General features: G+C 66.5%; 101 protein-coding genes and 1 tRNA gene (1 of these 102 only partly in view). 32 read left to right on the top strand and 70 right to left on the bottom strand.

What is annotated here, in order from left to right:
• From IEX43_RS08605 to IEX43_RS08590, 4 genes are all read left to right on the top strand, one after another.
• On the top strand, positions 1–291 hold the final stretch of the coding sequence (locus IEX43_RS08605; protein WP_188810149.1) for a carbohydrate ABC transporter permease. Its footprint begins 540 nt before the window's first position; the window shows 291 of its 831 coding nt (coding positions 541–831); its start codon lies beyond the left edge, outside the window; its stop codon occupies positions 289–291.
• Between the two features lie 80 nt (positions 292–371).
• The gene (locus IEX43_RS08600) at positions 372–2,954 is read left to right on the top strand and encodes a glycoside hydrolase family 78 protein (RefSeq protein ID WP_188810146.1); all 2,583 of its coding nucleotides are present in this window, start codon (positions 372–374) and stop codon (positions 2,952–2,954) included.
• 236 nt (positions 2,955–3,190) lie between these two features.
• Complete coding sequence (locus tag IEX43_RS08595; protein WP_229666372.1) at positions 3,191–3,715, top strand: DUF488 domain-containing protein; 525 nt, start codon at positions 3,191–3,193, stop codon at positions 3,713–3,715.
• A gap of 102 nt (positions 3,716–3,817) precedes the next feature.
• The gene (locus tag IEX43_RS08590; protein ID WP_188810142.1) at positions 3,818–4,111 is read left to right on the top strand and encodes a DUF3040 domain-containing protein; all 294 of its coding nucleotides are present in this window, start codon (positions 3,818–3,820) and stop codon (positions 4,109–4,111) included.
• On the opposite strand, the gene IEX43_RS08585 is transcribed toward IEX43_RS08590, so the two are convergent.
• The gene (locus IEX43_RS08585) at positions 4,028–5,014 is read right to left on the bottom strand and encodes a DMT family transporter (protein ID WP_229666371.1); all 987 of its coding nucleotides are present in this window, start codon (positions 5,012–5,014) and stop codon (positions 4,028–4,030) included. The two genes, IEX43_RS08590 and IEX43_RS08585, sit on opposite strands and share 84 nt — an antisense overlap.
• Entirely contained in the window at positions 5,011–5,586 is a 576-nt protein-coding gene (locus tag IEX43_RS08580; RefSeq protein WP_188810417.1) for a TetR/AcrR family transcriptional regulator, read from the bottom strand. Before IEX43_RS08580 ends, IEX43_RS08585 begins: the two co-directional genes overlap by 4 nt.
• Positions 5,587–5,763: 177 nt before the next feature.
• Between IEX43_RS08580 and IEX43_RS08575 the strand changes: the two genes are divergently transcribed.
• Together IEX43_RS08575 and IEX43_RS08570 are read left to right on the top strand one after the other, a co-directional pair.
• A complete protein-coding gene (locus tag IEX43_RS08575; protein ID WP_174178421.1) occupies positions 5,764–6,063 on the top strand; it encodes a DUF4193 domain-containing protein in 300 nt (99 codons plus the stop codon).
• A 163-nt stretch (positions 6,064–6,226) separates the two neighbouring features.
• Positions 6,227–7,297 carry a quercetin 2,3-dioxygenase gene (locus tag IEX43_RS08570; RefSeq protein ID WP_188810140.1) on the top strand — a complete coding sequence of 357 codons (1,071 nt, stop codon included), beginning with the start codon at positions 6,227–6,229 and terminating at the stop codon, positions 7,295–7,297.
• Between the two features lie 123 nt (positions 7,298–7,420).
• On the opposite strand, the gene IEX43_RS08565 is transcribed toward IEX43_RS08570, so the two are convergent.
• From IEX43_RS08565 to IEX43_RS08535, 7 genes are all read right to left on the bottom strand, one after another.
• Entirely contained in the window at positions 7,421–8,665 is a 1,245-nt protein-coding gene (locus IEX43_RS08565; RefSeq protein ID WP_188810138.1) for a DUF3500 domain-containing protein, read from the bottom strand.
• Positions 8,643–10,475 (bottom strand): FAD-dependent monooxygenase, encoded by a 1,833-nt coding sequence (locus IEX43_RS08560; RefSeq protein WP_188810136.1) that lies wholly within the window; start codon positions 10,473–10,475, stop codon positions 8,643–8,645. Before IEX43_RS08560 ends, IEX43_RS08565 begins: the two co-directional genes overlap by 23 nt.
• Positions 10,475–11,371, bottom strand: coding sequence for a fumarylacetoacetate hydrolase family protein (locus IEX43_RS08555; RefSeq protein WP_188810134.1), 897 nt, complete (start codon positions 11,369–11,371; stop codon positions 10,475–10,477). The genes IEX43_RS08560 and IEX43_RS08555 overlap by 1 nt, the downstream gene beginning before the upstream one ends.
• A gap of 55 nt (positions 11,372–11,426) precedes the next feature.
• Positions 11,427–12,311: an alpha/beta hydrolase gene (locus IEX43_RS08550; RefSeq protein ID WP_188810132.1), complete on the bottom strand. Its 885-nt coding sequence runs from the start codon at positions 12,309–12,311 to the stop codon at positions 11,427–11,429.
• 126 nt (positions 12,312–12,437) lie between these two features.
• On the bottom strand, positions 12,438–13,406 hold the full coding sequence (locus tag IEX43_RS08545) for an alpha/beta hydrolase (RefSeq protein ID WP_188810130.1): 969 nt from the start codon (positions 13,404–13,406) through the stop codon (positions 12,438–12,440).
• Positions 13,403–14,416 (bottom strand): alpha/beta hydrolase, encoded by a 1,014-nt coding sequence (locus IEX43_RS08540; RefSeq protein WP_188810127.1) that lies wholly within the window; start codon positions 14,414–14,416, stop codon positions 13,403–13,405. Before IEX43_RS08540 ends, IEX43_RS08545 begins: the two co-directional genes overlap by 4 nt.
• Positions 14,413–17,169, bottom strand: a complete 2,757-nt coding sequence (locus IEX43_RS08535) for an alpha-L-rhamnosidase (protein ID WP_188810125.1) — start codon at positions 17,167–17,169, stop codon at positions 14,413–14,415. The genes IEX43_RS08540 and IEX43_RS08535 overlap by 4 nt, the downstream gene beginning before the upstream one ends.
• A 137-nt stretch (positions 17,170–17,306) precedes the next feature.
• On the opposite strand from IEX43_RS08535, the gene IEX43_RS08530 reads away from it, so the two are divergent.
• Positions 17,307–18,137: an IclR family transcriptional regulator gene (locus tag IEX43_RS08530; protein ID WP_188810123.1), complete on the top strand. Its 831-nt coding sequence runs from the start codon at positions 17,307–17,309 to the stop codon at positions 18,135–18,137.
• Positions 18,138–18,166: 29 nt separating this feature from the next.
• Here IEX43_RS08530 and IEX43_RS08525 read toward each other — a convergent pair whose 3' ends face one another.
• From IEX43_RS08525 to IEX43_RS08495, 7 genes are all read right to left on the bottom strand, one after another.
• Complete coding sequence (locus tag IEX43_RS08525) at positions 18,167–19,654, bottom strand: glycoside hydrolase family 43 protein (protein WP_188810121.1); 1,488 nt, start codon at positions 19,652–19,654, stop codon at positions 18,167–18,169.
• A 90-nt stretch (positions 19,655–19,744) separates the two neighbouring features.
• Entirely contained in the window at positions 19,745–20,707 is a 963-nt protein-coding gene (locus IEX43_RS08520; RefSeq protein WP_229666370.1) for a glycoside hydrolase family 43 protein, read from the bottom strand.
• Complete coding sequence (locus tag IEX43_RS08515; protein WP_188810119.1) at positions 20,707–23,001, bottom strand: glycoside hydrolase family 78 protein; 2,295 nt, start codon at positions 22,999–23,001, stop codon at positions 20,707–20,709. Before IEX43_RS08515 ends, IEX43_RS08520 begins: the two co-directional genes overlap by 1 nt.
• A gap of 38 nt (positions 23,002–23,039) precedes the next feature.
• Entirely contained in the window at positions 23,040–24,047 is a 1,008-nt protein-coding gene (locus tag IEX43_RS08510; protein ID WP_188810111.1) for an oligopeptide/dipeptide ABC transporter ATP-binding protein, read from the bottom strand.
• Positions 24,044–26,167, bottom strand: coding sequence for a dipeptide/oligopeptide/nickel ABC transporter permease/ATP-binding protein (locus IEX43_RS08505; RefSeq protein WP_229666369.1), 2,124 nt, complete (start codon positions 26,165–26,167; stop codon positions 24,044–24,046). Before IEX43_RS08505 ends, IEX43_RS08510 begins: the two co-directional genes overlap by 4 nt.
• Positions 26,164–27,117, bottom strand: a complete 954-nt coding sequence (locus tag IEX43_RS08500) for an ABC transporter permease (RefSeq protein WP_104185625.1) — start codon at positions 27,115–27,117, stop codon at positions 26,164–26,166. The genes IEX43_RS08505 and IEX43_RS08500 overlap by 4 nt, the downstream gene beginning before the upstream one ends.
• A gap of 57 nt (positions 27,118–27,174) precedes the next feature.
• Positions 27,175–28,731, bottom strand: a complete 1,557-nt coding sequence (locus IEX43_RS08495) for an ABC transporter substrate-binding protein (RefSeq protein WP_188810109.1) — start codon at positions 28,729–28,731, stop codon at positions 27,175–27,177.
• A gap of 224 nt (positions 28,732–28,955) precedes the next feature.
• Here IEX43_RS08495 and IEX43_RS08490 point away from each other — a divergent pair, with 224 nt between their 5' ends.
• The 4 genes from IEX43_RS08490 to IEX43_RS08475 are packed head-to-tail and all read left to right on the top strand — an operon-like array spanning position 28,956 to position 34,584.
• Positions 28,956–30,272: a glycoside hydrolase family 1 protein gene (locus IEX43_RS08490; RefSeq protein WP_229666367.1), complete on the top strand. Its 1,317-nt coding sequence runs from the start codon at positions 28,956–28,958 to the stop codon at positions 30,270–30,272.
• 55 nt (positions 30,273–30,327) lie between these two features.
• Positions 30,328–31,506 (top strand): CaiB/BaiF CoA transferase family protein, encoded by a 1,179-nt coding sequence (locus tag IEX43_RS08485; protein ID WP_188810107.1) that lies wholly within the window; start codon positions 30,328–30,330, stop codon positions 31,504–31,506.
• Complete coding sequence (locus tag IEX43_RS08480) at positions 31,503–33,032, top strand: carboxyl transferase domain-containing protein (protein WP_188810105.1); 1,530 nt, start codon at positions 31,503–31,505, stop codon at positions 33,030–33,032. Before IEX43_RS08485 ends, IEX43_RS08480 begins: the two co-directional genes overlap by 4 nt.
• Before the next feature lie 10 nt (positions 33,033–33,042).
• Positions 33,043–34,584 (top strand): carboxylesterase/lipase family protein, encoded by a 1,542-nt coding sequence (locus tag IEX43_RS08475; protein WP_188810103.1) that lies wholly within the window; start codon positions 33,043–33,045, stop codon positions 34,582–34,584.
• Here the strand turns inward: IEX43_RS08475 and IEX43_RS08470 are convergent.
• A complete protein-coding gene (locus IEX43_RS08470) occupies positions 34,562–35,002 on the bottom strand; it encodes an SRPBCC family protein (RefSeq protein WP_104185628.1) in 441 nt (146 codons plus the stop codon). The genes IEX43_RS08475 and IEX43_RS08470 overlap by 23 nt on opposite strands.
• Before the next feature lie 203 nt (positions 35,003–35,205).
• Between IEX43_RS08470 and treS the strand changes: the two genes are divergently transcribed.
• Together treS and IEX43_RS08460 are read left to right on the top strand one after the other, a co-directional pair.
• Positions 35,206–37,515 carry a maltose alpha-D-glucosyltransferase gene (treS, locus tag IEX43_RS08465; protein ID WP_188810101.1) on the top strand — a complete coding sequence of 770 codons (2,310 nt, stop codon included), beginning with the start codon at positions 35,206–35,208 and terminating at the stop codon, positions 37,513–37,515.
• Between the two features lie 97 nt (positions 37,516–37,612).
• Positions 37,613–38,065, top strand: coding sequence for a DapH/DapD/GlmU-related protein (locus IEX43_RS08460; protein WP_188810099.1), 453 nt, complete (start codon positions 37,613–37,615; stop codon positions 38,063–38,065).
• Between the two features lie 42 nt (positions 38,066–38,107).
• Here IEX43_RS08460 and IEX43_RS08455 read toward each other — a convergent pair whose 3' ends face one another.
• The 11 genes from IEX43_RS08455 to arfA all read right to left on the bottom strand — a co-directional run bounded on the left by IEX43_RS08455 (position 38,108) and on the right by arfA (position 47,974).
• The gene (locus tag IEX43_RS08455; RefSeq protein ID WP_188810097.1) at positions 38,108–39,163 is read right to left on the bottom strand and encodes a HoxN/HupN/NixA family nickel/cobalt transporter; all 1,056 of its coding nucleotides are present in this window, start codon (positions 39,161–39,163) and stop codon (positions 38,108–38,110) included.
• Positions 39,163–40,044 carry an urease accessory protein UreD gene (locus IEX43_RS08450; RefSeq protein ID WP_377102533.1) on the bottom strand — a complete coding sequence of 294 codons (882 nt, stop codon included), beginning with the start codon at positions 40,042–40,044 and terminating at the stop codon, positions 39,163–39,165. The genes IEX43_RS08455 and IEX43_RS08450 overlap by 1 nt, the downstream gene beginning before the upstream one ends.
• A gap of 82 nt (positions 40,045–40,126) precedes the next feature.
• The gene (ureG, locus tag IEX43_RS08445; RefSeq protein WP_188810093.1) at positions 40,127–40,744 is read right to left on the bottom strand and encodes an urease accessory protein UreG; all 618 of its coding nucleotides are present in this window, start codon (positions 40,742–40,744) and stop codon (positions 40,127–40,129) included.
• Positions 40,745–40,784: 40 nt separating this feature from the next.
• Positions 40,785–41,465, bottom strand: coding sequence for an urease accessory protein UreF (locus IEX43_RS08440; protein ID WP_188810091.1), 681 nt, complete (start codon positions 41,463–41,465; stop codon positions 40,785–40,787).
• Entirely contained in the window at positions 41,446–41,925 is a 480-nt protein-coding gene (ureE, locus tag IEX43_RS08435; RefSeq protein WP_188728985.1) for an urease accessory protein UreE, read from the bottom strand. Before ureE ends, IEX43_RS08440 begins: the two co-directional genes overlap by 20 nt.
• Positions 41,926–41,951: 26 nt before the next feature.
• Positions 41,952–43,700: an urease subunit alpha gene (ureC, locus tag IEX43_RS08430; protein ID WP_188810089.1), complete on the bottom strand. Its 1,749-nt coding sequence runs from the start codon at positions 43,698–43,700 to the stop codon at positions 41,952–41,954.
• Entirely contained in the window at positions 43,697–44,035 is a 339-nt protein-coding gene (locus tag IEX43_RS08425; RefSeq protein ID WP_188810086.1) for an urease subunit beta, read from the bottom strand. The genes ureC and IEX43_RS08425 overlap by 4 nt, the downstream gene beginning before the upstream one ends.
• Before the next feature lie 11 nt (positions 44,036–44,046).
• Positions 44,047–44,349 carry an urease subunit gamma gene (locus IEX43_RS08420; RefSeq protein ID WP_188810078.1) on the bottom strand — a complete coding sequence of 101 codons (303 nt, stop codon included), beginning with the start codon at positions 44,347–44,349 and terminating at the stop codon, positions 44,047–44,049.
• 251 nt (positions 44,350–44,600) lie between these two features.
• On the bottom strand, positions 44,601–45,605 hold the full coding sequence (locus IEX43_RS08415; RefSeq protein ID WP_188810076.1) for a LacI family DNA-binding transcriptional regulator: 1,005 nt from the start codon (positions 45,603–45,605) through the stop codon (positions 44,601–44,603).
• Between the two features lie 117 nt (positions 45,606–45,722).
• Positions 45,723–46,307: an HhH-GPD-type base excision DNA repair protein gene (locus IEX43_RS08410; protein WP_188810075.1), complete on the bottom strand. Its 585-nt coding sequence runs from the start codon at positions 46,305–46,307 to the stop codon at positions 45,723–45,725.
• Positions 46,308–46,426: 119 nt separating this feature from the next.
• Positions 46,427–47,974 carry an arabinosylfuranosidase ArfA gene (gene arfA / locus IEX43_RS08405; protein WP_188810073.1) on the bottom strand — a complete coding sequence of 516 codons (1,548 nt, stop codon included), beginning with the start codon at positions 47,972–47,974 and terminating at the stop codon, positions 46,427–46,429.
• 287 nt (positions 47,975–48,261) lie between these two features.
• On the opposite strand from arfA, the gene IEX43_RS08400 reads away from it, so the two are divergent.
• Positions 48,262–49,215 carry an ANTAR domain-containing protein gene (locus IEX43_RS08400; protein ID WP_188810071.1) on the top strand — a complete coding sequence of 318 codons (954 nt, stop codon included), beginning with the start codon at positions 48,262–48,264 and terminating at the stop codon, positions 49,213–49,215.
• 102 nt (positions 49,216–49,317) lie between these two features.
• Here IEX43_RS08400 and araA read toward each other — a convergent pair whose 3' ends face one another.
• The 3 genes from araA to araB are packed head-to-tail and all read right to left on the bottom strand — an operon-like array spanning position 49,318 to position 53,336.
• The gene (gene araA / locus IEX43_RS08395; protein WP_188810069.1) at positions 49,318–50,838 is read right to left on the bottom strand and encodes an L-arabinose isomerase; all 1,521 of its coding nucleotides are present in this window, start codon (positions 50,836–50,838) and stop codon (positions 49,318–49,320) included.
• A 42-nt stretch (positions 50,839–50,880) separates the two neighbouring features.
• Positions 50,881–51,582: an L-ribulose-5-phosphate 4-epimerase gene (locus tag IEX43_RS08390; protein ID WP_188810067.1), complete on the bottom strand. Its 702-nt coding sequence runs from the start codon at positions 51,580–51,582 to the stop codon at positions 50,881–50,883.
• A complete protein-coding gene (araB, locus tag IEX43_RS08385) occupies positions 51,579–53,336 on the bottom strand; it encodes a ribulokinase (RefSeq protein ID WP_188810065.1) in 1,758 nt (585 codons plus the stop codon). The genes IEX43_RS08390 and araB overlap by 4 nt, the downstream gene beginning before the upstream one ends.
• Positions 53,337–53,566: 230 nt before the next feature.
• Between araB and IEX43_RS08380 the strand changes: the two genes are divergently transcribed.
• Positions 53,567–54,094, top strand: coding sequence for a hypothetical protein (locus IEX43_RS08380; protein ID WP_188810063.1), 528 nt, complete (start codon positions 53,567–53,569; stop codon positions 54,092–54,094).
• Here IEX43_RS08380 and IEX43_RS08375 read toward each other — a convergent pair.
• The 6 genes from IEX43_RS08375 to IEX43_RS08350 all read right to left on the bottom strand — a co-directional run bounded on the left by IEX43_RS08375 (position 54,056) and on the right by IEX43_RS08350 (position 58,630).
• The gene (locus tag IEX43_RS08375) at positions 54,056–54,925 is read right to left on the bottom strand and encodes an anti-sigma factor (RefSeq protein ID WP_188810061.1); all 870 of its coding nucleotides are present in this window, start codon (positions 54,923–54,925) and stop codon (positions 54,056–54,058) included. The genes IEX43_RS08380 and IEX43_RS08375 overlap by 39 nt on opposite strands.
• Positions 54,912–55,526: an RNA polymerase sigma factor gene (locus IEX43_RS08370; RefSeq protein WP_229666381.1), complete on the bottom strand. Its 615-nt coding sequence runs from the start codon at positions 55,524–55,526 to the stop codon at positions 54,912–54,914. Before IEX43_RS08370 ends, IEX43_RS08375 begins: the two co-directional genes overlap by 14 nt.
• A 14-nt stretch (positions 55,527–55,540) precedes the next feature.
• The gene (locus IEX43_RS08365; protein ID WP_229666366.1) at positions 55,541–56,290 is read right to left on the bottom strand and encodes a class F sortase; all 750 of its coding nucleotides are present in this window, start codon (positions 56,288–56,290) and stop codon (positions 55,541–55,543) included.
• Positions 56,291–56,389: 99 nt separating this feature from the next.
• Positions 56,390–57,223, bottom strand: coding sequence for a DUF4397 domain-containing protein (locus tag IEX43_RS08360; protein ID WP_188810060.1), 834 nt, complete (start codon positions 57,221–57,223; stop codon positions 56,390–56,392).
• 155 nt (positions 57,224–57,378) lie between these two features.
• Positions 57,379–58,404, bottom strand: a complete 1,026-nt coding sequence (locus tag IEX43_RS08355) for a LacI family DNA-binding transcriptional regulator (protein ID WP_188810058.1) — start codon at positions 58,402–58,404, stop codon at positions 57,379–57,381.
• Positions 58,405–58,557: 153 nt separating this feature from the next.
• Positions 58,558–58,630: transfer RNA gene (locus tag IEX43_RS08350), tRNA-Lys, on the bottom strand.
• 187 nt (positions 58,631–58,817) lie between these two features.
• Between IEX43_RS08350 and IEX43_RS08345 the strand changes: the two genes are divergently transcribed.
• From IEX43_RS08345 to IEX43_RS08330, 4 genes are all read left to right on the top strand, one after another.
• Complete coding sequence (locus IEX43_RS08345) at positions 58,818–59,477, top strand: hypothetical protein (protein WP_066273207.1); 660 nt, start codon at positions 58,818–58,820, stop codon at positions 59,475–59,477.
• Positions 59,478–59,833: 356 nt separating this feature from the next.
• On the top strand, positions 59,834–60,451 hold the full coding sequence (locus IEX43_RS08340) for a DUF47 domain-containing protein (RefSeq protein WP_188810057.1): 618 nt from the start codon (positions 59,834–59,836) through the stop codon (positions 60,449–60,451).
• 1 nt (position 60,452) lies between these two features.
• Complete coding sequence (locus tag IEX43_RS08335; RefSeq protein WP_188810054.1) at positions 60,453–61,466, top strand: inorganic phosphate transporter; 1,014 nt, start codon at positions 60,453–60,455, stop codon at positions 61,464–61,466.
• Positions 61,467–61,685: 219 nt separating this feature from the next.
• The gene (locus IEX43_RS08330) at positions 61,686–62,093 is read left to right on the top strand and encodes a hypothetical protein (protein WP_188810052.1); all 408 of its coding nucleotides are present in this window, start codon (positions 61,686–61,688) and stop codon (positions 62,091–62,093) included.
• Positions 62,094–62,115: 22 nt separating this feature from the next.
• Here the strand turns inward: IEX43_RS08330 and IEX43_RS08325 are convergent, their stop codons facing one another.
• From IEX43_RS08325 to pstS, 5 genes are all read right to left on the bottom strand, one after another.
• Positions 62,116–62,541, bottom strand: coding sequence for a hypothetical protein (locus IEX43_RS08325; RefSeq protein WP_188810050.1), 426 nt, complete (start codon positions 62,539–62,541; stop codon positions 62,116–62,118).
• A gap of 154 nt (positions 62,542–62,695) precedes the next feature.
• Positions 62,696–63,475: a phosphate ABC transporter ATP-binding protein PstB gene (gene pstB / locus IEX43_RS08320; protein ID WP_188810048.1), complete on the bottom strand. Its 780-nt coding sequence runs from the start codon at positions 63,473–63,475 to the stop codon at positions 62,696–62,698.
• 81 nt (positions 63,476–63,556) lie between these two features.
• The gene (gene pstA / locus IEX43_RS08315; protein WP_188810047.1) at positions 63,557–64,669 is read right to left on the bottom strand and encodes a phosphate ABC transporter permease PstA; all 1,113 of its coding nucleotides are present in this window, start codon (positions 64,667–64,669) and stop codon (positions 63,557–63,559) included.
• Positions 64,670–65,602 carry a phosphate ABC transporter permease subunit PstC gene (gene pstC, locus IEX43_RS08310; protein WP_104185653.1) on the bottom strand — a complete coding sequence of 311 codons (933 nt, stop codon included), beginning with the start codon at positions 65,600–65,602 and terminating at the stop codon, positions 64,670–64,672.
• A 105-nt stretch (positions 65,603–65,707) separates the two neighbouring features.
• Entirely contained in the window at positions 65,708–66,826 is a 1,119-nt protein-coding gene (gene pstS / locus IEX43_RS08305; protein ID WP_188810045.1) for a phosphate ABC transporter substrate-binding protein PstS, read from the bottom strand.
• 264 nt (positions 66,827–67,090) lie between these two features.
• On the opposite strand from pstS, the gene IEX43_RS08300 reads away from it, so the two are divergent.
• A complete protein-coding gene (locus IEX43_RS08300; RefSeq protein WP_104185655.1) occupies positions 67,091–68,218 on the top strand; it encodes an FUSC family protein in 1,128 nt (375 codons plus the stop codon).
• On the opposite strand, the gene IEX43_RS08295 is transcribed toward IEX43_RS08300, so the two are convergent.
• The 9 genes from IEX43_RS08295 to IEX43_RS08255 form a co-directional block, all read right to left on the bottom strand.
• Positions 68,215–69,270, bottom strand: coding sequence for a Gfo/Idh/MocA family protein (locus tag IEX43_RS08295; protein ID WP_188810036.1), 1,056 nt, complete (start codon positions 69,268–69,270; stop codon positions 68,215–68,217). The two genes, IEX43_RS08300 and IEX43_RS08295, sit on opposite strands and share 4 nt — an antisense overlap.
• Positions 69,270–70,286 carry a LacI family DNA-binding transcriptional regulator gene (locus IEX43_RS08290; RefSeq protein ID WP_104185657.1) on the bottom strand — a complete coding sequence of 339 codons (1,017 nt, stop codon included), beginning with the start codon at positions 70,284–70,286 and terminating at the stop codon, positions 69,270–69,272. The genes IEX43_RS08295 and IEX43_RS08290 overlap by 1 nt, the downstream gene beginning before the upstream one ends.
• Before the next feature lie 47 nt (positions 70,287–70,333).
• Positions 70,334–71,776, bottom strand: a complete 1,443-nt coding sequence (locus IEX43_RS08285) for a GH1 family beta-glucosidase (RefSeq protein WP_188810034.1) — start codon at positions 71,774–71,776, stop codon at positions 70,334–70,336.
• The gene (locus tag IEX43_RS08280) at positions 71,776–72,696 is read right to left on the bottom strand and encodes a carbohydrate ABC transporter permease (protein WP_229666365.1); all 921 of its coding nucleotides are present in this window, start codon (positions 72,694–72,696) and stop codon (positions 71,776–71,778) included. Before IEX43_RS08280 ends, IEX43_RS08285 begins: the two co-directional genes overlap by 1 nt.
• Entirely contained in the window at positions 72,693–73,709 is a 1,017-nt protein-coding gene (locus tag IEX43_RS08275) for a carbohydrate ABC transporter permease (protein ID WP_188810032.1), read from the bottom strand. The genes IEX43_RS08280 and IEX43_RS08275 overlap by 4 nt, the downstream gene beginning before the upstream one ends.
• A gap of 58 nt (positions 73,710–73,767) precedes the next feature.
• Entirely contained in the window at positions 73,768–75,033 is a 1,266-nt protein-coding gene (locus IEX43_RS08270; RefSeq protein WP_188810408.1) for an ABC transporter substrate-binding protein, read from the bottom strand.
• Positions 75,034–75,225: 192 nt separating this feature from the next.
• Positions 75,226–76,092 carry a PRD domain-containing protein gene (locus tag IEX43_RS08265; RefSeq protein ID WP_188810030.1) on the bottom strand — a complete coding sequence of 289 codons (867 nt, stop codon included), beginning with the start codon at positions 76,090–76,092 and terminating at the stop codon, positions 75,226–75,228.
• Positions 76,093–76,243: 151 nt separating this feature from the next.
• Positions 76,244–77,656, bottom strand: coding sequence for a glycoside hydrolase family 1 protein (locus tag IEX43_RS08260; RefSeq protein ID WP_188810027.1), 1,413 nt, complete (start codon positions 77,654–77,656; stop codon positions 76,244–76,246).
• Positions 77,657–77,746: 90 nt separating this feature from the next.
• Complete coding sequence (locus tag IEX43_RS08255; protein WP_188810025.1) at positions 77,747–79,690, bottom strand: beta-glucoside-specific PTS transporter subunit IIABC; 1,944 nt, start codon at positions 79,688–79,690, stop codon at positions 77,747–77,749.
• 195 nt (positions 79,691–79,885) lie between these two features.
• On the opposite strand from IEX43_RS08255, the gene radA reads away from it, so the two are divergent.
• On the top strand, positions 79,886–81,259 hold the full coding sequence (radA, locus tag IEX43_RS08250) for a DNA repair protein RadA (protein WP_104185665.1): 1,374 nt from the start codon (positions 79,886–79,888) through the stop codon (positions 81,257–81,259).
• A gap of 70 nt (positions 81,260–81,329) precedes the next feature.
• Here radA and IEX43_RS08245 read toward each other — a convergent pair whose 3' ends face one another.
• Positions 81,330–81,602: a hypothetical protein gene (locus IEX43_RS08245; protein WP_188810023.1), complete on the bottom strand. Its 273-nt coding sequence runs from the start codon at positions 81,600–81,602 to the stop codon at positions 81,330–81,332.
• 118 nt (positions 81,603–81,720) lie between these two features.
• On the opposite strand from IEX43_RS08245, the gene IEX43_RS08240 reads away from it, so the two are divergent.
• The gene (locus IEX43_RS08240) at positions 81,721–82,194 is read left to right on the top strand and encodes an NUDIX domain-containing protein (RefSeq protein ID WP_188810022.1); all 474 of its coding nucleotides are present in this window, start codon (positions 81,721–81,723) and stop codon (positions 82,192–82,194) included.
• A gap of 105 nt (positions 82,195–82,299) precedes the next feature.
• On the opposite strand, the gene IEX43_RS08235 is transcribed toward IEX43_RS08240, so the two are convergent.
• Positions 82,300–83,544 (bottom strand): beta-ketoacyl-[acyl-carrier-protein] synthase family protein, encoded by a 1,245-nt coding sequence (locus IEX43_RS08235; RefSeq protein WP_229666364.1) that lies wholly within the window; start codon positions 83,542–83,544, stop codon positions 82,300–82,302.
• A gap of 5 nt (positions 83,545–83,549) precedes the next feature.
• Complete coding sequence (locus IEX43_RS08230) at positions 83,550–85,163, bottom strand: peptide chain release factor 3 (protein ID WP_174178318.1); 1,614 nt, start codon at positions 85,161–85,163, stop codon at positions 83,550–83,552.
• A gap of 257 nt (positions 85,164–85,420) precedes the next feature.
• On the opposite strand from IEX43_RS08230, the gene IEX43_RS08225 reads away from it, so the two are divergent.
• The 3 genes from IEX43_RS08225 to disA all read left to right on the top strand — a co-directional run bounded on the left by IEX43_RS08225 (position 85,421) and on the right by disA (position 87,565).
• Positions 85,421–85,627, top strand: a complete 207-nt coding sequence (locus IEX43_RS08225; RefSeq protein ID WP_188810020.1) for a hypothetical protein — start codon at positions 85,421–85,423, stop codon at positions 85,625–85,627.
• Between the two features lie 95 nt (positions 85,628–85,722).
• The gene (locus IEX43_RS08220) at positions 85,723–86,229 is read left to right on the top strand and encodes a 2'-5' RNA ligase family protein (protein WP_188810018.1); all 507 of its coding nucleotides are present in this window, start codon (positions 85,723–85,725) and stop codon (positions 86,227–86,229) included.
• A gap of 259 nt (positions 86,230–86,488) precedes the next feature.
• The gene (gene disA / locus IEX43_RS08215) at positions 86,489–87,565 is read left to right on the top strand and encodes a DNA integrity scanning diadenylate cyclase DisA (RefSeq protein ID WP_066280172.1); all 1,077 of its coding nucleotides are present in this window, start codon (positions 86,489–86,491) and stop codon (positions 87,563–87,565) included.
• Between the two features lie 65 nt (positions 87,566–87,630).
• Here disA and IEX43_RS08210 read toward each other — a convergent pair whose 3' ends face one another.
• Positions 87,631–88,311, bottom strand: a complete 681-nt coding sequence (locus tag IEX43_RS08210) for a hypothetical protein (protein ID WP_188810016.1) — start codon at positions 88,309–88,311, stop codon at positions 87,631–87,633.
• A gap of 297 nt (positions 88,312–88,608) precedes the next feature.
• On the opposite strand from IEX43_RS08210, the gene IEX43_RS08205 reads away from it, so the two are divergent.
• From IEX43_RS08205 to IEX43_RS08195, 3 genes are all read left to right on the top strand, one after another.
• Complete coding sequence (locus IEX43_RS08205; RefSeq protein WP_308422213.1) at positions 88,609–89,427, top strand: HhH-GPD family protein; 819 nt, start codon at positions 88,609–88,611, stop codon at positions 89,425–89,427.
• A gap of 60 nt (positions 89,428–89,487) precedes the next feature.
• Positions 89,488–89,919: a DUF3592 domain-containing protein gene (locus tag IEX43_RS08200; RefSeq protein WP_188810014.1), complete on the top strand. Its 432-nt coding sequence runs from the start codon at positions 89,488–89,490 to the stop codon at positions 89,917–89,919.
• A 125-nt stretch (positions 89,920–90,044) separates the two neighbouring features.
• Positions 90,045–90,533 carry a hypothetical protein gene (locus tag IEX43_RS08195; RefSeq protein WP_188810012.1) on the top strand — a complete coding sequence of 163 codons (489 nt, stop codon included), beginning with the start codon at positions 90,045–90,047 and terminating at the stop codon, positions 90,531–90,533.
• 29 nt (positions 90,534–90,562) lie between these two features.
• Here the strand turns inward: IEX43_RS08195 and IEX43_RS08190 are convergent, their stop codons facing one another.
• The 7 genes from IEX43_RS08190 to IEX43_RS08160 form a co-directional block, all read right to left on the bottom strand.
• Positions 90,563–90,739 carry a hypothetical protein gene (locus IEX43_RS08190; protein WP_188810011.1) on the bottom strand — a complete coding sequence of 59 codons (177 nt, stop codon included), beginning with the start codon at positions 90,737–90,739 and terminating at the stop codon, positions 90,563–90,565.
• A 67-nt stretch (positions 90,740–90,806) separates the two neighbouring features.
• Positions 90,807–91,499 (bottom strand): dihydroxyacetone kinase phosphoryl donor subunit DhaM, encoded by a 693-nt coding sequence (dhaM, locus tag IEX43_RS08185; protein ID WP_188810009.1) that lies wholly within the window; start codon positions 91,497–91,499, stop codon positions 90,807–90,809.
• Entirely contained in the window at positions 91,496–92,128 is a 633-nt protein-coding gene (gene dhaL, locus IEX43_RS08180; RefSeq protein WP_188810007.1) for a dihydroxyacetone kinase subunit DhaL, read from the bottom strand. Before dhaL ends, dhaM begins: the two co-directional genes overlap by 4 nt.
• A 2-nt stretch (positions 92,129–92,130) precedes the next feature.
• Positions 92,131–93,132, bottom strand: a complete 1,002-nt coding sequence (gene dhaK / locus IEX43_RS08175) for a dihydroxyacetone kinase subunit DhaK (protein WP_188810005.1) — start codon at positions 93,130–93,132, stop codon at positions 92,131–92,133.
• A gap of 242 nt (positions 93,133–93,374) precedes the next feature.
• On the bottom strand, positions 93,375–93,884 hold the full coding sequence (locus tag IEX43_RS08170; protein WP_188810003.1) for an amino-acid N-acetyltransferase: 510 nt from the start codon (positions 93,882–93,884) through the stop codon (positions 93,375–93,377).
• Positions 93,885–93,912: 28 nt separating this feature from the next.
• Complete coding sequence (locus IEX43_RS08165) at positions 93,913–96,036, bottom strand: S9 family peptidase (protein WP_188810001.1); 2,124 nt, start codon at positions 96,034–96,036, stop codon at positions 93,913–93,915.
• Positions 96,037–96,459: 423 nt separating this feature from the next.
• Positions 96,460–98,952, bottom strand: coding sequence for an ATP-dependent Clp protease ATP-binding subunit (locus tag IEX43_RS08160; protein WP_104185679.1), 2,493 nt, complete (start codon positions 98,950–98,952; stop codon positions 96,460–96,462).
• A 588-nt stretch (positions 98,953–99,540) separates the two neighbouring features.
• Between IEX43_RS08160 and IEX43_RS08155 the strand changes: the two genes are divergently transcribed.
• On the top strand, positions 99,541–100,098 hold the full coding sequence (locus tag IEX43_RS08155) for a DUF1772 domain-containing protein (protein WP_188809999.1): 558 nt from the start codon (positions 99,541–99,543) through the stop codon (positions 100,096–100,098).
• Positions 100,099–100,259: 161 nt separating this feature from the next.
• Here the strand turns inward: IEX43_RS08155 and IEX43_RS08150 are convergent, their stop codons facing one another.
• The 3 genes from IEX43_RS08150 to lysS all read right to left on the bottom strand — a co-directional run bounded on the left by IEX43_RS08150 (position 100,260) and on the right by lysS (position 102,440).
• Positions 100,260–100,592: a histone-like nucleoid-structuring protein Lsr2 gene (locus tag IEX43_RS08150; protein ID WP_066273149.1), complete on the bottom strand. Its 333-nt coding sequence runs from the start codon at positions 100,590–100,592 to the stop codon at positions 100,260–100,262.
• Positions 100,593–100,725: 133 nt separating this feature from the next.
• On the bottom strand, positions 100,726–100,905 hold the full coding sequence (locus tag IEX43_RS08145; RefSeq protein ID WP_066273147.1) for a hypothetical protein: 180 nt from the start codon (positions 100,903–100,905) through the stop codon (positions 100,726–100,728).
• Between the two features lie 2 nt (positions 100,906–100,907).
• Positions 100,908–102,440: a lysine--tRNA ligase gene (gene lysS / locus IEX43_RS08140; RefSeq protein ID WP_188809997.1), complete on the bottom strand. Its 1,533-nt coding sequence runs from the start codon at positions 102,438–102,440 to the stop codon at positions 100,908–100,910.
• A 103-nt stretch (positions 102,441–102,543) separates the two neighbouring features.
• Between lysS and IEX43_RS08135 the strand changes: the two genes are divergently transcribed.
• Positions 102,544–103,398, top strand: coding sequence for an alpha/beta hydrolase (locus tag IEX43_RS08135; RefSeq protein ID WP_188809995.1), 855 nt, complete (start codon positions 102,544–102,546; stop codon positions 103,396–103,398).
• Between the two features lie 95 nt (positions 103,399–103,493).
• Here IEX43_RS08135 and atzF read toward each other — a convergent pair whose 3' ends face one another.
• Genes atzF through IEX43_RS08110 form a run of 5 tightly spaced genes read right to left on the bottom strand, consistent with a single transcriptional unit; the run spans position 103,494 to position 112,236 of the window.
• The gene (atzF, locus tag IEX43_RS08130) at positions 103,494–105,365 is read right to left on the bottom strand and encodes an allophanate hydrolase (RefSeq protein WP_188809993.1); all 1,872 of its coding nucleotides are present in this window, start codon (positions 105,363–105,365) and stop codon (positions 103,494–103,496) included.
• Entirely contained in the window at positions 105,362–109,135 is a 3,774-nt protein-coding gene (uca, locus tag IEX43_RS08125) for an urea carboxylase (protein ID WP_229666363.1), read from the bottom strand. The genes atzF and uca overlap by 4 nt, the downstream gene beginning before the upstream one ends.
• Positions 109,132–109,809 carry an urea amidolyase associated protein UAAP2 gene (locus IEX43_RS08120; protein ID WP_188809991.1) on the bottom strand — a complete coding sequence of 226 codons (678 nt, stop codon included), beginning with the start codon at positions 109,807–109,809 and terminating at the stop codon, positions 109,132–109,134. The genes uca and IEX43_RS08120 overlap by 4 nt, the downstream gene beginning before the upstream one ends.
• Entirely contained in the window at positions 109,806–110,681 is an 876-nt protein-coding gene (locus IEX43_RS08115) for an urea amidolyase associated protein UAAP1 (RefSeq protein WP_188809989.1), read from the bottom strand. The genes IEX43_RS08120 and IEX43_RS08115 overlap by 4 nt, the downstream gene beginning before the upstream one ends.
• Before the next feature lie 52 nt (positions 110,682–110,733).
• Positions 110,734–112,236: an amino acid permease gene (locus IEX43_RS08110; RefSeq protein ID WP_188809987.1), complete on the bottom strand. Its 1,503-nt coding sequence runs from the start codon at positions 112,234–112,236 to the stop codon at positions 110,734–110,736.
• A 237-nt stretch (positions 112,237–112,473) separates the two neighbouring features.
• Between IEX43_RS08110 and IEX43_RS08105 the strand changes: the two genes are divergently transcribed.
• On the top strand, positions 112,474–113,145 hold the full coding sequence (locus IEX43_RS08105; RefSeq protein WP_188809985.1) for a TetR/AcrR family transcriptional regulator: 672 nt from the start codon (positions 112,474–112,476) through the stop codon (positions 113,143–113,145).
• Between the two features lie 75 nt (positions 113,146–113,220).
• Entirely contained in the window at positions 113,221–114,057 is an 837-nt protein-coding gene (locus IEX43_RS08100) for an alpha/beta fold hydrolase (RefSeq protein ID WP_188809983.1), read from the top strand.
• The last annotated feature ends 10 nt before the right edge of the window (positions 114,058–114,067 follow it).

Raw genomic sequence — 114,067 nt, 5'->3', positions numbered from 1 at the left:
CGGCTGTTCTTCCGCGTGGTCTTCCCGCTGCTGAAGTCCGTCATTGTCACAGTGATCGTGGTCCAGTCGGTGAGCATCTTCAACACCTTCCAGAACCCGCTGTACTTCCTTCCTGGCGACGCCAATGCCACGGTCCAGCTCACCCTGTTCAATTTCCAGAGCCAGTTCACCACTGCCTACAACCTGCTCTTCATGAACATCCTGCTGATCACCATCCCGCCGCTGGTCATGTACCTGTTCTTCAACCGCCAGATCGTGGCCGGCATGACCGCCGGCGCCGTCAAGGGCTAGAACCCGGCGCCCAACACATCACTTCTTTTACGGGCCACCCGCCGCCCGTCCATCAACCCTGCAAGGAAGAGGGCACTTTCATGACAGCCATCGTCCAACCCGTGACCTTCGAACACCTTCCCGGTGCGCTGGGCATCGGAACCGGAACACCACGGATCTCCTGGAAAACGCGCGCCGAACCCGGTTGGGTGCAGAGCGCCTACCAGCTCTCCATCACCACGGAGGCAGGACGCTGGACCAGCGAACGGTTCGAGTCCGAAGAATCGGTTCTCCAGCCCTGGCCTGCCCAAGCACTGGGCTCCGGCCAGCGGGCGGACGTAAGTGTCCGGGTCTGGGGAACGGCAGCCACGGAACCAAGCGGCTGGAGCCCGGCAGCCGCCGTCGAAACCGGCCTCCTTTCCCCGGAAGACTGGGTGGCCTCCCCCATCAGCCCTGCCTGGGACGAGGACCGCGACTCTGACCGGCGCCCGCCGCTGCTGCGGCGCACTTTCGAGCTTCCCCGGCCGGTGGCGTCAGCCCGCCTCTACGTCACCGCGCACGGGCTGTATGAGATGGAAGTCAACGGGAGCAGGATTGGAACCGACGCGTTCTCGCCAGGCTGGACCGTTTACGGCGAGCGACTGCGCTATTACACCTACGACGTCACCGGGCACCTTGGCCAAGGCGAAAACGCGATGGGGGCCTGGCTGGCGGACGGCTGGTACCGCGGCCGCTTTGGATTCAACGGCGGGTACCGCAACCTCTACGGTGACAAGGTCGCCCTCCTTGCGCAGCTTCGGGTAACGCACGACGACGGGTCCGTCACCGTGGTGGGTACGGATGGGCAGTGGAAAGCCTCCTTCGGACCCATTCTGTTCACGGGTCTTTACGAGGGTGAGGAGTACGACGCCAGGCTGCTGCAGGCCGGTTGGAGCCTGCCGGAATTCGACGACGGCGGATGGCATCCCGTCGTCGAAGTCCACCGCGACCCCGCCACACTGGTGGCCCCCGAAGGTCCGCCCGTCCGGTGCACCGACGAAGTGCGGCCGGTGAACGTAACCACGTCTCCGTCGGGGAAACTGATCCTGGACTTCGGGCAAAACCTCGTGGGGCGGCTGCAGGTCAACGTCCAGGGCGAAGCCGGGACGACTATCACCATCCGCCATGCCGAGGTCCTCCAGGACGGTGAGCTTTACACCCGTCCTTTGCGGGGTGCGGCCGCCACAGACGTGTACACGCTGGCTGGCGGTCCAAGCGAAACGTGGGAGCCCCGCTTCACCCTCCACGGGTTCCGTTACGCCGAGATCAGCGGCTGGACCGGCGGGGAAGTGGCGGACCACGTCCTGGCCCGGGTTTACCACACCGACATGGCCCGCACCGGATGGTTTGAATGCTCAGACCCGGACCTTAACCGGCTGCATGAGAACGTCCGATGGAGCATGAAGGGCAACTTTGTGGACATCCCCACGGACTGCCCCCAGCGGGATGAGCGCCTGGGCTGGACCGGTGACCTGCAGGTCTTTGCCCCCACCGCCACCTTCCTCTATGACTGTTCAGGCATGCTCTCTTCCTGGCTCAAGGACGTGGCGGCGGAACAGGCGCCGGACGGGACAGTGCCCTGGTACGTGCCGGTGATCCCCGGCGGTGACTACTGGACGCCCGTACGGCCGGGGGCGGTCTGGGGTGACGTCGCCGTCCTGACGCCCTGGGTGCTTTACGAGCGGTTTAATGATGCGAAGGTCCTGGCCGACCAGTACCAGAGCGCCAAGGCCTGGGTGGACCTGCTGGACTCGCTCGCCGGCGGAAGCCATCTGTGGAACACAGGCTTCCAGCTTGGCGACTGGCTTGACCCCAGCGCCCCGCCAGAGAAGCCGAGTGAGGCCAAGACCGACCGCCACCTCGTCGCGAGCGCCTACTTCGCCTGGTCGGCACGGCACCTGGCAAAGATGGCCGGTGTACTGGGCAAGGCCGACGACGAGCTTCGCTACCTGGAACTTGCCCGTGCGGCCTCGGCAGCTTTCGCCAAGGAATACATCCTTCCGGATGGACGCATGACCAGCGACGCGCAGACCGCCTACGCACTTGCCATCGTTTTTGACCTCTTCCCGAGCGCGGAGCTCCGCCAACTGGCCGGTAAACGCCTCGCCGAACTTGTCCGGGAGGCCGGCAACCGCATCGCCACCGGTTTTGCGGGGACTCCGGTCATTGCCGACGCGCTCACAAGCGTTGGTGAACTGGAGACGGCCTACGACCTGCTCCTGGAGAAGGAGTGCCCGTCCTGGCTCTACTCCGTGGGGCAGGGCGGGACCACCATCTGGGAACGCTGGGATTCGCTGCTTCCGGACGGAACGGTCAACCCCGGGGAGATGACCTCCTTCAACCACTACGCACTGGGCGCCGTGGCGGACTGGATGCACCGCTCCGTGGCCGGCCTGGCTCCCCTTGAGCCGGGATACCGGCGGATTCTCTTCCGTCCCCAGCCGGGTGGCGGGCTCAGCTCCGCTTCCGCAGCCCACGAGACGCCGTACGGCCGGGCAGCCATCTCCTGGAAGCGCGACGGACGCGGACACAGCGTGGAAATCGAGGTCCCCACCGGAACCAACGCCCGGGTGGAACTGCCCGGGCACGCGCCGGCGGACGTCGGACCCGGGCGCTTCGAATACGTTGTGGAAGGCGTCTCCTAACGGACGTTGCCACTTCTTCCCTCAGCCTGCAACAGGCTGCGCCTGAAAGGGCGCTTCCTGTTGCAGGCTCGCTCCGTTAAATCCGGTTCGGGTTGGCTCACCGGGCGGACGCAGGGCGGACGCCGCAAATGGACGACGGCGGTAGCCGCCTTTTCGCGGATGCCCTCCCCTGGTGCGATGGATGCCGCGGCAGGACGTCCGCCGCGACCCCTGTCGCCGTGCTTATCATTGCTTGCGTGAGGGCCCTTTTCACCGTAGGCCACGGGACCGCTTCCCGGGCCGAGTTCGCCTCGCGGCTGCAGGCCGCCGGTGTGGCGTCGCTGGTGGATGTCCGGATCGGGCCGGGCAGCAGGAAGCACCCCCACTTTGGCAAGGACAGCATGGCAGAGTGGCTGCCGGAAGCGGGAATCAGCTACCGCTGGGAAAAGCAGCTGGGTGGCTTCCGCGAGCTTCCTCCCGATTCCCCCGATACGGCCCTGCGCAATGAGTCGTTCCGTGCCTACGCCGCCTATATGCGCACCACGGATTTCACCGCTGCAGCGGAAGAGCTCATTGCTGCGGCAAAGATCGGACAGACGGCCATTATGTGCAGCGAAACCGTATGGTGGCGGTGCCACCGCAGACTCATCGCGGACCATTGCCTCCTTCTCGCCGGGCTGCCCGTTGCACACCTGATGCCGCCGGCCAAGTCCACCCCGCACGTCCCTACCCAGGGCGTGAGGGTCCTGGGGAATGTGCTGCGGTACGACGTCCTGGATTGATGCTTGCAGCTATGCAGCCGGGCCTCTTGACGCAGCGGCACGGGAGTTTTAGCGTCGATACCGATATCCCGTTTAGCCGAAAACCGGGGGCATCCCGTGCCAATGTCCGAAGAGGAACGGCGGCTGCTCAAGGAGCTGGAGCTGGGGCTGATCGCCGACGACCCCCACCTGGCCATGGAGCTGCTCTCCGGCTACCCCGCGCCCAGGTTCCGTTTGGACCTCTTTTTCGGCGCACTCGCCGGCCTGGCCGGGCTTGTACTGCTGATCGCCGGCGTCAGCGGCCAGATCGTTGTGCTGGTGGTGCTGGGGCTTTCACTCGTGGGGCTGGGCACCGGCCTGCTGCTGGGCAAACCTTTTCCCGGGCGGAGAGGGCGGCCGGAGCGGCCCGTTGGCTGACTGCCGCGGCGTCAGGACAAAGAGACTGAAAATGACGACGGCGGCGCCAAGCCAGCCATGCGGCGGCAACCGCTCACCCACCACCAAGACCGCCAGCCCAGCGGCCACCACGGTTTCAAGCAGGGAAATCCCGGTGGCGGTGCTGGCCCGGATCCTGGCCAGGCCCCATCCAAACAGGACGTACCCGGCAAACATCGGCACCAGTGCCATGTAGGCGCCCACCGAGAAATTGACCCATGACTCAACCAGGGGCCGGCCGGTGACTGCCAGCACGGGCATCAACAGCAGTCCGCCGAGCCCAAAGACGGCCCCCATGGCCGCCCGCGACGACAGCCCGCCGGTGATCAGGCGGTGCGCTGCCCAGGAATAGAGGGCATAGGTGGCGCCGGCCAGCAGGCCCAGGGCTATCCCGGCCAGCGATTTCCAGGAATTGCCAGGGGAACCGGCCGGCGCATGCCCGGCGAAGGACAGCAGGGCTGCGCCCGAGACGCCCAGTAGTGGTCCCGCCATCCACCGGCGGGTCAGGTGTTTACCGTCGGCAAAACGCTCAATGAGCGCGGCCGCCACCGGCGCGGAACCGATGGACACCACCGTTCCCACCGCCACGCCGGAGAGCCGCATGGAACTGTAAAAGGCCAGCGGATAGACGGCCACCGCCGCCGCGCCGAGGGTCACCAAGCGCCAGCGGTCCAGCAGGCCCGGCCACTGGCCAGTGATCGCGTTGGCTGCGTACAGCGCCTGCAGCAGGCCTCCGATTCCCATGGCCACCGCACCGATGGCCAGCGGACTCACGGACGGCGCGAACGTGGCAGCGGTGCCCGTGGTGCCCCACAACACGGAGGCCGCCACCACGCACAAAGCGCCCCAGAGCGGCGCATTGGCCGAACCGGCCGCCGTTTTCAAACGTCCGCCAGCAGCCGGGCAGCGATGGTCCGGCACTCTTTCAGGCACGCGTCATTGCCCTCGAGTCCGGCCCGGGCCATGGCACCCTCTAAAAGAAAGGCCAGATGCCGGGCGAGTCCGGCGGCGCGGCCATGACCTGCCGGAAGCACCTCGGCCACGTGCCGTGCCAACAGTCCCTCAACCTCTTCCTTGTGCTTCCGGACCGCCAGCCGCCCCGGCGCACCTGCTGGCAGTTCCGCTGCCGCATTGAGCAGTCCGCATCCACGAAACCCGTTGAGGTAGGCGGCGTTGGCATGGTCCGTATAGGCGTCAAAAACGGCCAGCACCCGCTCGCGCGGATTCCTGGCATCCTCCAGTCGCCGGCTGTACAGCCCCAGCCATTCCGCATGCCGGGCCTCGAGGTACGCCGCTACCAACTCGGCCTTGGAAGCAAAGTTGTTGTAGAGGCTCTTCTTGGCCACCCCGGCTTCGGTGGTGATGGTGTCAATGCCGGTGGCAGCCACGCCCTGTGCATAGAAGAGCCGCGCCGCAGCCTGAAGCAGCAGCGCGCGGGCCGGACGCTTCGGCGGCATAGGCGTGTGCGCAGCGGTCTGCGCACCGGTATCCCGAGCGGCCAAAGGGGACTCCTTTTATGGGTGATAGTAGGTAGGTCAGTCTACCTACAAAACAGGTCGGGAATATCCGCCGCCCATGCTCTGTTGTTGCACTGTTCAGGACGAACTGCATCCAGCCGACAGGAGAACGCACCAATGTCAGTGGACTATGACGCTCCCCGGGTGACGCCCGAGGAAGAGCCGAACAGCGGCTTCGAGGAGCTGAAAACCGAGAAGTCAGGCCGAAGGGAGGCCATCGCCGACGTCGACGAGACCGAGCTCGCGGACAGCTTCGAACTGCCCGGGGCGGACCTGTCCAACGAGGAGCTGCTCATCCAGGTGGTGCCGGTCCAGGCCGACGAATTCACCTGTATGTCCTGCTTCCTGGTGCACCACCGCAGCCAGCTCGCCAGGGAAAAGGACGGCAGGAAGTACTGCAAGGAGTGTGAGTCCTAGGTCGGCAGCCTTGCGGAAGCGGTACTGTGCCGCTTCCCCCGCCGCCCGTAGTGCCAAGTTCAGCTTTCACTCATTGGAATCCCGACTCGTGACAGGAGGCTCCAGGCAGCCATGATGTAGGTCACGCTCCGGCGATGGCCGGCCGACTGGAAAGAAGGAACCCATGTCCCTCAGCGTTGAGGAAATGAACAAGCAGCTGCCGGTTGCCAACGCGCTGCCCGGCGAAGCTGTCCCCTACTACATGGCCTCGGGCGAAGGCGCACGCTACGAAATCAACGGCCAGCTGGTGACGGTCATCGCCCGTGCAGCCGATACCGGCGGCATCTTCAGCGCTGCCTACATCTCGGGCGGCATGGGGGCAGAGTCGCCATTCGTCAGCCACAAAGTGGAGCACAAGACGCTCTACGTTTTCGACGGGATCCTGCACGTCTGGCTGCCCGGCGAAAGCCGCATCCTCACCCCGGGAGACTCCGTGGTCATTCCCCCCAACACCCCGCACGCGTACCGGATGGCCAGCCACTACACCCGCTTCCTGAACTGGATGACGCCGGGCGGGGCTGAGGTTTACTACGAGCGGGTGGGCACCCCCGTCGATTCGCACGTGCCCCCAATCCGTGCAGGCGGCACGGCCGGCCTCCAGGAACAGGCTGAAGTGGGGGCGGAGTTCGGGATGACCTTCCCGGACGTCGAGCGCGTGGATCCTTCCTTCAAGCACGACGCCGGCCTGCCGCCCACGCAGATCCCCTACTTCCTCAGCGCCCACGAGGGCGAGCGGCTGGCCAGCTACCAGACGATGTTCACCTACCTGTCCCGGCCGGCCAACACCGGCTCGAACTACTTCGCCGTGCACACCAAGGGAGCCAAGACGCCCTACATCCCGCTGCACTTCCATTCCGAACACACGGAAAACTTCATCTGCACGGAAGGCCGGATGTGGCTGTACGCCAACGGCCGCGAGGTGCTGCTGACCAAGGGCGACTTCCTGCACGCCCCTGCAGGCACTGTCCACTCCTTCGCCCTGGACTCGCACAACACCCAGATGCTCGGGTTCCTCACGCCGTCGGTCTTCAACGGGTTCTTCGAGTACTTCAACAAGCCCACCGAGGACTACATGTACACCGAAGGCGGGACCCCCTACATGGACATGGAGGGCTTCGGGCGCGCCCAGGCAGAGATGGACCTCACCGTGGTGGGCCCGCCGCCGCAGCGCCGCGCAGCCCTGGAGATCTCCTAGCGCCTCCAGATACCCCGAATTCAGAACCCATGGCCCGGACCTCCGAAAGGAAGTCCGGGTCATTTGGCTTTTATGGACCGTCGACTGCTGAGTAGATGCCGTTATGGACGTCGAAAACGGCAGTTAGGGAGCAATGGATGGGTATTGCTTCACCAGTTCGCGGCCGTAGTCGTTCCCGTTGGGCGTTCGGACCACGGTGTGCATGTGGAACGGCGCGGGCTCGTCGTTGTCCAGGAAAACCCCGGTGTGGTGGTCGAGTTCCAGCACCACCACAGGACTCTGCAGCCGGAAGTAGAACGCTTCCTGGCCATCCCAGCCGCCGATCCAGCTGAAGAAGCTCTCGCCGTACTGCTCATGGATCTCCCGGCGTCGGGCGGCGCGGGGGCCGGCGGGCAAGTAGGCAATAAAGTCGTCCACCACCGCGTCGAGGAGGCCGCGGGCTTCTGCCGGCATATCCGCCACCCGGATGCCCTCGTACGGGATCACCCGGTTGTCCTGGAAACACCCGCCAAGGTGGCGTTCATCGCCGGCGTGGATGCGGCCTTCGGGCATGGCGGGGTCCACCATCGACGCGTAGACGGTGGCCGCTGCGCGCAGGTCCGCCGGCAGCGCTGCCATCAGTTCGCGGGCCAGGGCGATCCGCTCCTTGAACACCCGGACGCCCTTGTACGGGCCGTCGTCGATCATGTCCGGCTCGGCACCCATAAATACCGGCGAGACCACCAGCTGGGTTCCCGCCACCAGACAGTTGAGCGCCGCATGGTGGCCGAAGATCTGCCACCCCCACGGTTCCGTTTCGGAAGGGTCGCCGTACAGCGCGAAGTTGTAGCTGAACTCGTTCATCAGCAGGGGCAGCTCCACCAGGCCCCCCAGGAACCCGTTGATGCGCATCAGGTTGCGGACCAGCTCAAAACCCTCGGCACTCAGGGATGCCTCCACCACGGCCAGGGCAGCATCGCGGACCGGCGTTTCCAGCTCATCCAGCCGGAGGCCGGTATCGTGCTGCATGAATTCCGGGTTCGCCCAGCTCTGCCACTCCGGGGCGTCCACGGCGTAGGTGAGCTTCTTCGCCTGTTCCTGCCCCACCACTCCCAGGAGCTTCCGGGCTGCCGCCACCATCTCCGCGGTGGGCGCCTCCTCGCCGGGCCGGACCGGCGCCAGCGGAAACAGCCCCTCACGCCGCACGCCGTCGCTGGTGATCCCCACGAACGGCTGCGGGTACAGCTTCTTCCATCCCTCGATCATGGGGCCGGCGAAGGAGTCCTGCTTGGCTGCCTCGGCGTACCCACGGGCATCCAGGCCCCGGATGTCCGCGACGCGGGGATGATCGGTGGCAAAGAGGTAATCACGGAATGACGGCGTCGACACGGTTGCTCCTTGTTTCGTCCTGGACGCTGAATGATGTGCCCTGCGGTGATGTTCCCGGTGATACCCCGGCTGGGGCGAACCCGGCAGCAACGGCCAAAGCTGCCGCTGCGGCCTCCGCCGAACTGCCACGCCACGCCACGTGCTGGTCGGGACGAACCAGCACCGCGGGGGCGCCCCACAGCTCGGACAGCGGGGTGCCGTCACCGGTGGGCCCAACCTCGGCAACTGCCACCGGGATGCCCTGCCGGGCACCGGCGTCCAGCACCTCGGCGAAGGCGTGCTCTCCCCGCACCCCGCCCAGCGCTCCGCCGTCGGCCAGAAGGGTGAAGCCGCCGCCCAGCCGGTCGTACAAAGAAGTGGAATCCTGCAGCCAAGCGTGCGGGAGCAGCGCGCCTGGGGTGGCGGAAGGAACGTAGCGGATGGGATCCTCGGCAGGGACCGGGGACCCGTCCGGCACCACGGCCGGGGAATCAGCATATGTGTAGCCCAGCACCAGGCCCAGCGAATCAAACTCGCTCTGCTTAACGGCAAGCGCTTCGTGCACCGCCCGACGTGCCGCCCCGCCGTCGGGGCCGTCGTGGTCCAGCCGGGGATCGGCGAAGTGGTACGCCAGGGCCTTGCCGTTTGCGGCGGCGTCGCGGATGGTCCGCGCTGCCACCGGGCGGCGCTCATGGCCGTAGCTGTCCAGGATCTCCGGCCCAGCCCAGCCCTGGATATCGGCCGCAAGCTTCCAGGCGAGGTTGGCGGCGTCGCCAACGCACGTGTTGAAGCCATGCCCGCCCCAGGGCGGATTCAGGTGCGCGGCGTCCCCCACCAGGAAGATGTTTCCCCGGCTGTACTGCGGGGCCAGGAGCATGCGCGCCGTCCAGGGATCCGTGGCCACCACATCGACGTCAATATCCGCCGCGTCCGTCCCCACCAGGGAGCGGACCAGGGCCGCGGCGTCACCGGGGGCTACCTCCTTGGTGGGGTCCACGCCCTGGATGATGGCCCACCAGGTGTCGGCCAGGTCCATCCGTCCCACCATGCCGGCGGCCTCCGACCCAACCACCCAGTACTGGACGGCGGAGTTCAGGGTGATGGCCTGGCCCAGCTGCTTCGAGCGGAACAGGATGCTGATATTGGACAGTGCAGCGGAACCGCCTTCCAGGCGGATCCCCAGGCTGCGGCGCACCGCGGAGGAACCGCCGTCGGCACCCACCACATAGCTGCTCCGGATGGTCGCCGTGCTGCCGGATGCGTCCTGGACGACGGCGGCGTACAGCGGCGCGGTGCCCTGGCCTGCCGTGTCCTGGCCTTCTGCACGCTGAAGTTCCTGGTCCTGCAGTTCCTGCACGTCCACCACGCTCCACCCGGTGATGAAGGTGACCAGCGGGTTGCGGGCTGCGGCGGCGCGGAGCACCTCCTCGAGGACCGGCTGCGGGACCTGCTGGCCGCATTCGGGCTGCGGGCCATATCGGCCGGGGACCAGCTGGAAGGCGTTCCGGAACCGGCGCAGCTCATGGGCCGCTGGGCCCGCGAGGTGGGTGCAAAAAATAACGTCCTGCGCATAGTCCACCGGGAGCGGAGCCGCTGCGCGCAGGGCGTCCGCCAGGCCCAGCCGGCGGAGATGGGTCATGGTGCGTGCGTTGGTGGTCTTGGCCCGCGGCCTAGTGTGGTCCACGGAGCTGCGGGGTTCAATCACGGTGCTGGGGATCCCGCGCGCGGCCAGGTCCAGGGCGAGGAACAGGCCGCTCGGTCCGCCGCCGGAGACCAGGACCTGCGCCTCCCCCGGGACGTGCTCTGGTGACGTGACGGGCAGGGTTCCCATCAGGCACGGCTCCGGAGCGAGACGTCTCCCACGGGGGTGACCAGGGTGCCGAGCCTGTCGATGTCCACCTCGACGGTGTCGCCCGGCTGGAGCAACCACTGCGGGGTGCGGGCATAGCCCACGCCTTCAGGGGTGCCTGTGGCGATCACATCACCGGGATGGAGGGTGAAGGTCTGGCTGATCAGCGCAATGATTTCCGGAACGGAGAAGATCATGTCCCGGGTGTTCCCGTTCTGAGCCTCGACGCCGTTGACCCGGGTCCGGACCTGTAGCCCGTCGCGGAGGTCTCCCACCTCGTCGCGGCTGACCAGCGGTCCGAGGGGTCCGCTGAAGTCGCCGTTCTTGCCCAGCGTCCACTGCGAGGTGAGTTTCTGCGCGGTGCGGGAGGTGATGTCGTTGAAGGTCGAGTAGCCGAAGACGGCTTCTGCCGCGGTTGCCTCATCCGCGGATTCCACCCGCTGCCCGATGTACGCGGCTACTTCGCCTTCCCAGTCCAGGCCGGCCTCGCCGGCGGGTACCGGGACGGGCACGTTGCCTACGGACAGGGACGCCGTCCAGCGGCCGAAAAGGGTGGGGTAGGGCGGCAGCTCCTGGTCCTTGTAGCTGCCCTCCGCTGCGTGGGCCTTGTAGTTCAGGCCAACGCAGATGACCCGTGCGGAGGCGGGGACGAGCGGCACTTCGGTGATGCTGGTCCGCTCCAGCCAACTGCCGGCGTCGGACGCGCCGGAAAGGGACCCCTTGGAAGCGGACGCGTCAGGTGCCAGCGACTCTGCTTTGTCCTGCCAGCCGCTGGGGTCGGACCAGAAGTCGCTGACAGGGGCGAGCGGGAAAACCCGGGAGTCCACGAGGGCGGCTGCCCAGGGTTCGCCGTTGTGAGTGATGCCGATGAACTGCATGGAGGGGCCTTTCAGGTCTTGCCGGGCGCGATCGCGCCGGCGGATTGCGGGAAGATCAGTGCTTCTGCGCTTGGCGGCGGAAAAAATCGATGGTGGCGGCGGTGGCCTGCCGTGCGGCAGCCTGGGTCCCGTCCGGCAGCTGCCACATATGGTCCGCGTCCTCAATCAGGAGAAGTTCGACGGCGGCACCGGCACTTTCCAGCGCTTCGGTCAGGCTGGCGGACTGGGCCACCGGGACGAACCGGTCCGCCGTTCCGTGGACGAGGAGGAACGGCGGCGCGTCCGGATGTACATAGGTGAGGGGGCTGGCCGCCTTGGCCTTGTCCGGGGCGTCGGCGGGCTGGGCGCCGATCAACAGCGCTTCACGGGAGCCGGGGTCATCCGCGCGGGCGACGGCGTCGGGCCGGGCCTGTTCCCCCATGCGGTTCAGATCCGTGGGCGGATACCAGGCAGCGACGGCGGCGACGTCGTCGTCGGTTGCACCGTCCGTGGCGGCACGCGCAGTCAGTCCCACCAGGCTGGCCAGGTGGCCGCCTGCCGAGTCTCCCCACGCGTAGATACGACCCGGATCCACCCCGTAATCGGCAGCATGGGCGCGCAGCCAGCGGACAGCGGCCTTGGCGTCCAGCAGCTGGGCCGGGAATGTGGCAGCATCTGTCAGGCGGTAGTCGGCGGATGCCACCACGAAGCCGGCCTCCACCAGCTGCTCGATGGGGCTCAGGCCGAAACCGTCCACGGTGGGTCCGAGCGATGACCGCTCCCCCATCCGCCAGCCGCCCCCGTGGAAGTGGATGACGGCGGGGAACCCGGATTCGCCGGCGTCGGCGCCGGTATCGCAGCCGGCATCGGAACCGGCGGGCAGGTACAGGTCCAGCAGCAACGGGGTTGCACCCCCGGGGTGGAAAAACTCGATCCCCTTCAGGACCTGCCCTGCCGTCATCGTTGACTCCATGTTGTGCCGCGCCGTTTCTATCCCCGCCGGCCGCTGCTGCGGACCGCGTCTTCACTCAACTGTGGGGCACGGCTGCTGGTGTCCGCGTGGGCGGTTTCACTGAATGAAACAGCATCACACTGCCGTGGCCGCAGCCAGTTCCCTAGCCAGGAAGTCCAGGGCCGGCTGCCCTTCCGGCAGGCCAGCGGTGTGGTTGAGATGGCCGTGGACCGCGCCCTGGGCGAGGAAGTAGGAAACCGGAACCCCTGCCCGCTCCAAAGCCGAGGCAAACAGCTCAGAGGAGCCGCGTGCGTCGTCGTATTCGCAGGCCAGCAAAGCCGTGGGCGGAAGCCCGGCGGGGTCGGCGTAGCCGGGCATCGCGTAGGACGGCGCCATGCTGACCGGGCCGCCAACGTAATTCTCCGCCGTCCGGATGCAGTCCTCCAGGGTGAACCGCAGGTGGCGCGGAAGCTCCGCCATGACCGCCTCGTCCAGTCCGCCGGCCGGGGGCGGGAGCTCGGCATGCAGGAAGGGATAGGCCAGCAGGAGCTTGGCAGGCAGGGGCTTGCCGGCGTCAATCAGATACAGCGCGGCACCCACGGCCAGGTTGCCGCCGGCACCAGCACCGCCCAGGCACAGGAGACGAGGATTCAGCCCCAGGGATTCGGAATTCTCCCGCGCCCAGAACCACCCTGCCAACGCGTCGTCGTGCGGGATGGGGAAGGACACACCGTCGCGGGCCAGCCGGTAGTCCACGGACAGCACCGGCGTGCCCTGGTCCGCCAGTACCCGTGCCAGGTAATCCGATTCGGGGATGTCCACGCTGCCGCTGACAAATCCGCCGCCGTGCAACCACACGAGGGCGGGACTGTCCGTGCCGGCCGGTTCGCCATAAATCCGGACGGCCACCGGCCCATGCCGCCCGTCGGCAGTGACGGTGCGGATGGAGACATCGGGTCCCGGGGTCCGGACCGCGTCCGGGTTGAGGAACTGCGGTCCGTCGGGACTGGCAAGGTATTCGGCGAAACCGGCGGCGATTTGTCCGGGCGTCCCGGCCGGTGCAGCCTCAGGGGAAACGGCTGTTGGTTCTGTTCGTGGTGTCATGGTGTGCCCAGTTTCCGGGAGAAGTAGCCGACGGCGGCGTCAAGGATGTGGTCCAGCTGGTCCTCCGCACCGAAGAAGCAGTGGTCGCCGCCTTTGATGGTGACCACCTGATGCTCCACTCCCGCGTCTGCGAGCGCGGCCGCAAGAAGGTCTGTCTGGAAGTGCGGCACCAGGCCGTCACTGTCGCCATGGACCAGCAGGAACGGCGGCGCGCCGGGGGCCACGTAGCTGACCGGGCTGGCGGCGGCCAGCAGGTCCGGGCTGTCGGAGCCGCCCACCAGCATCGGTCCAGGCTGCAGGGACATCCCTGCCGGAACCGCTGCCGTCAAAGCTGGCGGAAAGAGTCCGTCCGGAGTGTCCATGGGCGGGATATCCACCAGTGAGGAGACGCCATAAAAGTCGACGACGGCGCTGACGCCGCTTGGGTGCCCCTGCGCACCCAGGCCGCCGTCAAGGTCCTCCCGGTTCCCTGTCAGCCCAAGCATGGCCACGAGGTGGCCGCCGGCAGACTCACCCCAGGCTCCGAACTGGTCCGGATGGATGTTGAGGTGATCCGCGTATTCCCGCAGGTAGCGGACAGCCGCTTTGAGGTCGTGCAGCTGCGCCGGGAACGGTGCTTCCAGGCAGTGCCGGTAGTCAACCGTGGCGCAGGCGATGCCGGCCTCGTTGAGCAGCCGGAACACGGAGTTGGGGGCAAAGGTGGGCGGCAGTTCGCGGCGGTCGCCCAGTTGGAACGCACCGCCGTGCACCCACACCACCAGTGGAACGGGGCCGGCTGCCTGCCGGGGCAGCCAGATGTCCATCTTCAACGGCCGGAAGCCAATGGCCCGGGTGTACGTGACTTCCCGGTGTACCGCGGACACGTCCGAGACGTTTTCGGGAACACCCGGCGCGTCGAAGACGGGAAAGGGCGGGACGTCCGTGCCATCCGGGCGGGCAGGGGCCGGTTGTTCAGTCCGCTGTCCTGTCCCGGTGGTGCCGGTGGTGTGGTTGGCTGCATCCACGGTCATAGTGTGCTCCTTGCTTGGTGGAAGTGTGGTGTGGAGCCGCCCGCGGCGGCAACAAAGGAGTGTTTCCCCGGGCCGACGATGGCCACAGGTTCACCGGGAAGCCGGATTTCGGCCGTGGTTCCGGAAGGTACCGTGGCGCGAAGTGCCAGCACGCCGTCGTCGATCTCCCATGCCACGTCAATGCGTCCCTGCGGCCCGATGTGGGACGTCGCAGCGGAGGCCAGGCCTGCGCCGGGGCGCGGCTCGATGATGATCCGTTGATACCCCGCACTCCCGGGAGCCTGGCGGAGCCCGGCCGTGTAACGGTGCAGGAAGGAGACCACGGCGCCCTTGCTGTAGTGGTTGAGCGACTGGTGCGCGGTGCCGTCGGCGTCGAGGCCGTTCCAGAGCTCCCACATGGTGGTGGCGCCGCGGTCCACCATGGTCAGCCAGGAAGGTTCCGTGTCCTGCATCAGGAGCTCGTAGGCCAGGCCCAGCTGGCCGTTGTCCGCCAGGACGGGCAGCAGGTAGGGCGTGGCCAGGAAGCCTGTGCCCACGTGGGTGCCGGCTTCCCGGATGAGTGAAACCAGCTGGGCGGTAACGCTGGAACGGTGCTGCGGGCTGACCAGGTCAAAGGCGAGCGCCCGGACACAGTTCGCCTGGCTTGGCTGGGTTACCTGGCCAGCCGGGTCCAGGTATTCCTTTTCCCACGCCTGCCGGATGTTTTCCGAAAGGTTTGCCAGCGCCCGCGCTTCCTCCGGCCTGCCCATGACCGCAGCAGCGTGGGCCATGACCGCAGTGGTGTTCCGGTAATATGCGGTGGCCACGATGCCGTGGTCTGCGGAGCGGGCGGCGAACAGGTCCGGTTCCGCACCGTCCGGCTCCATCCATTCGCCGAAGTGGAAGCCGGTGTCCCACAGGTACTTTTCGTGCGGCGCTGGAACCGCGCCGGCAGCGGTGACTGACGGGTGCCGCTGGGTTTCCGCAGTGGTCCGGACAAAGCCAAGCCAACGGTTCATCGCGTCCCAGTTTCCAGCCAGGAGACCGGCGTCACCGGTAGCCAGGTACAGCTCCCACGGCACCATCGCGATCGCGTCGCCCCAGCCGCAGGACCCGTTCGTGAACGCCATGAACTCAGCCGAAGTGAACCCCGGCCCAGCCGACGGTGAGATGTTCGCGATGACGCCGTTTTCCCACTGGTCGGCGCGGACATCCCGGAGCCATTTCCGCGAGAAACCGGTGACGTCGTAGAGGTACGCGGCGGTGGGCACAAACAGCTGCCAGTCCCCGGTCCAGCCGGCCTTTTCGCGTTGCGGGCAGTCGGTGGGAACCTCGCAGGCGTTGTCCCGGAAGCTCCATTGGACGATGTCATGAAGCTTGTTGAGCCGCGGGTCGCTGCAGGTGAAGCTGCCTACGGGTTCCAGGTCCGTGTGGACCAAACAGGCGGTGATGTCTTCCGCCGCCAAGTCCGTGGTGAGGCCCTGGACGGACACGTACTGGAATCCGTGGGTGGTGTGGCGGGGTTCGAACACTTCCCCCGGAGCGCCCGAGGCGGTCACCACGTCAACCTGGCCGGCAGGCAGGAACTGGCCGGGGCGCTGGAAGTCGTGCGGGCGCAGGTGGTCCTGGGTAACGTCGCCTGTGGCATCAAGAGCTTCGCCGTACACGAGAGTTACCGCCTCGCCCGGCCCGCCCAGCCTGGAGAGCCGCACCCAGCCGTGGATGTTTTGGCCGAAGTCCACCACCTGGCGGCCGCTGGCCAGCCTGGTGACGGAGACCGGCGGGAATTCCTCCACGATTCGGGTGGGCGGGGCCACCGGGCCGGTCAGTGTTCCGTAGCTGCAGTTAAGGACGACGGCGGCACCGGCCTCCGCCGCGGCACTTGCGCAAGGTGCGCCGTCGTCGGCCCTGCCCTCCAGCGAGCGGAAGTCCGTCCGCTGCCCTGCCATCAGGTCAGCGCTGAGGATCTCCGTCCGGGACACCCGCCACGACCCGTCGGTGCCGATGACGGTCCTGCTGTCCCCGGACTGTATCTCCAGCTGCGCAAGGAGGGCCGTGCTGCTGCCGTACATGTCGGCGTCGCGCATGTATCCGAAGGTTCCGCGGTACCAGCCGTCGGTGAGGACGGCCCTGATGATGTTGGTGCCGGGCCGCAGCAGTGCGGTGATGTCGTAGGCCTGGACCTGGAGGGTGGTGTTGTAGCTGGTGGAGCCGGGGGTGAGCTGCTGGTCGCCCACCCGTCCGCCGTTCAGGAACAGCTCGTAGACGCCGTGGGCGGTGGCGTAGGCGCGGGCAATCTCCGGGGCCGCGTCCAGGGTAAAGGCCTTGTGGAGGGCGTAACCGGGGCGTTCTTCGGGGGCCGGAACGTCCGGTTCTTCCGGGCCGATCCATTGCGCCGTCCAGTCAGAGGCGTGCAGGAGTCCCAGCTCTACTGCCATCGGATCGGACCATGCGCTTTCGGTTTCTGAGCCGTCGGCGTCTGTGTTCCACGTCCGCACCCGCCACTCGAACCGGCTGCGGGACTGCAGCGCCGGGCCGGTGTAGGGGATCAACTGGTGCCGGGCAGAGGTGACCTTTCCCGTGTCCCAGCCGTTGTCCGCCGTGATCTGGTATGCCGTCTGCAGCACCGTGCCGGCCGGCGGGGCCCAGCACATCCGCGGTGCACTTACCGTGATTCCAAAGGCCTCTTTCAGGTGTTCAACGCGGAGCCGGGTGGGTGCAGGCCGCGCGCGGAGCGAAGTGTCGACGTCGGCGTCGCGGCTGGTGGAGGTCATTGCGGGCGGGCTCCTGAACATATGGCGGTAACTGTTACAGCTTCCTGCGCGGGCCCCTGCACCCCACAGCCGACTTTCATTGGTTGGAATAGTATTGTGGGGTAGCTCACGTACCCGCATCGCAAGGAAGCAAGGCCATGACCGTCCAGCCGGACACCGAAACCACCCCCGCCCGCGGAAAGCGGCCCAAGCAGGGCGAACCGGTGGTGGACCGCGCCCTCAGCCTGCTCGCAGTCTTCTCCGACCGCCGTCGCGCCCTGACGTTGTCCGAGATGGCCCGTTACGCCGGCATGCCCGCACCTACCGCGCTGCGGCTGATTGCCCGGCTGGTTGCCTGGGGCGCCCTGGAAAGGCTCGACGACGGCCGGTACGTTGTGGGGGTCCGGCTGTGGGAGGTCGCGTCGCTGTCGCCGCGCGGACATGGCGTGCGGGAAATCGCGCTCCCTTACCTGGAGGACCTTTTCGAGGTGACCAGGCACCACGTCCTGCTGGCCGTCCGTGACAACGAAGAGGCGGTGCTGATCGAACGGCTGTCCTCCAAGGACGCAACCGAGGTGGCGTACCGGGTGGGCGGCCGGGCTCCGCTGCGGTCCACCGCCGTCGGCCTGGTCCTGCTGGCAGGCGCTGACCAACAATTCCAGGAGGCCATCCTGCGGAAGCCGCCCGAAAACGAGCCCGGAGTTCCGGACATGCCCGAGGGCCAGGTGCGCCGCACGCTCTCCGATGTTCGGCGCACGGGGATCGCGATGATCCGCCGCAGCCTGCCCTCCCGGACCGTTTCGGTTGCCTCGCCCGTATTCGACGCCCAGGGTTCGGTGGTGGCCGCGCTGTCCATTGTGGTCCCGGACGGGTCTACTCCCCCGAACGTCCTGGCCCCGGCAGTCCGCGCCACGGCACGCGCCGTCTCGAGGAACCTGGGCCACCACGCGGAGGTCAGCCCCGACGTGCGGACCCACTCCCAGGGGTAGGATGCGCTGGCCCCGGTTGTCCGGGCTGGTCAGTCTGCGCCGCAGTAGTCCAGCCGCCGTACCAGGACTTCGCCTTCGATGGCGAAAACACCGAAGGCCCTACCCGTGAACGCCTTGGCGGTTTCAAAGGACCAGTGCCTGCCGTCGAGTTCGGTGAGCAGCACCTCCTCTGTGCTGGAGTGGGGCGCTGAGGAACGGACGAGCAGGCGGATTCTGTCGCCGCCTACGGCACCCGCGCTGAAATCCCGCCGTGGCGGGCTTGTCAGAATTGCCAACTCAAGGTCCCCATCCGGCACCTCGGCCTCCCAGGAGCGTTCGAAGCTCGCCACGACCGCGCGGGCCGTGACCCTGATGGCTTCGCCTTCCCGTGCAGCTTCAATGCCGAACCAGTTATCCTCGGCGTTGCGCACGGCGAGGCCGCCAGTGCCGGCACTGACATCGAGCACCACCCTGCATTCGATGCCGAGGTGGCGCTGCCGCTGGGCGAGGAAGCTGGGCCGGGGTGCGTCCAGCGTGTTCCCTTCGCCCCGGACAACCAGGCCGTGGGGTGTGGGGTGAGCGAATTCTGAGGGCATCCTGCGGACGGCCATCCAGGCAGGATCTTCCAGGCCTGCGCCGTTGGCGAAGTCGTACTCGATCTGTTCCGGGCCTGTGCCGGCAACGTGCGGGAGGCGGGCATGGGGCCAGCCGTCGATCCACTCCACCGTGGTCAGGAAGGTCTCCCGGCCCAGGGGTGAGAATGCCTGCGTGAGCCCTACCGGACGGACGCCCAGCAGGGTCATGCCTGTTCCGCCGTCGGGAAGTTCAAAAAGGTCCGCGTGTCCGGTGTTCTGCACCGGTGATCCTGTCCCCGCCGCAGTGAGGATCGGGTTGTTCGGTGCCGGTTCGAAGGGGCCTTCCGGCCGGCGTGAGCGGGCGACTGTGACGGCATGGCCGCGGTCGGTCCCGCCTTCAGCCGCGAGCAGGTACCACCACTCGCCGCGCCGGTGGAGGTGCGGGCCTTCGGGCGCATAGAGCCCGCTGCCGGGCCACAAGGGACGTGGCGCTTCCAGCGCTTCACCGGTGGCGAGGTCCACCCGGACCTGCTGGATCGCATCAGGGTGCCGGGCGAACGTCACATACGCGGTTCCCTCATCGTCCCAGGCGAGATCGGGGTCGATGCCGTCGACGGACGCGATGACCGTTCCGTCGCTCCAAGGCCCGGCGGGGTCGGTGGACGTGAACAGGACGCACCCGCGGCCGCCGAGGAACACAGAGACGATCAGGTAGAACACACCATCGCGGTGCCGCAGTGTTGGTGCCCAGACACCTCCCGGCGTGGGTACGTTCGCAAGCTGGACCTGGTGCTCACGCGTGGCCACGTGGCCGACAAGCCGCCAGCTTTCCAGGTCCATGCTGTGATAGATGGGAAGTGCGGGAAGGTACTCGAAGGAGGACGTGACAACGTAGTAGCCGTCCGGCGTTCTGACGATGCTCGGATCCGGGTTAAAGCCGGGAAGGATGGGGTTGGAGTACATAGGGTGGGCGTCTCCTCATCGGGAAAGCGGTGTGGCGTGGAGCCTGCCTGCCGGGATCCGGACATGCCTGGCTTCAGTACGGGGCCTTGATCACAGGATCTTTATGGTGGCCCCGTTGATGTGGACCTCGGTGAGCTGGACGCGTTCGTCCGGGGTGTTGTTCGGCCAGTGGAAGGCCAGGTAGTCTCGCCCGGTGGACGCGCGGAGAACCATGCCGTGACCTCCGTTGCTGGACCACAGGGGGTCCTCGTGCTGAATCCAGGGCCCCGTGATGGTTCCGCCCCCCGACTCGGCGATGCCCATCGCGTACCCAGCCTCACCATGGCTCGACCAAAGCATCAGCAGAGTCCCCTCGTTTGAGCGGAGCAGGAAGGGCCCGTCGGTGAACAGGGGATCTTTGGCAAGGTGCAGGCCCTTCGGAGGTTCCACCCCTTCTGGAAACCGCAGCGGCCGGGTCCAGCCCGCCGAGGAGGCGGCGAACAACAGGATCGGCTCACCAACGCCGGCGCGCAGGTCCTGTGACAGCCGGAGGGCGTACATTTCACCGTCGGCGATCCCCAGGCTGTCGGATGTCCCTTCCGTCCCGCGACTGTAGACAAGCCAGCGCGTGGAGTCATCATCGACGTAAAGGGTTCCGTCCAGGCACGATTCGTTTGCCGGTGTCACCGGCCCGTCACTCCATGGCTGGTAGGGGCCAGTGGCATGGTCCGAGACAAGGACTGCGACTCCACGGGGGCGCGCACCGGTGGAGGTAGCGAAGGTGGCGAACATAAAGAACCGTCCTTCCAGAGCATGAACCTCCGGCGCCCAGAACTGGGTATCCGCCCAAAAGCCCGGTGGTGGGCGGAACGCGGCGATGGGTTCATCCCAATGATCGAGGTCCCTACTGGTGTAGCAGTCGAAGCCAGTCGCTGGTCCGCCCCAGACGTTCTCGTCGCTGGTCCCGAACAGGACAAACTCACCTGGAACCGTCTCGAGTATGAACGGGTCGCGCATCCGGATCTCTCCGAGGCGCAGTTGTTGAATGGTCTTCGGCTGGCCGCTCCGGCCCATCAGCGGCTTCCCTGGTTGTCCAGGTTGGCGGCCACCATACGGTGATCAAAGCTGTGGGTGCCGCCCTGGACGGTGCGGGGCTCACCGTCCGGAAGTACGACGTCGGCCTCCACCCCTTCAGGTACGGTCGCCTCGAGGTGGAACGCGCCGCCGTCGAGCCTCCATTCCACGCGGATGGTTCCGTGCGGGGTCTTCAGCGAGGTCTTGGCCCAGTCGATGCCCTGCCCAGGTACGGGTGCGATGAGGACCTTGGCATGTCCCGGCGCCAACGGTTTGATACCGCCCACCGTCTTGTGCATCCAGTCCGCCACCGCGCCCAGGGCGTAGTGGTTGAAACTGGTCATCTCGCCCGGGTTGATGGTGCCGTCCGGCAGCATCGAGTCCCAGCGTTCCCAGACGGTGGTGGCGCCCATGGTCACGGGGTAGAGCCAGGACGGGCAGCCCTCCTCCAGGAGCAGGCGGTAGGCCTCATCCGCATGTCCGGTCTCGGTGAGGGCGTGGGTGATGAACGGGGTTCCGGCGAACCCCGTGGAGACGCGGTAATCGTTCTTCCGGACCAGTTCGGCGAGGCGGTCACCGGCGAAATCACGGAGTCCGCTGCCGGAAAGGATCCCGAAGGCAATCGCCAGCGCGTAGACCGTGCTGCAGTCACTGTGGATGGTGCCGTCTGCGGACACGTAGTGCTCCAGGAAGGAGGCCTGGACACGCGCGGCAAGCTGCTCGAAGTATTCGGCGTCCTGATGGTGGCCCAGCAGCCGCGCCGTTTGGGCAGTGATGGAGGCGGTACGGAACATGCAGGCGGTGGCTACGACGCCTTTGTCCGCCTTCGCGTCCCACGGCTTGTCCGGCTCGGCGTCGGGGTCCAGCCAGTCGCCGAACTGGAAACCCGTATCCCAGAGTCCGGTGTCCGAGAGCAGGCCCTCCACCCGGCGCGTGTGCGAGGCCATGGATTCGTACTGGTTCTCCAGGACGGTGGTGTCGCCGTAAGCCTCCCACAGTGCCCAGGGAACCCACACCGACGCCTCGCTCCAGAGCGCGGAGGATTCCAGCTTTGGGAACTCGGGCGGCTGCGGGCAGTACTTCAGGGCGTCCGGGACGGTGATGGGTACCAGGCCGTCGGCCGCTTTCTGCTCGGCGGCAAGGTCAAGGAGCCAGTCCTGCAGGAAGCCCTTGACGTCGTAGAGGAAGGCCGCGGTGGGCGCGAAGACAGCGATGTCGCCTGTCCAGCCGAGCCGTTCGTCCCGTTGGGGGCAGTCCGTGGGCAGGTCCAGGAAGTTGCCCCGCAGGCCCCAGACGATGTTGCGGTGCAGCTTGTTCACCAGTTCGTTGGAGCACTCGAAGGTGCCGGTGCGCTCAAGGTCCGAGTGGACCACCACTGCCTCCAGCGAATCCTCAGTGAGCGTGCCAGGCCAGCCGGAGATTTCTGCGTAGCGGAAGCCGTGGAACGTCTTGGTCGGTTCGAAGAAGTCCTCGCCGCCGGAGAGAATGAACGTGTCCGTGGCCTTGGCAGAGCGGAGCGGACGCACGCCCAGCTCGCCGTCCTCCAGCACCTCCGCATGGCGCACGGTGATGGTCTGCCCTGCCTCGCCCTGGAGGGTGAACCGGAGCCAGCCCACCAGGTTCTGGCCGAAGTCAACCAGTGTTTTGCCGCTGGGCGAGGTGAACACCTTCACAGGATTGACGACGCCGGTGCGCACCACCGGCGGGCTGGCCGGCTCAGCCAGCCGGCCGGCGTCGAACTCCAGCGCGCGCACTCCGGCCCAGGTCCCGGCGTCGAAGCCCGGTTCGGCCCAGCCGTCCTGGTTCCGGCGGGCGTCGATGGTCTGCCCGTCGTAGAGGTCGTTGAAGGTGGTTGCGGAGGGACCGGACTGCCAGGTGGTATCCGAGCCCACGGACTGGATGTGCCCGTCCTCGAACTCGATGTCCAGCTGCCCGAAGAAGCCCAGCTCGCTGCCGTAGAGGTTGGACATGCCGTGCCAGGCCAGGCGTCCGCGGTACCAGCCGTTGCCCAGGGACACCCCGATCACCGTGGTGGGCCCCAGCAGGGCCGTGACGTCATAGCTGCGGTAGCGGACCCGCCACTCGTAGGAGCTCCAACCTGGGCTCAGGACGTCCTCGCCCACCGGCGCTCCATTGATGAACGCCTCATAGACGCCAAAGGCGGTGGCACGCAGCGTGGCTCGGACAACACCGCCGTGTCCCTCCGCAAGCTGGAATTCCTTTCGCAGGAGTGGGGCGCCGTCGAAGTCCTGCTCGGGCGAGATCATGGCAGCGAGCCAAGGGGTGGGTGTCATGGAAGGAGCGGTCCGTTCTGATGTTGGCGAAAAGTTGTCTAGGCGTAGTGGCAGGCGACGGCGGATCCGCCCACCGTGCGGAGGGCTGGGCGTTCGGTGGCGCAAAGGTCCGTGGCCAGCGGGCAGCGGAGCCGGAAGGGGCAGCCGCCGGGCGCTGGCACGGCGGCCGCTCCCGTGCGGACACCGAGCGACTCCCGGGCTTCCCGGCGCGCAGCCTGCTCGGCAGGGCGCGGCACGGGTGACGCTGCCACGAGCGCCTGCGTGAAGGGGTGTCTGGGGTTCTCGGTGACGGCGGCCGCGGGCCCGCTTTCCATGACCTGCCCCCGGTAGAGGACCACCACGCGCTGGGCCAGGAACTGGACCACGGCGATGTCGTGGGCGATGAAGAGGTAGCCCAGGCCCCGCTCGTCGCGCAGGTCGGCCAGGAGGTTCAGCACCTGCGCCTGGGTGGAGAGGTCCAGGGCGCTGACGGCTTCATCGCAGACCACGAGTTTGGGGTCGCAGATCAGGGCGCGTGCCACGGAAATGCGCTGCCGCTGGCCGCCGGAGAACTGGCTGGGGTACCGGTCCACGGCGTCCCTCGGGAGCCCCACGCGTTCCAGCATGTCCTCCGCGCGCTGCCGGGCGTCGGCAGCGCCCACGCCGCGGAGCCGGAGCGGCTCTGCCAGCGAAGAGCCCACCGTGTTCCGCGGATTCAGCGAGGAGTTGGGGTCCTGGAAGACGGCCCGCAGTTCGCTGCCCAGGGCCCTGCGCTGGGATACGCCGGCGGACGTGATGTCCTTGCCCTCATAGGTGATGGTCCCGCCTGAGACCTTCTGAAGTCCCAGGATGGCCTTGCCGATGGTGGATTTGCCCGAACCGGATTCCCCCACCAGGCCCACGGTTTCCCCGGGCGCGATGCTGAAGTTGACGCGGTCGACGGCGGCGGGGGCCGCGGCTGCCTTGCGTCCGCGGCCGTAGCGGACCACCAGGTCCTTGACGTCCAGCAGCGGCTGGGCGGCAGCCGGCCGCTGCGCGTCAGGGCGGACTGAGGTTGTGGTGCTCATGCGTGGTCCTTTTCTACAGTCCGGCGTTCCAGTCCGGCAGGTGCTTTGGCGGGTCCGGCCGGGGCGGTTCCGGCTTCAACCAGGTTCAGGACGTGGTGGCTGGGCACGTCGGTGGCCACCCAGTCCAGGCCCTCGACGGCGAGTTCGTCCGCCTTGACGCAGCGCACCAGTCCGTCCCCGGTTCCGGAGGGAAGCAGCGGGACGGGCACCATGCAGGCAGAGCCGGCGAACTGGCAGCGGGCGGCGAACCGGCAGGTGCTTGGCCAGTCCTTGGGCTGGGGAACCTGGCCGCTGATGGTTGCCAGTCGCTCGGGCATGTCCGCAGCATGGTTGGCATGCGGGTCCGCCGCCAGCAGGGCCAGGGTGTAGGGGTGCCGCGGGTTGTCCAGGATGCTGTCCGTCCGGCCGTTCTCCACCACCTCGCCGGCGTACATCACGGCCACCTGGTCGCAGAGGTCGGCCACGACGCCAAGGTCGTGGGTGACCATCACCACGGACATCCCGGTGTCCTTCACCAGGCCGCGCAGCAACGAGAGGATTTCGGCCTGCACCGTGACATCCAGCGCTGTGGTGGGTTCATCCGCCACGAGCAGCCGGGGCCGCCCGGAGAGTGCCAGGGCAATGGCCACGCGCTGGGCCATGCCGCCGCTGATCTGGTGCGGGTAGGTTTTGAGGATGCGGGCGGCGTCCACGATGCCCACCTTCTCCAGCAGGCCCAGGGCTTCGGCCTTCGCCTCGGCCCTGCCCATTCCGCGGAGGCGCCGGATGGCCGCGGTGAGCTGGTAGCCCACGGTGAACATCGGGTCCAGGGCACGCATGGGTTCCTGCGAGATCAGGGCGACTTCGCGGCCCCGGACGCCTTCCATGTCCTTGTCTGTTGCCGCGGCCAGGTTCCTGCCGTTCCAGAGGATCTGGCCGCCGGTCACGGAAACGCCGGAGGGCAGAAGCCCCAGGAGGGACAGCGCGGTCATGGTCTTTCCGCAGCCTGACTCCCCCACGAGGCCCAGCACGGTGCCGGGTTCGACGTCGAAGGAGACGTCGGTGACCAGGCGGACGCCGTGGCCTGCACCGTCAGAGTCCACGCCGACCGAGAGGTTGCAGACGCTGAGCGTGTTCTTGGCTGAATCGTTGGGGGCGGGGGCTGCTGCAGCGATTGCGGCCACCGCTTTTGCCCGGCGGCGCCGTGCCGCGGCCGAAGGCAGGTGCGACGCAGTTGCGTTAGGTGCCTTGCCGAGGGCGTTGCCGATCGCGTTGGCGGACAGGACGGTGAGCGCCAGCACAGCACCGGTGGGAACCATCAGCCATGGAGCGTTATAGACGTTCTGGGATGCGCCCTGGATCATGCCGCCCCAGCTCGGTTCGGGAATGGGCGGACCAAAACCGATGAACGCCAGCCCGGCCTGGATGAGCATGCCGACGGCGAAGATCAGGGCGCTTTGCACCACGATGGTGTTCGCCAGGCCGGGCAGGACATGCCGAAGGCTGATGCCCAGGGTGCTGACGCCGTCCACCTTGGCTGCGTCCACGTAGAGCTGGGACTGCAGGGACTTGGCCTGGCCCAGCATCACCCGGTACATGCCTGCGGAGATCAGCACGCCGAGGATGGCCATGATCAGCGGAATGTTGGTTCCCACTGCTCCGATGACGGCAAGGATGATCACGGTGCCGGGCAGGGACATCATGACTTCTGTGACGCGGCTGATCACCGTTTCCACGCGGTCACCGGCGGCTGCCGCCAGCATGGCCAGGGTGGTGCCAAGTCCGACGGCGACCATCACCGTGATCATGGACGTCCCCAACGTGCCGGCGGCGGACGCGAAGATGCGGCTCAGGATGTCCCGGCCAAGTTCGTCGGTGCCGAGCCAGTGCGCGGCGGTGGGTCCGGACAGGACAGCGGTGAAGTCCTGGTCCTCGGTCTTGTAGGGCAGCCAGAGCGGCGCGGTCAGCGAGGCGGCCACCAGTACGGCCAGCCAGATGACCCCGGCAACGCTTGCCGGTGAGGCGAACAGCTTGCTGCCGGAGAATTTCTTCACCGCGCTTTGGCGGAGTGCCTTGGGAAGGACGGCAGCCGCCGTCGGCTCCGCTGAGTCTGCCGGTGCGGGGGCAACGTTGGGAATCATGAGGCACGCAACTTCGGGTCGAGGAACTTGGTGGCGAGTTCCAGCACCAGGTTCACGGCGACCACCACCACGGTGGCGATCACCACCACGCCCTGCACGGACGGGGCGTCATGGGTGCTGACGGAGTTCTGGACGGCTTGGCCCAGTCCGGGCATGGCGAACAGCTGCTCGGCGATGACGGAGCCGCCGAACAGCTGGATGAACTGCAGCGCGATGCCGGCCACGATGGGCAGGCTGGCGTAGCGCAGGGCGTGGACGTACAGGATCTTCCAGGTGGGCGTGGCCGTGGCGCGGAGGGTCCGGATGTGTTCCTGCTGCAGCGCCTCGAGCATGGAGGCCCTGGTCTGGCGGGCGATGAATGCTGCCCCGCCCACGGCCAGCGTGATCACGGGCAGGGCCAGGGACAGCGCCCAGTCCTGCGGCGAGGCCTCGAACGGAACATAGCCGGTGGCCGGGAAAACGGAGGACTGGACCGCCAGGAGGTAGACAAAAATGATGCCGATCCAGAAGGCCGGGAGCGCCACCGCCATGCCGCAGACACCGCCGATGACGCGGTCCGCCATGCCGCCGCGGACGGCGGCGGTGACGCCCAGTCCAATCCCAAGGACAGCACTGAGCAGCGTGGCTCCGGCAGCAAGCGATGCTGTGACAGGGAGTCTGCTCGCAAGGTCCGCACTGACCGACCGTCCGTCAATGAGGGAGATTCCGAAGTCGCCCTGGACGGCGGCGCCGAGCCACGTGAAGAACTGGGCCAGGAGCGGATCGTTCCAGCCGAGGCGCTGGTTGACTTCAGCGATCGCTTCCTGGCTGGCCCCGGCACCGAGGGATACGGCTCCGGGACTGCCGGGCATTGCGTGCACCAGCAGAAATGCCAGTACCGCAACTACCAGCACGGTGGCCAGCGCCATCAACAGGCGCTTGGTGATGAATAGTGCCATGGTGACCTCCATCGGTCAGGCCCCCGCCGGGCGGACTCTTTATGCGAGCCCGCCCGGCCGGAGCGGGAATTAGCTGGCCGGCGTGTAGGACGAGAGGAGCGGGTAGGCGTTGGTCCCGGCGAACTCCACCGGGGCCACCTTCTTGGTGTTGTAGCCCTGGTTGGTCAGTGCCTCATACAGCGGGATCATCCAGCCCGATTCCACCAGCCGCGTGTTCAGCTTGGTGGCTGCTGCCTTGACGGCGGCGTCGTCCTTGGCGGCGGCCAGCTCGCCCGTAGCGGCGCTGAGCTGCTCGTCGGTGGCCTTCTGGACGTTGGTGAAGCCGTTGAGGACTGCTCCGTACATGACGCCAACGGGGTTGTCCCAGTTCAGCGGCGCGTAGCCCAGCGGGGTTGTGGCGACGGCGGCGAAGGCTTCGTCAGTGGAGGAGGCCATCTTCACGTTCATGGTGATTCCGACGGCGGCGAGGTCCTTCTGGACGGCCTGCAGGTCCGTCTGGGTCTGGGCGCTGGCGATGATTGTGAAGTCGAAGCCGTCCGGGTAGCCGGCCTCGGCCAGCAGGCTCTTGGCCTTTTCCGGGTTGTAGGCGAACGTGGTTTCGAGGTCATTGGTGAAGCCGGCGGAGTCCTTGGGCAGGGCGTTCCAGGCGGGGATGTCACCCTTGTGCAGGGCATCCACGAGGGCCTGGCGGTTGATTGCGTACTGAATCGCCTGGCGGACCTTCTCCTCAGCGAACGCCGGGGCGGTCTTGCCGATCTTGTCAAAGGAGATCATGGTGTTGACCGTGCCGCCGATCTGGGACACACCTACGCCCTTGGACTTTGCGAAGTCAACGGTGTTTGAGGTCAGCATTGCCACATCCGCCTGGCCGGACACCAAAGCGTTTGCCCGGGCCTGGGGATCCTGGACCACGCTGAAGATGACCTTGTCGAAGGCGTACTTGGACGCTTCCGGGTTGTCCTCCTTCTTCACCAGGACGTACTTGTTGCCCTTCACGGTGGAGGGATCCAGCGTGTAGGGGCCGGAGCCTGCCGGGGTCGCGGCGAGGCTGGCGGAGTCGGTGACGCCGTTCTTGCCCACGATCATGCCGGTGGTGGATGCCAGGTTCTTCTCGAATCCCGGCTGGGGCTTGGCGAAGGTCAGGGCGACTTGGGTGGGGCTGACCACGTCAACGGAGGTGATTTCCTGGGCGCCGCCCTTGGCTACTGCCGAGTACGCGCTCAATGCGGGGTCCGACCGGCGGTCCAGGTTCGCTTTGACCAGCCCGGCGTCGAGCTTTGAGCCGTCCGTGAAGGTCACATCGTCCTTGAGGGTGAGCGTCAGGACGGTGTTGTCTGCGTTGTAGCTGAACTCCTTGGCCAGGCCCGGACCTGCGGAACCGTCCGGCTGCAAAGCCATCAGGCTTTCGTAGAGGCCCTCAAAGAACTGCCGCTGGGCAGCCGAGACGCGCAGCGGGTCGAAGCCGAACGAGGCCGAGTCGCTGTCGACAGCGAGGGTCAGGGTGCGGGTGTCCACTGTGGCAGTGGCCTGGCTGGATCCGCCGCCGCAGGCGGTCAACGATCCCAGCAGGAGCGCGCCAGCCAGAACGGCGGAGCTCGCACGGGCAGTGGAGTTCAGGAGTTTCATGTAGTGCGCCTTTGCATTCTGATGTGACATCGGAGAAGAACGGTGTGGGGGGCTGGCTGCTCGCCGGCTCTCCACAAGCATCGGCCGGGCGCACTGGGCACTCACATGAGAATGTCATTGATTGAAAAGGTATTGTGGTCCCGGTCACGCGACGGGAAAGGATTGGAAGCCAGGGCAGAGCGGCCCCGTGCGCTGTTCGTCGGCGCAGACCCGAAAGGAACCATATGACCACGGCATCACCATTCCCGCAGGACTTCCTCTGGGGCGTCGCCAGCGCCGGCCACCAGGTGGAAGGGAACAACGTCAACAGCGACACTTGGTTCCTGGAGCACCTCCCCGGCAGCATGTTCTCCGAACCGTCCGGAGACGCAGTGGACCACTACCACCGCTACCGCGAGGACATTGCCCTGATCGCCAGCCTCGGTTTCACCACCTACCGCTTCTCCATCGAGTGGGCACGCATCGAGCCGGAAGAAGGGCTGTTCTCCACGGCCGAGCTCGACCACTACCGCCGCATGCTCGAGGCCTGCCACGAGCACGGCCTCACCCCCGTGGTCACGTTCCACCACTTCACGTCCCCGCGCTGGCTCCTGGCCCTCGGTGGGTGGGAAGGCGCCCGGACGGCGGAGCTCTTTGCCCGCTACTGCGACCGCGTGATGGCGCATCTGGGGGACCTCATCGGCGTCGCCTGCACCCTGAATGAACCCAACCTCCCCTGGCTCCTGGAGTCCTTCGGCATCGGCGGCGAAGCCCCGGAAAACCGCGGCTCCGTGCCGGTGTGGGCCGCAGCAGCCCAGCGCCTCGGCGTGGACGCCAGCACCGTTGCACCCTTCCAGTTCTGCTCCACAGAGGCCGGATTCGACGTGAAGCTGGCGGCACACCGGGCCGCCACTGCTGCCATCAAGGCCCACCGCCCCGACCTCCTGGTGGGCTGGACGCTCGCGAACTCTGACATCCAGTCCATCGAGGGCGGCCAGGAAATCGCTGACCGCGTGCGCCGCAACGTCAACGAGCGTTTCCTGGAGGCCTCCCGCGGCGACGACTTCGTGGGGATCCAGACCTACGGCCGCACTGTCTACGGCCCGGATGGCCACGCGCCGGCACCGGACGGCGCGGCAACCAACCAGATGGGTGAAGAAATCTACCCGCAGGCCCTCGAGGCCACTATCCGGGAAGCCCACCGCGTTGCCGGCATCCCGGTGATTGTCACCGAAAACGGCCTGGCCACCGAGGATGACAGGCAGCGGGTCGAATACCTGCGCGTCGCCGTCGACCGCGTGACATCCTGCCTGGCGGACGGCATCGACGTCCGCGGCTACATTGCGTGGACGGCCTTCGACAACTACGAATGGGTATTCGGCTACGGACCCAAGTTCGGCCTCATCGCCGTGGACCGGGAAACCCAGGACCGGACCCCCAAGGAAAGCGCACGCTGGCTGGGCAGCCAGGCACAGGTGCATACAGACCAGGAACACACCGGCCTGGACCACCCAGCCCAGGCACCTGCTTCCGGGGCCGGCAGGGCACCCCAACCGGCCTAACCGCCGTCGCGCACTTCCGTCCCCAGCACCTGTACATCCCGAAAGGCTTTCTTCCATGCCCGGACCACTGGACGGCATTACCGTCGTCGACCTCACCCGCGCCTTGGCCGGTCCCCACGCCACCATGATGATGGCTGACCTGGGCGCCCGCGTCATTAAGGTCGAATCCCCCGACGGCGGCGATGACACCCGGGGCTGGGGGCCACCTTTTGTGGGGGATGCGGATGAGCGCCAGTCCACGTATTTCCTGTCCTGCAACCGGAACAAGGAATCCATCACCGTCGATTTAAAGAGCGACGACGGCGCGGAGACTTTGCGCCGTCTGATCCGGAACGCTGATGTGCTGGTGGAGAACTTCCGGCCCGGAGCCCTGGACCGCCTCGGCTTCCGTCCGGAAGCGGTGGAGGAGCTCAATCCCCGCACGGTCATCCTTTCCATTTCCGGATTTGGCCACGACGGGCCCGAAGGCGGACGGGCCGGCTACGACCAGATCGCGCAGGGGGAAAGCGGCCTGATGTCCCTCACCGGATCCGGGCCTGACGATCCGCAGCGGGTGGGGGTTCCAATTGGTGACTTGCTGGCCGGGATGTACGGAGCGTACGGGGTGCTGGCGGCCTTGCTTGAGCGGGAGCACACCGGCCGGGGGCAGGTGGTGCGCACCTCGTTGCTCGCGTCCCTCGTTGGAGTCCACGCGTTCCAGGGCACCCGCTGGACTGTGGCCGGCGAGACCGGTGCGGCGCAGGGAAACCATCACCCGTCCATCGCCCCGTACGGCCTGTTCCGGTGTGCGGACGGGGCCGTGCAGATCGCCGTCGGTTCGGAGGGTCTGTGGTCACGGTTCGCAGCGTTCGCCGGGTTGGATCCTGAGGACCAGGCATTTGCGTCGAATGCGGCCCGCGTGGGCAACCACGCCCGGCTCGTTGCTGCGATCGAAGCACACTTTGCAGCCCATAAGGCCGAAGACCTGCTCACTGCCATGAAGGCGGCCGGCATACCGGCGGGGAAAGTCCGGACCATCGACGAAGTGTACGCATGGGACCAGACCAGGTCCCAAGGGCTGGCGGTTGGGGTCGAACATCCAACCCTCGGACCCATCGAGCTCCCCGGCCCGCCCCTGCGGTTCTTCGATCACGCGGGCGTTGAAACCACCAAGCGGGATCATGAGGCTCCGCCGCTGCTGGGCCAGCACCGGGCATCCGTCATGCAGTGGCTGGGCCAGACGGTGACTGTATGACCCAGCAGGCTACGCCGGGCCGCATCAGCCCTGAAGAACTCATTGCCCTGGCCCTCGACCCCGGGAGCTTCCGTACCTGGGATCGGCCACTCCCCCGGCTGGCCATCGAAGAGGGCTACGCCGAGGAACTGGCCGCCGCGAAAGCCAAGTCCGGGCGCGATGAATCGATCATCACCGGCGAAGGAAGCATCGAGGGCCGGCGGGTGGCCGTCATCCTCAGCGAGTTCACCTTCCTGGGCGGCTCCATAGGCGTTAGCGCAGCAACCCGGATAACCGAGGCGATTGAAAAGGCAACACACCTGGGTCTACCGCTGCTGGCCTCCCCTGTATCGGGCGGAACCAGGATGCAGGAAGGGACGGCAGCCTTTGTCCAGATGGCCCGGATCACCGCCGCGGTCAACGCGCACAAGCGGGCCCGCCTCCCGTACCTGGTCTACCTTCGGCACCCCACCACAGGCGGGGTGTTCGCGTCCTGGGGATCGCTGGGACACGTCACTGCTGCCCAACCGCAGGCGATGATCGGGTTCCTGGGACCGAAAGTGTACAAAGCGCTCTTTGGCAAGGAATTCCCGGCCGGGGTCCAGCAATCCGAGAACCTTCACCGCCACGGGAAAATCGATGCGGTCACCCACCCCCGCCACCTGCGAAAATTCATCATTGGCATCCTCACCGTACTCAATGCCAATCCCGATGAGTTGCGGACAGGGAACCACCCGGACTCTGCGCCAGCTGTTGATGATGCGGACACCGGGGCCAGGGAAACCCAATCATGGCCTGCCGTCACGGCCTCGCGGCTCCCGCTGCGCCCCGGCCTGCGCGACTTCCTTCGCGTGGCCGCGGGGGACCTGGTCCCCTTAGGCGGAACCGCCGGAGAAAGCCCCAAAACCCTTGCGATCGCTTTGGCAACCATCGGGGGCCGGGGAACAGTCGTCGTCGGGCTCGACCGCAAAGGGGCCGACGGCGGAGCCACCTTTGGCCCCGCAGAGCTGCGGGAGGCCCGGCGCGGGATGGACCTGGCTGAGGCTCTGGGGCTGCCGCTGCTCACCGTCATCGACACCCCGGGCGCAGAACTGTCAAAAGAAGCGGAAGAGGGCGGCCTCGGACAGGAAATCGCCCTCACTCTGGCAAAGCTGCTCGATCTGCGTGTCCCCACCATGACGCTGCTCCTGGGCCAAGGGGCAGGTGGCGGAGCCCTGGCCCTGTTTCCCACAGACCGAATCGTCGCCTTCAGCAACAGCTGGCTCGCACCGCTGCTACCCGAAGGGGCCAGTGCCATTGTCCACGGAAACACCCGCCATGCGGGAGCCATGGCCCAGCAGCAAAGAGTAAGTGCTTCGGCTATGTTCCAGGACGGCTTGCTCGACGAAGTACTGGAAGAGCCCGACAGCTTCCAGGCACGGTCCGCTAATATTTTCCTGGCCAAGGCAGCGTCAGCGGTGGATCAGCACTTGCGGGACATCGCGACCACCGACCTCGACGTCCTCATCAAGGACCGTTCCCGCCGCTACGTCCCGGGAAGGCCCTAAAGCGACAACCATGACAGACGCCAAACCGCCTTCGGGAGCCGTCCGCGGCACCACGGTCAGCGTGGAAGGAACACCGGTCCACCGATTCCTGGGAATCCCCTACGCCGAGCCGCCGTCAGGCTCCCGGCGCTTCCGCCCGCCAGCCCCGGCCGCGCGCCGGCAAGAGGTGCGTGACTGCACAACGCAGGGCCCCGCAGCGCCGCAGAACCCCGAGTCCCACGCGCCGCCGGGCACGGAACCACGGACATGGAGCGAGCATGACTGCCTCAACCTGAACATCTGGACGCCCGCTGTGGAGGACGCCGCCAGGCCGGTCATGGTGTGGGTTCACGGCGGCGCCTACCTCTCCGGCTCCAACAGTGACGCCATGTACGACGGCGGCGGCCTCGCCGCTGCTTCCGGCACCGTAGTGGTGACGGTCAATTACCGGCTGGGCGCCCTGGGCTTCCTGCATCTGGGGGACGTGCTGGGCAGCGGCTATGAGGACTCCTCCCACCTTGGTCTTCTGGACCTGGTGGAAGCGCTGCGCTGGATCCAGGGCAACATTGGGGCTTTCGGCGGCGACCCTGGCAACGTCACGCTGTTTGGGGAGTCGGCAGGGGCGGCCGCTGTCGGCACCCTCCTGGGCATGCCGTCGTCGTCCGGCCTTTTCAGGCGGGCCATCATGCAAAGCGGTACCGCGGAACGCTACCGCAGCCAGCTGGAGTCCACCCGCATCTGTGAGGAGTTCCTGGCGCTGTGCGGCCTGGACAGGGCCCGAGCCCGGGAGGTCCTTACCCTGCCCGTTGAGCGGATCCTCACAGCGCAGGAAGAACTGGTGCGGCGCGCTGGGGAAGCGACCTTCGCAGTTCCGTTGCCTTTCCAGCCCACAGTCGGGACACCGTCGCTTCCGCTGCCGCCCCTGGACGCGGTGCGCGGCGGGCTCAACACCGGGGTGGACCTGCTGCTCGGAACGAACCTGAACGAGGGCTCATTCGCCGTCGAGATGCGTCCTGGCACTGCAGCGGACCCGGACTACCCGGACCGTGCCGCAGCCGTGCTGTCCGGCGCCGGGGTCCCGCGGGCGGCTGCCTCCGGCTATGCGGAGGCGCTCACCCGGCTGTTGGGCAGGGAACCGGCAGGCAAGGAACTCCTGGAGGCCGCCATTGCCGACTCCGTCTACCGGCAGCCCAGCAACAGGCTCCTCGACGCGCGGAGTGGAGCCGCAGGAAGGACATTCTCCTACCTTTTCACCTGGCGCAGCCCTGCCATGGGCGGAAAGCTGGGGGCCTGCCACGCGCTGGAGATCCCGTTCGTGTTCCGGCACGCGGACAGCCCACAGGCAGCCTTCCTCACTCGCGGTAAGGCGCCAACGTCAATCAGCAACGCCATGAGCGGCGCGTGGGCGGCTTTCGCGCAGGCCGGAACTCCACGAATGCCCGGGCTGGAGTGGCCGGAGTATGGACCGCAGCGGGCCACGATGATCCTGGACGAGACGCCCCGTGTGGACGCCGACCCCCGCCGGGAGCTGCGGGAGTTCTTTGACGCCGTCAGGCTGCGGCCAGCGAGTTGAGCGTGTCCCGGATTCCGTTCAGTGCCGGGTCACGGAGCGACATGAAGGCCGGCTTCAGGAGCGGCTGGATGATCTTGGCGGGTCCTTTGATGCTGAATTCGGCCGTGTACTTCACCACCGAGCCGGCGCCATTGGGGCTGACGTCGATGGAATCGAAAGAGGTGACGGTTTTGTTCTCGCCGCGCAGCTTGATGTGGTTGTCCGTCAGCTCGATGACCTCGTAGACCAGGCTTTGCCGCTTACCCCGGAACTCGGCTTCGGCGTGGTATTTGTGTCCCACGGCCACCGGCCCCGGCGTGACTTTATCCATGACAGGAGTGTTGGGATCCCACTTGGGGGTGTTCTCGAACTGACTCAAAAAGGCAAAGGCCTTCTCGGCGGACAATGTGGTTTCCACGCTTCCAGCGACTGTGATCATCACCCCAGTGTAGGAACAGGCCGCCCGCAAACACAGCCCCCGGCTATGGACACGGCGGCCGCAAACCTCGTGGCCCAGCCGTTTCTTGGTAGTTTCGTAGTTCGCCCCGAATAGTCTTGGCCCCTCCGGGTACAGGGATTATGGACAGGGCGGCCAGGCAGCACGCCTTGGGACCGCGGAAACAACTTGTAGAAAGAGGACTCATGCGGGAACCTATGGCCAGCGACGGTGTCTTTGAACCGGAGACCGTTGCAGGTGATGAGCAGGAAGCAGGTTCGGCAGCAGCTGAGCCCTTGGTGGAACCGGACGTCAATTTCGACGAACATCTCTATCCTGCCCGGCCCAAGGCGCTGAGGCCGACAGCGCGCCGCCGCCAGTACTACGCCACCAGGCCGTCCTTCGAATTCGATGGGCGGAACGCGGCCTACGTCGAATGGCTTCGGAACCAGGCGATGCTGGGAGATGCGAACGCACTGGCCCGGCAGCTGTCCGGGCAGGCCAGCATGTGGCAGAACTCCTACGCGCACCCCAACCCCCGGGCCGCCGTCGAGCGCGCACCGGTGTGGTTCACCGCATACCCCCTGTCCTTCATCACCAGGTCCAGCCAGTCCTTCCTCTCCGCCCTGGGTGATCCGGCCATGTGGGAAGCCTTCAGCGAAATCGGGATCCGGGCCATCCACACGGGCCCGGTCAAGCTCGCGGGCGGCATCAGCGGCTGGTCCCAGACGCCCAGCGTTGACGGGCACTTCGACCGGATCAGCATGGCCATCGATCCGGTGTTTGGCACGGAGGACGAGTTCCGTTCCATGTGCCAGGTGGCCGCGGACCACGGCGGAACGATTATCGATGACATTGTTCCCGGGCACACCGGCAAGGGTGCCGATTTCCGCCTCGCCGAAATGAACTTCCGGGACTACCCCGGGATCTACCACATGATTGATATCCCTGAGGAGGACTGGCACCTGCTGCCGGACGTGCCGGAAGGGCAGGACTCGGTGAACCTGAGTCCCGACTCCGAACAGGCCCTGCAGAAGGCCGGCTACATCATCGGCCGGCTGCAGCGGGTCATCTTCTACGAGCCCGGCGTCAAGGAAACGAACTGGAGCGCCACCCGGGCGATCGTTGACACCACAGGGAAAACCCGCCGCTGGGTCTACCTCCACTACTTCAAGGCCGGCCAGCCTTCCATCAACTGGCTGGATCCAACCTTCGCCGGAATGCGTCTGGTGGTCGGCGACGCGCTGCATTCCCTGGTTGACCTTGGCACCGGGGCGCTCAGGCTCGATGCGAACGGCTTCCTGGGCGTGGAGAAAAGCGCCGAAGAGCAGCCGGGCTGGTCAGAGGGGCACCCGCTGTCCGAGGCAGCCAACCAGCTCATCGGGTCCATGATCCGCAAGGTGGGCGGGTTCTCCTTCCAGGAGCTGAACCTGACCATCGACGACATCAAAGCCACCTCGGAAGCAGGCCCGGACCTTTCCTACGACTTCATCACGCGGCCGGCGTACCACTACGCGCTGGTCACCGCCGATACCGAGCTGCTGCGCCTGGCGCTCCGCCTGTCCATGGAGATCGGCGTCGACCAGGCGTCACTGGTCCATGCGCTGCAAAACCATGACGAACTGACCTATGAGCTGATGCACTTCGCTGCCGGACACCGGGACGAGATGTTCGAGCTCGCCGGCCAGGAGCTCACGGGGGCTCAGCTCGCGGAGCAGGTCCAGCAGACCATGCGGGAGCGCCTGACCGGGGAGAACGCCCCCTACAACGCGGTGTTCACCACCAACGGGATCGCCTGCACAACGGTCAGCTTCATCATGGCCGCCCTGGGGGTCCAGGACCCTGACGCGATCACTCCGGAGCAGGAGGCGCAGATCCTGGATGTGCACATCCTCCTCTCCATGTACAACGCCCTGCAGCCGGGCGTCTTTGCCCTGTCCGGCTGGGACCTTGCCGGCATCACAGCGCTGGACCGCAAGAGCGTCGAGGAACTCACGGCCCAGGGTGACACCCGCTGGATCAACCGCGGGGCGCACGACATCATGGGCACCAGCCCGGATGCAAAATACTCCTCCTCCGGCATGCCGCGGGCCCGCAGCCTCTACGGCCCGCTCCCCGACCAGCTGCAGGACCCCGGCTCCTACGCCAGGCGGCTCCAGCAGATCCTGGCTGTCCGGGAGGAACACGGCATCGCCACAGGGTCGCTGCTGGATGTGCCGGGCGTTTCGCACCGCGGCCTGCTGGTGATGGTCATCCAGCTGGGCAGCGGAGCGCTGGAGGTGACCGTGCTGAATTTCTCCGACCAGGATATTGCCGGCAGCATCCAGTCCAGCCACCTGGTCCCCGGGTCCGCCGTGCACGACCTGTTCAGCGGCGCATCGGTTGGCCAGGTTGACGACCTGCACAGCTTCTTCCTCGAACTGCCTGCCTTCCAGGGGACGGCACTGCTGCTGACAGAGGAGGACGCCGCCCCCGGCGAGGAGGAAGGCGTGGAGCACGGGGAGGTCTCACCGTAGCGGACGAGGGTCCCCGGCGCCGTTCGGGAATCCCTTTGAGTTGTGAACCGTTAACTGAATGTGCGGCTGACGTGCCGCGCCGTTAACGAGGGATTGAATGAACGCGAAGTTTGTTTCAGTGGAAGACGACGCCGGGAAGGTCACCCGGTACGTCCGGCATGCCAACGGCGGCGGGCTTGTTGCCCCCGGAGCCTCGGTCCCCGAGAATACCCGCATCGGCCCCATGACGTATGTGGAGCAGGGTGCCAAGGTGGGTTCCGGTTGCCGGATCGGCCACGGCAGCTGGATTGACCGCGACGCCACAATCGGCGAGCGTGCCATTATTGGCGACGGCGTACGCATCGGCCGGGGAACGGTGATCGGAAACCGGGTGAACATCGGCAGCCATTCGCGGATCGGCTCCGGGGTCCTGATCGAACACGGAGTCCAGGTCCACGCGGACTCCGCCGTTCCGGACGGCGGGCAGGTCCTCGCGGGCTCGCGCGCGCCGCGCCGGGCCCAGGGGAAGGGCAGGCAGCACCGGCCAAGCAGGGGCCGCGTGGCCGCCTGAGCCGAGACGGCCTGTTGCGCCCAGTGCCCGCGCAATGCCCGCTCAGTGCCTGGGGCTGCCCGCCAGGCGTCCCTTCAGTCCCGCCGCTCCCCACACGGCCAGCAGCAGCGCCACCAGCAGCAAGCCGGCGTCGCCCAGGTCGATGGATCCCAGCCACACCGTCAGGGGATCCTCCAGCTCGAAGGCGGCGTTGGCGAACCCGCCCAGCGTGATCACCGCGATAAACAGGGCGGACACCGCTGAGATGCCGGTGACCACGGCGTTGAAGCCCAGCCGCCGCTGCGGGTTGTCCAGGGCAGAACGGTACATGCGCATCATGGCCACGCCGTTCAGCGAATCGCAAAGGGTCATCGCGGCCGTGAACGCCAGCGGCAGCGCGAGGAGCGCGAACGGCGGCACCCCCGCCAGCGAGGCCGCCGTCGTCATCATCAGCAGCCCGATGGTGGTGGCAGTATCGAACCCCAGCCCGAACAGGAACCCAATCACGTAGATGTTCCTCGGCCGCCGCACCCTGGACAGCGGCCGCGCCAGCAGCCGGGCCACCAGTCCCCGGGGCTCAAGGTCGCCGGGGTCCACCGCCGCCCCGGCACGGGCCCGGTGGTATGCCCGCGCCGAACGCGCGAAGGCCGAACCGTTGAACAGGCCCATGGCCAGCAGGAACAGCCCGGAGACGCCGCTGCCGATCAGCCCGAGCACCAGGTTGCCCGTGGTTCCGTCCTGCATGAATTGGCCCGCCATGCCGGCGCCGGCAATCACCAGGATCCCCGCCAGCGTCACCACCGAACTGTGCCCGAGGCTGAAGGCGAAGCCCACGCTCACCGGGTCCTGGCGCTGTGCCACGAACTTGCGTGTGGAGTTGTCGATCGCGGCGAGGTGGTCCCAGTCGTAGCTGTGCTTGACGCCTGCCAGGTAGGCCGTAAGCACGAGCCCCCACATGAGCGGCTCCGCACCGGATCCGGCGGCGTTGCCGGCCACCAGGAGCACGACGGCGGCCGCGTGCAGTGCGGCCACGGCACCGAAGGTGAACAGCAGGCGGGTCCGCAGCGGCAGTGATTCCCGCCGGCGGTACAGCGTGGTGATGTTCGTGATGGCTGTCATCAGTGCTTCCTCAGGTTCAGCGGTTCCTGCCCGTGCCACCGTTTCCGGAGGAGGGAGGTGCAGGCAGCAAGCAGGTGGTTCAGTTCCCCCGTGCTGTTGGACAGGGCGCGCAGCACCAGTCCGGTTGTCCCCAGGGCCGTGCGCGTCAGGGAGACGCCTGCGCGCGCATCGTGGTCCTGGGCCAGGACGTGCAGGTGGTCGGCGAGCGCCTGGTCCACCCGGGGGTCCACCACCAGCAGCGAGCCCACGTGGCTGAAGCCCTCCATGAACCCCATGCCCGTGACATCTCCGGCCGGCGGCCGGATCAGGAGGTTGTCCAGGGCCAGGAGCCGGCTTCCGTGCCGTCCCTCCACCCGGACGCTGGTGCGCAGCCGGACCTCCTCGTAACGGAAGGCTGCCCCGTCCGGCGACCATCCCGGAGTCACCACCTCAGCCATGACCAGGGACGACGACGGCCGCACAGTGATGTGCGTGTGCTGCCGGTAGCTGGCCTCCCGGTAGGCGATCAGCTGGTCCGGCATGAGCTCCAGCCGGGCCCCCTCCCCCAGCCGGACAGCCATCCGCTGCTCGGCAAAGGACCCGGGAGTCCGGTACACCTTCGTGGCCGACTGGGTGGTAAGAAGCAGGTCAGCCCCGTCCTGGACTTCGACATCGATCAGAAACAGATCAGCCCCCAGATATGCCCCGCCAGGATTCACGACCACATAACAAACCTGCCCGGAGTCATCAAGATAGTGAGGGCGAAGCACGCGAAGAGCACCCTCATGAAACTGGTTCCGGGCAATGGTCCTGCCGCCCCGCTCGCTGAGGACAAGCTCCAGCCGCCCTCTCACTGGGCGATGAGCGGTCGCGGATGAAGGGGGCCGCGGCGTGGCGGGCACCGCGGAGCGGGCACCGCGGAGCGGGCACGGCCCCCTTCATCCGCGGGCGCCGCCCACGGCGAGATGACGGAACTGCTCGGAGTCATGACGCGAGGTCGAGCATCAGGACGTCGCGCCGCACCCATTCGATGACAGCTTCCAGCCCTTCGTCTGTCTTGAGGTTGGTGAAGCAGAAGGGCTTCTCGCCCCTGAACTCGCGGGAGTCCCTTTCCATGACTGCGAGGTCGGCACCGACGTGGGGTGCGAGGTCGGTTTTGTTGATGATGAAAAGGTCGGACTTGATCATGCCCTGGCCGGCTTTGCGGGGGATCTTTTCGCCCTGGGCCACGTCGATGATGTAGATGGAGAAGTCCACGAGCTCGGGGCTGAAGGTGGCGGAGAGGTTGTCGCCGCCTGACTCCACGAAGATGACCTGCAGGTCGGGGTGGCGGGCTTTGAGTTCCTCGATGGCGGCGGTGTTCATGGAGGTGTCTTCGCGGATGGCGGTGTGCGGGCAGCCGCCGGTTTCGACGCCGATGATGCGGTCCACGGGGAGGATCCCGTTGGCGGCGAGGATCTTGGCGTCCTCGATGGTGTAAATGTCGTTGGTGATGGCGGCCATGGAGATCTCACCGCTCATGTGACGGGTGAGGCGCTCCACGAGCTGCGTCTTGCCCGCCCCGACGGGTCCGCCGATGCCGATTTTGATGGGTTCAGCCAAGGTTCCTCCTGAATTTATAGGCCGGTATTTACAAGCACAGTCAGCTCATGAACATCCGGGCACGTTGGCGTTCGTGCCGCATTTGTGAAATTTCCAGTCCGGGGGTGACGGCCCCGAAGTCGTCCGGCGTCAGGTGCGGTATCCGTTCGACGGCGGCAGCAACGCCATCGGCCGCCTGGCGAAGCAGCCGCTGCCCGGCGTTCTGGCCGAGCGGGATGGCGCGGACGGCATTCTGCGTCAAAGAGGTGACGGTGGCGAAAAGGTAGGCGGCGAGCGCTTCCGGCAGCGGCACCCCCAAAGAGCGGGCGACGACGGCGAAGGCCAGTGGCTGGTGCCCCGCGGCCAGGCCGGTGGTCACCAGGTCCCGGTACAGTTCCAGCCCCGGCGACGGGAAGACCTCCGCCCCGATCTCGAGCAGGCGCAGGCCCATCTTGACGCTGGCCTCCCGGACCTGCCGCGGCAGCAGCGAAGCGGACAGCAGCTCATCCAGTTCCCCAACGTCCCACCCCTCGTACAGGAACCGGATGCCCAGCCCGTCAGAGTTGGAAAGCGACTGGGAGATGAACGCGGACAACCACACTCCAAAAGAAGCCTCATCACGGACCACACCGGCGTCGACATAGGTCTCAAAACCAAGAGAGTGAGCAAAGGCCCCAGTAGGAAGCGCGGAGTCGACAAGCTGCTGCAGCGCCAGCTGGTAGTCAGTGACTGTGTTCAGCATGGCGGAAAGGCACAGGCATGACGCGTTCCTGGCGGGTGTAGGGCGCACCGACGCTTCGGAGGTAGTCCTCGACGGTGTGGTCGTAGGCGCACACCATGACCTCGGCCCCGTACTCCGAAGCACCGTCGAAGAACTGGGCCTGGAGGTGCCGGTTGCCGAGGGAGTGTGCCACGACGCCCATCTCGTGGATGGTCCGGGGTGCGATCACCAGGACGTCGGTGGGCAGCACGGACACCACGATCATGTTGGCGTCCTCGACGTGCAGGATGTCGCCGTCGCGCAGGTCGCCGGAGCCGGAAGGGAGCCGGATGCCGATTTCCTTGCCGTGGTCCGTGGTGGCGCGTTGGATCCGCTTGACCAGCTGGGCACTGGGAAGCACCACTTTCTCCTGGTGCAGGTTGGCATAGGTGTCCGGGTCGGGGAGTTCGTGCAGGTTGCCGAGGACTTTTTCGATGATCACGGGGTTCTCCGGGGGCTTGGAAGAATTCAGAAGAGGAAGTAGCGCTGGGCCATGGGCAGGACGTCGGACGGCTCGCAGGTGACGTCTTCGCCGTCGACCTTTACCTGGTACGTTTCCGGATCCACCTGGATGTCCGGCGTGGCGTCGTTGTATTTCAGGTCTGCCTTGGTGAGGGAGCGGATGCCGGAAACGGGCCGGATGACCTTTTCCAGCCCAAGCTCGGCGGGAACACCGGCGTCTATCGCCGCCTGGGACAGGAACGTGATGGATGACTGCTGCACGGCTTTCCCGAACGCGGCGAACATGGGCCGCATGGTGCGCGGCTGCGGGGTGGGGATGGAGGCGTTGGCATCCCCCATCAGCGCGTAGGCGATCTGCCCGCCTTTGAGCACCAGCTCCGGCTTCACGCCGAAGAAGGCAGGATCCCAGAGGACCAGGTCCGCGAACTTGCCCACCTCCACGGAGCCGACGAAGTCCGCGATGCCCTGCGCGATGGCCGGGTTAATGGTGTATTTGGCCACGTAGCGCTTGAGGCGGAAGTTGTCGCTGCCCGCACTGCCGTGGACACCGCCGTCGTCATCTGCCGTATCCGCGGGATCTGCCAGCACACCGCGCTGCTTCTTCATCTTGTCCGCCACCTGCCACGTGCGGGTGATCACCTCGCCCACCCGGCCCATCGCCTGGGAGTCCGAGGACGTGATGGAGAAGATCCCCAGGTCCTGCAGGACATCCTCCGCGGCAATGGTCTCGGCGCGGATGCGGGAATCGGCGAAGGCCACGTCCTCGGGGATGTCGGGGTTGAGGTGGTGGCACACCATGAGCATGTCCAGGTGCTCTTCAATGGTGTTGCGCGTGTAGGGAAGCGTGGGGTTGGTGGACGCCGGCAGGACGTTGGGCATCCCGGCGATCTTGATGATGTCCGGTGCGTGCCCGCCTCCGGCACCCTCGGTGTGGAAGGTGTGGATGACACGGCCGTTGATGGCGCGGATGGTGTCCTCCACGAAGCCGCACTCGTTGAGGGTGTCCGTGTGGATGGCCACCTGCACGTCGTACTCGTCGGCCACGGTGAGGGAGGTGTCGATGGAGGAGGTGGTGGAGCCCCAGTCCTCATGCACCTTCAGCCCGATGGCGCCGGCGCGGATCTGCTCAGCCAGGGGTTCGACGGCGGATGCATGGCCCTTGCCGAAGAGCCCGATGTTCATGGGGAAGCCTTCGGCGGCCTGCAGCATACGCTGGATGTGCCACTTCCCGGGTGTCACGGTGGTGGCTTTGGTGCCTTCTGCCGGGCCGGTGCCGCCACCGATCATGGTGGTGATGCCGCTGGTCAGCGCCGTGGGGATCTGGTCCGGGGAGATGAAGTGGATGTGGGTGTCCACTCCCCCGGCCGTGAGGATCTTGTGCTCGCCGGCAATGATCTCGGTGCTGGCGCCGATCACGATGTCCACGCCGTCGGTGATCTGCGGGTTGCCGGCCTTGCCGATCTTGAAGATGTGTCCGTCCCTGATGGCGACATCGGCCTTGTAGATGCCGGTGTAGTCCAGGATGACGGCATTCGTGATGACGGTGTCCGGGATGTCCTCATCCCGGGTGACCTGGCCGTTCTGGCCCATGCCTTCACGGATCACCTTGCCGCCGCCGAACACCACTTCCTCGCCGTGGACGGTGAGGTCCTTCTCGATCTCCAGGAACAGGTCGGTGTCCGCCAGGCGGATGGCGTCACCCGTCGTCGGGCCGTACAGGTCCGCGTACTGCCGGCGGGGAATCTCGAAACTCACTGGACGTCCCCTTCCGGGCGGGTCCCGCCGTCGAGCTTTCCGTTGACAGCGTTGCTGAGCCCGTACACCTCGCGGGTTCCGGCCAGTTCGATCAGCCGCACGGTCCGTGAATCCCCCGGTTCAAACCGTGCCGCGGTTCCTGCGGGAATATCCAGGCGCCGCCCGTACGCGGCGTCCCGGTCAAAGTCCAGCGCAGCGTTGGCCTCGGCAAAGTGGAAGTGCGAGCCCACCTGCACGGGCCGGTCGCCGGTGTTGGTGACCGCAACCTCGCTGGCCTCACGCCCCGCATTGGCCGTCACCGGCTCGGACCGGAGGACGTACTCTCCTGGAATCATGGCCTGCCCTCTCAGCGGATGGGATCGTGGACGGTGACGAGCTTGGTGCCGTCAGGGAAGGTTGCCTCGATCTGCACGTCGTGGATCATTTCGGGCACGCCTTCCATGACGTCCCCGCGCGTGAGCAGCGTGGTGCCGTAGCTCATGAGGTCGGCAACGGTGCGGCCGTCGCGGGCACCCTCGATCAGTTCGTAGCTGATGATGGCCACGGCCTCGGGGTAGTTGAGCTTGAGGCCGCGGGCCTGGCGGCGCCGCGCGAGGTCGGCGGCCACCACGATCAAGAGTTTTTCCTGCTCACGCGGCATCAGATGCATGTTGGGTCCCTTCAACTGGCCGCTTGCGGCGGCGTGGGACCCACAGTAGGTTGCGGACGTTTCCGCCACGTTTCAGGTTTGTTATGCCCGGCTCTCCACTCACCGGGCGCCGGTGCGGGCCGCTGAATTTCCCCAGGTTTATATCCCTGCCCCAGGAGGACGACGGCGCGTCGCCGGGACACGCCGTCGTCCGCACCAAAAGGTGGGGAGACTCAGCGGCGGGACCCTTCAAAGCCAGCGGCGGGCGAAACCTAGGGTGCGGACTCGCGGACCTTCAGCTGGAACCCGGCTTCGATGTGCGCTGCCTGGTCCCCCGCCTCGCGCCCCTCGATCCGGTCGATCAGCAGGCCGATGGAGCGTTCCGCGATCTCCTCCATGCCTGGGGAAACGGTGGTCAGCGAAGGCGATGCGAACCGGGCCTCGTCGATGTCGTCGAAACCCGCCACCGCCACATCCTGGGGCACCCGGAACCCGCGGATCAGCAGTTCGTGCATGGCACCCAGCGCCAGGACATCGTTCAGGCCGAACACGGCGTCGAACTCCACACCGCCGTCCAGCAACCCGGCCACGGCGGCGGCGCCGTTGTCACGGCGCCACTCGCAGGGGGCGATCAGTTCCGGGTTGAAAGTGACCCCGGCCTCATCAAGGGCCTTGCGGTAACCGTTAAGCCGCAGGCCTGCGCTGCCGGCGGACTCCTCCGGATGCGCACCGATAACGGCAATCCGGCGGCGGCCTCCCGCCAACAGGTGGGCGGTCAGGTCGGCAGCGGCCTCGCCGTTCTTCATGGTGACCAAGTCGAACCGGGGGTCCAGGATGTGTTCACCCAGCAGGACCAGGGGTTTCTTGCCCAGGCGGTCGGCGATGGCGTCCGCGTCGATGACCAGCGGGGTGAACAGCAGGCCGTCGGTGAGCTGCCGGAACGGGCCCTGCAGTGCGTTCAGTTCCACCTCACCCACCGCGTCCGACTGTTCCACCAGGACCCGGTAGCCACGACGGGAGGCGGCCTTCATCAGCCTGGAGGCAAGTTCGGCGTAGTACGGGGCTGAGAGGTCGGACAGTACCAGGCCCAGCATCCTGGTCTTCCCTGAGCGCAGGCTCCGGGCTGTCAGGTTCGCCTCGTAGCCCAGCTCTGCGATGGCGTCCTGGACCCGTTTCTTGGTGGCAGGGCGAATGAACTCGTAGTCATTGAGCACGTTGGAGACAGTCTTGAGCGACACCCCCGCCGCCCGCGCAACGTCATTCATGGTGACCGCCATCGTGGCTCCTTTAGGTGGTTCCGCCAGTTCCTGCCATACATCGTTGCAGACGTTGGCGGCCATGCCGCAAACCGCCGGTCACACACGCCCGCGGCGGAAAGACCTAAAAACTGCGGGTCAGCCCTTCGCCGCTTTCGCGGCTGCCTTGGCTGCCTGTTTGCTGGCCCGCACCTTGGCGAGGGATTCCGGGTCCACAATGTCGGCCACGGAGAGATACGACCCGTCCTCACCGTAGTGGCCGGCGGCTTCACGCCACCCCGGCGCCTGCAGTCCGCACTGCTTGCCGAGCAGGGCAAGGAAGATCCTGGCTTTCTGCTCGCCGAAGCCGGGCAGGGCTTTCAGCCGGCGCAGCACCTCGGCGCCGTCCGGGTTGCCCCTGGTCCAGATGGCGGTGGCGTCGCCGTCCCACTCGTTCTGCACGGTTTCGGCGAGCGCCTGCACGCGGGCAGCCATCGAGCCGGGGAAGCGGTGGACGGCCGGCCGTTCCTTGAACATCTCCACGAAAGCGTGTGGATCCTGGGACGCGATGGCCCCGGGCTCCACGGATCCGATCCTGGTCCTGATTTTCTCCGGACCGGCGAAGGCCGATTCCATGGTCACCTGCTGGTCCAGCAGCATGCCTGTCAGCAGCGCGAAGGCGTCCTCGCTCAACAACTTGTCCGCGGCGGGATCGCCCGTGATGTGCAGTTCCATGCCGCCCATCCTCCCAGAGGAGGACCGCCGTCGTCATACCCTCCCCTCCCCGGGGGAGTTTTTGTCCAGATATGCAGGGTTGTGGGCCGTTTATCTCGGCATATCTGGACAAAAACTCCGGGACGGGGCTACTGGTTGACTGCCAGCCGGATCATGGACCAGGACACGGCCGGCAGGTCCGCGGTGAGCCTGCCGCCGTCAGTTTTGACCGTGACGTTTTCCGTGGGCAGGACCGACGTCGAATCATCAGCGGTTGCCTGCCAGTACGGGTCCTTGTTGGCGTAGGTGACCGCTTCGAGTACCCGTACGCTGCCCAGGCCGGACACCACGGCGTCCAGGCCCAGCGCATCCGCGGCGGAGCGGTTGACGGCAAAAACCACGGCTTCACCCTTGCCGGCGTCGTACGTTGCGACGGCGGACACGGCGGCGAAGTCTGTGGTCTTGCCGCCGCTGGCCAGCGGGGATTCGACGGCGAGCTGAAGCACCGTCCCGGAGGCGTGGCGGGACGTGAGGGCGAACGGGTGGAAGGTGGTCTGCTTCCAGGCGCGGCCGCCGGGCTCGGTCATGATGGGCGCGATCACGTTCACGAGCTGGGCCAGGCTGGCTGAGTGGACGCGGTCCGTGTTCTTGAGCAGGGTGATCAGCAGGTCCCCGACGACGACGGCGTCCGCCACGGTGTAGGTGTCCTCGAGGAGGACCGGGGCTACCGGCCAGTCCTTCCCGGTGGGTGCGCGGGACTCGTCGCGGCTCATGTGCCACACGTTCCACTCGTCGAAGGAGATGTTGACCTGCCTGGTGGACTTCTTCACCGACTTCACGTGGTCGATGTGGCTGACGATGTCGTGGATGAAGGTTTCCATCCGGTGCCCGGCGGAGAGGTGTTCCTGCAGGTCGCCGAAGTCCTCGAAGTACTGGTGGGCGGAGATCAGGTCCACCAGCTCGTAGGTCTCGGAGAGGACAACACGCTCCCACTCACCGAAGGTGTCCATGGTGGGCCCCGAACTGCCGCACGCCACGAGTTCCAGGTCCGGTTCGATCATCCGCATGCCGCGGGCGGTGTCTGCCGCCAACCGCCCGTATTCAAGGGCGTTCTTGTGGCCGATCTGCCACGGGCCGTCCATTTCGTTGCCCAGGCACCACATCTTGATGCCGTAGCCCTCCTCGGCACCGTTGGACCGGCGCTGGTCCGAGAAAGCCGTGCCGCCGTCAATGTTGCAGTACTCGAGCAGATCAAGCGCTTCCTGCGTGCCCCGGGTGCCCAGGTTCACGGCCATCATGGGCTCGACACCGGCCTTGGCGGACCACTTGGCGAATTCGTCCACGCCCACAAGGTTGGGATCGGTAGAGTGCCAGGCGAGGTCCAGCCGTACCGGACGTTTGTCGGCGGGACCAACTCCGTCCTCCCAGCGGTAGCCGGAGACGAAGTTGCCGCCGGGATATCGGACTGTGGACACTCCGAGTTCACGGGTCAGTTCCAGCACGTCGCTCCGGAAGCCGTCCTCGTCGGCCGTCGGGTGCTCCGGCTCGAAGATTCCGGTGTACACACAACGGCCAAGGTGCTCCACGAAGGCACCGAAAGTGCGCCGCCGGACCGGCCCCACCGTAAAGGCGGGGTCCATGGTGATCCTGGCGGTGGCTGGTTCTGCAGCGGTCACGAAAACATCCTCGTTTCTCATTTTGTACAACGTTATAGAAAACATTCTTGGGGCTACCGCGGCAGGAGTCAAGGGTCCGGACGCAAACCGGAAGTGGACGCAGGCCCGGGAACTGCGCGGTTCTATTCGCAGCCCACCTGCGGCAACAGGAAAAAGGGGACGCCGGCCGGATTCCAAGTAGTACCTAATCTGAAAGTCGGGTACTCCTTACGCATTCTCCGGGGTGAATCGCCGAACTAAGTTCTTCTCAGAGACAAGATGTCGTCTGACTCGTAGTACTTGTCTCACGAGGGGGGTGTGAGACTGCAATGCACGCACAAAACATAAGTTCGGCTTTCCCGGCCCGCAGGGCACGGGTACTAAACGGGGCCGGCGACGAGGAGGCCTTTGAGACCAAGGCCTCTCCCCCAGCCGTCGCCGGCCCTCTACATGTGCGGAAGGGCGCGGGCCATCGTCCGGCCCAGCCCGGACCGTCAGCTCCCGCCACGGCAGACGAGGCCGGGCATGCGGACAGCGGCACCCAGGACGGACTCCTCCTCGATCTGGTGAGCGGGACGCACAGCCTGCGCGAGTCCCTGGATGTGCTTGCCGCCGCAGCCGTCCGGACCATTGTCAGGGCCACGGGCCTGCAGATTGAATGCGGCGTGGTGGTGCACCAGGCGAAGAGGAATTCGGCCGTCACAGGCACATCGAACGACGTTGTGGAGCTCCTGGAGTGGGAGCAGCACGCTGAGGAGGGCCCCCTGCACGAGGTGCTGGCCGGCCACCATCCGGTAGCCGTGCTCCAGCGCAATGGGGATTTCCGCTGGCCGCGGTATTCCACGCAGCTGCAGCTGGCAGGGTTCGGCAGCGCGATGGGGATCAGGCTTCGCGTTGCAACCGATGCCGACGGCGACGGAACCGGCGCGGCTGACACACCTGCCGCCCTGGCCTTTTTTGCCCAGGACGCCAAGGCTTTCCCGCTGCAGGTCATCGCGGAGGCCCGCGGCTTTGCCGGGCTGGCGGCAAAGAGCCTGGAAGTGGCCGTCAACCTGCATTCAGCCAGGTCCACGGCCACGGACCTGCGCTCAGCCCTGGACAGCCGGACCTCCATCAATGTCGCCTGCGGAGTGATCATGGCCCAGAACAGGTGCTCCTACCACGAGGCTTTTTCCATCCTGGCCAAGGCGTCAAGCCACCGCAACATCAAGGTGCGCAGGGTGGCCGAGGACATCCTGGACAAGCTGCCCGAAGGGCCGCCCCGCGCACACTTCGGGCACTGAACACGGACTTCGGCCAACACCCCACCCTGGAGTTTTTGTCCAGATGTGCAGGCTTGAGAGGCAATTAGGTCGGCATATCTGGACAAAAACTCCTAGGGTTGGCTAGATCCCGCCTGCCAGCTTGTAGTAGGCGGCGTTCCAGTTCAGGTCCTTCTTGAACTGCCGGATGGTGGTGCCCTCGTCGATGGTCAGCAGTTCGGTCTTGGCGATTTCCGCGAAATCATCGAACACGTCCATGCCCACCTGCGTGGACAGGACGGTATGGTGCGCGGCGCCCGCGGTAAGCCAGGCTGCGGCGGAGGTGGCGAAGTCAGGCTTGGGCTCCCAAAGCGCGCGGGCGACGGGAAGGTTGGGCAGCGGCTGGTCCAGGGGGACCACGTCGACGGCGTTGGCCACCAGGCGGAAGCGGTCCCGCATGTCCGAAAGGGCCACGACGACGCCCGGGGAGGCATCGGCGTCGAACACCAGGCGGACGGGGTCTTCCTTGCCGCCGATTCCCAGCGGGTGGATCTCCAGCCGGGGCTTCGTGGCCGTCAGCGAGGGGCAGACCTCCAGCATGTGCGCGCCCAGGATCTTCTCGGCGCCCGGCGCCAGGTGGTAAGTGTAGTCCTCCATCAGGGACGCGCCGCCGGGCAGCCCGGCACCCATCACCTTCGCGGCGCGGACCAGGATGGCGGTCTTCCAGTCGCCCTCCGCACCGAAGCCGTAACCGGCCGCCATCAGGCGCTGGACGGCCAGGCCGGGGAGCTGGCGGAGCGCACCCAAGTCCTCGAAGGAAGTGGTAAACGCGGCGGAGCCGTTGGCTTCCAGGAAGCTGCGCAGTCCCAGTTCGATCCGGGCGCCGTAGCGGAGGGAATCGTGCCTGGCGGCGCCTGCGCGGAGCTCCGGAACCACGTCGTAAAGGTCCTGGTACTCGGCAACAAGCGTGTCGACGTCGGACTCGGCAGCGCCGTGCACGGCGTCGGCGAGCTCGTTGACCGACCAGGTGTTAACCGCGACGCCGAAGCGCAGCTCCGCCTCGGTCTTGTCGCCTTCGGTGACGGCGACGTTGCGCATGTTGTCCCCGAAGCGGGTCAGCTTCAGGGTCCGGACGGCGGCCCAGCCCGCGGCGGCGCGCTGCCAGGAACCCACCTGGCGGGCCACCTCGGGGTTGGAGACGTGCCCCACCACGGTCTTCCGGGCAATGCCCAGGCGGGACTGGATGTAGCCGAACTCGCGGTCGCCGTGGGCGGCCTGGTTGAGGTTCATGAAGTCGAAGTCAATGTCCGCCCAGGGCAGCTCCACGTTTGCCTGCGTGTGCAGGTGCAGCAGCGGCTTGCGGAGCAGGTCCAGGCCGGAGATCCACATCTTGGCCGGAGAGAAGGTGTGCATCCAGGCGGTGACGCCGATGACGGAATCATCCGAGTTGGCCTCAAGCGCGGTGCGGCGGATGGCGTCGGAGTCCGTCAGCACCGGCTTCCAGACGATCCTGACGGGAACGGCGGAAGAAGCGTTGAGGTGGTTGGCGATCTCCTGGGACTGGGCGGCCACCTGCTTGAGGACATCCTCGCCGTAGAGGTGCTGGCTGCCGGTGAGGAACCAGACCTCGTAGCCGTCAAGGGAAGTGTTTGCTGCGGTGCTCATGGTTTTTCTCCTGCGAAAGTTCTGGGAAGGTGCTGCGGCCGACTACTGGCCGTAGACGTTCTGGTAGCGGGCGTAGAGGGAGTCGATGTGGCCCTGGTCGATGGCAAGGGGTTCGCCAAGCTGCCGGGCGATGTGGACGGTGCGTGCCACTTCCTCGCACATCACGGCTGCCTTCACCGCGGACTTTGCGTCCTTGCCGATGGTGAACGGCCCGTGGTTCTGCATCAGCACGGCCGGCGAATGGGAATTCTTGAGCGTCTCCACGATGCCGTGGCCTATCGAGTCGTCGCCGATCAGCGCAAACGGACCCACCGGGATGCTGCCGCCGAACTCGTCGCTCATCATGGTGAGCACGCACGGGATGGCTTCGCCGCGGGCGGCCCAGGCGGTGGCGTAGGTGGAGTGCGTGTGCACCACCCCGCCCACCTCGTGCATGTGCCGGTAGACGTAGGCATGCGCCGCCGTGTCCGACGACGGCGACAGCTCCGGGTTGCCCCACTCACCTGTTGCGTCGCCGTCCACGGGCACGCCGTAGAGATCGGTGACCACCATCTGTTCCGGCGTCAGGTCCTGGTAGGAGACGCCGGAGGGCTTGATGACCATGAGGTCGTGGCCGGGAACCCTGGCCGAGACGTTGCCGGCGGTCCACACCACCAGTTCGTAGCGTGTCAGCTCGGCGTGCAGGGCGCACACTTCTTCCCTGACGCGGGCGATGGTTTCCAGGATTACTGCTCCGGCGCTCACGCGGGCACCCCTGCCGTGGCGCGGACCGTGGATCCTGCCGTGGTTCCGGGAAGCACTGCTCCGGCAGCCCTGCGCTGAATGGCCTTGAGCCGGTGCATCACATCGTTGCTGCCGCGGCCGAAGTAGTCGTGGAGCGTCTTGTATTCCTGGAAGAGCTCCTCGTAGGCGGCCACGTTTTCCGGGATGGGGGTGTACACCTCGCCGGGTTCGGAACCCATGGCGGCAGCGGCCTCCCGGATGTCCGTGTACTTTCCGGCGGCGACGGCCGCGTGGATGGCCGAGCCGAGCGCCGGTCCCTGGGCAGAGCCGATGGTTGAGAGCTGCAGGCCCGTGGCGTCCGCGTAGATCTGCATCAGGAGCGGGTTCTTGAGCAGGCCGCCGGCCACGATGAACTCTTTTACGGGGACGCCGGAGCTGCGGAAGGCGTCCACGATGGTGCGGGTGCCGAAGGCCGTGGCTTCGAGCAGGGCGCGGTAGGTGTCCTCGGGACGGGTGGCCAGCGTCTGCCCCACCACGATCCCGGACAGCTCGTGGTCCACCAGCACGGAGCGGTTGCCCGAGTGCCAGTCCAGGGCGATGAGTCCGTGCTGGCCGATAGCCTGGCGGGATGCCAGGTCGGTGAGGTATTCGTGGATGCCCAGGCCGGCTTCCCCGGCGGCACGGTGATATTCGGGGGGCACGCCATACTTGGTGAACCAGCCGAAGATGTCGCCGACGCCGGACTGGCCGGCTTCATAACCCCAGAGCCCGTCCACGATCCCGCCGTCCACCACACCGCACATGCCGGGCACTTCGCGCAGCTCGGTGCCGTTCATGACGTGGCAGGTGGAGGTACCCATGATGGCCACCAGCTGGCCGGGATCGACTGCCTTTGCCGCCGGCGCGGTGACGTGGGCGTCCACGTTGCCCACAGCCACGGCGATGCCCTCCGGCAGTCCGGTCCAGGCGGCGGCCTCGGCGGTGAGGTACCCGGCGGCGTCACCGAGCCGGCCAATGGTGTGCTCGAGCTTGGCGCTGACGAAGTCCTTGAACTGCGGGTTCAGTGCAGCCAGGAAGTCCTGGGAGGGGTAACGGCCGTCCTGGTAAATGCCTTTGTACCCGGCCGTGCAGGCGTTGCGGACGTACCGGCCGCACAGCTGCCAGACAATCCAGTCGGCAGCCTCAACCCAGTGGTCCATCTCGGCGTAGGCCTCGGGGTCTTCCTCAAGCAGCTGCAGGCCCTTGGCGAACTCCCACTCGGAGGAAATGAGCCCTCCGTACCGCGGCAGCCAATTTTCGGCGCGTTCGGCTGCCAGCTGGTTGATCCGGTCGGCCTGCGGCTGCGCCGCGTGGTGGCGCCAGAGCTTGACGTACGCGTGGGGGCGGTTCCGGAAGCGGTCCAGCTCGCTCAGCGGGGTGCCGTCGGACGTGACCGGCACCATGGTGCAGGCGGTGAAGTCCGTGGCAATTCCGACGACGGCGGCCGAGTCGATCCCCGCCTCCGCCAGGGCGGCGGGAACCGCGTGGCGCAGGACGCCGCGGTAGTCGTTCGGCACCTGAAGGGCCCATTCCCCAGGGAGGCGGACGGCTTGGCCGTCGGCACCCCGGCCTGCCACATCTTCCGGCAGGACATCAGTCACCACGGCGTGCGGGTAGTCGTACACACCGCTGCCGAGCTCCTTGCCGTCGCGCACCCGCACCACCACGGCGCGGCCCGACAGTGTTCCATAATCCACGCCGATGACAAACGAGTCCGGAGCGTCCACTGCGTCCATAAGAAACTTCCTCCATAGCTGCCGCCACTTCGCGGCCTGCACTTAATTGTGAGCGCTAACAAGATGGAAGTCAACAGCCATGTCGGCGCCCGGACGGAGGCGGCGGGAATGATGGCAGCCAAGCTTCGGGCAGAGCCCGCCGGAGACTGGACAATTTGCAAACGACTGGGCCGCCGCCAACCTGGGTAAGGGCAAGAAGACTGGAAGAAGCTGCGACGGGAGGGGAAACCATGGAGGGCGTACGCGCAGCCGCGGACACGGAAACTCCCGCGCCAGGAGCCCAGCACCCCTTTCCCGTGTGGGTAGCCGGCCCCGTGTCCACGGGCCTGGGCCTGGCAGCCCATCTGGCCGCCGGCGGCCAGGCGCCAGCGATCCTCATCCTTATCGCTGTGGCCGCCCTGCTGGGCATGGCCGCTGCGATGGCCGGGCGGCGCCGCTTTCCCGGATGGGCCGTGCTGGTGGCGGCCGGCGTGGCGCAGCAGCTGCTCCACCTGGCCTTTGCCTCGTTTTCCACTGCCAGCGGCTTCGCCCTCCCGGACCACCACGGCGGGGCGCCTGTCCCGGAAACACCTAATGCCGGCGTGCCCACCGCGGAGGCTTCAGGCGCCGCCCACTCGCTGCACCTGATGCTGCACTTTCATGTTGCCGCGGCGCTGGCAGCCGCAGCTGTGACCACGCAATGGACCAGGGTGGTTTCCGTGATGCGGCGGAGACGCAGGTCAGGTGGCGAGCGTGCCCCTGGCGATGCTGACGCTTGAGTGGGCGGGGTTGCCGTCGACAGGTTCATCGGAGACATCCACAATCGGGTACTCCGAGATCTCCAGGCCGGCCGGCAACTGGAAAGTTCCGGAGTCGGAGTTCATGACCCCCAGGCTGACCAGGCGCGAGAGGTCGGGCGCGATCAGCCACACCTCCTGGTAGCCCTGCGCCTCGTCCTTGCTGAGCCGGACCTCCAACGCACGGGAGCCGTCCGCGGCTTCCACCACCCTTGCCGAACCGGCGGCGGAGTACTTGGGCAGCGGCGCCAGGTCGGCCTCGGCCAGCGGTCGGGGCGCCTGGTTGAGGGACCACACCGCTCCGGCAGTCACCAGGACCGCAGCTGCGGCAGCGGCCATCCACGGCCCTGGACGCTGCCACCATGCGGCGGACCGCCGCTTGGCCGGACGGGACGCCGCCCTGTCCTGCAGCGACACAGGCTCGGCGAGGCTTTCGCGTTCCGCGGCGGGTTCCGCCTGCCGCACATCCTGCCCGCCGCTCCTGGCATCCCCTGCGACGTCACCCGCAGCGGCTTCCCCCGGCGCCCATCCCGGCCGGACAGTGCCGTAGTGTTCCCTGATGCCGGCCAGGGGATCGTCGTGCACGGATTCGGAAAGCCCCAGCTCCCGGTGGATCCCGGCCCACACACCAGGGCCCGGCACTTCAAGACGGCCGGTTTCGGGCGGTGTTTTGACCGCCTCTACGGTGCGGCGCAGTGCCGCAAAGTCCGCCGCGCATTCAGGGCAAACCTGCAGGTGATCCCTGGTATTGCCGTCCTCCCAGTCCTTGTACAGCGCGAGGAGGCTTAACTCTTCCGGATCAGGATGCGGCATGGTTTACCTCCAATCTGTTTCTCAGGTGGGACAAGCTGCGGCGGATATGGCTTTTGACCGTACCAAGGGGCAGGCCGAGTTTTCTTGAAATCTGTTCGTGCGTCAGGTCATCGTAGAAGGCCAGCTTCATGATGGAACCCTGGGGCTCGCCGAGCCGGTCCAGCTCACCGTCCAGGAGAAGCCTGTCAGCCAGGAGCTCGGCGTCTTCATGGCCGGTACCCGCTTCGTCGGCCATGCCGGCCCCGGCCACAGCCACGGCTTTCCTGACTTCCCGTGCCGAGGCCGACAGGGTGTCCGAGATGACGTTCCGGGTGATGCCGACAATCCACGCCGGCAGCCGGGCCACCTGGGGATTGAACGTGCTCCGGGAGCGCCACACCCGGATGAAGACCTCCTGCGTGACGTCGTCGGCCGCGGAACGGTCCGGCAGGGAACGCAGCGCCAGGGTGTGGACCAGCGGGGCAAACTCCCGGTAAGCGGCCGCCAGGGCATGTTCATCGCCTGCCAGGAAGGACGGCGTCAGGCCGTCTTCCCACCCCGGCGGAGCCTGGTCGGGAGGTACCAAACGGGGCTCCTTCGCGGCGTCGGTGGCGACAATCATGGCAGGATCACCGCTCACTCCAGGACCGCGGTGACAATCACATTGTCGCTGTAGTCCATTCGTTCGTCCAGCCACTCGCCGCCGCACGTAATGACTTTAAGTTCGTGGGGTCCGGACCGCCGGAACACCGAGCTTCCGTCGAACCGGTCCTTGGCCATCAGCTCAACGCTCACCACGCGGTAATTCAAGGCGGGCGCGCCCTCGCGGCCCACCTGCACCAGCGTTCCCGCGGCCACGGACTTCAGTGCGGAGAACGGCGCATTGTCCGACTTCGTGTCGATATGCCCCGCGATCACGGAGGTGCCGGCCGCTGCACCCGGCGCGGGGCCGAAACGGTACCAGCCGGCCCGGTCGAACGCATCAGGAATTTCCATCGCTCCACCATCGGAGACCCCCACCGGCACCACCGGCATGTCGATGAGGGTGCCGGCAACAGCGAGGGAGACCGGGACCGGCGCCGCAACCACCGCAGCCGGGGTGGCGGCACGCACGGGAATGTCGGGGATTGCCGCCGGGCTGGTGGGCGCCGTTGCAGCTGCCGGCGCCGGGCTTTCCGGGGCCGGGCTTTCGGGTTGGGCGGGCTGCGCGGCAGCTGCCTGGCTGGCAGGGGGGGCTGGGGATGATGCCGGCAGGGAAGGGGCGGCCGCGCACGAGGAAAGCATCAGGGCCCCGGCAAGCAGGACTCCCGCGCCCGGGAAAACGGAGGACCGACGGCGGGACTCCCCTGCCGTCGTCGTACCTGTTTCCATGTGTCCGGCTTTCATTGTGCCCGGCCTTTCTTTCGGCAGGCCTTGGAAGGGACCTGCATCAGGGGTGGGAAAAGCGGCAGCCGCCCGGCACTCGCCGGGCGGCTGCCAGTGGTGCTACTCTGCCCGGCGGGCGGAAACGGTGCGGGCTACGCCCACGCCGCCGAGGAGCAGTGCCAGGGCTGCGGCGCCGAAGCCGACCATGAGGGCGGTGGAGTCCGCCGGAGCGGCAACGGTGGAGCCGTCAAGGGCACCCGGTACTGAACCCGGAGCGGAGTGCAGGCCCTCGATGGTCTGCACGGCGAGCTGCAGGTTCGAGTCCGCGAGGCTGCCCCAGGCGTACACGATGGTGTGCGTGCCTTCGGCGATCGTGACGTCGGCCGGGCCGATGACCGGGTCAGTGGTCCCGGTGGCGGCAACCGCTGCCGGAACGGTGCCGGGGTCCAGCGTCAGCGTCTGCTCGTTCGGGTTGGCGAGGTTGGTAATGACGGGGGTACCGCCTGCCAGGACATCGACGGCGGGAGCGGCAGCGGTGTGCCGGACGGTCAGCTTGCCCTTGCCTGCCTCGATCTGGGAGACGTCATTGGTGAAGAGGTTGGCAGTGGGGTTGCCGGCTGCATCGAGGTTGGCAACGGCGGTGTAGTTGCCGTTGGCGGCCAGTGTGACACTGACGGGGCCGATGACGGCCGCGGAAGCGTCGGCGGCATCCGAGGCGGTGATGGCGAGTTCGTAGGCTCCTGCCGGCAGTGCCAGCGGGCCGGCCAGGCTGCCGGGGGTGAAGTCATCGAGGGTCCGGTCACCGTTGACCCAGACGTCGACGGTCAGGCCGGGGACACCGTGGAGGACGGACAGCTGGGCGTCCCCCTCCGCAGCCTGGGCCGGGCCGGCGAGAGCGATGGCTGCTGCGATTGCCGCTGCACCGGCGCCTGCTGTGAAAATCCTGTTGCGCATGTCTATCTCCATTGATCGGCCCGCCTCGCGGGCATTTTTTGCTTACACCTCTACTACCGGCGCAGCATCGGAGTTGGATGCACTTGCATGGAAATTCTTTTAAACTTTTTTGCGCCGGACCCCGGGGCGGACACCGGCACCCGTCATGACCGCGGTTACGGGGCGGCCTCCACAGGCGGGGCAGTGCTGGCGCGGAGGACCAGTTCCGGCGTGACCACGGTGGAGCTCGCCGCGGCACCGGCCTCGATCTCCTTGAGCATGATGTCCATGCAGCGGCGGCCCAGTTCCTCGAAGTCCTGCCTCACCGTGGTGAGCGGCGGGGTGAAGTACCCCGATTCCGGCTGGTCATCAAAGCCCACCACGGAGACGTCGTCGGGCACCCTGACCCCCGCTTCGGCGAACGCGCGCAGCATGCCCAGGGCCATCTGGTCGTTCCCCACGAAGAGTGCCGTGGCACGGCGATCGGCGGCGAGCTTCCGGCCGGCGGCATACCCGCTGCCGGCACTCCAGTCGCCCTGCAGCAGGAGGTCGTCCTTAAGCCCGGCACCCAGGAGGGCCTCGCGCCAGCCCTCCGCACGCTCCGAACCGTCGATCCAGTCCGGGGGCCCTGCCAGGTGCCCGATCCGGCGGTGCCCCTGCCCGATAAGGTGTTCGACGGCGAGCCGGGCGCCGCCGCGCTGGTCCACCATGGCCCCGCTGACGTTGCTGTTGCCAAGGGACCCCACGGCCACCACGGGCACAGGCAGCCGCATCTCATCCAGGGCAAGCAGGGTGTCCGAGTGCGGCACCAGTACCGCAATCCCGTCCACGGCCTGGTCCATGAAGTGGCTCACGGCGTCGGCAATGGCATCCCGGCTGACCTCGCGCAGGGCGGCGATGCTGACGAAGTAGCCGGCGTTCCGCGCCGCCTGTTCCACGCCCAGGAGGGTGTTGGCCGGCCCGTACTGTGACAGTTCGCTGGCCAGGACACCGATGGTCTGCGAGCGCCTTGTCACCAGGCTCCGGGCAGCGGTGTTGCGCCGGTACCCCAGTTCGGCGATGGCCGCCTCAACCTTGGCGCGCGTCGCTGCGCTGACGTTAGGGTGGTTGTTGATCACCCGGGAGACGGTCTGGTGGGAGACGCCTGCCCGGTCCGCCACGTCTTCCAGGCGCGGCATCCGCCCCTTGCTGCTTTTTGCCATGTGCCCATTCTGCCCGCCGGTTGGCCCGGATACCCTGGTTGGCCTGGACACTGGAGATCCTGGCTTGTTTGCGGATGCGGGACAGGGAAAAGAAAACGTCCCCGGCGTCCTGTCGCCAGGATGCCGGGGACGTACCACTCTTCTCTCAAAGAGTGGGCCCTGTGGGGCTCGAACCCACGACCCACGGATTAAAAGTCCGATGCTCTACCAACTGAGCTAAAGGCCCCTGCCGGATGGGTTCGCAGCGTATGTGCGGGCCACCCGGCCCAATCCATTTCTGGACGTTAATACTCTAACCCATGGTTCCGGCGGGTTCGGACGGAGCTCCCGGTCAGCCGCCCGCCGCGGAATCCAGCGGCGGCGGGGAGGGCGGACGCTCGATTTCCCCCTTGGCACAGGAGTAGCGTGGGGGCATGAGTGAGCAAGCAGGATCCAGCCAGTACGGCGGCGCGAACCGGCACCATAAGCCAAAGCCCTTCGCTCCCATCGACTTCGAGCCCTTTGCCGGGGGCGCGGATCCCGCGCGCATCTCGGAGGCCGCCCACCTTGCCGCCCAGGCACTGGTCCGCCACGGCCGTGACAGCGACGATCCCGTGGTCACCGAGCGCCTGGTGAAACTTGCCGATGAGCAGGGGCTGGAAGCCATTGCGGAAATGTGGGCGGAGAGTCCGGCGCGTTCACTGCCCGGCGCCCTGTGGCGCCTGTACGCCCTGCGCGCGGCCACGGTCCAGGACCCGGAGCGCATCTCGGTGTACTTCCGGGCCGGCAAGGACACCGCGCAGGTATCCAACGTGGTGGCCGGGGCGGCCGAGCCGCCGGGCGCCGATGAGATGCGGAGCATGGCGGACGCCATCCTTTCCGGAGCGTTCGACGGCGAATTCGACGTTGCGCTGGAACGTTCCGCTGCGTTTTGCCGGGTTGTCGCGCTCGGCCAGGCAACCATCGCCGATGGTGCCGAGCATGGCAACGAGGCGCACGCCAGCAAACTCACGCGGAACTCGCACCAGCTGGTGAAGACCGCAGAGGACCTTGAGCACGCCGCGAATGCGTGGCGGCTGGGAGAACTCGACTGAACCAGGCGGCTGCCCCGCCCTTGCCCCATCTGTCAAGATTGACTTGCGCCAGCCAAAGTAGAAAACTGAAACCGGTGCCGAGCCGCGAAACCCCCGGGCTTCAACAATTAGCCGCCTAGAGCGGCCTACCGCCGAGAGGCGTATCCGGTTCGGCACCATTTTCATGCCCGGCGCCCGGCCCGGTTCCCCCTCCCGCACCTCCCAGGCCGGTTCCCGGCACATTTTTCCGAGGCCTCGCAGTGCTGTTTACAGGTGCCCAGCCGCGGGCCGGTAGAGTTGGGCTCAGTTGCCCGCCGGGGTCAAGTCACACGGCAGCAACCTCCCGCCCTGTACTTTTCCCGGAGACCGGTAAACACGTGAAGCTGCGCCTTTTTCCCCAGGAGCCCGCCGGGCTGAACCTCCTTTCGCAGCTGGCCCAGCAGATCGTGCTGGCCAGCGCCACCCTGGCGGAAATCCTTGGTGTCCCCGCCGCCGAGCACGGCAAGCTCGTGGAGGACATGCACAACCACGAGGCCAAGTCCGCTGAACTGCACTTCGCCCTCCTGACGCACATGCGCACCAGTTTCGTGAACCCCCTCCCCCGCGAGGACATGTATGCGCTCTCCCGGTACCTCAACGAGGCAATGGAAAAGATGGACGCGGCCGCCGAACTGGTGGCCCTGTACAAGCTGGAGCGGCTGCCCAAACGTGCGGCCGACCAGCTGGAGATCATCAGCCGGCAGGCCGAACTGACAGTGGATGCCATGCGCCGGCTCAACAACCTGGACGATCTCGAGGACTACTGGATCGAAATCCTCCGCCTTGCCCAGCGCGCCGAGAGGACGCACCGGGTGTGGGTGGCAGACATGATCAAGGACATGAAGTGGGCCCAGTACTCCCGTAACCGGGACATCGCCAACCAGCTGGTGGAAGTCACCAAGGACATGCGGCGTATCGCCACCCAGGTGGGCAGCATCATCGTCAAGGAATCCTGAGGTGACTCCGGTCATCTTCGGATTCGTGGTCCTGCTGGCCGCGGCGTTTACGTTCCTCAATGGCTTCCGTGATGCTTCCACCTCCGTGGCGCTTGCGGTGCGGACCCGGGCACTCACCCCCAGCGTGGCGGTGCTGCTGGCGGCCTTCTTCAACTTTGTGGGCGCCCTGCTCAGCGCAGGCCTGGCCGTGGCCGTCAGCCAGGCCTGGATCAGCCTTCCACCGGGCAACGGGGGCCTGAGCATCCTGGTGGCCGGCCTGGCGAGCGCCTGCGCGTGGGGAATCCTGTTGTGGTGGCGGGGCATTCCTGCCTCCTCCACGCACGCCCTGGTGGGCGGCCTGGCCGGGGCGGGACTGGCCAGCCTGGCGGTGGGCGGCACCGGCGTCGGTGGTGTGGACCAGTCCCTGCTGTTCCAGGTGGTGCTGCCGCTGGTACTCTCCCCGCTCGTTGCCTACAGCGGCGCCTTCATGCTGGTGTATCCGGCCACGTGGGCGGCGCGCCACACACAGCCCAACGTGGTCAACCACCGCTTCCGCCGGAGCCAGGCCATCGCTGCCGGGGCCGTCGCTTTCGGGCATGGCCTGCAGGACGGGCAGAGGGTGAGCGCAGTGCTGCTGCTGGCCCTGCTGGCGGCAGGGTATGCCGACCCCGGCACCATACCCCTGTGGGTGGTACTGCTGTCCGCCGTCATGATGGCTGCCGGGACCTTGTTCGGCGGCTGGCGGATCTCGCACACCATCGCGTACAAGATCACCCGGATCGATCCCCTGCGGGGCTCGGTGGCCCAGATCTTCAGCGCGGTGATGCTCTTCGTGGGCGCCATCGGGCTCCACTGGCCGCTGTCCACCACGCACACGGTGACCGCGGCGGTCCTGGGCGCAGGCGAGAACCAGCATTTCTCCGTGACGAACCGGAAGCTGGTGATCCGGATCGTGGGGCTCTGGTTGCTGACCCCGCTGGCCACGGCCGCACTGGCGTTTGTGCTGGCGCTGGCGATGACCCCGTTCGCACGCTAGGTCCACGGGACCGGCCCCGGGTTACGGGTTCACTACGGTTGCCTCCACTTCCTTGTACAGCCGAAGTCCCGTGACGTAGATTCGAAAGTGGGTCCCCAGCAATTCCGAAGCCACAACAGCAGTAGGGGACAAACATCCGCCGCCGGGTGCACGGCCGCGGACAACGCCGCTGCAGCATATCGGCGGCCAGGACGCACACTGTGGAAAAGAGCAGGCATAGTGTCTACTTCGAATCCCCGGCACTCCCCACCCCAGCCACGCCAGCTGCGCTGCGAAACCTGCGGTACGGAGCACCAGCTGACCATCCATGCAATCAGGGCGATGGGGGCAGCCAACGGGGACCTGGTCACCGTCTCATACACCTGCAACGACTGCGGGCTGTTCAGCGAGCACCTCGCCTACGCGGGGGATGTTGCCGCGGCCCTCCACCAGGTCCGCTGGATGGCCAAGGTCATCATGTTCGGCGATGACTACATCCACTGTGGATTCCCGCTGAAGGAGGCGGGGCTGGAAATCGAAAGGCTTTGCTACCGGAGCAGCAACAACGGCGGCAGCCTGAACATGGTCTGCCTGCCAACGCGGGTCCTGCGGTGCCGGTGCGGCTTCCAGCTGGAAGTCCCGGAGTAGCAGCACGCCTCCGCAGCATGACCTACGTGACTGCGGGAAACACAGGAGGGCTGTCCAGCAGGGCTGTTGCCAGCTCCTCCGGCGTCATGTTCGCCGCCTGGAGCAGCGCACCCTGGTCCACCCCGTGGCTCGCCGCCTGCCGGATGGCCTGCCTGAGCGACTCGTGGGCGACGTCGAGCTCCCACTGGACGGTTTCCAGGTACGAGCTGGTGCGCCATACCGCGGAAACGTAGTCCTCACCGGCCGCAACGGCGGATCCGGCGAGAGACGCAGGAGCTGCGGCCAGCCCGGCGTCGCCGGAAGAAACCGGAGCCCCCGTGCCCTCGAGAGACACAGGGGCAGCGGTGTACAGATGCTCAAGGGGATCGTTCTTCTGGACGGCATCCGCGGTCCCGGGCCTGGAAACTCCAAGCTGGCGGCCTCTGCGGCCGGTTGCCATCTGCGTCAAGGGAAAACTCCTAAGCATGCTATTTACTAGTTTCCAAAGTATCTAGTTCAGCGTACTAAATGCTTGGGCTTCTGGCCAGCAGCCTTTTTCGAACCTTGAATCTGCACCGCAGCGGGCCCGTGCCCCTCCCCGAGGGCCACCTGCATCTGTGGCTTTACCCGAACCGGCCGGAGACGTAGTCCTCAGTGGCCTTCTGGACGGGGTTGCTGAAGATGGTCTGGGTGTCCCCCACCTCAATGAGCTTGCCGGGCTTGCCGGTGCCTGCGATGTTGAAGAAGGCGGTGCGGTCCGAAACCCGGGCTGCCTGCTGCATGTTGTGGGTGACGATCACCACGGTGTACTGGTCCTTGAGCTCATTGATGAGGTCTTCAATGGCCAGCGTGGAGATGGGGTCCAGGGCAGAACACGGCTCATCCATGAGGATCACCTGCGGTTCCACGGCGATGGCCCGGGCAATGCAAAGCCGCTGCTGCTGGCCGCCGGAGAGGCCGGAGCCGGGCTTCTCCAGGCGGTCCTTGACCTCGTTCCACAGGTTGGCACCCTTCAGGGAGCGTTCCACCAGGACATCGGCCTCACCCTTGGAGATCTTCTTGTTGTTCAGCTTCACGCCCGCCAGCACGTTGTCGCGGATGGACATGGTGGGGAACGGGTTGGGCCGCTGGAACACCATGCCGATCTGCGAGCGGACGGTGACGGGGTCCACGCCAGGGCCGTAGAGGTTGTCCCCGTCCAGCATGACCTCGCCTTCCACACGGGCACCGGGGAGGACCTCATGCATGCGGTTCAGTGTCCGCAGGAACGTGGACTTACCGCAGCCCGAGGGGCCGATGAAAGCAGTAACGGACTTGGCCTCGATGTTGATGGTGACGTCCTCCACGGCAAGGAAATCGCCGTAGTAGACATTCAGGTCCTTGACGTCGATGCGCTTAGACATGGTGTTCCTTCACTAACTGGGTATGAATTGAAGTCTGGCATCCGGACCGCGGGACCGGAAGGGGGCGGGGAAGCCCGGCCGTCAGCGGCCGGTCTTGGGGGCGAAGATCCTGGCAATGAGCCGTGCCGCGAGGTTGAGGACCATCACCAGGATGATCAGCACCAAAGCGGCGCCCCAGGCGCGCTGCGACGACGGGTCGGGGTTCGCCGGCGAGGTGGGGTTCAGGATCTGGGTGTAGATGAAGGTGGGCAGCGACGCCATCCAGCCGCTGAACACGTTCGAGTTGATGCTGGTGGCAAACCCTGCGGTGACCAGGATGGGCGCCGTCTCGCCAATAACGCGGGCGATCGCCAAGGTGACGCCCGACGCGATGCCGGAGATCGCCGTCGGAATCACCACCTTGAGGATGGTGCGCCACTTGCGCACGCCCAGGGCGTACGCCGCTTCGCGCAGTTCGTTGGGGACGATCTTCAGCATTTCCTCGCTGGAACGCACTACCACCGGGATCATCAGCACGGAAAGCGCGACGGCGGCCACGGCGCCGGTTTTGGTTCCCGGGCCCACCACGGCGAAGAAGAAGGCCGCCGCGAAGAGGCCCGCCACGATGGAGGGGATGCCGGTCATGACGTCCACGAAGAACGTGATGGCGCGGGCCAGGCGTCCGTCGTTGCCGTATTCCACCAGGTAAATGGCGGTCAGCAGCCCCACCGGCACGGAGATAATGGTGGCCAGCAGGGTGATCTGGATGGTTCCCAGCAGCGCGTGGTAGATGCCGCCGATGACCGGTGCGCCATCCTCAACTGCACGGTTGTCGAAGACTCCGGTGACGCCGTTCATGGAGGTGGTCATGAATCCGGGTGCCAGAAGGCCGGGGATTCCGTTGACCAGGACAGTCCAGATCACCGAGAAGAGCGGGAGCAGTGCAATGAGGAAGGAGCCCACCACCAGGCAGGTGGCCAGCTTGTCCTTGGCTTTGCGGGAGCCTTCGACGGCGGCGCTCCAGGACACCAGTCCGACGGCGAAAAGGATCGCCGAGACGATTCCCCAGCCGAATGCGTTGAAGCCCACCAGCGCCAGGATCGCTGCGCCGGCGATCAACGCTGCGGCCAGGACCACGTAGGGGGCGTACTTGGGCAGTTGCCCCTTGGTGAGTGCCGAGCGCTTGCTGCGCACGGGGGTAAGCGTGGAGGTCATTTAGTTGGCTCCCGAGAATTCTTTGTGCCGGGTGATGATCCAGCGCGCGATCATGTTCACGGCCAGGGTGATGACGAACAGGACCAGGCCTGCGGCGATCAGGGTGCTGACCTTGAGCCCGCTGGCCTCCGGGAAGTTCAGGGCGATCTCAGCGGCGATGGTCTGGTTTCCGGACTGGATCAGGCTGGCCGTGAGGGCGCCGGAGGAGAGCACCAGGGCCACGGCCATGGTCTCGCCCAGGGCCCGGCCCAGGCCAAGCATGACGGCGCTGATGATGCCGGGGCGTGCGAAGGGCAGGACGGACATCTTGATCATTTCCCAGCGGGTGGCACCCAGCGCGAGCGCCGCTTCCTCATGCAGTTTTGGGGTCTGCAGGAAGATTTCCCGGGAAAGTGAGGTGATGATGGGAAGCACCATGACGGAGAGCACGATGCCCGCGGTAAGGATGGTCTTGCCCGTCGCGGAGGCAGGTCCCTGGAAGATAGGCAGCCAGCCCATGTTCGCGGCGAGCCAGTTGTAGGCCGGCGAGATTTCCTTTGCCAGGAAGGCAGCTCCCCACGCGCCGTAGACCACGGACGGAATAGCTGCGAGGAGGTCCACAAGGTATCCCAGTCCGGCGGCCAGTCCGCGGGGCGCGAAGTGGGAGATGAAAAGAGCCACGCCGATCGCGATCGGGGTCGCGATCACCAGTGCAATGGCTGCTGCGATGAGCGTGCCGATGACGATAGGCCAGATGTAGGCAAAGAAGCCTTCCCCGCCCTGGATCTCGGCGGCGGGTGCGGTGAGTGCCGGGATGGCCTGGACTACCAGGAAGAGTGCGACGCCGAAGAGGACGGCAAGGATAAGGCAACCGGCGGCCATGGCGGCACCGGAAAAAATCTTGTCCCCGGCGCGGCCAGCGCCCTGGTTACCAGTCAAGGTGGTGGCGGTCATTCGACGGCCCTTCGATCGTTTACTGACACTGAAAGATGCTGCGTTCAAACCGAAGTTCCCCGCACTGCCTCTCGGCAGGCGGGGAACCCGGGTTCGGTGCGGTACTTAGGACTTGACCTTGATGGACTCGATGGCCTTGGTTGCCTTCTCTGCCAGGTCAGAGGACAGCGGAGCAGACTTTGCCGAATCTGCGGCGGCCTGCTGGCCTTCCTCGGAGACTACATAGGTTTCGAAGGCCTTGACCAGGTCAACGGTTTCCTGGCTTTCGTAGGTTGAGCACACGACGTGGAAGGAGACCAGGACGATCGGGTACGCGCCCTCAGAGGTGGTCTTGCGGTCCAGCTTGATGGACAAGTCGTTGGCGGAGCGTCCTTCAACCGGCGTGCCCGCATCCACTGCCTTGGCTGCGGCTTCTGCCGAAATCTCGGTGAAGCTTTCGCCCACCTTGATCTGTGCAACGCCGAGGGTTCCGCTGACCGCAGAGTCGTCCGCGTAGGTGATTGCACCGGGGGTGTCAGTGACGGTCTTGACCACACCGGACGTACCCTTGGCGTTCTCGCCCTGCAGGGATGCAGGCCATACACCGGATGCCTTGTCAGTCCAGGCCTCGGGTGCAGCAGCAGCCAGGTAGTCGGTGAAGTTGGTGGTGGTGCCGGAATCGTCGGAGCGGCTCACGGGGGTGACCTTGAGGTCCGGAAGGCTGACACCTTCGTTGAGCGCTGCGATGGCGGGGTCGTTCCAATTGGCAATCTCGCCGCGGAAGATCTTGGCCACGGTGGCCGCATCCAGCTTCAGCTCGGTGATGCCGGGCAGGTTGAACGCGATGGCGATCGGTGAGATGTAGACCGGGATATTGAGGGCGCCATCAGGCCCGCACGTCTCCTGGGACTGCGCGTATTCCTCGTCCTTCAGGTAGGCGTCGGAACCGCCGAACTGTGCGGAACCATCCAGCAGCGCCTTGCGGCCTGCACCGGAGCCATCCGGTGAATACTGCACGGTGGCGCCGGAGTTTGCGGCGGCAAACTCGGTCTTCCAGGCGTCCATGGCCGCGCCCTGCGCGGAGGAGCCGATGCCGGTCAGCGTGCCGGTGACATTGGAACCTGAAGTCTGGGTGCCTGCCGGAGCGGTCCCCGTGGCGTTGTCTGAACCGCAGGACGTAAGCGCGAGTGCGCCGACTGCAAGAACAGCGATAGCCGCGTGGCGGCCGAAGCGGAGTGCCTTCACTAGATGTACCCCTTCCAGGGATATTCAGGTGCGCTGCAGGACGGAGAACCCTGCTGCGCGATGCGTAGGTTTTGTACCTTCAACGAAGTTAAGCCCCGCAGGTAACGGGATGGGCGGACCAAAGTGAACGGAGGATTAACGACGGCGGGATATTGGCTGACAAATGCCCGGTCACCATTGCGCAGATCACATGTCCGGCCGTAGTGCAGCGGCGCCAGAGAGGGCGCCAAGGGAAATGTGCCTGCCAGCAATAGACTGGACGGCATGGCTCCCGCAGCAGGACTTTCAGCAGGCAGGCGGTTCCTGCGCGGCCGCTTCCGCACCGGCATGATCCGGAGCCGTAACTCGCTGGTTCCGGCCATCCAGATGACGGTCTGTGCCGTAGGCGCGTACGCCTTCGCTGAATACGTCCTGGGCCACTCCGGCCCCCTCTTCGCGGCTACATCATCGCTGATCGCGCTTGGTTTCTCCCGGGAACCCCGCCTGCGGCGGGTACTGGAGGTGGGCCTGGGCTGCACCATCGGCATCGCGGTGGGCGACCTGCTCCTGCACTGGCTGGGCGCCGGAATCTGGCAGGCCGCCGTCGTCCTTTTGTTTTCCATCCTGCTCGCCAGGTTCCTGGACAGCGGGAACATCTTCACCACCCAACTGGCCCTGCAGTCGCTGCTGGTGGTGCTGCTGCCCGCACCGTCGGGTGGTCCGTTTACCAGGAGCATCGATGCCGTAGTGGGCGGACTCTTCGCCCTGCTGGTGACCATCCTGGCCCCCAAGGACCCCCGCCGTGAACCCCGCAAGGACGTCCAGAAGCTGCTGCATGAGCTGGCCGAGGTGCTGCGCGAGTGCGCCGGCGCACTCGTCAACAGCGACTCCACCCAGGCGTGGCACGCCCTCATCCGGGGCAGGAACTGCCAGCCGCTGGTGGACGGGATGCGCCAGTCCCTGCGGGCTTCGGGAGAGGTGGCCACCCTGGCGCCCGCCTACAGGAGGCACCGGTACGAGCTGGACCGGCTCAAACAGTCGCTCGACTTCATTGACCTGGCGCTGCGGAACAGCCGGGTGTTCGCCCGCCGCCTGACCAGCGCTATCAACCACGCGGCGTTGTCGGACGAGGCAACAGAAAACATCGCGGAGGTGCTGCAGGAGACCGCTGCCGCCATTGATGAGCTTTCGCTGGGGCTGGCAGAAACGCACGACGGCGTCCGCCGCGCCCACCTGCGGAGCGCCCGCCAGGACCTGAGCGAGATCGCCCTGCGCCTGCATCCCAAGCTGCTGGAGGTGCAGCGGCTTGAGGGCGAGACGGTGGTGATGCTGTACCGGCCGCTGATGGTGGACCTGCTGGAGGCCACGGGGATGGATGCCCGCGAAGCCCGGGACGTGCTGCCCGCGCTCTAGGTGCTGGCCTCCCGCACATCGTTCGCATAGCGCAGGCCCAACTGTTCCCGGGCCTGGTCCAGCAGCTCCATCACCTGCACGGTTTCGGTCCAGGGCATCAGCGGGCTTTCCTGCAGGCCGGCGCGGATGCAGCGGGCTGTTTCGCGCAGTTCGTGGATGAAGCCCTCGGCTTCTTCGTGGAAGTCCTCCACCTCGATCCTGCCGTCCAGTCCGCAGATCTCCAGCGTGCGCGGGTTATAGAGCGGGGACCCGGTCCGTATCCAGCCTCCTGTTCCACTGATGGTTGCCATGCCGGGACCGGCAGCCCGGAGCGAGGAAGTGAGCTGGGCTGCAGCCCCCTCCGGGTACTCGAGTGTGAGGGTGTTTTGGACATCTACGCCGTCCTGGTTCAGGTGGCCTTGGGCCGTGAGCCTTTGGGGGAAGCCAAGTGCCGCAACTGCCCAGGTCAACGGGTAGACCGCGAGGTCCAGGAGTGCACCGCCGCCGGCCGCAGGGTCCCATAGCCTGTCCGCAGGATCATAGGCTGCGGGAAAGCCCAGATCAGCCTGGACCCAGCGCACCGTTCCAATGGTGCCGCCGCGGATCAGCTCCAGGGCACGGCGGGTTGCGGGCAGGAAGCGCGTCCAGACGGCCTCCATCAGGAACAGGTTGCGCTCCCCTGCCAGCTGGACCAGTTCCCGGGCTTCGCTGGCGTTGATCGTGAAGGGCTTCTCGCAGAGGACGTGTTTTCCGGCTTCCAGCGCGGCACGGACAACCTCGAAGTGCTGCGCATGGGGCGTGGCAACATACACCACGTCCACGCCGGGATCGGCAAAGAGCTGCTGGTACCCGGATCCGGAGGGACCGTCATGGTAGCTGGCCGCGAAGCCGTGTTCTTCCGCGAATGCCCGGGCTGAGCCCTGGCTGCGCGAACTCACTGCCTGGAGTTGGGCATCTTCAAGGCGGGCGAGGTCACGGGTGACCTTATGCGCGATCCGCCCTGTGGCCACAATGCCCCAGCGGAGGGTCCGGCCACTCTGCGGCGCCTGCCCGCCCGGGTTGGTGTACTCCATCAGACGGACTCCCGGATCACGAGTGACGTAGGAATCTGCGTGACGCGTGCTGTGTCTTTCCCCTCGATGAGGTCCACCAGGATTTCTGCCATCTTCTTGCCCATCTCGATAATCGGGTGGTGCACCGTGGTCAGCTGGGGATTGACTGAAGTGGCGAACGAATCGTCGTCGAAGCCAACCACGGCCACATCCTCGGGTATGCGCAGCCCCCGTTCCTGCAGCACTGTGTAGGCACCGGCGGCCATCTGGTCGTTGGCCACGAACACACCGTCAACCGGCTTCCCGCTGCCGAGGAGGCGGCGCATCGCCTTGGCCCCGGAGGCCAGGGTGAAGTCACCGTACTCAACCCGGGAATCATCCAGCCCGGCCTCCGCCATGGCCGCCCTCCACCCGTTGACGCGGTCGATGCCCGGCGGCATGTCCTGGGGGCCGGCGATGGTGGCGATATTGGTTCGCCCGCTCTCAATCAGCACCCTGGTGGCTCCTGCCGCCGCAGCCTCGTTGTCCACATCCACGTAGTAGCTGGCGCTTTCGCCCAGTGGCCTGCCCGCGAACACCATGGGGATGTAATCGCTGAGGTGGGTCCAGGACCGGTCCCCTGCGTGGTGGGACACCACCAGGGCACCGGCCACGTTCCCGCCAAGCAGGAAGGCCCTGGTTTTCTCCGGCTTGGCTTCGGAGGCGATGACCATGTTCAGGGTGTAATCCGTGTCCGCCAGGTACAGCGCCACGCCCTGGACCACTGATGCGAAGAACGGGTCCGCGAAGACCTTGGAGGTGGACTCGGGCACAATGAGCGTCACGGAGTTGGGGCGCCTGCTTGCCAGCGAACGGGCAGCCCGGTTGGGTGTGTAGTTGACGGCGAGAATCGCCTGGCGCACCTTGGCGGCGATGTCCTCATCCACGCTCGGCACGTCATTGACCACGCGGGACACGGTGGCACGGGAGACGCCGGCCAGCGCGGCCACCATTTCCAGGGTGGGCGTCGGCCGGCTTCCGCTGGTGTCTTGCTTCACAATGTTCGCTCCGTGGTCTGGCTGGCACAGGTGCCGGGAATTTCAGTTTAGGCGGGCAGTGCCGGAGCGAGGCGGGAAGTGCTCCGCTGTGCCGCTGCTATCAGCCCGGCATAGGCCTTGCCGCTGTCCTTGACGGTGCGTTCCAGCGTGCCGTAATCGACGCGGACAATCCCGAAGCGCTTTCCATAGCCCCAGGACCATTCGAAGTTGTCCAGGAGGGACCAGACAAAGTAGCCGCGGACGTCGGCGCCCTGGTCTATTGCTTCACCCACTGAAGCCACATGGTCCAGGATGAACCGGGTACGTTCCACATCGTGCACGGCACCGTCGGGGCTGACAGTGTCCTCGTACGCGGCTCCGTTTTCGGTGATGTACAGCGGCGGCAGCGACGGGTATTCCTCCCCCAGCCGGACCAGTAGCTTGCGGAGCCCGTCCGGATTCACTTCCCAGCCCATCGCCGTCCGTGGCAGGCCGCGGCTGGGAAAGGCGATGTCTTCCGAGCCGATCCAGGGTGAGGCGGAGGCCCGCTCTGCACCACCGGAGTGGCCGTCGCTTCCGGCGTCGTCAGCGTGTCCGCTGATGAGGTCGTCGTGGTAGTGGTTCACGCCCAGGAACTCCAGGGGCGCGCTGATGAGCTCCAGGTCGCCTGGAAGAATCACGTCCGGCAGGCCGAACGGGCCGAGGTCCCGCAGTGAGTCTTCCGGGTAGGCCCCCCGCAGGATGGGATCGAGGAAGATCCGGTTCTGCAACGAGTCGAAACGGCGGGCGGCGTCGAGGTCCACAGGGTCCTGGCTGTTCCGCGGAATCGAATTGCTCAGGTTCAGGGTGATGCCCAGGTGCTGGGCGCCGCGTTCCCGCAGCGCATTCACTGCCAGCCCGTGGGCCAGGTGCTGGTGGTGCACGGCGGCGATGGCCGCCGCGGGCTCCTGCCGGCCGGGGGCGTGCACGCCGGAGCCGTAGCCCAGGAGCGACGAACAGAACGGCTCATTGAAGGTGGTCCAGTGCTGGACCCGGTCCCCCAGCGCCGAGTACACGTCATTGGCGTACTCCGCGAACCTGTAGGCGGTGTCGCGGTTGGCCCAGCCGCCTTTTTCCTCCAGGGCCTGCGGCAGGTCCCAGTGGTAGAGGGTGAGCCAGGGCAGGATGCCGGCTTCAAGGAGCTCATCCACCAGCCTGGAGTAGAAGTCCAGGCCCTCACGGTTGACGGCCCTGTCCCCGGGACGCACCCGCGCCCAACTGGTGGAAAAGCGGTACGAGTCCAGCCCCAGCTCTTTCATCAGCCGGACGTCCTGTGGCATTCGGTGGTAGTGGTCCACGGCCTGGTCAAGGTTCTCGCCGTTGGCTATTGCCCCTGGAATCCGCGCAAAGTGGTCCCAGATGGAGTCTTCCTTGCCGCCCTCGCGGCCGGCGCCCTCTATCTGGGCCGCCGCCGTCGCTGATCCCCAGATAAAGCCCTCGGGCCACTGCCGCTGGTACGTCGGGTGCTGCATTAGCCCTTCACTGCTCCTTGCATAATTCCTGAGATGAGTTGTTTGCCCGCGAGTGCGAAAAGCACCAAAAGCGGCAGGGTTGCCAGCACCGCTCCTGCGAGGACCACGGAGTAGTCCACGTAGCGGGCTGACTGCAGCTGGCTCAGCGCCGTCTGCAACGTGGGGTTGCCGGCGTCGAGCACCAGCAGCGGCCACAGGAAATCCGTCCAGGCCGTCATGAACGTGAACAGCCCCAGGATGGCCATGGCAGGCCGTGCTGCCGGCATGGCTACATGCCAGAAGGTGGAAATCATGCTCGCCCCGTCCATCCGTGCGGATTCGATGAGCTCATCCGGGATGACGTCCACCAGGTATTGCCGCATAAAGAAGACGCCGAACGCGGTTACCAGCGTGGGCACCACCACAGCTCCGATTTCGCCGGTCCAGCCCAAGGTTCTCATCACCATGAAGAGCGGGATGATGCCAAGCTGCGTTGGGATGGCCATGGTGGCCACCACCATCAGCATGAGCCCGTTGCGGCCTTTGAAGCGCAGTTTCGCAAAGGCGTAGCCGGCCAGTGTGGAAAAGCCAACCACGGACAGGGTGATGATGCATGAGATCAGGACACTGTTGCCCAGGGCGAGCCAGAACGGAATGGTGTCAAAGACCTCGCCCACGTTGGTCCAGAAGTTCCCTCCGGGCAGCAGGGGCGGCCAGGTTTCGCCGAGGGCCTCGTTGGAGCGGCTGCCAATGACGGCGGACCACCACAGTGGGTAGGCCGAGGACACCAGGAAGGCGAGGAGCAATCCGTAGGTCAGGAACCCGGGTTTTTCGCCGGAGCCTACAAAACGCTTGCGGAGGGGCGCGGGGCGGCCGGAAGGCTTCTTTTCTGTAGGCAAGACGCCGGTGGCCGCATGGGGCGACCCTTCGATGGTGCTCATCGCGTAGTCCTTTCAGCGCGTTTGCGTGCTCTCCTTGTTGACCGGGAGGGCTTTGCGGCATCGGCGGTGGCGATGCGACGTGAGATCAGGTAATTGATAACACCGAACAGCACGATGATCAGGAAGAGGAGCCAGGCGATGGTGGACGCCTTGCCGAAGTTCTGGCGCTGGAAGGCCATTTCCCAGAGGTACAGCACGGTGGTCTGGAACTGCCGCTGCGAGCCGCCTGCGGTTGCGGGATCGAACAGCCGGGGTTCGGTGAAGATCTGCAGGCCGCCGATGGTGGAGGTAATGACAACAAACACCATGGTGGGCCTGATGCTCGGCAGGGTGATGCTGAAGAAGCGGCGGAGGGCTCCGGCGCCGTCCAGCGCCGCGGACTCGTACAGGTCGCGGGGAACGGCCTGCATTGCGGCCAGCAGGATGAGGGCGTTATAGCCGGTCCAGCGCCAGTTCACCATGGTGGCGATGGCAATGTGGCTGGGCAGGGTCTCGCTCTTCCACATGACCGGATCCAGGCCAAAATTTCCCAGGACGTTGTTGATGAGGCCGTACTGCTCACCGAACATGTTGGTGAAGATCATGGCCACCGCCACCGGGGTGACGATGTAGGGCAGGAGCACGCTCATCCGCCAGAAGGTTTTGGCGCGGAGGTTCTGGTCCAGCACGGCTGCCAGGAAAAGCGCCACGGCAAGCTGCGGGATGGCGGACAGCAGGAAGATGCTGACCGTGTTGAACAGGGAGTTCCAGAAGAAGCGGTCCTGGAGGACTTCCGTGAAGTTTTGCAGGCCAACGAAGTCGCCCTGGCCTTTGAGGAGGTGCCAGTCGAAGAGGCTGACCACGAAGGTGTAGACCAGCGGGAACAGCCCCACGAGTGCGAAGAGGATAAAGAACGGTGCGATGTAGAGGTAGGGCGATGCTTTGACGTCGAAGACGTTGAGCCTCTGTTTGAAGGTGGGTTTGGGTTTGATGGCCGCCACGGGTTTGGCGGGGCGGTTCAGGGTGGTTGTCATTGGGCTTTAGCCCTCCATCGGGGGGCCTCCCTTCCGGGAGGCCCCACAGCGGGTGTTGCTAGTTGTTTACGACCAGGTCGTTGAGGAGGGTCAGCGCTTCGGACCAGGCCTTGTCAGCGTCGGCCGTTCCGGCGTCGAGCATTTTGAGCGCCGGACCAAACACGTTTTCCTGGATCACGGAATCATCCGGTCCCTTGAACTGGGCCACCACACCCTTAGCGCGGTTGGCAAGGATGACGCCGGTGGGGGCGTCGTTGAACACCACGTTCGGAGTGGCATCGGCCACCAGCTTCTCCTGCGCTTTGAGCGTGCTGGGGAAGTTGTTCGCGGCAGCCGACTGCTTGACCTGCTGCTCGGGAGCGGTCAGCCAGGCTGCCAGCTTTGCGGCTTCGGCAGGGTGCTCTGACGTCGTGGGTACTGACAGGAAAGCTCCGCCCCAGTTGGAGGCTCCACCCGGGAATACGTCGGCGAAGTCCCAGCCGCTCTCCGTGCCGCCGCCCGCAGATTCCAGCTGGCCCTTGATGGTGCCGAGCATCCAGCCGGGGCAGACGAAAGTGGCGAAGGAGCCGTCAACGAATGCCTTGCCGTTACCCCAGTCCCACTGGGTCTGGTTGGCGGACAGACCGGCCGCCGTGCCGGCCGCAAGCATTTCGAATTTGTCCTTCATCTCGGGGTTGCCTTCGATGTTCAGCTCCCCGTCCTTGGTGTAGTAGCCCTCTTCCATCTGGTTCACCATGGAGTTCCAGACGAAGCCGGACTGGTCATACCAGGCCTTGCCGGTGGCTGCCTTGTACTGCTCCCCGAGCTTGAAGTAGGTTTCCCAGGTGGCGTCCCCGCCACCAAAGAGCTCGGCCACCGATTCGCGGTCGCTGGGCATTCCCGCAGCTTCGAAGAGCTTGCCGTTGTAGCAGAGCCCCTGCGGACCGATGTCGGTTCCGTAGCCGATGACGCGGCCGTCCGGATCCGTGCCCTGCTTGAACTTCCAGTCCACCCAGTTGTCCTTGATGTCAGCTGCACCGTGCTCGTTGAGGTCCACGAACTGGTCCGAAACTTCCATGATGGAACCCAGCCAGCCCTCCTCGATGGCCACGACATCGCTGAGCCCGGATCCTGCGGCCAGCTTGGTGAAGGCGTCAGTTCGGGCATTGGACCCGCGGTCGATATTGGTGGCCTTGACCTTGACGCCGGGATTGGCTTCCTCGTATTCGGCGTAGAGATCGTCGTAGCCGAAGGTCCCGAAAGTGGTGACCGTGAGCTCTACAGGATTGTCAGCGCTTGCTGCTTGTTCCGAACTGCTGCTGCAGCCTGTGGCCATCAGGGCCATGGCTGCCACGCCCGCGATAGCGGTCACTGTGTGTCGGCGTACGAATTTCAACGTCACTCCTTTGTGGGAACTTCCGGCGCTGAGAGAGCGCTCTCTGGCAAGTTCCTCAACTGTAGGCGTGGCGCGGATCACTGTCAAGAGAGCGCTCTCTCGTAGTTCATGATCATCTCGCCGCCGCTGGGACGGCGCTGGTCAGGAAGGAGTTTCTGCGTTCTGGCTCAGCCGCAGGTCATCGGCCATGCGGGCGACGTGCAGGGTGAGGTAGGTGACTTCGTCGTCGGTGAGGGGCTGGCCGAGCCGGAGTTCCAGGACGGCCTGCAGTTTCAGTGCGGTGCCGAATGCTTCCGGGTACGCCTCCCGGATGGCGGACCCCAGCCCTGTTGCCCCCTCGGCCAGCTGCCGTCCGGTATGGGCGCGGACGAAAAAGTACCGCAAATGGGTGATGAAGCGTGCGGCGTTGACGGTCTCCCGATCGAAGGAGCGGCCGTAGGCCTGTTCCAGGACTTCGAACAGCTGCGCGAAGACGCCGGTCATCTGGTAGGTGTAGGAGAGGTCGCCGCTGGCGAAGCCCGCGTTGACCAGGTGCAGTGCAACGGCTACAGCCTCGTCGCGGGGCAGGGCTTCCTCGAGCCGGGCGTTGACGAAGTCCACGATCTGCTGTGCCATGTGCAGCTCGTCCGGGTAGAGGTGGGCCACCTCGGCCCGCAGCGGGTACTCGATGTTCAGGCCCTGCCGCAGGCGTTTGATGGCGAAGCTCAGGTGGTCCGCCAGGGCCACCACTGTGGTGGAGTTCAGTGGCCCGCGCAGTCCGCCGCGGGCAATGTCCAGCGCCTGGTCTGCCAGTGCGAGGTGTTCGGGCGGGATGGCCGCCACCAGCGCGCCGAAGTTGTCAGCGTTGCGGCCGTCCTCGGGGACGAAGACGCGGACCACCTTGGCCTCATCCACCTGCTGGCCGGGCTTTGCCTGGAACCCCAGGCCGCGGCCGGTGAGGATGACCTCTCCCCTGTCCGCGGCCCGGGCGAGGACGACGTTGTTGTTGAATACGCGCAGGACCTCCACGCCGTCCTCCTTTCATCGTTGAAGCGGGATACCCCCGGAGAGGGAGTTTTTGTCCAGATATGCCGGGTTTAAGGCCTTTCTACCCTGCATATCTGGACAAAAACTCTCCTGGCTCTTGCTGTCCGGCTGGTGTTTGTCGTTCCGGGTGGCGTTAGTCTGTCAGGCTGGCACCGTTGGTGGCGATGACTTCCTTGTACCAACCGTAGGACTTCTTGGGGTAGCGCTCCATGGAGCCCGTGCCGTCGTCGTTCCTGTCCACGTAGATGAAGCCGTAACGCTTGCTCATCTGGGCGGTGGAGGCACTGACCAGGTCGATGCAGCCCCAGGAGGTGTAACCCATCAGCTGGACGCCATCTGCAACCGCCTCCCGGGCCTGCACCAGGTGGTCGTTGAGGTAGCCGATGCGGTAGTCGTCAACGACGGTCTTTTCGCCGTCGACCTCCACCAGCTTGTCCACCGCGCCCAGCCCGTTCTCCACGATGAAGAGCGGTTTCTGCCAGCGGTCCCAGTAATCATTGAGTGCCACGCGCAGCCCCTGGGGGTCGATCTGCCAGCCCCACTCGGACGCCTTGAGTGTGGGGTTGGGAACTCCGCCCATGATGTTGCCGGGCCCCTTGGTCTTCTTGGCGGGATCGGCGGTCTCGCAGATGCTCATGTAGTAGCTGAAGGACACGAAATCCACGGTGTTTTTCAGATCTTCGCGGTCCTGGGCGGTGATCTCCAGCTCGATCCCGTTGTCCCTGAAGTACCGCAGCAGGTAACCGGGGTACTCGCCGCGGCAGTGGATGTCACCGAACGCGTAGCTGTCCTGGGCAGTGAGCATGGCCGCCACCACGTCCGAGGGGTCCGGCGTGAGCGGGTAGGTGGGCAGCGCAAGGATCATGCAGCCCACCTGCGCGCCGGGCATCAGCTCTCGGGCCAGTTTCGAGGCCCGCGCGGAGGCCACCAGCTCGTGGTGGATCGCCTGGTAGAGGTCCTGCTTGGTGAGCTGGTCCTTGGGGGTGGGAATTCCGCCGGACATAAACGGCTCGTGGATCACGGAGTTGATCTCATTGAATGTGAGCCAGTACTTCACCCGGCCCCCGAAGTGCTCGAACAGGGCGCTGCAGTAGCGCTCATAGAAGCCGATCAGCTCCCTGTTAGTCCAGCCGTTGTACTTCCTGGCCAGGTGCAGCGGAGTCTCGTAGTGGCTGATGGTCACCAGCGGCTCGATGCCGTGCTTCTCAAGTTCATCCAGGACACGGGAGTAGAAGGCCAGGCCTTCGGCGCTGGGGGTCTCTTCGTCGCCCAGCGGGAAGATCCGGCTCCAGGCGATGGAGAACCGGAACACTTTGAACCCCATGTCCGCGAAAAGGGCGATGTCCTCCGCATAGCGGTGGTAGAAATCAATCGCCACCTGCTTGAGGTTCTCCGGAGTCGGCCCCTCCGTGGGAATCTCCGTGATGCCCTTGGGCATCACATCCTGGATGGACAGGCCTTTGCCGCCCTCGTTGTAGGCGCCTTCGATCTGGTTGGCGGCAGTTGCTCCGCCCCAGAGGAATCCTTCGGGGAAAGTGGTGGTCACAGTTGATCATTCCTTTGTCAGTGGGTCTGGAAAATGCCAGCGGGACTGGGGGCGGGTGCCAGGGTTTGGCGGCACCGGATATGTGAAGGCTTAGACGCGGACAGTGATGGCAGTGTCCCCGTGGGCGAGCGTGCCGCCGGCCACCGGTTCCACGCTGCCAAGCTGGGCGGTGTTGGTGACCATCACCAGGGTGGTGGTGTCGTAACCGGCTTCGGTCACCACATCCAGGTCGACGACGGCGAGCAGGTCTCCCGCGCGGACCTGCTCGCCCCGCGTGACAGCGGCTTCAAAGCCGCGCCCCTGCAGCTGGACAGTGTCGATGCCGATGTGGACCAGGACCTCAACGCCGTCCTCGGACTTGATGCCGAACGCGTGGCCGGTCTTCATGGCGGCCTTGATGGTTCCGGTGATGGGTGAGTAGATGTGCCCGTCCGCCGGGATGATGCCCAGGCCCTTGCCCATGGCACCGGATGCGAACACCTTGTCCTGGACATCAGCCAAAGCAACCGCGCTGCCCGCAACCGGGGCAACAATGTCAACGATGCCGGCCACCGTGGTGGCCGCGGTACCTGCTGCTGTGGCGGGGACGGCCGACGAAGCGGGCACGGCCAAAGCTGCCGCCGGCGCAACGGAAACTGCCTCGGGAACCGAGGTGCCGGCGTCGGCCCCTGCAGCTGCCGCCTCCTCACGCGGGCCGAAGATAAAGGTCAGGGTGAAGGCGATAACCACGGCAACTGCCGTTCCGATCAGCTGAAGGGCAAAGCTGCCAACCGACGCGTATGCGGGCAAAGCCAAGAGCGATGCGAAGACAAACGACGTGGCACCGCTGCCGCCGGCAGCGGCTATCGCCCCGCCAACAACGCCGCCCGCGATACCGAAGTAGAACGGTTTCTTCAGCGGAAGGTTGACGCCGTAGATGGCAGGCTCGGTGATGCCGGCAAGGAATCCGGACAGGGCTGCGGGGCCGGCCACAGTGCGGCGCGCCTTGTTCCGGGTGCGGAACAAGACTGCGAGGGTCGCCGCAGCCTGGCTGAGGACTGCAGCCACCAGCGGACCCATCAGCAGGGAATAACCCTGCGTGGAAAGCTCGTTGAGCATGCCCGGAACCAGGCCCCAGTGCAAGCCGAAGAGGACGAAGACCTGCCAGAAGCCGCCCATGACGGCACCGGCCAGCCACGGAGCGAACGTGAAGGCCGCATTGATGCCAGCGGACAGGCCCTGCGAGGCGAAGGTTGTGACTGGCCCCACAGTCATCAGGACCAGCGGCACCATGACCAGGAGCGTCAGCAGCGGCGTGGTGAAGTTCCGGATCGCCGAAGGCAGCACGCGCGTCAGGAAGCGCTCCACGTAGCCCTGCAGCCAGACGGCCACGATGATGGGCAGGACCGAGCTGGTGTAGTTCATCATCACCACCGGGATGCCGGCAAAGTTGACGGGTTCGGCCTGCGCCGCGAGGGCCACGATGCTCGGGTAGACCAGGGCACCGCCGATGGCCATGGAGGTGAACTGGTTCGTCCTGAACCGTTTCGCGGCGGTGACTGCGAGGAAAACGGGCAGGAAGTAGAAGATGGCGTCCGCGGTGGCCGCCAGGATCACGTTCGTCTGGGACGCGGGGTCAAGCCAGCCGAACTGGGTGGCCATGCTCAGGAATGCCTTGAGCAGGCCGGCTGCGGCCAGCGGCCAGATGACTGGTGAGAAGATCGAGGAGATCAGGTCTATGAAGCGGTTGAAGAGGTTGCCGTGTGCAACGGGTTCATCGCTTCCCGCGTCGTCATCGGTGAGCTTGGTGATCTTGCCGAGCTCGGCGTAGACCGTGGGAACGTTGTTGCCGATGACAACCTGGAACTGTCCGCCGGCCTTCATCACCGTGATCACGCCGGGAAGTTTTTCGATTGCGGCCTGGTCCGCCTTGCTGTCGTCGCGCAGCTTGAGCCGGAGCCTGGTTGCGCAGTGGGTGGCGCTGGCGATGTTCCTTTCACCGCCCACCCCCTGGAGGATGTCTCCGGCCAGCGACCGGTAGTCCACAGTTGCCATATCAGACCTCTCTGTCTATTTTTGGGCACAAAAAAAGACCCGAGACGCACAGAGTGTGCTTCTCAGGTCTTGCCCCATTCACGGGTAACAATCCTGTAGGCGAAATTGCCTTCGAGGTTCGACTATACAGATGGCATGGATCACAGGCAAGTGCTTTGCCGGTGATTGTCAGTGCCCGCCACTAGGGTGGAATTCATGGCAACAAAAACTTCCCGGGCCTCCAAGGCGCCCGCCTACAAATGTGCTGAGTGCGGCTGGACCACGGTCAAATGGGTGGGCCGGTGCGGCGAGTGCCAGGCGTGGGGCACCGTTGAGGAGACCGGCGCCGCTGTTGCGCGTACGACGGCGGCCACAACAGTCCTGGAGCCGGCCCGCCGGATTGCCGAGGTGGATGCCACCACGGCCGCCTTCCTGCCCACGGGCGTTGATGAGCTGGACCGGGTGCTGGGCGGCGGCCTGGTTCCGGGCGCCGTGATCCTGCTGGCCGGTGAACCCGGGGTGGGCAAGTCCACCCTGCTGCTGGACGTTGCGGCGAAGTTCGCCCGGACCGCACAGGACGTGTTGTACGTGACCGGGGAGGAATCCGCGGCCCAGGTGAAGCTCCGCGCCGAGCGAATCGACGCCGTGGCCGAATCGCTCTACCTCTCCGCGGAAACGGACCTGGGCCAGGCGCTGGGGCAAGTGGAGAAGATTGAGCCGCGGCTGCTGATCGTGGACTCGGTGCAGACCCTCAGCAGCGCCGACGTTGATGGCAGCGCCGGCGGCGTTTCGCAGGTCCGCGAAGTGGCAGCGTCCATTATCGCTGCGGCCAAGCGGCGGAACATGACCACCCTCCTGGTGGGCCACGTGACCAAGGACGGCTCCATTGCCGGGCCGCGGCTGCTGGAGCACCTGGTGGACGTAGTGTGCCAGTTCGAGGGCGAGCGGCATTCGCGGCTCCGGCTGCTCCGTGCCGTCAAGAACCGCTACGGGCCCACGGACGATGTCGGCTGCTTCGACCTGAACGAGGACGGCATCCAGGGCCTGGCTGATCCCAGCGGGCTCTTTGTCAGCCGCACCAAGGAACCCGTGTCCGGCACCTGCATCACGGTCACCATGGAGGGCCGGCGCCCTCTGCTGGCCGAGGTGCAGTCCCTGCTGGCGGAGAGCCCCAATTCCCAGCCGAGGCGTGCCACCAGCGGCCTGGACTCCTCGCGGGTTTCCATGCTGCTGGCCGTCCTGCAACAGCGCGCGGGAACGTTGCTGCACAAGGATGATTCGTATGTGGCCACCGTGGGCGGCGTGAAGCTCAGCGAGCCGGCAACGGACCTGGCCGTGGCCCTTGCAGTGGCCTCAGCAAAGGCGCGCAAGCCGCTCCCCATCCGGCTCATCGCTTTTGGCGAGGTGGGCTTGGCCGGCGAGGTCCGGCCGGTGCCCGGCATCAACCAGCGCATCCAGGAAGCGCACCGGCTCGGGTTTACGCACGCCGTTGTTCCGGCCAGCCATGCAGGCCCGGGGCCCATCCCGGCCGGTTTTTCCGTACGGGAAGTGGAGCATCTTACCGAGGCCTTGAGCCTGCTGATTGGCTAGCCGTTGCCGGCCGCTGGCGGCTGTTACTGACAGCTGTGCGCCGTGGATGTCCGTGCCTGTGATGCCGGCGTCAGCTGTTGTGGCGCGGCAGCGAGTCGGGGTCTTCACGCCGGGAGTTGAGCAGCCAGCCGGACACATCACTGCGGAGCACCAGCAGCGGCCCGCCGTTGCTGTTCACGTTGCCGGTGGGCACGTAATAGCCGCGGCCGGAGCCGGGACCGCCGGCCGCCCGGTCCAGGGCGTCAACCAGGTACCGCGGCAGGTGGCCCTGTGGACCAAGGCTGTGAAGCTCATCAAGTTCTTCCGGCGTCAGACGTCCCAACACCTCGGCAATACTGGCCATGACGGGTCCCTTCGAGCAGAGTGCCTGAAGGAATAACCTAAAGCAGCACCGTGAACTGCGGGTTAACGTTGGACGGCAACTTCCGTCTGTTTTCAAACATCCACCCACCGGAGGAAAGATGCCCGTTCTAAGCGCCGGAATCCTGCTGTACCGGAGGGTGGATCCAGGCGGCTTCGAGGTGTGGATAGCCCACATGGGCGGCCCGTTCTGGGCCCGCAAGGACGCCCATGCCTGGTCCATCCCCAAGGGTGAATACGGGGAGGACGAGGATCCCCTGGCCGCGGCGCTGCGCGAGTTCGCCGAGGAAATGGGAACCCCGGCTCCGGCTGCGGACTACCGGCTCCTCGGGAAGTTCAGGCAGCCCTCCGGCAAGGTCATCACCGTCTTCGCCGCGGAGCAGGACTTCCAGCCGGAACGGATCGTCAGCAACACGTTTCCGCTGGAGTGGCCCAAGGGTTCAGGCCGGATCCAGGACTACCCGGAAGTCGACGACGCCCGCTGGTTCCCCGAACCGGAAGCCCGGCTCAAGCTGGTGAAGGGGCAACTGCCGGTTTTCGATGCGCTGGCTGAGCAGGTCCGCGCCGACCCCTAGCAGGGTGGCACCCACTACTGGTCCTTGCACCCGCGAGCGCCCGGGTGCGTTGTCCAGATGCGGGTGCGTTGTACGTCGCGACGGGTGACCGCCCGGGCGAAGGGGTCAGGCGCCGGTGATCACCAGGGCAACACTGTGCCCGCCAAAGCCGAAGGCGTTCACCAGCCCGGCCGGACGGTAGCCCGGCTGGAGGCGGTGGGCGTCTTCGGTAACAACGTTGAGGTCCACCTCGGGGTCCAGCTCCTGGACGTTCAGGGTCCCGGGCAGCAGGCCGGTCCGCAGCGCCTCGACAACCACCACGGCGGCCAGGGAGCCGGCGCCGCCGAGGAGGTGGCCGGTGTGGCCCTTGGTGGACGTGACCGGCACATCCGCTCCGAAGATCGCGTTGATGGCCTGGCCTTCAAGCTTGTCCCCCACCGGCGTGGAGGTGGCGTGGGCGTGGATAAAGCCGATGTCTTCCGCAGCCAGGCCCGCGGATTCGAGGGCCTTCTGCATGACCCGCCGCTGCATGGCGGGATCGGCTGCCACGATGTCGTTGGCGTCGGACGTCACCGCTCCGCCGGCAACGGCCCCCAGCACCCCGGCACCGCGGGCGCGGGCGTGCTCTTCGCTCTCCAGCACCACCACGGCAGCGCCCTCGGCGAGGACAAAGCCGTCGCGGCCGCCGTCGAACGGACGTGATGCGCGCTGCGGGTCATCGTTACGGGTGGACAGCGCGCGGATTTGGGAGAAACCCGTGATCACGAGGTCGTTCACGGAGGCGTCAACGCCGCCGGCAATAACGACGTCGGCCGCTCCTGAGCGGATCATCTCGGCTCCCTGGACAATCGCCTCAGCCCCGGAGGCGCACGCGCTGACAGGCGTTCGGGCGCCGCCGCGGGCGCCGAGGTCGATGGACACCCAGGCCGCCGGGCCGTTGACCATCAACCGGGTCAGGGTGTGCGGCGAGACCTTGCGGGGGCCCGAGGCTGCCAGGGTCCGGTCCTGCTCCAGCGTGGAACCCAGCCCGCCGTACGCTGATCCGATCACCACGGCGAAACGCTCCGGGTCCACGTCCGGGGCACCCGCCTGGGCCCATGCCTCCCGGGCAGCAATAAGCGCCAGCTGCCCGCACCGATCCATCCGCTTCATCTCGCGGGTGCTCAGGTGCTCCGAGAGATCCGCGGTGACCTGCCCGGCGATCTTCACGGGCAGCTGCTCCGTCCAGGTATCCCCAAGCGCGGCGATGCCGGATTTCCCCGCGACCAGGCCGGCCCAGGTCTCGGAGACCGTGGAACCCACGGGATTAATGGTTCCGGAGCCGGTGATGATGGCGCGGGGCTGAACTGCGCTGTTGGGGCCTGCGTTCACGGTTCCTACTTTGCGGGGTTGTGGGTGCCGATGGGCACGAGGGTGAGGTCCGGGTGGTTCTTTTCAATGCGGCGCAGGGCCCAGACGTCGTTGAACAGGGCGAGGTACTCGCCGTCGGACCGCAAAAGCACCTCGGCGCCGATGACGTTGGCGAGTGCCGGCATGGCGTCCGCCGTCGAGATCCTGGCGAGGGAGTAGGGCAGGCGTTCCAGCCGCATGGGGGCGCTGAAGTCATGCGCCATGCGGTCCTCCACCACCTCGAACTGCATGGGCCCGACGGCGGCAAGCACCGGCGCCTGGTCGCCGCGGACGTCGGAGCGGAGCACCTGGATGACGCCCTCGTGTTCGAGCTGTTCGATGCCCCGGCGGAACTGCTTGAACTTGCTGGGGTCCTTGGAGCGGGCCACCTGGAAGTGCTCGGGGGCGAACAGTGGGATGGCGGGGTATTCCACCGGCCCTTCGAGGAAGAGGCTGTCCCCCACTCGAAGAGAGGACGCGTTGACGAGGCCCACGACGTCGCCGGGGTAGGCCTCGTCAATTACTTCGCGTTCCCGGCCGAACACCTGCTGCGCGTACTTGGTGGCGAAGGATTTACCGGTGCGGGTCTGCGTGACCACCATTCCGCGCTCGAAGACGCCGGAACACACCCGGATGAAGGCCACATGGTCGCGGTGGGCCTTGTTCATGCCGGCCTGCACTTTGAACACGAAGCCGGAGAAGGGCGATTCCACCGGACGCGGGTTGCCGTCCACATCCGGGCGCGGGGCTGCAGGCGGAGCGAAATCCACCAGTGCGTCCAACAGTTCCTTGACGCCGAAGTTGAGCGCGGCGGAGCTGAACAGGATGGGGGTGGCCTTGCCTGCATGGAACGCCTCGACGTCGAACTCCAGGTTCGATTCGATCACCAGTCCGGCCTCGTCCACGGCGTCCGTCCAGTTGCTGCCCTGGCTCTCGGCTGCTTCCTCGGGCGTGAAGTACTCGGTGAGGGCGATCTGCGCGCCGGCGTTGTTGCGCTGGAACCGGGCGAAACGGTCGTTGCGGAGGTCCCAGACGCCGCGGAAGTCGCCGGAGATGCCCACGGCCCAGGTCAGGGGCATGGGCTGAAGGCCGGTGCGTTCGGTGATTTCGTCCATCAGGGCCAGCGCGTCCAGGCCGGGGCGGTCCCACTTGTTGATGACGGTGATGATGGGAAGGTTGCGCTGCTTGCAGACCTCGAACAGCTTCATGGTCTGCGTTTCCAGGCCCTTGGCCGCGTCCACGAGCATCACGGCGCAGTCGACGGCGGCCAGCACCCGGTAGGTGTCCTCGGAGAAATCGGCGTGGCCGGGCGTGTCCAGCAGGTTGATGACGGTGTCCCGGTAGGAGAACTGGAGCGCCGCGGAGCTGATGGAAATGCCGCGGTCCTTCTCCATCTGCATCCAGTCGGACACGGTTTCCTTGCGGTTGGCCTTGCCGCTGGAGGCACCGGCAGTGCCGATCACCTTGGCGTGCAAGGCGAGCGCTTCGGTCAGGGTGGACTTGCCTGCGTCAGGGTGCGAAATGACAGCAAAGGTCCTGCGGCGGCCCGCCTCTTTATGAATACCGGAGATCCGGGCGGGGGTCAGGACATCTTGGGACACGGTGCTACTTTCGCTGCGGTTGGGACTACCCGGGCGCTGCCTGTGAGGCACTGCGGCGTTGGGCCGGGGAAACGGGCTGGCAAACGGCCAAGTTCCAGTTTATCGCAGGGCGGCAAACCGGCGGCGGCGCCCGCTTAACACCCGCGAAACCGGGCGTTCAAGGCCGTGAAACGACCTCCCGTTAGCGTGTCCGCATGATGACCAAAGACAACCCGGCGCGGGACGGCTTCTGCCGGCGCATGGAAAGGACCTGAACCGTGCAGGGCATCTCCTTTTCCGGCAATCTCTTCTTCGATCCCCTGGCCACGGGCCTGGCCGCAGCCGGAGGCCGTGACCAGGCCCGTCCGGCAGCCGAGCCCCGCCGGGGAACCCAGACACCCGCAGAGCAGAAAGCGCTCAGGGCGGCGTCGCTGACGAAAGTCAGCAAGGACCTGGAACGGATGCTGCGGGAACGGATGCGCTGACCCGGCTCCCGCCGGGCGCAGCAGGGCCCGGCTGAGGTGCGGTGTGCTGACCCGGCTGACGCAGCCCCTCGCCCGCCGGGCGGCATGATGGGTGGATGCAAAGCATCGAGCTGACCTTCGGGGACTCCACTGATTCCGCCATCAGGGCTGACTGGGCGAGGCTCGCGGAAGCCGGAATCCCAAGCCTGGCAGGACATACCTCGCCCAGCAACAGTCCCCACATCACCCTTGCAGCCGGTGCGGACATGAATTTGCCGGACTACCTGCAAGACCCCTGGCAGCGGCTGCCGCTGGACATCAGCTTTTCGGGCGTCCATATTTTTCCCGCGCGGACGGGAATGTACGTCCTGGCCCGCTCCGTGGTGGTGACCCGCCAGCTCCTGGAACTGCACCGCCTCCTCCATGAGGGCATCTCCGGGGCCCTGCCGCTTACTCTGCCGGACGCCTGGACACCCCATGTCACCCTTGCCCGCCGCGTCCCCGCCCACCAGCTCGGGACGGCAATGGACCTGCTGGACCTGCGTTTGGCGGGCCGCTGCACGGAAGCCCGCCTCTGGGACAGCAACACCAGGACGCTGGCTTCGCTTTCGAACCCGTCCTAGGGCAGGCAGGTCAAACCGCCGTATCAGCCTGCCGGCAGGCGGACTGAAATGCCCGCCCTGCCATCCGTCGTCGGACGCGTTCCGGACCCCTGTTCCCGCACTCCCTAATGAGGCACTTTAGGGCTTGCCCGTGCGGAAGACGCTGTTTCTTGCCCCTATCATTGAGCTTGCGGGAAACAGAGCATTTTCTGGTCCTGCCGGCAACCTGCTGAAGCCGGCAATCCTGCGGGCGGCGGTCCGCACCTTTGAAGGGAACACTATGGCGCGGAGCCCCGAAGAATCACTCAGGGCTACCCTGGGCAGAGTGGCTCCCGGAACCCCGCTTCGTGACGGCCTGGAGCGGATCCTGCGGGGCCGCACCGGTGCGCTGATCGTCCTTGGCTCGGACCGGACCATCGACTCCATCTGCTCCGGCGGCTTCGACATCGGCATCGACTTCTCCCCCACCCGGCTCCGCGAACTCGCCAAGATGGACGGCGCCATTATCTGCGACAAGGACGCCGGCAACATCCTCCGCGCGGCCGTCCAGCTTGTCCCGGACTCCAGCATTGAAACCCAGGAGTCCGGCACCCGGCACCGCACCGCCGAGCGCGTTGCCATCCAGACCGGGGTGCCGGTCATTTCAGTCAGCCAGTCCATGCAGATCATCGCCCTGTACGTCAACGGCCTAAGGCACGTCCTGGAGGGCTCGGAAAAAGTCCTTGCCCGCGCCAACCAGGCCCTCGCAACGCTGGAGCGCTACCGCTCGCGCCTGGACCAGGTCACCAGTTCACTCTCGGCCCTGGAAATCGAGGCCATGGTGACCGTGCGGGACGTGGCTGTGACCCTGCAGCGGCAGGAAATGGTCCGCCGGATCTCCGAGGAAATAGCCCAGTACGTCCTGGAACTCGGTGAGGACGGCCGCCTCCTCTCCCTCCAGCTCGATGAGCTCACGGTTGGCCGGGGACCCGGCAGCGACGTCATCATCCGCGATTACGGCGCTCCGGACGCCACCCCGGAGGACATCGAGAACGCCGTCAGCGCACTGGTCAGCCTTGGCCCCACGGAGCTGATCGACCTTGGAAAGATTTCCGGCATTGTCGGGTTCGCAGGCGGCGAGGCCAACCTCGATGCCGTGGTGCAGCCGCGCGGCTACCGCCTGCTGTCCGGGCTGAAGGCAGTCCCCAAGGCAGTTGCGGACCGCCTGGTGGACCACTTTGGCGGGCTGCAGTTCCTGATGGCCGCCACCATCGATGACCTGATGACCGTTGACGGGATCGGCGACCAGCGCGCCCGCACGGTCCGTGAGGGCCTGAGCCGGATGGCGGAAGCAAGCCTGCTGGACCGCTTCCTCTAGCCCCATCGATTGCTCCGTAAACGCCGTTTTGGAGGCTGAAAACGGCGTTTACGGAGCAATCGATGCTAATTGAGCTGGAAGACAGCCTTGGGGCTGGCCTTGGACCCGAGCTTCGCCGTGAAAATGTAGTACGCACCGCCACCGCCCGGTTTGGCTTCGATAGGCTGGCAGCCCTCCACGCTCCGGGTGCGGGACCAGGGGAAGTTGGCGGTCTCGCTGGCTCCGGGCGCAATGACCTTCACCAGGTCCTCGCTCTTGGCCTGGCAGTCCCGTGAGGAGAAGATCCGGTCCGCTCCACTCGTCACCAGGAACTCCATCTGAGATGTTCCGATGTTGACTTCGCAGGGCATGGTGCCGCCGTTGGTCACCTTGAGCGTCAGCATGGGGTTTTCGCCAGGCCCATACGCCGCCTTGTCAGTGGACCCGGAAACGGTCACCAGGTTCTGGTTGCAGCCGGGGGTGGCTGACGGTGTGGGCGTCGGCGCAGGTTCGGACGCCGACGGCGACGCTGAAGCCGCTGCCGTAGGTTCTGCTGATGCCGTGGTCGCCGTGGACGAGGCCTGCTCCGACTTGCCACTGAAGGCGCCGGCGACGGCGAAGCTGCTGACCAGCGCAATGATCAACAGGAGCGCCCCGCCAAGGAACAGCCGACGACGGCGGTAGACTGCCGCGCTCGGCTTGCGGACGGCAGTGGAACCGGATGCCGGTGCCCTGCCATGTGGTGATGATTCGCCTTGCCTGCCCATCCTCCTAGGCTAGAGACCCGGCCCGTTTCTGTTCACCCACCACGCCGCCGTGCCGCCGACGCTCTGGTCACATCCCGTTTCAGCCCTCCCAAACACATCCATTACAGTGTTGGCATCGACACTGAATCCTCCACCGCCGTTTCCCCGCACCCTGCGGGTCCTGCATGGGCTGCCGGGACCGCAGCCGACCTTAACCGTCTGCACGAGCGAATCAACGGCTGGTTCAGCGAAACAGCCCGCGACCTGCCCTGGCGCGAGCCCGCCTGTTCGCCCTGGGGCATCCTGGTCAGCGAGATCATGCTCCAGCAAACGCCCGTTGTCCGGGTGCTGCCGGTATGGCACGAATGGCTGAAACGCTGGCCCACCCCCGCGGCCCTGGCTGGAGAACCCGCCGGGGAAGCAGTACGCGCCTGGGGCCGGCTGGGATATCCGCGCAGGGCACTGAGGCTGCACGCTGCTGCAGCAGCCATTACCCAGGACCATAGCGGCAAGGTCCCGGACACGTACCCCGAACTGCTGGCGCTCCCCGGCGTGGGCGGCTATACGGCGGCCGCCGTGGCTTCCTTCGCCTACGGCCGGCGGGAGACCGTGGTGGACACCAATATCAGGAGGGTCCACGCCCGCCTGATTTCCGGTACTGCACTGCCGGCCCCTGCCCTGACCGCGGCGGAGATGCGGCTGGCCGCTTCTCTCCTTCCGGCCGACGACGCTTCTTCCGTGCGCTGGAACGCTGCGGTCATGGAGCTGGGGGCGCTCGTGTGCACTGCCCGGGCACCCAAGTGCGCCGCCTGTCCGGTCAACGACCTCTGCGCCTGGCGCGCGGCAGGCGAGCCGCCGCCGTCGTACGTCCCCAAGGGGCAGGCGTGGCACGGCACGGACCGCCAGGTCCGGGGCGCCGTGGTAGCCGTGCTGCGGCAGGCCGAAACTCCGGTGCCGCCGGACATGTTCTTCCACGAGCCAGCGGACCTGGGTTTTGCACCGACGGGAATCGGCGTGCCGCTGGCCGCCCTGCACCGGCTCAACTCGGCGCCGGAACAGCTGGAGCGGGCGCTGACTGGCCTGCTTGCCGACGGTTTGGCGGAGATGCACGACGGCGGCTACCGGCTTCCTGCGTGAGCACAAGAAAGTATGCTTTGACTGGCATACTTTTCTCGTAACGGGAACCAGGGGGAAGCCATGAAGATGATCCTGTACATCGTGTGGGTGCTGTTCGTCATCGCAGCGGTGTTCGCAGTAGTCCGGGCCGTCCGCACCACGAAGCAGGACGAGCAGCAGGCCGCATCATGGACCAGGGTGCAGGCCACCGTCACCGGCAGCGTGGCGGGTTGGACCAATGGCGGCGGCGGATCCAGCCGGAGCCGGCGCTTCTTTCCCATGTACCAGTTCACGGACCCGCAGGGAACATTGTTTGCCGGCGAATCAGAGGTCCCCTTCGCCAGCCAACCGGTGCCGGGCGCCCCAATCGAGGTGGCCTACAACCCCGCCAATCCCAACGAGTCGCGGCAGGTTTCCTCCAAGCCCCGGTCAACGCTGGGGTGCATCGTCCCCTTCTTCGCGGTTTTCGCCCTCGCTTCCCTGTGGTTCATCAGCATTTTCCCTGTGGACTGAAGCGAGGACCTGCCTATTTTCATACCGGTCTCCGTTTGGCCGTCACAGCTGCCCCGGCCATAACAATGCGGGCATCAGTTGAGTTGGGCCCGGGACGCTCCGGCCACGTCGCCCTACGCTGAAGTATGCGCAGGCACGGGCTGCTTTTGGCTTTGATGACGACGGCGGGACTCGCCACGGCCTGCGGTCCCGGCCCCGGCGCGGTCCCCTGCCCTGCCATCGCCCAGGCCACCGCCGTCTCGGTCACGATCCCTGCCAGCTACGCCCAGCAGGTCGCCGGACTGCACCTGATGGCCTGCCAGGACGGCGAATGCACGGAGGACAGCGTGGACCTCCGGCCGGGAAGCTCGTCCATCGACCAGGGCTGCACCAACGGCGTCTGCTCAGCCACGGCATCTCCGAACGGCAGCAAGGACGCTGTGTTGATGCTGCAGGTGCTCACCGAATCCCCCATGACGGTCACGGCGTCAGGAACGGCGCCGGACGGGACGGCACTGCCCGTCCGCAGCGTCGAATTCCGTCCGCGGGGGGACTATCCGTTTGGCGAGCAGTGCGGCCGGTTTATCACCGCAGGGGTGGTACTCGACGCCGAAGGGCTGCGCCAGCAGGACTGACACGTTGATGCGGTTCAGGACAGTGTGGTTCAGAACAGCGCGGGCTGCCCGAAAGCGTCGCCGCCGGCGGTCGCGGGTGCAGCATCGTGTGCCGGAGTGCTGTGCCGCCATTCGAACCCAAGATCAGCCAGCAGATCCTCCACGGACGTTTGACCTTCCAGTACTTCAATTTCTGCGGGGCTGTCTTCGAGCTGGGGCCGTTCCATGGCATCGAGCTTATTCGCAGGATGGGCCGCTGCCCCGGGGAACACACCGCCGGACACCGAACGAAGGCTACGGCTCCCCGAATCCTGCCTGTACCAGCCCGCCCACGTAGTTCACGGCCCGTTCCGCGTCGGCACCCCAGGCTTCCACATGCAGCACGGACCCCTTGCCGGCAGCGAGCGTCATCAGTCCCGTCATGGACGCCCCGTCCACCCCGTTGACCGTCACTTCCGCATCGAGCCCGGACAGCCCGCCGGCTATCTTCGCAGCCGGGCGGGCGTGCATCCCGGCCTGGTTGACCAGCTCAAAGTCGCCCGTGAAGTCCGGCCCACTTCCGGTGGCCGGCCCTTCGCCCACAGCCCCCAGCGGGGAGTCATCCGTATGGCGGACGGGACCGCCCACGGACTCGGCTGCCCGCTTCACCGCCTGCATGTCCGCGCCGCCCTGCGCTGCGACTGCGGCTGCCACCAGGCCCTCCACCAGCGGCGCGTCCGCCAGCACCATGGCCTCCGGGTCTTCGGCGAACTCGAGTGCGGATTCGGCGGTCATCACGGCCGACCCCAGGTCAGTGAGGATGACGGTGCCGCCGCTGCCCGCCTTGTCCAGGGCGGCCAGGACTTTCTCCAGGCTGGTGCCGATCCTTCCGTCGGTGGTGCCACCGGCCGTCAGGACCAGGACGTCGGGCGCCATTTGTGCGGCAAGCTCCGCGGCGCCGTCGGCAATTTTTTCGCTATGGGATACCACCACGAGGCTGACGGTCACGCAGCGGCCCCCACGGCTGCGCGGAGAATCAGGGCGGAAGAGGCTGCGCCGGGGTCCCTGTGCCCTGCGCTGCGCTCCCCGAGGTAGCTTGCGCGGCCCTTCCGCGCCACCATGGGGTCGGTGGCAACGGCGCCCGCCTCGGCAGCCTCGGCCGCCGCCACCAGGACGGTGAGGACGTCCCCGTTGCCGTCCAGCGCGGCTTCCCGGGCAGCGTCCACGGCCGGCGTCCAGGCATCCACCATTGTCTTGTCCCCGGACTCGGCCTTCCCGCGGGCCACGATGCCGTCGCGGGCAGCGGCAAGGGCGCCCGCCCAGGCTGCGGGTTCTATTTCGGCCGCGTCACCCAGGGATGTTGCCGCACGGAGGAAAGCTGTGCCGTAGAGCGGCCCGGCTGCCCCGCCGACCTTTGACATCAGGGTCATGGCTGTGAGCTTCAGGGCGGCACCGGGGGTCTGCGGCGGGGCCTCAGCCAGCTTGTCCAGGACAGCCTGGAAGCCCCGGTCCATGTTTTCCCCGTGGTCCGAATCCCCGATGGCCCGGTCCAGTTCGATCAGCTCCACCCGGTGCTCGGCCATAGCCTGGGCGGACAGGGTCAGCCATTTCACCGCCCAGGTGACATCAAGCGCCACGGTTACACGCCCCAGCGGAGCGCGGCCGTGTGCACCGGCGCGTCCCACAGTTCCGTGAGCTCATCATCCAGCCTCAGGACCGAAATGGAGCACCCCTGCATTTCCAGGGCGGTGATGTAGTTGCCCACCAGTGAACGGTCCACGGTGGCACCACGGTCCGCGAGGACCTGCGACGCCCGCCGGAAGACGATGTACAGCTCGCTCAGCGGCGTGCCGCCCATGCCGTTGACGAACAGGAGGACCCTGTCCCCGGACGTGATTCCCAGATCGGCCAGGACAGGTTCCAGCAGGCGGTCCGTGATGCCGTCGGCGTTTTCCATGGGGATCCGGTGCCGGCCAGGCTCACCGTGAATGCCGATGCCGATCTCGATCTCGTCCTCGGCCAGGTCGAAGCTGGGGGTGCCTGCGTGCGGGACGGTGCATGCGGACAGCGCCACACCCATGGTGCGGACGTTGGCGTTGACGCGTTCACCGACGGCCGCCACCGCGTCCAGGTCATCGCCCCTCTCCGCGGCGGCGCCGGCAATCTTCTCCACCAGCACGGTTCCGCCCACGCCGCGGCGCCCGGCGGTGTACAGGGAGTCCTCAACGGCGACGTCGTCGTTGACCAGGACGGTGCGGACGCTGACGCCCTCAGCCTCCGCGAGTTCGGCTGCCGTTTCAAAGTTCAAAACGTCACCGGTGTAGTTCTTCACGATGTGGACGACGCCGGCTCCTGAGTTGGCCGCGAGGGTCGCCGGAAGGATCTGGTCCGGCGTCGGTGAGGTGAACACCGCCCCCGGCACAGCGGCGTCGAGCATTCCCACCCCCACGAAGCCGGCGTGCAGCGGTTCATGCCCGCTGCCTCCTCCGGAGACCAGCCCCACCTTGCCGCTCACCGGCGCGTCCTTGCGGGTGATGAAGGTGGGGTCTGTGCTGACGGTAACCAGATTGGGGTAGGCCAGGCCGAAGCCCTGTACTGATTCTTCGACGACGGCCCGTGGGTTATTGATGAGTTTTTTCATGGCGGTGCTCCTGGCTCTGCTTCCTGGAGGATGTCACCTTGACCCTACTACCGGCAGGCCCGGCAGCGGTAGGTTCCCGGAGGCCGCCCGGCGGTCCGTCCTTAGACGCAGAAAAGGGACAGCCCCCAATGACTGTCCCTTCCCTGTGGGCCCCCAACCCGGCCACACATAGTTTATCCATCAATTCGAATAAAACAAGTATGCGCAGGTCAGGCGGCTGTAGTCGGTTTTTGTGTGCGCCCTTAGAGCACCCGGATCATCCGGGTGTTGCCAAGGGTGTTGGGCTTGACCCTGGCAAGGTCCAGGAACTCGGCGACGCCCTCGTCATGCGAGCGCAGGAGCTCGGAGTACACCACGGGGTCCACTGCGGACTGGTCAGCCATCACTTCGAAGCCGTGGCGCCTGAAAAAGTCCACCTCGAACGTCAGGCAGAAGACGCGGGCCACGCCCAGGGCGCGCGCTTCCTCGAGCAGGCTCTCCACCAGCACGTGCCCCACGCCCTTGCCGCGCCAGTCCCCGGACGCGGCCAGGGTGCGGACTTCCGCGAGGTCCTCCCACATCACGTGCAGCGCTCCACAGCCGATGACCTGGCCGTCGCTGGACTCTGCGATGCGGAATTCCTGCAGGCTTTCGTAGTAGGCCACAGTTTCCTTGGCCATCAATATCCGCTGGTCCGCCAGCGGCGCCACCAGTTTCTTGATGGCGGAGACATCGCTGGTACGGGCAGGGCGGATATGGAAGGACTCAGTCACAGAGCCATCCTACGAGGTGGCCAGGAGCTCAGAGTCCCAGTTCAGCCGGCAGGGGCAGCTCCTGGTCCAGGACATTCTTGGCCAGGAACTGCTCCACCACCTGGTACCAGACTTTTGCATGCTGCGGCTGGAGGACCCAGTGGTTCTCGTCCGGGAAGTACAGGAACCGGTGCGGCGTCTGCCCGTCCTGGTCCGCGGCCAGTTTCGATGTGGACAGCAGCTCGTACCAGAGGCGCAATCCCTCACCAATGGGTACCCGGTAGTCCTTGTCCCCGTGGATCACCAGCATGGGCGTGCTGATGTTTTCCACATGGCGGTGCGGCGAGTTCTCCAGCGCCATGTCCTCGGTCATTTCCTTCAGCCAGTACTGCGAGGCATCCGTCGTGGGGCCGAACTGGTCCAGGGCCCATAGGCTGGCATGGGTCACGATGGCTTTGAACCTGCCTGTCTGTCCTGCCACCCAGTTGGCCATATAGCCGCCAAAGGAGCCGCCCATGGCAGCGGTGCGGTCAGCGTCAATGTCAGGGCGTTCGACGGCGGCGTCGGTCACCGCCATGAGGTCGGTGAACGGAGCCCTGCCCCATGTTCCCCAGCCGCGCTGGATGTGGGCCTGGCCGTAGCCGGTGGAGAGGGCCGGGTCAGGGAGCAGCACCGCGTAGCCCTTGGCCGTCAGCAGCCAGGGGTTCCAGCGCCAGGTCCAGGCATTCCACGAGCCCAGCGGCCCGCCGTGGATCCACAGCAGCATCGGCGCCGGGGACTCCGCGGATGCGCCCTCCGGCAGCGCAAGGTAGGCCGGGACACGGGAACCGTCAGCCGCCGTCGCCGCGATGCGTTCCAGCCTGCCGGGGCGGAAGGGACGCTCCGCCGGGGCGGGCAGGCGCGTGGTCTCGCCGGTCTGGAGGTCGATGCGGACCGGTTCGGGCGGGAACTCGTACGAGCTCCGGAGTGCATAGGCGCTGCGTCCGTCCGGAGAAACCACGACGTCGGTATATGCCGCGGCGTCCTCCGTCACCCGGGTGACCCCAACTTCAGCCGAAGCGGCGGGGACGCTGATCCGGAAAACCGGCGACGCGCCGTCGTCGTCCGCTGTGGCCAGGAGGGCGGACCCGTCAGGAAGCCAGGCTGCGGGCCTGGGCCACCGGTCCCAGTCGTGCGCTATGGGGGTGAGGCCGCCCGGAGTGTCGCCGTCAGCCCCGGAGACATCCAGCAGATGGAGCTTGACCTGCGGTGCCTGGTGCGGCGTGGTGTCGCTCTCGCTGACCACTGCCAGGGTGCTGCCGTCCGGGCTGACGGGCCCGGGGAAGTAGCTCATGCCTTCTTCATCCAGGAGCACCTTGGTGCTGCCGGACGCCACGTCCACGGCCACCAGGATGGACCGGCTGTCCGCCTTGGCCAGCGGCTTCGTGTAGCTCGCGTAGATGGTCTTGCCGTCGGGGCTGACGGCGGTCTCTGCTTCGCGGAGCCTGGGCCCAGCGCCCGGGGTGAGGTTTCGCAGGACGAGCGGCGCTGCGGCGTCCACGGTGCCCGGCTTGCCGTGTGCTTTGTCGGGTCCCTGTTCAACGGCGAAAATACGCGGCTGGCCCGGGCCAAGGTCAGCATCCCAGTAACGGACCGGGTACTCGCTGTGCAGGATGGCGGAGACTTTGTTGTCCTTGCGGGACTTGCGGCGTTCGGCGTCGTCGTCTTCATCGGCCGAACCTGCCAGGACCTCCGCAACAACAAACGTGGCGTCCGCCGCTCTGGCCGTCATCACGGCACCCACCCCGCCGGGCCGGTTCAGCACCACCCGGGCCTCGCCGCCATCCGCAGGAAGCAGCCACAGGGCGTTCACGGGGTCGCCTTCCGGACTGTCCGGGTCCGGCCGGGCCGAGGTGAAGTAGACATCGCCGTTGGCTGCGAATGCCGCCCCGGCCTCGCCTTTGGCACTGCGGGTAATCCTACGCGCCTGCTTCTGCCCTGCGGGATCAAGCTCCCACAGCGCCGTGGCGAATTCGGTGCCCGTGCCGTTCAGGGTGGCCACGGTAGTGACCAGCCGCCGGCCGTCGGGGCTCAAAGCCAGCCCGCTTACCCGCGGGATTGACAGGTAATGGTCCAGATCATGAAAAGGGGTCAAAGGTTGCTCATCCGGGATCGCCGGTTCCAAGTTAGCCATGCCCCCGATTCAACCCGACCGTGTCCCACATCACAAAATAGGCGGCGGCGACGCCCACCAAGCTCCCCCGCGACTGCACCCGGCCACCCTGGACGATTACCCCCGAGCGGCGTGTGGCAGGGCCGCGCCGCCACCGGCGCCATTTGCCGCTTGCTGCTCGTTCCTCGCTTTGACGCAAGCTACACAAATGACCCCGGCGCCTGCGCTAAGTGCCGCCGCGCACGAGGTGCCGGGCATCAGGGATTTATGTAGGCGCCGTCAAAGCGACGAAGGAGCAGGCGCCGGGAAATCTCTGATGCCCGGCACCGAAGCCGTCCGCAGCGTCGTAACCCGTGGACGCGGATGCCAACGCTTTGACGGGACGGGGGGCAAAGCGAAAACCCCGCCGCTCCTTGCGGAGTGGCGGGGCTTTGGCTGTGGAAACTAGACGCTCGGGGCGATTTCCGGGATGCGCGGCTTGGCGTTGCCGGCGAACGTGAACTTCGCGTCGTCGCCTTCGCCTTCCACGTCCACTACGACGATGTCGCCGGCGTGGATCTCGCCGAACAGGATCTTCTCGGAGAGCTGGTCCTCGATCTCGCGCTGGATGGTGCGGCGCAGCGGCCGGGCACCCATGGCGGGATCGTAGCCGCGGGTTGCGAGGAGCACCTTGGCCGCAGGCGTGAGCTCAATGCCCATGTCCTTGTCCTTGAGGCGCTTCTCCAGTCGGGTGACGAAGAGGTCCACGATCTCGATGATCTCGTCCTGGGTGAGCTGCGGGAACACCACAACGTCATCCACACGGTTCAGGAACTCGGGGCGGAAGTGCTGCTTGAGTTCCTCAGTGACACGGGCGCGCATGCGGTTGTAGCCGGTCTGCGTGTCGGTGCCGGACTGGAAGCCGGTGGCCACACTCTTGGAGATGTCCCGGGTGCCGAGGTTGGTGGTCATGATGATCACGGTGTTCTTGAAGTCCACCACGCGGCCCTGGGAGTCGGTCAGGCGGCCGTCTTCCAGGATCTGCAGCAGCGAGTTGAAGAGGTCCGCGTGGGCCTTCTCCACTTCGTCGAACAGCACCACGGAGAACGGACGGCGCCGGACCTTCTCGGTCAGCTGGCCGCCTTCCTCGTAGCCGACGTAGCCCGGAGGGGCACCGAAGAGCCGTGAGACGGTGTGCTTCTCGGAGTACTCGGACATGTCCAGCGTGATGAGGGCGTCCTCTTCACCGAACAGGAACTCCGCGAGTGCCTTGGCGAGTTCGGTCTTGCCGACGCCGGTGGGGCCGGCGAAGATGAACGAGCCGCCGGGACGCTTGGGGTCCTTGAGCCCTGCACGGGTGCGGCGGATGGCCTGGGACAGGGCCTTGATGGCCTCGTTCTGGCCGACGACGCGCTTGTGCAGTTCGTCTTCCATCTTCAGCAGGCGCGAGGATTCTTCCTCGGTCAGCTTGAACACGGGGATGCCGGTGGAGTTGGCCAGCACCTCGGCGATGAGGTCCTCATCCACCTCGGAGATGTCGTCCATGCCGCCGGACTTCCAGTGGCGTTCCTTCTCAGCGCGCTCGGTGATCATCTTCTGCTCCTTGTCACGGAGCGCAGCTGCACCTTCGAAGTCCTGCGCGTCAATCGCGGACTCCTTTTCCATCTTCAGCTTGGCGATGCGCTCGTCCATGGCCTTGAGCTCCGGCGGAGCGGTCATGCGGCGGATGCGCAGCCGGGCGCCGGCCTCGTCGATCAGGTCGATCGCCTTGTCCGGCAGGAAGCGGTCAGAGATGTAGCGCTCGGCGAGGCTGGCAGCAGAGGCCAGGGCGCCGTCGGTGATAGTGACTCGGTGGTGCGCCTCGTAGCGGTCACGCAGGCCCTTGAGGATCTCGATGGCGTGCGCCACGGAGGGTTCCTTGACCTGGATCGGCTGGAAGCGGCGCTCCAGGGCAGCATCCTTTTCGATGTGCTTGCGGTACTCATCCAGCGTGGTGGCACCGATGGTCTGCAGCTCACCGCGGGCCAGCATGGGCTTCAGGATGGAGGCAGCATCGATTGCGCCTTCGGCGGCACCGGCACCGACGAGGGTGTGGATCTCGTCGATGAAGAGGATGATGTCCCCGCGGGTGCGGATTTCCTTGAGGACCTTCTTCAGGCGCTCTTCGAAGTCACCGCGGTAGCGAGAGCCTGCCACCAGCGAACCGAGGTCCAGGGTGTAGAGCTGCTTGTCCTTGATGGTCTCGGGGACGTCGCCGCGGACAATCGCCTGGGCCAGGCCCTCGACGACGGCCGTCTTGCCGACGCCCGGCTCGCCGATCAGGACCGGGTTGTTCTTGGTACGGCGGGAGAGGACCTGCATGACGCGTTCCATCTCCTGCTCGCGCCCGATGACCGGGTCCAGCTTGTTCTCGCGCGCAGCCTGGGTGAGGTTGCGGCCGAACTGGTCCAGGACGACGGATCCTGCAGGTGCGCCCTCGGGCTGGCCGGAGCCGACGCCTGCGCCGGTGGTCTCCTTGCCCTGGTAGCCCGAAAGGAGCTGGATGACCTGCTGGCGGACCCTGTTCAGGTCGGCGCCGAGCTTGACCAGCACCTGGGCGGCAACGCCCTCACCCTCGCGGATGAGTCCCAGCAGGATGTGCTCCGTGCCGATGTAGTTATGGCCCAGCTGGAGGGCTTCGCGCAGCGAGAGCTCCAGCACCTTCTTGGCACGGGGGGTGAAGGGGATGTGGCCGGACGGCGCCTGCTGGCCCTGCCCGATGATCTCCTGCACCTGCTCGCGAACGCCGTCGAGCGAAATGCTCAAGGACTCAAGAGCTTTGGCGGCAACACCCTCACCCTCATGGATCAGACCCAAGAGGATGTGTTCGGTACCGATGTAATTGTGGTTCAGCATGCGTGCCTCTTCTTGGGCAAGCACAACTACGCGACGGGCACGGTCCGTAAATCGCTCAAACATTTCGCCACACTCCTAGCTACGACGTACTTTGATGCTACGTGGCTGACCCAGACTTGGGGAGCGTGTTCGCCACAGGGGAAACCGGAGCCATTGCCCAGGGCTGGCCAGGCTAGCCGCCAGCTGGCGTGAGGCCCGTGGTTTTCGGTTTGCGACGCCGGTATTCCTGTGGGCTTGGTCGGGATAGGAGGTGACGTAGGCCTTGTCAACGCCGCGGAGCGCAGCGTCCCACGTGGATTCGCCATCCCAGTCGAAGGCGGAAAACCCTGAGCGGGACCCGATGCGGACAGATATTCCTCGGGCCCGCGAGCCGCTCAGCCACCCTCCGGCCAGTCTTGCCGGTGCCGTCGATGACCAGGGTAGTGCCGTCGTTTGCCTGTGTGGTCGCCTCAATGGGCTCGTTGTCTTCCATACGTCAACCCAACCAACAGCACTAACAGCCCGACATACCCGCCCCGCTCACCTTCATGCGATTCCGTATCAGGCGGGCCTTTCATGCCGGCTGCTTGCCGTAACGGGGGTAGCGTCGAGTCTGGGTTCTCCCTCCCGGCCCGCTGATACCGGCCGGGCCACCACCACAGGACCGGAGCCATGCTTACCATCACGCTGCTTCTCAGCGCTGCGACCGTTACCCTCGCCGGAATCGGCGGGCTCTACTATTCCTATGCATGCTCAGTGATGCCGGGCCTGCGCTCTACGGATGATGCGACATTCGTCAGCGCGATGTCCCAGATCAATTCGGCGATCCAGACCCCCGTCTTCGCGCTGAGCTTCTTCGGAGCATTCCTTTCCCTGGCTGCCGCGTCGGCGTTTTCGTGGGGCAATGGGCTTGACAGCGCCGCGCCCGTCTCCGTCGCCCTGGCCTGCTACACAGCCACCATGGCAATCACCTTCTGCGTCAACATTCCCCTGAACAACCAACTCGCGGTGGCCGCCAGGCTGGGAGACGCTGCAGCGAGAGACGTACTTATGAAATCAGGTGGACGCGCTGGAATCTGCACCGCACTTGGTTGTCTCTGGCTGGCGTTGTTGCACTTAGCGTCGCTTGGGCCGCTCTTGGGCAGTGGTGACGGTAACGCCAAGGCTGTAAAAGCGCAGTCCCGTGCTGTGGCGAAGAATCGGCATAGAACGTTTCATTCGCCTTTGTGAAAGCCAGCCCGGCGATTTGACATTGCTGAGCTGGAAGGGCCGCTGGACCATTCGGGACGGAATCGTCTTAGCCGTGGCGGTACGTGCTCCGCTCGCATGAAAAAGCCCTGCCTTCGCACTCAGGCGGAGGCAGGGCAAAAAGGGCAGCAGGTGATCCGGAACTAGGAATTTGCCTTTTGGTAGGCTTCCTGGATTTCGGCCTGAATTCGGCCGCGGCTGTTAACCGTGTAGCCGTTTTCACGCGCCCACTGCCGTATTTGGGCAGAATCGTGGCTGCGGCCGCTGGCTGCTGCTTTGGTTCGGACGGCCCGGCCGCCGCCGGAGGACTTCCGTGCGGCTGCAACAAACCGCTCAAGCGAAGAGCGGAGCTCGGCGGCGTTTGACGCCGAAAGGTCAATCTCGTAGTTGACCCCGTCAAGGCCAAACTTTACATTCTCGTCTGCGGATCCCCCATCCAGATCATCAACGAGGATGATGTTTACTTTCTGTGCCATTTAAAAGACTTCCTTTGGAAAGGGTTCGGTTTTCAGAAAAGCAGGATGTTTCCTAAAAAGTATGACTCTTTTTATGGCAACGCGTCAAAGCGCCGAATGGTTCCTGTGGATATTAGGGGGAAAGTGTGGGGTTTTATCTATTCGATTCAGGGTCAGGCCGGTCAACGGGTGCCGCAGTCCGGGTTTCAGCTTCTGCCTGGGCCTGGGCTTCGGCCTGCCGCTCGGCCTTGTCCGCGTTGAAGATCGATTTCATGGCGAACCAGAAAAGCAGGCCCACCACAATGGACGGGAGGAGGACGGCCACGTACTCCATGGTCAGTGCCCTTCCGGCTTGAGGAGCGGGAAGAGGATGGTTTCGCGGATTCCGGCACCGGTGAACAGCATGACCAGGCGGTCAATCCCCAGACCGATTCCACCCATGGGAGGAGCGCCGTACTCGAGTGCGCGCAGGAAGTCCTCGTCCAGCTGCATGGCCTCGACGTCACCGGCCGCGGCGTGGCGCGACTGCTCGGTAAGCCGTTCACGCTGGATGACGGGGTCGATCAGCTCGGAGAAGGCCGTGCCGCGCTCCATGCCGCCGATGATGAGGTCCCAGGCCTCGATCAGCCGGCCGTCCTCCCGGTGCGGGCGGGCCAGCGGCTGGGCGGAGGGCGGGTAGTCGTAAACGAAGGTGGGGTTCAGCAGCGTTGGCTCAACGATCTCGCCGAACAGCTCAACAGCGAGCTTCTCGGCGTCCCACTTCGGGTCCACCTTGACCTCGTGCTTTTCGGCAATCCCGCGAAGCACCTCAAGCGGCGTCTCCGGCGTGACTTCCTGGCCAACGGCGTCGGAAAGGCCCGGGTAGACGGCAAGCCATGCCCAATCGCCGTCGAGGTTGATCTCCCCTGCCTCGGTCTGGAGGATACGTCCGGCACCCACTGCGTCAGCGGCGTCGAGGATGATCTCCTTGATGCGCTCAGCCATGACGAACTGGTCAGCCCACGCCTCATAGCACTCAAGGGTGGTGAACTCTGGGCTGTGGGTGGAGTCCACGCCCTCGTTGCGGAACACGCGGCCCATGTCGTAGACGCGGTCGATCCCGCCCACCACGGCACGCTTGAGGTAGAGCTCGGTGGCGATGCGCAGGGTCATCTTCTGGTCAAAGGCGTTCATGTGGGTCTCGAACGGGCGGGCCAGGGCACCGCCGTGGACCAGGTTCAGGATGGGGGTTTCCACCTCCACGTAGCGGTGGCGGAAAAGCGTCTCGCGGATGGAGCGGGTGATGGCTGCGCGGGTGTAGACCATCTCGCGGGCTTCGTCGCGGACCATCAGGTCCACGTAGCGCTGGCGGACACGGGTTTCCTCGTTCAGTTCGGCGTGCAGCACCGGCAGGGGGCGGAGGGCCTTGGATGCCATGGACCAGGATTCCGCCATGACCGAGAGCTCGCCGCGACGGGAGGAGATGACCTCGCCCTTGATGAACACGTGGTCCCCGAGGTCAACCAGCGCCTTCCAGTCGGCGAGCGCTTCCTCACCCACATTGGCGAGGCTGAGCATGGCCTGCAGCCGGGTACCCTTGCCGTCGGTTCCGCCTTCCTGGAGGGTGGCGAAGCACAGCTTTCCGGTGTTGCGGACAAAAACGACGCGTCCGGTGACGCCGACGATGTCGCCGGTGGTGTCGTCCGCCTCGAGGTGGCCGTACTTTTCGCGGACCTCGGCGAGGGAGTGCGTCCGCTCCACACCTACCGGGTACGCCTCGGAGCCGCGCTCGATGAGTTTGGCGCGCTTCTCCATGCGGATCCGCATCTGCTCGCTGGCGTCGAGCGGCTCTGGGGCGTTCTTGGGCGCGGGGGTGTTTTGGGAAGTCACAATCCCCAAGTTTACCGGGACTTCGGGGACGCAGGATTCGGGCGCAACCCGCCCGGTCCCGGGCGTGCCTGGGCAGCTGCGCAGTCCTGCCTAGGATGGGGTGGTGAAAGAACAGGTACTTCCAACGCACGACGGCGGCCGGCTGGCTTTGTACAGCTACGGCACCGAGGATGCGCCGGGAGAGCGCCGTGTGCTGGTGATCGGGGGCGCCTTCCTGACTGCCCTGATCTACCGTCCGTTTTCCGAGGCGCTGGCAAAGGGCCTGGGCGAAGGTTGGGCCGTGGACGTGTACGACCGCCGCGGCCGCGGCAGCTCCTCCGAGCAGCCCGCCGACTACTCCATGGCTACTGAGATCGCGGACGTCCGCACCGTCCTGGATGCTACCGGCGCCCGGAACATCCTGGGCCACAGCCTGGGCGGTTCCGTGGCGTTGAACGCCGTCCAGGAGTTCACCGGTACCACGTACGTGCCGGACAAATTGGCGGTGTACGACCCCGCCGTGAACATTGACGGCAGCATCGACACCTCCTGGCTGTCCGGGTTCGAGGACGCCGTGAACAACGGCAGGGTGGGGCATGCCCTGGCCCACATGAAGAAGGCCACCAGCGCCGGCTCGGCGATGTCCAAGATCCCCGAGCCGGTCCTTGCCGGGCTGATGGCCGTGCTGTCCCGGACCAAGGTGAACAAGATGTTCCGCGAGGTTATGCCCAGCGGCGTAGGCGAGCTGCGGGCTGCCTACAAGGAGGCGGACCATGCCAGGGACTTCAGCGTGCTTCCCGCCAACACCCACTTCATGGCGGGCGGCAAGAGCCCCAGCTACTACAAGGCCACGGCGGAGCGCCTGCACGCCGCCGTCCCCGGCAGCACGTACGAGCTCTCCCCCAAAGGCTTCCACGGTTCCATCCCTGCCGCCGTTGATGAGCTAGTGACGGACATCTCGGAGTACTTCAAGGGCTAGTCACGGCCACGGCCCCGAGTTTTTGTCCAGATGTGCAGGGTTAAGGTGCCTTGAAGCCTGCACATCTGGACAAAAACTCCATGGTCGGGAGGGGGTCAGGTGCGCTCCCCCCTGCTGAAGCCGGCCAGGGCCGCGTCTCCCAGGTTCTGCCAGACGCTCTTGGGCTGGCGCTCCGCGCTGCGATCTGCCAGCCAGTCACCGTAGCGGGTGATGTCCTCCCCGCCCGCGGCAGCCACAGCGTCGCAGGCGAACCCGACCGCCGTCGACCCGTCCGCGAGTTCGATGGATCCGAGCAGCATGGGCTCGGGCAGGGCAGCCAGGAACGCGCCGAGCCCCGCCGGGGACACCAGCCACCGTTCACCCACCAGCTCTGCGCCGCCGTGGTCCGAGCGGTACACCCCCGGCTTGGGCGGCACGGTGTCCAGGGACACCATGCGGTAGCGCGCCGCGGTCCGCACCAGGCCGTCCCAGGCGGCGCCCAGTTCTTCCAGCTGCGGCGCCAGCGGCTGGCCCTTTCGGTGCGCGCCCACCACAACGAGCGGCACGGCCTTGGCGCCTGCGGCCAGCGGCCAGGGAACGGACGACGACGGGTTGGCGGGTTCGTCCGCCGGCGCCGCGCCCCCGGCAAAAAGCTTCGGAACCGGGGTTGACTCCAGCAGGCGCGCAATATCGGCGGCGACGGCGTCGTCGAAGGTCCGGCCCACCACGGTCAGGCCGAACTGGGCACCGTCCACTTCACCGGCAGGCACCGCCACGGCGCACAGGTCGAACAGGTTGCAGAAGTTCGTGTAGGTCCCCATCAGCGAGTTCACGCCCACCGGATCCGCGGCCACCTCGGCAAGGGTGGGGTGGAACGGGGCGGTGGGGATCAGCAGCGCATCAAACCCTTCCAGCTGGGCCATCGCTTTGTCCTTCAGCGCTTCCAGCCTGGCCGCATCAGCCACGTACCGGTGGGCAGGCACTGTACCCGCCGCCCGGATGATGCCCTCCACGGTGGGGTCGATGCCCGCTCGGGTGCCAGCGCCGTCGCCGCCCTTGTCAAGGTATTCGCCTTCAAGGAATTCACCTTCAAGGAATTCGCCGACGGCGGCATAGCGCTCGGCCACCAGCCCGCCGTCGTACAGCAGCCGGGCAGCGTCGAGGAAGGCATCGAAGGCGATGGCTTCGGCTTCCACGCCCAGCTCCCGCAGCCGGTTAATGTTCCGGTGGAACTCCGCTGCCCAGGATGCCGGCAGCGCCGGAAGGCTTGCCGGGTACGCAACACGTGGCCGCTCCGGCGCAGCCAGCCGGATATTCGCCGGCCAGGGCCGCGCACCTCCAGCCATGACCCCCATGGCGAGTTCTGCCGTGGACAGGTGGCGGGCAAAGATGGTGACCGCGTCCCAGGACCGGCAGGCCGGCACTACCCCCTCCGTGGAGACCACGTGCAGCGTCGGTTTGATGCCCACGATTCCCTGCAGCCCGGCGGGCACCCGGCCCGAGCCGGCCGTGTCCGTCCCGATGGCGATGTCCACCAGGCCCAGCGCCACGGCAACCGCGGAGCCGGAGCTGGAACCGCCGGAGATGAAGTCCGGGCGGCGGGAATCGCGGACTGCACCGTGCGGGCTCCGTGTGCCGACGAGCCCGGTGGCGAACTGGTCCAGGTTGGTGGCGCCCAGGACCAGAGCACCGGCAGCACGGAGCCGGGCCACGGCGCCGGCGTCCTGTTCCGGCGTGTACGCAAAGCCGGGGCAGGCCGCCGTGGTGGGGATGCCTGCCACGTCAACGTTGTTCTTGACGGCGAGCAGGAGCCCGGCGAGGGGCAGGTCCGCGCCCCCAGCAGCGGCGGTGTCGATGGCAGCGGCTTCGGTGAGCAGCTCATCCACCCCGCGGAGGGTGATCCAGATTTCCGGCCGGTCCACCGCATCCACTGCGGCGAGCGCGGCCCGGACCCGTGCGGCGGCCTTACCGGTGGTTGTGCCGGTCATACTGTTGCCTCTTCCAGTTCGGGGGCTTCCACTTCCTGCGTTTCCGGGTTCTGTGTTTCCGCGTCCTCGCTGCCGAGGACCACAACGGCCTCGCCCGCAACAACCTGCGAGCCCGCGGCTGGCAGGACCCGCACCACCACGCCGTCGCACGGCGCTTCCAGCACGGTTTCCATCTTCATCGCCTCGAGGGACACCAGCGGCTGGCCCTGCACCACCCGGTCCCCGGCCTTGACGTCGACCTTCCAGACGCTCGCCGCAAACGGTGCGGCCACGAGGGATCCGCCGTCCGGGACCGCCACGTCGTCCACAACCGGCGATACGACGGCGGCAAGAGCCTCCGCGCGGTCGAACTCGCCGGCGTCGGCCCATGCCTGCCGTTCCACCGCGAACGCCGCACCCTGCTTGTCCCGGAAGGCGGTGATCGATTCGCGGTTTTCCTCAAGGAACACCTCGTGCTCGGCCAGCGAGAAGGTGCCGTCCTCGATCTCGACGCCGCGGCCCCTCCCGGCGGCCATGTCCGCCCGCAGGTCCAGGAGTTCCTCCGGGCTGACCGGGTACCAGGAGATGCGGTCGAAGAAGCGCAGGAGCCACGGCGAACCCGGTTCGAACGGGGCGGAGTCCGCGTAGCGCGACCACACCTGGGTGGTGCGGCCAACGAACTGGTAGCCGCCCGGGCCCTCCATGCCGTAGATGCACATGTACGCGCCGCCAATGCCCACCGCGTTCTCGGGTGTCCAGGTGCGGGCGGGGTTGTACTTGGTGGTGACCAGGCGGTGGCGCGGATCCAGCGGGGTTGCAACGGGGGCACCAAGGTACACGTCTCCCAGACCGAGGACCAGGTATTCGGCGTTGAAGACGGTGTCGAACACGTCGTTGACCGATTCCAGGCCGTTGATCCGCCGGATGAACTCGATGTTCCAGGGGCACCAGGGGGCGTCGTCCCGGACGCCCGCCATGTAGCGTTCAATCGCTTCCCGGGTGGCGGGGTCGTCCCAGGACAGCGGCAGGCGGACGGTGCGGCTCGGAACCACGAGCTCCGAGCTCGCCGGCAGGGCTGCCTCGATCTCCTGGACGAGTCCCAGCAGTTTCCTCGTGGCGAGGACCGACGGGTCCACCTTGATCTGCAGGGAACGGATTCCCGGGGTCAGGTCCACGATCCCGGGCACGCGGAGCTGCTCAATGTGCTGGTGCAGGGCGTGCACCCTGGCACGGAGGCCGAGGTCCAGGACCATCTCCCCGTATTCCACCAGCAGGTTGTCATCGCCGGACCGCCGGTAGGTGACCGCAGGCCTTCCTGGGCCTTCCGGCACCCGGCCCAGCACGCCGTCGTCGCCGTCTCCCCGCGCCGTACGTTCGGGACGGCCGGCGCCCGGTGCAGGCGCGGCTGCTGGAAGGCTCGTTGGGAAATTGCCGGACCATCCGGCGTCGCCGGGCAGGACCAGCTGGCGGCCCGGGCCAAGGTCACTGGCCGACGGCGCCTGGCTGACACTGACGGGAACGAACCTGACTTTGTCGCCTGGCCGAAGCTGGCCCAGCTTCCAGCGCTCGGCCGTCACCACGGTGACCGGGCAGACGAACCCGCCGAGGCTGGGACCGTCCGGTCCGAGCAGGATGGGCGTGTCACCGGTGAAGTCCAGCGCGCCGACTGAATAGGCAGTGTCGTGGATGTTGGACGGGTGCAGTCCAGCCTCGCCGCCGTCGGTGCGTGCCCAGCGCGGCTTGGGGCCGATGAGCCGCACACCGGTGCGGGCGGAGTTGAAGTGGACCTCGTACTCGGACGCGTAGAGCTCGTCGATATCCTCGCGCCGGAAAAACTCGGGGGCACCGTGCGGCCCCTCCGTCACGGCAAGCTCCCAGGTCGAGGCCAGGGCGGGCCGGCTGTCCACGGGGACTGCCGCCGCCGTCATTTTTTCGCTGCCGCCGCCAGCGGCAGGCGCTGCTGTGCGGAGGACGTCGCCGGCGCGCAGGACGCGCCCGGCATGGCCGCCGAACTGGCCCAGGGTGAAGGTGGAGGCGCTGCCCAGGTACTGCGGGATGTCCAGGCCGCCCTGGAACAGGATATAGCCGCGAAGCCCGGCGCCGGAGGCTGTGCCGGCGTCGAGCGTTCCGCCTGCCGGGACGGTCACCGGCGTCCACGCGGGCACCTCTTTTCCGTCCACGCTGACCGTTACTTCCGCGCCGGTGACGCAGACCGTGGTGGCGTGCGTGAAGGTCAGGGAGGGCCCGGTCATGGTGAACTCCAGGCCCGGGGCGCCTTCGGGGTTGCCCAGCGCGGTGTTTCCGAGCCTGAAGGACAGGTCGTCCATGGGGCCGCTCGGCGGCACGCCGATCTGCCACAGGCCGGTGCGGCCCGGCCAGTCCTGGACGCTGGTCTGGAGGCCGGGGCGGCCCACGGTGATGCGGGGTTCGGGGTCGCCGACGTTGTCCAGCGTGCTGGTGGAGTGCTGCACGCTGCGGACCACGTCCAGGCCGGTGGCCGCGCGGAGCATCCCCAGGTTGGTCTCGATCCCGTCGATCCGGGTGCCGGCGAGCGCGGCGGCCAGCCGGTCGAGGGCCTCGGCCCGGTCCCGGCCGGACGTGATGATCTTGCCCAGGAGGGGATCGTAGTTGGTGGAAACTTCGGTGCCGGTTTCCGCCCAGGCGTCCACGCGGACATCGGCGGAGGCGGGGTAGACGGCGTTGGTCACGGTGCCGGCGCTGGGCTGGAAACCGCGGGCCGGGTCCTCGGCATAGACGCGCGCCTCAACGGCATGGCCGGACACGGGCAGGCTGTCCGGCCGGTCCGCCAGGACCGCTTCCGCTTCAGTGCCGCCCTGGGCCAGGCGGAGCATCCATTCCACCAAGTCCACGCCGGTGACGGCCTCGGTGACGGGGTGCTCCACCTGGAGGCGTGCGTTGACCTCAAGGAAGGACGCTTCGCGGCGGGCGGAATCGTAGACGAACTCCACGGTCCCGGCGGAACGGTAGTTAAGGGACGCGCACAGCGCGCGGGAGCTGCGGTGCAGTTCTTCGCGCAGCCCCTCCGGCAGGTCCGGGGCGGGCGCCTCTTCGAGGACCTTCTGGTGGCGGCGCTGGAGGGAGCAGTCCCGGTCCCCCAGGCTGACCACCCGGCCGTCGCCGTCGCCGAAAATCTGCACCTCGATATGCCGGGCGTTCTCGACGTACCGCTCGGCGAACACGCCTGCGGTGCCGAAGCTTGCCCCGGCCAGCCGGGCCACGCGGGGGAAGCTTTCCGCGAGTTCGGCTTCGTCGCGGCAGACCGTCATGCCGATGCCCCCGCCGCCGCCGGTGGCTTTGAGCATGAGCGGGAAGCCGATAGCGGAACCGGCAGCAACGGCGTCGTCAACGTTTGCCAGCAGCCCGGATCCGGCGATCATGGGCACTCCGGCGGCTTTGGCGGCGTCGCGTGCCGTGTGCTTGGTGCCGAAGATGCGCAGCTGTTCGGCGGTGGGCCCTACGAACACCAGGCCGGCTGCCTCAACGGCTTCGGCAAACGCGGCGTCCTCGGAAAGGAATCCGTAGCCGGGGTGGATGGCACCGGCCCCGGTGGACCTGGCCGCATCAAGCAGGGCGTCCACGCGAAGGTAGGACTCCTTCGCCGGGGCGGGTCCCAGGAGCACGGCTTCGTCGGCCAGCCGGACGTGCTTTGCTCCCCTGTCCGCCTCGGAGAAGACGGCAACGGTCCGCAGTCCCAGCTTCCGGGCGGATTCGATGATGCGGCAGGCGATTTCGCCGCGGTTGGCAACTAAAAGGGTGTCGAAAGTACTCACAGTGCAGCCTCCGGCCGGGTGACGATCATGCGGACAGGGGTGGGGTTGAAGCCGTTGCACGGGTTGTGGATCTGCGGGCAGTTGGACACCAGGACCAGGGTGTCCACCTCCGCCCTGAGCGCCACGCGCTTCCCGGGAGCGGAAAGGCCGTCCACAATGCCCAGGGCGCCGTCCGGGTCCACGGGGACGTTCATGAACCAGTTGATGTTGGACACCAGGTCCCGCTTCCCGAGGCCCCAGCGTGAGCCCTCGATCAGGAAGTTCTCCACGCAGGCGTGCTGTTCCCGGGTGTGCTGGCCGTAGCGGAGGGTATTGGACTCCTGCGAGCAGGCGCCGCCGATGGTGTCGTGCACGCCCACCTCGTCTGCCACCACGGTCATGAGCGGCGCGCCGGTTTCCGCGCGCAGGACCGACCCCGTGGTGAGGACGATCGAGTGCTGCCGTGCGATGGTGACGGCGGCCGAGTAGCGCACGGTGGTGTCCCCTGCTGCATAGAGCAGGCAGTCCACGGCCTGGTTGCCTTCCAGGTCAACGATGGTCAGCACGTCGCCGGCTGCCACGACGGCGGACCAGGGGCCGCGTGCCTCGACGTATTCGTCAAGGACAACGTCTCCGGCGGCAAGGGCTGCTTCACGGGCATCGGCGGCGGGAGTGGCGTAGGTGGCAGTGTTCATCGGGCGTTCCTCGCGGTGAGATCGTGTTCGGTGTTCTGCAGTGCCTGCAGGTGTTCAGGGGGCAGGGCGCCGGTGAGGGTGCCCGCCTCCAGGGCCGCAAGGTCCTGCGGTGCGTGCCAGGCGGCGATGTCCACTGCCGTGCCGGTGAAGTCCGGGCGGGGGTCCAGCGGGTGCGCGGTGTTGGCCACCACCAGGACTGCGTCCATCTGGAGCAGGAGTTCGACGTCGGCTCCCGGACCGGCACTTCCGGTGAAGGTGATGCTGCCGGCAGGGTCCACGCTGATGCCCTTGAAGAAGGACAACGACGGCGCCACGTCGGCGGGCCCCAGCCCGCTCTTGAGTGCGCCAAGAGTGAGCAGTTCGCGGGCGGCGGGGGATGCGCTGTGGGCGGTTCCGGCACCAAACCGGGCCGTGTTTCCTTCCAGGGTGGTGGCGCCGGTCAGGGCGTCGTGCCGGGAGGAGGTGTCCGCCACGATGGTGGCCATCAGGCGTCCGGCGTCGGAGAGCAGCGGGTGGCCCGTGCCCGGGTATGCCTGCCAGGGGACCTTGACGGTGTCCGCCACGTTGAGCCGCTCGTGGAAGGCTCCGGCGCGGTAAAGGAGGGTGTGGACGCAGGCGTCACCGCTGGTGTCGGTGAGCCTGATCCGGGTGCCCCGGGCCAGGGACATGGTGGTGTAGCGGCCAAAGGCGAGGGATTCGGCCCAGGTGGGGGACGCGCCGTCGGGCAGTCCTTCCGTCAGGTGCGCCGGGGCCGTGGCGGCGGGCACGAACCGCATGGTTTCCACGGTCCTGCCATGCTGCTTCCTGGCGTGCGCGCGGGCGCCTGCGGTGGTGGCGGTTCCGGTTGCCGGGTTTTCGGTTACTTGTGTCATGTCGATCCTGTGCTGGTTCGGGGAAGGGCTGTGTGAACGGGTCGGGACTGGCTCAGGTGTTGGCCGCGAGGTTCCGGCGCCGCACCCAGATGCCCAGGAGCAGGACCACGGTGACCATCAGCGGTGCCGAGTAGAGGAGGATCCCGTTTTCACCGGAGGGGTCGTAGACCTCGGGCCGCGGCCAGGCGAGGTTGACCACCATTACGGCACCGTAGAGGACGGCGAGGATGTTGACGGGGAGGCCCCAGCGGCCCAGGGAGAAGAGGCCGGCCGGCAGGGTCTGCCCCACCCGGTCCCAGTCGCCGCGAAGTCGGTTGATGAGCTGCGGCACGGTGACCAGGAGGTAGGCCAGGTAGACCATCACGATGCAGACGCTGCAGAGGGTGGTGAACAGTGCCGCGTTGCCCACGTTGATGGCGAGGACGCCCACGGCCAGGGCGCCGATGACGATCGACGGCCACATGGGGGTGCCGCGGGTGGGGTGGACCGTGGAGAGCAGGGCGGACGCGGGGAGCTTGCCGTCCCGTGCCATGGAGAACACCAGGCGGGAACCGGCGGTCTGGATGGCAAGGGTGCAGACGAAGATGGCGATGGCAACATCCACCAGCAGGACCTTGCCCCAGAAGGTGCCCAGGACGGCGGTGAGGACGTAGGGCAGGCCCTCGGTGGCGAGCCGGCCGTCGTCGAGGCTCGGCGCTGCCATCAGGGCCGTGATGATCATGAGCGCCCCGCCGATACCCGAGATGAGCAGGGCGGAAAGGATGGTGCGCGGGGCGGTGCGGCGGGGGTCCTTGGTTTCTTCCGAAAGTTCGCCGGCGGAGTTGAAGCCCACCATCACGTAAGCGGCCATCAGGCCCGAAACCAGGAAGGCTCCCACCGCGCCGAGGTCGGATGTCTGAAGCACGGTGGTGTCCGCCACCACGTCCGGTCCGCGCTGGGCGGCGCTGATGAGGGCCAGGATCACGGCGACGACGCCGACGATCTCGCAGGTGACGCCAACCGAGTTCACGTGGGCCATGAGCTTGACGCCGAGCGAGTTGATGATGGTGGTGGCCACCAGGAGGACGGCTCCGAGGATCACTGCGTTGGCAGCGCCGGTGACGGTGTTCAAAGCAGGATCGCCGCCCACCACCTGGAAGCCGTCCCAGAGCTGGGGCAGTACCACCTGGAGGGCGATGGCGGCGGCTGCGGCCGTGACAACCTGGGCGATGGCCATGAACCAGCCTGCGAACCAGCCCACGCCTTCCCCGCCCACCCGGCGCGCCCACTGGTACACGGCTCCGGACAGCGGGTAGCGGGCAGCGAGCTCCGCGAAGTTCAGGGCCACCAGCAGCTGGCCCACCAGGACCACCGGCCACGTCCAGAAGAAGGCCGGACCGGCAAACGAGTAGCCGAACGCGAAGAGCTGAAAAATGGTGGTCAGGATGGACACGAAGGAAAAGCCGGCCGCGAAGGAGGCGTAGCGGCCGAGTTTGCGGTGGAGGGTGGGCTGGTAGCCCAGGGACGTCAGGTCCGCATCGTCCGCATGGACGGTGGGAAGAACGGTTGAGGTCATCAGATTCTCCGGGGGGGGCTGGAATGCGTGGCGGGGGCCGCCGGTACCGCAGCACTCGGCCGAAAGCTGCGGAATACCGGTCACTTGATAGTTTTCCAGCGGGATGTCCCCGGGGAGTTTCACCTCTGTAAAAGGCGGATAGACATCTTGTTTCGGCAGTATTTCCGTTCCCTCACCGCGGATCCGGGCGCGGGACTGGGCGCCGCATCCGTGGCGAGAGAATGCAAGAATGATGCGGTGACTTCAGCCGGACCGGGACGACCTCGCAGCCAAGAACCCTCCAGGCCAGGGGCCACAGCACGGGACGAAATCCTGGACGCAGCCGCCGAGCTGTTCACCACGCAGGGGTTCGCCACCACGTCCACCCGGTCCATTGCGGATGCGGTGGGGGTCAGGCAGTCCTCGCTGTACCACCACTTCAAGACCAAGGACGACATCCTCGGGGACCTGCTGGAGGGCACCGTCCTGGCAGGGCTGGAGTTTGCCCGGGCGGTGGCCGCCCTGCCCCCAGCCGAAGGGGAGGCAGGAAGCCGGCTACACGCCGTCGCGCTCTACGACGGAACTCAACTGTGCAGCGCCCGCTGGAACCTTGGAATCCTCTACCACCTGCCGGAAGCTCGCAGCGGCCGTTTCGCCAGGTTTCTGGCCGACAGGCAGGAACTGCGCAACCTGTACCGGGAGCTGGGCGCGGCCCTGTCCCCCGCCGGCACAGCGGCCAGCTGGCAGTCCAGCCCGGGAGACCTGGCGTTCCGCCTGGTGGAATCGCTGATCAACCTGCGCGCGGACGGCATGGCAACCCCCGAATCGGCGCTGCAGGCTGCGGACGCAGGACTCATCCTGTGCGGACTGGCCGCTGAACTGCCCGCCATCCGGGAACAGGGCGCGGCGCTCATCGCACGCCTCGGCTGACCGCCGCCGGCTGCGGCCGCTGTTTCCCGGCGCAGCGTGGTGCCTGCAATCAGGTTGCTCAGCTAGGCTCGGAACATGACGCGTGAGAACATCAGGACCCCCGACGGCGGCACGCTGGAGCTCTTCTCCACGGGTGCCGAACTCGCTTCCGCCGGTTCGGGCGTTGTTATTGTCCCGCCTTCCATGGTCACCGCTGCGGATTACACCAGGTTCGCGCAGAAGCTCAGCGCGGCGCTGGGCCGGCCGGTGCACACGTTCAACAGGCGCGGCCGCGGTTCGTCGTCGCCCCAGCCCGAGGATTACACGCTGGACGTGGACATCCGCGATCTGCAGACGGTCATGAAACATACATCCAGCACGGACGTGTTCGGCCACAGCTTCGGCGGTGCCGTTGCGCTGCATGCGGCCCGGACGCTGCCCGTTGAACGGCTGGCCGTGTACGATCCCGCCGTCTCCGTGAACCACAGCGTCAAGGCGGACTGGACGGCGGAGTACGAGCGTGCCGCCGCTGCCGGCGACGACGACCGCGCCCTGGCCGTGCTGCAGCGCGGTCTTGAGGCCGGCGGCGCGTTTTCGTCCCGCATGCCGCTCTCCATGCTGACCCTGGCCAACAAGCTGACCGCCGGCACCTCGGAGGGCAAGCAGCAGCGGGAGATGATGCGCACCGGCGTCCGGGAGATCAAGGCGATCATCGCCGCGGACATGCCTGCCGAGCCGTTCCTGGCGCTGCCGCTGGAGACACTGATTGTGGTGGGCGAGAAGAGCCCGGCGTACTTCGGTATTGCCTGCGGCCAGATCCACGACGTGCTCTCCGGCTCCAGCTACACCATCCTCCCCGGCTACGGCCACGACGGCGTCATCAAGGCCCCGGACAAGCTGATCAAGGAACTGGCTGACTTCTACGCCGGCTGAGCCCAACTGA

Origin of the sequence: Pseudarthrobacter polychromogenes, from assembly GCF_014644495.1 — a bacterium.
GTDB lineage: Bacteria > Actinomycetota > Actinomycetes > Actinomycetales > Micrococcaceae > Arthrobacter > Arthrobacter polychromogenes.
Note: the sequence above shows the minus strand (reverse complement) of the source record. Positions and strands in the feature narration are given on the sequence as shown.

Bases quoted from the DNA above. Each gene is read 5' to 3' on its own strand.
- IEX43_RS08380 (WP_188810063.1), top strand. From the start codon at position 53,567: ATGGAGGGCGTACGCGCAGCCGCGGACACGGAAACTCCCGCGCCAGGA.
- IEX43_RS08590 (WP_188810142.1), top strand. From the start codon at position 3,818: ATGTCCGAAGAGGAACGGCGGCTGCTCAAGGAGCTGGAGCTGGGGCTG.
- pstA (WP_188810047.1), bottom strand. From the start codon at position 64,669: ATGACCTCCACGCTTACCCCCGTGCGCAGCAAGCGCTCGGCACTCACC.
- pstC (WP_104185653.1), bottom strand. From the start codon at position 65,602: ATGACCGCCACCACCTTGACTGGTAACCAGGGCGCTGGCCGCGCCGGG.
- IEX43_RS08255 (WP_188810025.1), bottom strand. From the start codon at position 79,690: ATGGCAACTGTGGACTACCGGTCGCTGGCCGGAGACATCCTCCAGGGG.
- IEX43_RS08300 (WP_104185655.1), top strand. From the start codon at position 67,091: ATGGCTCCCGCAGCAGGACTTTCAGCAGGCAGGCGGTTCCTGCGCGGC.
- IEX43_RS08470 (WP_104185628.1), bottom strand. From the start codon at position 35,002: ATGATCACAGTCGCTGGAAGCGTGGAAACCACATTGTCCGCCGAGAAG.
- IEX43_RS08525 (WP_188810121.1), bottom strand. From the start codon at position 19,654: ATGTACTCCAACCCCATCCTTCCCGGCTTTAACCCGGATCCGAGCATC.
- IEX43_RS08420 (WP_188810078.1), bottom strand. From the start codon at position 44,349: ATGCATCTGATGCCGCGTGAGCAGGAAAAACTCTTGATCGTGGTGGCC.
- IEX43_RS08600 (WP_188810146.1), top strand. From the start codon at position 372: ATGACAGCCATCGTCCAACCCGTGACCTTCGAACACCTTCCCGGTGCG.
- IEX43_RS08195 (WP_188810012.1), top strand. From the start codon at position 90,045: ATGCGCAGGCACGGGCTGCTTTTGGCTTTGATGACGACGGCGGGACTC.
- IEX43_RS08200 (WP_188810014.1), top strand. From the start codon at position 89,488: ATGAAGATGATCCTGTACATCGTGTGGGTGCTGTTCGTCATCGCAGCG.
- IEX43_RS08425 (WP_188810086.1), bottom strand. From the start codon at position 44,035: ATGATTCCAGGAGAGTACGTCCTCCGGTCCGAGCCGGTGACGGCCAAT.
- disA (WP_066280172.1), top strand. From the start codon at position 86,489: ATGGCGCGGAGCCCCGAAGAATCACTCAGGGCTACCCTGGGCAGAGTG.
- atzF (WP_188809993.1), bottom strand. From the start codon at position 105,365: ATGACCGGCACAACCACCGGTAAGGCCGCCGCACGGGTCCGGGCCGCG.
- IEX43_RS08520 (WP_229666370.1), bottom strand. From the start codon at position 20,707: ATGGGCCGGAGCGGCCAGCCGAAGACCATTCAACAACTGCGCCTCGGA.
- pstB (WP_188810048.1), bottom strand. From the start codon at position 63,475: ATGTCTAAGCGCATCGACGTCAAGGACCTGAATGTCTACTACGGCGAT.
- IEX43_RS08280 (WP_229666365.1), bottom strand. From the start codon at position 72,696: ATGAGCACCATCGAAGGGTCGCCCCATGCGGCCACCGGCGTCTTGCCT.
- IEX43_RS08485 (WP_188810107.1), top strand. From the start codon at position 30,328: ATGCCCGGACCACTGGACGGCATTACCGTCGTCGACCTCACCCGCGCC.
- IEX43_RS08240 (WP_188810022.1), top strand. From the start codon at position 81,721: ATGCCCGTTCTAAGCGCCGGAATCCTGCTGTACCGGAGGGTGGATCCA.
- IEX43_RS08345 (WP_066273207.1), top strand. From the start codon at position 58,818: ATGAGTGAGCAAGCAGGATCCAGCCAGTACGGCGGCGCGAACCGGCAC.
- IEX43_RS08360 (WP_188810060.1), bottom strand. From the start codon at position 57,223: ATGCGCAACAGGATTTTCACAGCAGGCGCCGGTGCAGCGGCAATCGCA.
- IEX43_RS08115 (WP_188809989.1), bottom strand. From the start codon at position 110,681: ATGACACAAGTAACCGAAAACCCGGCAACCGGAACCGCCACCACCGCA.
- IEX43_RS08285 (WP_188810034.1), bottom strand. From the start codon at position 71,776: ATGCAGCACCCGACGTACCAGCGGCAGTGGCCCGAGGGCTTTATCTGG.
- IEX43_RS08570 (WP_188810140.1), top strand. From the start codon at position 6,227: ATGTCCCTCAGCGTTGAGGAAATGAACAAGCAGCTGCCGGTTGCCAAC.
- IEX43_RS08530 (WP_188810123.1), top strand. From the start codon at position 17,307: ATGACCGTCCAGCCGGACACCGAAACCACCCCCGCCCGCGGAAAGCGG.
- IEX43_RS08190 (WP_188810011.1), bottom strand. From the start codon at position 90,739: ATGGAACGGCCCCAGCTCGAAGACAGCCCCGCAGAAATTGAAGTACTG.
- IEX43_RS08560 (WP_188810136.1), bottom strand. From the start codon at position 10,475: ATGGGAACCCTGCCCGTCACGTCACCAGAGCACGTCCCGGGGGAGGCG.
- IEX43_RS08580 (WP_188810417.1), bottom strand. From the start codon at position 5,586: ATGCCGCCGAAGCGTCCGGCCCGCGCGCTGCTGCTTCAGGCTGCGGCG.
- IEX43_RS08415 (WP_188810076.1), bottom strand. From the start codon at position 45,605: ATGGCGGTCACCATGAATGACGTTGCGCGGGCGGCGGGGGTGTCGCTC.
- IEX43_RS08455 (WP_188810097.1), bottom strand. From the start codon at position 39,163: ATGACAGCCATCACGAACATCACCACGCTGTACCGCCGGCGGGAATCA.
- IEX43_RS08220 (WP_188810018.1), top strand. From the start codon at position 85,723: ATGCAAAGCATCGAGCTGACCTTCGGGGACTCCACTGATTCCGCCATC.
- IEX43_RS08295 (WP_188810036.1), bottom strand. From the start codon at position 69,270: ATGGAGTACACCAACCCGGGCGGGCAGGCGCCGCAGAGTGGCCGGACC.
- IEX43_RS08155 (WP_188809999.1), top strand. From the start codon at position 99,541: ATGCTTACCATCACGCTGCTTCTCAGCGCTGCGACCGTTACCCTCGCC.
- IEX43_RS08165 (WP_188810001.1), bottom strand. From the start codon at position 96,036: ATGGCTAACTTGGAACCGGCGATCCCGGATGAGCAACCTTTGACCCCT.
- arfA (WP_188810073.1), bottom strand. From the start codon at position 47,974: ATGAGAAACGAGGATGTTTTCGTGACCGCTGCAGAACCAGCCACCGCC.
- IEX43_RS08270 (WP_188810408.1), bottom strand. From the start codon at position 75,033: ATGGCCCTGATGGCCACAGGCTGCAGCAGCAGTTCGGAACAAGCAGCA.
- treS (WP_188810101.1), top strand. From the start codon at position 35,206: ATGCGGGAACCTATGGCCAGCGACGGTGTCTTTGAACCGGAGACCGTT.
- araB (WP_188810065.1), bottom strand. From the start codon at position 53,336: ATGGACGCAGTGGACGCTCCGGACTCGTTTGTCATCGGCGTGGATTAT.
- IEX43_RS08365 (WP_229666366.1), bottom strand. From the start codon at position 56,290: ATGAAAGCCGGACACATGGAAACAGGTACGACGACGGCAGGGGAGTCC.
- IEX43_RS08375 (WP_188810061.1), bottom strand. From the start codon at position 54,925: ATGCCGCATCCTGATCCGGAAGAGTTAAGCCTCCTCGCGCTGTACAAG.
- IEX43_RS08245 (WP_188810023.1), bottom strand. From the start codon at position 81,602: ATGGCCAGTATTGCCGAGGTGTTGGGACGTCTGACGCCGGAAGAACTT.
- IEX43_RS08550 (WP_188810132.1), bottom strand. From the start codon at position 12,311: ATGACGGCAGGGCAGGTCCTGAAGGGGATCGAGTTTTTCCACCCCGGG.
- IEX43_RS08160 (WP_104185679.1), bottom strand. From the start codon at position 98,952: ATGTTTGAGCGATTTACGGACCGTGCCCGTCGCGTAGTTGTGCTTGCC.
- IEX43_RS08110 (WP_188809987.1), bottom strand. From the start codon at position 112,236: ATGACCTCAACCGTTCTTCCCACCGTCCATGCGGACGATGCGGACCTG.
- IEX43_RS08410 (WP_188810075.1), bottom strand. From the start codon at position 46,307: ATGGGCGGCATGGAACTGCACATCACGGGCGATCCCGCCGCGGACAAG.
- IEX43_RS08210 (WP_188810016.1), bottom strand. From the start codon at position 88,311: ATGGGCAGGCAAGGCGAATCATCACCACATGGCAGGGCACCGGCATCC.
- IEX43_RS08100 (WP_188809983.1), top strand. From the start codon at position 113,221: ATGACGCGTGAGAACATCAGGACCCCCGACGGCGGCACGCTGGAGCTC.
- IEX43_RS08490 (WP_229666367.1), top strand. From the start codon at position 28,956: ATGACCACGGCATCACCATTCCCGCAGGACTTCCTCTGGGGCGTCGCC.
- IEX43_RS08505 (WP_229666369.1), bottom strand. From the start codon at position 26,167: ATGATTCCCAACGTTGCCCCCGCACCGGCAGACTCAGCGGAGCCGACG.
- IEX43_RS08205 (WP_308422213.1), top strand. From the start codon at position 88,609: ATGCTCCAGCAAACGCCCGTTGTCCGGGTGCTGCCGGTATGGCACGAA.
- IEX43_RS08545 (WP_188810130.1), bottom strand. From the start codon at position 13,406: ATGACACCACGAACAGAACCAACAGCCGTTTCCCCTGAGGCTGCACCG.
- araA (WP_188810069.1), bottom strand. From the start codon at position 50,838: ATGAGCACCGCAGCAAACACTTCCCTTGACGGCTACGAGGTCTGGTTC.
- IEX43_RS08275 (WP_188810032.1), bottom strand. From the start codon at position 73,709: ATGACAACCACCCTGAACCGCCCCGCCAAACCCGTGGCGGCCATCAAA.
- IEX43_RS08400 (WP_188810071.1), top strand. From the start codon at position 48,262: ATGCACGCACAAAACATAAGTTCGGCTTTCCCGGCCCGCAGGGCACGG.
- IEX43_RS08575 (WP_174178421.1), top strand. From the start codon at position 5,764: ATGTCAGTGGACTATGACGCTCCCCGGGTGACGCCCGAGGAAGAGCCG.
- IEX43_RS08145 (WP_066273147.1), bottom strand. From the start codon at position 100,905: ATGGAGTACGTGGCCGTCCTCCTCCCGTCCATTGTGGTGGGCCTGCTT.
- IEX43_RS08120 (WP_188809991.1), bottom strand. From the start codon at position 109,809: ATGAACACTGCCACCTACGCCACTCCCGCCGCCGATGCCCGTGAAGCA.
- IEX43_RS08515 (WP_188810119.1), bottom strand. From the start codon at position 23,001: ATGACACCCACCCCTTGGCTCGCTGCCATGATCTCGCCCGAGCAGGAC.
- IEX43_RS08475 (WP_188810103.1), top strand. From the start codon at position 33,043: ATGACAGACGCCAAACCGCCTTCGGGAGCCGTCCGCGGCACCACGGTC.
- IEX43_RS08535 (WP_188810125.1), bottom strand. From the start codon at position 17,169: ATGACCTCCACCAGCCGCGACGCCGACGTCGACACTTCGCTCCGCGCG.
- IEX43_RS08540 (WP_188810127.1), bottom strand. From the start codon at position 14,416: ATGACCGTGGATGCAGCCAACCACACCACCGGCACCACCGGGACAGGA.
- dhaK (WP_188810005.1), bottom strand. From the start codon at position 93,132: ATGAAAAAACTCATCAATAACCCACGGGCCGTCGTCGAAGAATCAGTA.
- IEX43_RS08460 (WP_188810099.1), top strand. From the start codon at position 37,613: ATGAACGCGAAGTTTGTTTCAGTGGAAGACGACGCCGGGAAGGTCACC.
- IEX43_RS08555 (WP_188810134.1), bottom strand. From the start codon at position 11,371: ATGCAGTTCATCGGCATCACTCACAACGGCGAACCCTGGGCAGCCGCC.
- IEX43_RS08510 (WP_188810111.1), bottom strand. From the start codon at position 24,047: ATGAGCACCACAACCTCAGTCCGCCCTGACGCGCAGCGGCCGGCTGCC.
- radA (WP_104185665.1), top strand. From the start codon at position 79,886: ATGGCAACAAAAACTTCCCGGGCCTCCAAGGCGCCCGCCTACAAATGT.
- IEX43_RS08495 (WP_188810109.1), bottom strand. From the start codon at position 28,731: ATGAAACTCCTGAACTCCACTGCCCGTGCGAGCTCCGCCGTTCTGGCT.
- IEX43_RS08480 (WP_188810105.1), top strand. From the start codon at position 31,503: ATGACCCAGCAGGCTACGCCGGGCCGCATCAGCCCTGAAGAACTCATT.
- IEX43_RS08150 (WP_066273149.1), bottom strand. From the start codon at position 100,592: ATGGCACAGAAAGTAAACATCATCCTCGTTGATGATCTGGATGGGGGA.
- IEX43_RS08370 (WP_229666381.1), bottom strand. From the start codon at position 55,526: ATGATTGTCGCCACCGACGCCGCGAAGGAGCCCCGTTTGGTACCTCCC.
- IEX43_RS08500 (WP_104185625.1), bottom strand. From the start codon at position 27,117: ATGGAGGTCACCATGGCACTATTCATCACCAAGCGCCTGTTGATGGCG.
- IEX43_RS08355 (WP_188810058.1), bottom strand. From the start codon at position 58,404: ATGGCAAAAAGCAGCAAGGGGCGGATGCCGCGCCTGGAAGACGTGGCG.
- IEX43_RS08440 (WP_188810091.1), bottom strand. From the start codon at position 41,465: ATGCTGAACACAGTCACTGACTACCAGCTGGCGCTGCAGCAGCTTGTC.